Here is a 115,343-nt window from a genome sequence, read left to right as displayed (position 1 = left end):
TAACAGGCCAATGACCCTACTCTTTCTCTCATGACCCTAGGGATTATCTCGGGGTGAAGAGAGAAAGAATAGGGTGGACGCCGCTAGGAGGTTCCGTACTGGTCGCGGGCCAGGCGGGCGATATGAATCGTCAGATAGGTCAGCTCATCATCGGTCAGGTTCTGCTCCAGATGCATCTCAAGCACCAGCTTTACCTTCACCGCCGCAGCAAAGGCGCGGGGATGGGCGTCCTTCAAACTCTCAAGGAGCAGGGGGACGCTGGTGCCCGCGTCCGTGGTTTGGGCAGCGCCCGCGCGCACAAAGAGATAGCGCAGATGCGTGACGAAACGGGCAGCGCTCATCAATGACCGGTCCACCGGGCCGCCAAAGCCGGCCCCAATCACCTCAAAAATCTGGGCAAAGACCTCGGTCATGCGGTAGGTACCGCCCATATCTTCCGAGGCAAACTGCGAATTCACCAGGTGCATGGCCAGGGGGATCGCCTCAATCTCAGGCAGCTCAATCCCCAGACGCTCCTTGACTAGCTCCAGTGCCCGGTGGCCAAATCGGACCTCCTGCGGGTAGAGCTGAGACACCTCCAGAGCCAGCGGGTAATCCACCGCCAGCCCCTCGCGGGCCCGAACCACCGCATAACTAATATGGTCAGCCACCGGAACAATAAAGGAATGGGAAATGGTAATACCCTCGGCCTTAACCAAAAACTCAAGCTCGGTGGCCAGGCCCAGAATCTCAGAGGGAATCTTCGCCAGCGACCCCGCCAGAGTCTCATCGGGAGTGCCGTGCTCCGGCACGAAGGTCTGCTCAATGAGGGTGGGGTCAACCATATCGCCCTTGCGCTTACCAAACGCTAAGCCGCGACCGATAACCACCATCTGCTCGCCCGTATAGGCCTGAGCCAGAGCCACATTGTTGTTATAAATACGTGAAATGCGCAACGTGACCCCCTTTTGTCTCAGACACACAAACGCGCGAATATCCTTACCAGTCTACCGACCCGCCGCCACCCGCGGGCCCCACGCGCCCGCAACCTGCCCAATAAAGAGGAGTAAACTAAGCCTTTCGTACAAATAGAGAATTACCCGAACCTATGAACTCAACACCCACTAAATCATCACCGCTCATCAGCATCGTGGTCACAGCCCTCATGCTGTTCTCCATGTTCTTCGGCGCAGGCAACCTCATCTTCCCCGCCATGCTCGGTGCAGAAGCCGGTGAAAACTTCACCCCCGCCATCACAGGCTTCCTGGTGACCGGCGTCCTCATGCCTATCTTGGCTGTTATCGCCCTCGCCGTCACCGGCCGCGATCTGCAAGATTTGGCGGGCCGCGGCGGAAAAATCTTCGCCCTGCTCTTCCCGCCCCTGGTCTACCTCTCCATCGGCGCCCTCTACGCCCTGCCGCGCACCGGCACCGTCAGCTACGCCATGGCGGTAGACCCCTACCTGTCGGTGGACGGCATGGTGCCCACCCTTATCTTCTCTGCCGTCTTCTTTGGAGTCTCCTACCTGCTGGCCATGAACCCCACCGGCATCGTTGACAGCCTGGGCAAGTACCTGACCCCCGCCCTGGTAATCCTGCTGGGCGTGCTAGTCGTCATGAGCTTCATTACCCTGCGTACCCCCTCGGCCGCACCGACTGAAGACTACGCCAGCGGCGCTTTTGCCACCGGCTTCGTCAACGGCTACATGACCATGGACTCTCTAGCTGGCCTAGCCTTCGGCATCATCGTGATTGCCTCCCTGCGCGAAAAGGGCATCAGCGGACGCACCGAAATGCTCCGTAGCGTCGCCCTGGCAGGCGGTATTGCCGGCGTACTGCTGGGTGCGGTCTACCTGGGCCTGGGCTACATTGGCGAGCACATCGCGGACGGCCAGGGCTACAAGGACGGCGCAGCCCTGCTCACCGACGCCGCAGCCCAGACTATGGGCGGCCCCGGCGCCGTCGTCTTCGGCCTCATCGTGCTGCTGGCCTGCCTGACCACCTCGGTGGGTCTCATCGGTGCGACCAGCTCCTTCTTCAATAAGCTGGTCCCCTCGGTCTCCTACCGCACCTGGGCTATCATCTTCACCCTGATTGCCTTCGTGCTTGCGTCCTTCGGCCTTGAAGGGTTGATGAGCTTCGCCATTCCCATCATCACCACCCTTTACCCGCCGGCCCTGACCCTGGTCGTCCTTACCCTCCTTGAGGCCGCCCTGCGTGCGCCCTGGATGAACCTCACCCACCGCTTCGCCCTGCTGGTTTCGGTCGTGTGGGCCCTGCTCATGACCCTTAACTCCCAGGGTCTTGGCTCAAACGTCATCGAGCCCCTCATCGGCTGGGCACCCGCTCACGCTTACGATCTGGGTTGGTTCGTTCCCACCCTGGTTGCCGCCCTCATCGGCGCCGCTATCGACCTGGTACAGCACCGCCGCGCGTCCGCCCGCTAAGTCGGGCACCGTACCCGCCCCTGTGTGAGGGCAAAAAGAAAGGGTCTTGCTCCCGCATCTGCGGGGCAAGACCCTTTGCTGTAGAGAGGCCCGCGCTGAGGGGAACCACAACCATCAACGCGAGCCCGTCTAACGAGTTGCGAGGTGGTTCATTCAACTCAAACTTAGAAAGCCTCTAGGCAACCCGTCATAAAGTTTCTTCAAAAATAAACAATTGACAGCCTGCTCAAAACTCTACCCGATGAAGCTAAGGAAATAAACCCGCGGTGCTCATAAAGGCAGGTCTTTGTGAAACATTACATCTCTGTGTCATCCCACTGACACTAAATGTTCTCTCACTTGCTCATACAAGACAGACCCACACCCGGCTTGCTCCCGCTCACACACGCATAAGAATCGCCTGTGAAAACAGCCCCCAAAGACCCCAAATAGCGGTCAAGGTACCCCTAAACTCCCGCTGTTAGCTACCCTTAGAAGTATGAGCAGCACAGCAACCGATATCGCCAAGAACCTTCCGGCCCTTGAACACCCCGACGGGTCGCCCATCCGCGCCCTCGTGGTAGACGATGAGCGCATGCTCGAAGAGCTGGTCAGTGTGGCACTCAAAATGATTGGCTGGGAGGTCAAATCAGCGGGTGAGGGCCCCGCAGCCCTGGCTATCGCCCGTGACTGGCGCCCCGACGTCCTCGTGCTCGACATCATGATGCCCGGCTTCGACGGTGTCGAGCTGCTCTCCCGCATCCGCAAGCTCTACCCAGAGGTGCCCTGCCTCTTCCTCACCGCCAAAGACTCCGTGGACGACCGCATCGTCGGCCTGGCCGCCGGCGCCGACGACTACGTCACCAAGCCCTTCTCCATGGAAGAGGTCATTATCCGCCTGCACCGCCTGGTGCAGCGCTCCGGTGTAGCAGCAGCCAACGACGCTGAACTCGTAGTCGGCGACCTGGTGCTCAACCAGGACACCCGCGAAGTCACCCGCGGCGGTGAAGAAATCCAGCTCACCGCAACCCAGTTCGACCTGCTGCGCTACCTCATGGAAAACGCTAAGCGTGTGGTCTCTAAGGCCCAGATTCTCGATAACGTCTGGAACTACGACTTCGGCGGCCAGGCCAATATCGTGGAACTCTACATCTCCTACCTGCGCAAAAAGATTGACGCGGGTCGTGAACCCATGATTCATACCGTGCGCGGCGCAGGCTACGTCATTAAACCCGCCAACCAGTAGGGCTCATGGCAGTATCTTCACAGCCTGCGGGCAGCCCTGCGCCCGTTTCGGGGCAGGAGCAAGCCCAGGACGCAGCCCCCACCGGGCTGCGCACCGCCCCCCACCTGCGCACCAAGCTCATCGCTATTCTGGTGACCATGCTGGGCATCGCCTGCCTCATCATCGGTGTTTCCAGCTACTGGGCACTCTCTAGCTCCCTGATGGAACGCGCCTACGGTCAGCTCGATGAAGCAGCCCACCGTGCTGTGGCTTTCAAGCCCGGTGGCATAGGGGGTCAAACTGGTGAAGCGGAAGCAGATGGCTGCCAGCAGTTCGACGGTCGCACCACTCTTGATGCTCCCGGCCAGGGCCCCGGCACCCTGAGCCTCTGCACCGCCAACGGCCAAACTGTGGTGGCGGGCATGCTCGACTCGGTCGGCTCCACCCAGACCCTCAGCGAGGCCGACCAACAGACCCTGCTGGCGCTTTCTACCTCTGATGGCACCGTTGAAGTAGACCTAGAGGTGGGTGAATATCTGGTTGTCATGCAGGATAACCCGGTCAGCGAGGGCGTCATCGTCACCGGTGTACCCCTGGCAGAAACCCGCCGCACCCTCGCTGTGCTGGTAGCTGTGATCGCTGCTGGCTCGGTTGCCGTGATGATCGGTGCCGGTGTGCTGGGCTCCTGGATTATCCGCCGCACCATGCAACCCCTTGAGCGGGTCTCACAGGTCGCAGCAGGCGTCGCCCACATGGACTTGGCCCTCGAAACCCTGCCCGAGGCCACCCGCGTACAGCCCGCGGACGCCCACCCCGGCGACGAAGTAGGCGCGGTGGGGTACGCCCTCAACCAGCTTCTAGACAACGTACAGTCGGCCCTCGAAGCGCGCTCGCGCACCGAAGAGCAGATGCGGGTATTCGTGGCGGACGCCTCCCACGAGCTGCGGACGCCCCTGGCGGCTATCAAGGGTTATGCGGATATGATTCGCTGGACCGAAACCCTCACCGACCAGGGTAAGATTTCCCTAGAGCGCGTGAACTCGCAGACCGAACGCATGTCGCGCCTGGTCGACGACCTGCTTCTGCTGGCCCGCTTGGATGAGGGGCGCGAGCCCGAGATGACCGAGGTAGACCTGACCGAACTACTGGTAGAAAACGTCATGGACCTGCAGGTGGCAGCCCCCTCTCATATCTGGCAGCTCAACCTGCCCGAGGACGTGGTGGAGGTGCGCGGCGATCGCTCTCAGCTGCAGCAGGTGCTGCTGAACCTGCTGTCGAATGCCCGGAAACACACGGATGAGGGCACCACGGTGACCGCATCCCTGTCGATTTCTGCCAGCGGCCGCGAGGCCATCATGAGCGTGAGTGACAACGGCCCCGGCATTGCCCCCGAGTTCAAGAGCAAGATCTTCGACCGCTTTACGCGGGCGGACGCTGCCCGCTCCGGCTCCGACGGCACCACCGGGCTGGGCCTTCCCATCGCCAAGGCCATCGTGGAAGCCCACGGGGGGTCTATCGATGTGGTTTCCCGCCCCGGCCGTACCGATTTTACGGTGCGTCTGCCCCTGCTGGCGGCGTAGGCTGGGGGAATGACCCCTACATTCCGCGCTACCTGGCTCGTCTTTCTGGGCGGTGGAGCAGGTGCCCTGGCGCGGGCCCTGCTCCTGGCTGCCTTTCCCGTCTCTGGCACCCTGCCCGTAACCGTGCTGGTGGTGAACTGGGTAGGTGCCTTCCTGCTGGCTCTCTTGACGGGTGCCCTGCTTGCCGCTGCCCCGGGAGGGGCTTTATCTGCTCGTGCTGAGGATCTCCGTCTTACGCTGGGCACCGGCTTTCTTGGCGGGTTCACCACCTATTCCACCTTTGCCCTCGCCCTGGCTCAGCTGGCCCTGGATGGGCACTGGGGGGTGGCTGCTGCCTATGCCCTGCTTTCGCTGGTTGGTGGCTATCTGCTGGCCTGGGGCGGTTGGCAGTTCGGAGGCAGATGGGGGAGGCGTGGACGCCCGCCCCACGCCGGTAGGCCAGCTCGTGGAACGGGGGAGTAGGGTATGGTCTATCTTTTAGTCTTTCTCGCCGGTGGCGCAGGCGCAGCCCTGCGCCTGTGGGTTGATGCCTGGGGTAAGGCCCTCACATCAAGGCTCTGGCAAGTATCTATGCCGCTAGGGACATTCTTTATTAATGTCACCGGGTCTTTTCTTCTGGGCTGTCTCACCGGCCTTCTCGCTGCCCATATCACGCCTATTCCCGGTGTGGAAAATTTTGTAATTACAGAAAATCTCACCGTTATTCTGGGAGTGGGCTTCTTAGGTGGCTACACCACTTTCTCCACCGCCCTGCTCGAAACCCTACGAGCCCCCGGCAAGCTGGCCACCGGCGTCCTTGCCCTCGGCCAGCTCCTTGCCGCAACCCTCGCTGCCTTGGCTGGTCTCGCCCTAGGTCTACTCCCCTAGCCTCGGGGTGGTTTTCAGCCTTTCTCTGTAAAGACCCAGCTAAGGCCGGTACACTCAATCACTCAGATACCTGTTGACGTATAAGGCTATGCGGTACTACTTCTACTTCTCGATTCCCGTGCTCCAGCAGGCGCTTTCCCTCTGGGCCCTGCTTATGGTTTTTGTGGTGCCCACCCTCTGGTGGTTTGGCCGCCACCTGCCCGCCCGCAGGCTCCTGCGCCGCATTGCCGCTACGGGCGTCCTGGTGCTCTACGCTACCGGAGTCATCGCCTACACCTTCCTGCCCCTGCCCGATAACGATTCCTTCGTCTGCCCCGATGGCTGGGGCAGTACCTACCCCCGCTTCTTCCTGGGCTGGAGTATCGAATTCGCTATTGCAGCCAACGACGGCCTGCTCGGCGCTATCTTCTCTATCTACGTGCTGCAGATGCTGCTGAATGTGCTGCTCTTTGTACCCTTTGGGGTTTTGGCCCGCTGGCGCTGGGGAGCTAGCTTCCGTACCGTTCTCTTCGCGGCTTTTGGAACCTCTCTCGCGATTGAGCTGACCCAGCTGACCGGTATCTGGGGCTACTATGACTGCGCTATCCGCACCTTCGATGCCGAAGACATTTTCAACAACACCCTGGGTGCTGTCCTTGGCTGGGGTGCCCTTGCCACCTGGCAGTATCGTCATACCCTGCCGGGGCAGCTGCGCCGCCTCTTCGGGCGCTAGTGGGGCGGGTGCGTCCGCCCCTAGAATCCCCGCGGACGCCCGCCCAACAGCCTCCCTGTCTTGGCAGGTGAACGCGCTGGTGGGAGCTTGGTCACATCCCCTGAAAAAGAGGGCGATAAACCGCTTAAGTGTTAGAGCACTTTTACCCCTAAGCCTTGCCGTCAAAAACCCAATTATTCACACTTAAACCCAAGTGAAGCAAACTATGGGCTGAAGGGTCCGGCACCCGCCGGGGCATACTGGCCCCCGACACTTGTGGAGAAACACGTGAACACTATCAGTCCCTACTTAGCCGAATTCCTAGGCACCATGATTATGGTGACCATCGGCTGCGGCGTCATTGCCACCGTCGAACTACGCCGCTCCAAGGGCCACGGCGACAACTTCTTTACCATCGCCTTCGGCTGGGGCTTTGCCGTCGCCTTCGGCGTCTACGCCTCCCACGCCTACTCCGGTGGCCACCTCAACCCCGCCGTCTCTATCGGCCTGGCCGCCTACGGGGAGTTCGACTGGGCCATGGTGCCCGGCTACATTCTCGCCCAGGTCGCTGGGGCCATGGTGGGTGCGGGCTTCGTCTTCCTCAACTACCTGCCCCACTGGAAAGCCACCGCAGACCGTAAAATCAAGCTCGGTGCTTTCGCCACCGTGCCCGCTATTCACAACTACTTCACTAATGCCCTCTCCGAAATCATCGGCACCTTCCTGCTGGTCTTCTCAGCCCTCTACGTGGGCGTGAACTTCACCCCCGTGCTCGAAGGCTCGGCCCTGGCGCTCAACCTGAATCACGTGCTCAAGCCCCTGGCCTTTGGTTTCTTGGTCACCGTGCTCGTGATTGGCCTGGGTGGCCAGACCGGCTTTGCCCTTAACCCTGCCCGCGACTTTGGCCCCCGCCTCATGCACGCCCTGCTGCCTATTCACGGTAAGGGAAGTTCCCGCTGGTACTACGCCTGGGTGCCGGTGTGCGCCCCCATCGCCGGTGGCATGATGGGTGGATCCTTCTTCAAGCTCTACTATGACGGCCAGTTCTCACTCTTCCAGGTGGTCGGTGTTGTACTGGCTGTGGCTGTACTCGGGTTCGGTCTGTGGGCTAACAAGCACATGTACCGGTCTAAGTCGGCTGAGGTGCTACCCCAGAGCGAGGACACCGAGGCTACCGCCGCGTCCGCCGCCGCCACCTACGTGCCCACCGGCCAGCTGCCGGTCGTGCAGAAGCGGGCCTTCTGGGAGTAGTCCCCACTGGGTGCTGTGCAGATTTCTTGGGCTGTGTGCAGGGTTTTCTCTGCACACAGCCCAAAAAGTCTGCACCGACCGGCTCTAGGCGCGGTCTTGTAGGTCGCTCCAGGGCTGGGTACGGCTCAACAGGTGGAGCTTGACAGTGTAGCCCGCACCCAGTTCGCTGGTGAGGGTATCGCACAGTCTCTCCCCCAGCTGCCGCCAGGCCCGGATTTTGGGGCTGGCGAGGTCTTCCGGGTCCAATTCCAGGTCTTCCCAAAGGCTGGCCCATTTGCCCAGTAACTGCCGGGTGGACGGGGCCAGCTTAAGGTCCTCAGCCGGCTTTCCCTCATCGGCGTACCAGAGGGGGAAGAACTCTCCCCAGTCATTGGCAAGGGCCAGGTGCACGGTTTCTGAATGCGGTCCGATACGCCACTGCGTTACCGGGGGTAGGCCGGGCTCCTCGTAGAGATCCCGGTGAATCGCCCGCACCAGGGGTTCTAGGGCGGAGGCGGCGCGGACGTCCGCCACCTCGTATTTGCCCCTGGTAAAGGGGAGGTTTGTCTGGGCCCCTACCAGCGGGGAGCCATAGACGATATCCCAGTTGCCGCTGCGCTGAACATACAGGGTCATGCTGTTGAGCCAACTCAGTTTCAGTGCCCAGCAATCGGTATCGGTGCTGGCCACACAACGTAAGGTGGCGGGCTGGTAGCCCTGTTGTGCCTGGGAGTAGTCCCTATAGAACCCTGCATACCACAGGCCCTCAGGCCGTGCCCTGCTGGCGGTTGCTGCCAGACCCCGCACCGTGTCATCGGAGGGGCGGACGGGTACGAACCCCCACCAGCGCAGCGGAGAGGTGGGCAGGGCTAGGGTTACATCGACCTCGGATGTCGCCTGTGTGGCAGAGATGAGATAGGGCAGGTTGCTGCAGCAGGTTACCACCCCGGGCGTGAGTCGGGGCCAGGTCGCCGGGTAGGGTTGGTTGCCCAGTTCCCGGTTAATCAGGGCACGGACGCCCCGGCAAAAGCCAGTGAGGAGCTCTAGCTCCTCGGTGAGTTCATCACCCGTAACGACAGGCTGAAAGGTGCCCGGGCTGGCTTCGATGAGGACGGGGAGCCCCTCCCCACCGAGTAGGGGAGCCGACGAGGCGGTAATCTGCCAGGTGCCGGCGTCCTCATACTCTCCGCGCCCATCGCGATAGAGGGCACTGACCTGTACCCCCGCCACGGTGTCGGGTCGGTAGGTGACGGTAATCTTTCCCTGCCCGGGTGGCTGGTTGGGGTCCTGCTCAACCTCTCCCTGAAGATAGACCAGGAGGGAGGGCTCACCCGCCCGCTCAAGGCTGACGGGAACCGTCAGAATACCGGCCAGGGCCGGGTGTAGGCCCGGCTCTGATGGGTAGGGGATAAAGTGATATGGGGCACTCATAGGGTCCAGTTTAGATACCCGGCCCTATTCCTGGCTAGCCCACTCCAGCACCTTGAGCATGAAGCGGTCGCAGGCCTCAATCTGGCTCAGTTCAATCCACTCATTGGGGGTGTGAGCCTGGGCGATATCGCCGGGGCCGCACACCACCGCCTGCACCCCGCCGTAGAGGGCGAACTGCCCAGCCTCAGTACCGTAGGTAACCTTCTGGGCCTCCACAGAACCGGGGCGCCCCGCCCACTCGTTGGCCAGGGCAATAATCTCAGCACCGTCAGCAGTACCCAGGGCAGGGACGGCAGCCAGTAGCTCATGGGTGATACCCACGGCATCCACAAACTCGCCGGGTGCAGCGCCAGCCAGGGCCTCAGCGTCCGCTGCCCGTGCCTTGAGGGCAGGAAGAAGATCACCGGCAACCTTGGCCTCAATCTGGGTAACGACCTCGTCGGTGGTCATCTGGGGAACCGTGCGGAAGTCATACTCCAGAACCACATGCTCACCCACAATGTTGTACTGAATACCACCGCGGGCAAAGTTCACCCCGCCGGTGGAATAGGGCACCACAAAGCCCTCATCGAAGGGGCCCTCAGACAGCCAGGTACCGGCCAGCTGCTCAAAGAACGTAATAAACTCCGCCGCCGGCGCCAGGGCGTTAACCCCGTGCGGGCCCAAGGAGGCATGCTTGGCAATACCCTTGAAAGTCACCCGGCCGCGGTGGGCACCCTTATGAGCAGAAATAACCTGCATCATGGACGGTTCACCAATGACCGCAAAGTCGGGATTGATACCGCGGGCCTTGAAATCTTTGACCATGGCGGGCGCACCTACACAGCCAATTTCCTCATCGTAGGAAAAAGCGAAATGAACCGGCTTCGCCAGCTTAGCCTCAAGCAGCTGGGGAAGCAGCCACATAGCCGACCCAATAAAAGACTTCATATCCGACGACCCGCGCCCGTAAAGCTTGCCGTCCTTCACCAGGGGAGTGAAAGGGTCGGTGACCGTCCAGGCCTGGCCCTCAACCGGAACTACGTCCGTATGCCCCGACAGCACCACGCCACCGTCTGTACCACCGTCCGTGGCGGGCACAGTCACGAAGAGGTTGGCGCGCTCACCGTCCTCGCTGTAGGTGTAGTGCGGGGTCAGGCCGTGAGCCTCAAATTCAGCCGCCAGCAGGTCGAGTACGGGGCGGTTGCTGGTCTGGCTGATGGACTGCGCGGCAATAAGCTTTTCAATCCAGGGAAGAGATGCAGGGAGTGTCATAGCACCAGTCTAAAACCCCGGGCCTGCCGGGGGCGCTAGATTACAGGGCTGAGTGGTCACCCAGACCGTGGAAACGGCGGGCGTGATAGACGGTGGGGGTGGCGTTGGCATCGTGGCGGATGAAGTCGGTGACCTCAGCGGTAAAGACAACGGCAGGACCAGCATCGAGGGTACCCAGGGGGCGGACGCGCAGCACCCGGCTCACCCCGTGTAGCAGGGGCTCGCCGGTGGGTAGGCGGTCCCAGGTGGAGGTATCACCAAACTTATCGGCCTTGCTGACCGAGAAGAGTTTGGCGATCTCGATGTTATCGGCACCAATCAGGTGAATCAGGAAGGAATCAGCATCGATGATGCGGGCAGCGGAGCCAGTGCGGTCCTTGAAAGAAAAAGACACGATGGGAGGCTCAGCGGAAACCGACGACAGGGACGAGATAGTCAGGCCACCCGGCAGCCCGTCGGAGCCCTCCGCGGTGATGATGGCAACGCCTGCTGCCTGGGCGCCGAAAGCCTCGCAGAACAGTTCAGTGGCGGTCTTTTCGCTGATATTTACCTGGGTGGTCATAATCGGTTTCCTTTGTGCGGCTGCTTGGGGACTACAGCGCCGGGAGCGCTTGGTCTCAGCCTAGGACTTCGGGTGCGTCAAACCCTAGCCTTTCTCACATATTGCTCCTATGAGTAGAACTGTGACAGTGTTACGCCAACCTGCTGTAACAAAGGGTAGAAGCCGTATGTCTTGAGTGCCCCGTCCATTCGATATACAAACTAAATGGGTGCACAATAATAGACATGACAAAGGAAAACACACATCACATTGTCGTGATGGGTGTGAGCGGTACCGGTAAAACCAGCATCGCCCACGCCCTGCGCGATCAACTCGGCTGGGCCTTCATCGAAGGCGACGATCTGCACCCTGCTGAAAACATTCAGAAAATGAGTGCCGGGATTCCCCTTACCGACGAGGATCGTGCCCCCTGGCTTGCCCGCATTGCCACCTGGATTAAGGACGCGGACGCCCGCGGCGAGCGCACTGTCGTCACCTGCTCCGCCCTCAAACGCACCTACCGTGACGTGCTGCGCGAAGCCGCCCCCGGCGTCCTCTTCGTGCACCTGACGGGGGCACGCGAAACCATTGCAGAGCGCATGAAGCACCGCGAAGGCCACTTCATGCCAACCTCCCTACTCGATTCCCAGTTCGCCGCTCTCGAACCCCTCGGAGCGGATGAAGCCGGGGTGCTCGTTGATATTTCTGGTACCCCGGAACAGGTTGCAACCGCGGCACTGGCCGCCCTGCGTCCTACCCTATAAGACCCACACGAAAGCACATCAATGCCCCTTCCCGAAGACTGGGTCCAGACCCTCACCGCTGGGCCACTCCTTGCCATCGCCACCGGTGCGATCCTGCTCCTGCTCCTACTCATCATCAAGTTCAAACTCCACGCCTTCCCAGCCCTCATCATCGTCAGCCTGCTCACCGCGGTTGCCACCGGAATCCCCGTCGCCAGCGTCGTGCCCGTCATGCTCAGCGGATTCGGATCAACCCTGGCGTCCGTAGCCCTGCTCGTTGGTCTGGGCGCCATGCTCGGCGCCCTGATTCAATACTCTGGCGGTGCCCAGATACTTGCCCACAAACTCATCTCTGCCTTCGGAGAAGACCGCGCCCCCATCGCCCTCGGTGTTGCCTCCATGCTCTTTGGCTTCCCCATCTTCTTTGATGCCGGCCTGGTCGTGATGCTCCCCATCGTTTTCTCCGTTGCCCGCTGGGTTGGTGGCTCCCTCCTGCTCTACGGTATTCCCGCTGTAGGTGCATTCTCAGTTATGCACGTCTTCGTTCCGCCCCACCCCGGGCCGGTCTCAGCCGCCTCTTTCTTCGAAGCTAACGTCGGTACTCTGTTGCTGGTCTCCCTCATCATTGCGGTACCCACCTGGTACTTTGCCGTTTACCTCTTCTCAAAGTTCATCGGTAAGCGCATTGACCTGCCGGTTCCCTCTCTCATGGGTCATGAAGAAACCCAGGACGCACCCCTCAACCCGCCCTCCTTCGGCACCGTGCTCTTCGTACTGCTGCTCCCCATGGTCCTCATCTTCCTCAATACCGGTCTTAACACCCTGGCTAAGGGTGGAGTGCTGCCCGAAAGTGCAGCAGATGAAACCTGGTTCCAGACCCTGCGTCTGCTCGGCGAGACCCCCGTTGCCCTGCTCATTACCTCCCTCATTGCCATGTACCTGCTCGGCTTCAAGCGCAAGGATCACGCACTGGGTATCCAACAGACTATGGACGGCGCTCTTCCTGCTGTCTGCTCCGTCATCCTGATTACCGGCGCCGGCGGTATGTTCGGTGGCGTGCTGCGCTCCTCAGGAATTGGCGATGCGCTCGCCGATGTGCTGGGTGACCTGGGTGTTCCCCTCATCGTTGCCGGCTTCCTCATTGCCGCAATTCTGCGCGTCGCCCAGGGGTCTGCGACGGTAGCGTTGACGACTGCCGCAGGTCTGATTACCCCCGGTGTGCTGGCGGCAGACTTCAACTCTATTCAGCTTGCGGCCCTTGTGGTTTCGGTTGCGACGGGTTCTGTGGTGCTCTCTCACTTCAACGACTCAGGTTTCTGGCTAGTTAGCCGCTTCTTCAACATGGATGAAAAGACCACCCTTAAAACCTGGACGGTGATGGAAACCCTCATTGGCGTTGTGGGCTTCGCCGGTGCTGCTGCTGTGTTCAGCGTGGCAAGCCTGCTGTAACTACGCGTGAGTTAAAGCCGGACGCGCCCGCCCCGCCTTCGTCGATGAAGGCGGGGCGGGCGCGTCCTTGGGGGCTCTTGTGCTACTTCTTCTTGTTCAGCTGGGCCGCCTGAGCACCGAACTTCTCAAGCAGTTCGGGCATATCCATGGGGGCCGTAACCACCTCAATGAAAACCAGCTTGTCACGGTTTTCCTTGGCGAGGCGGCAGGCCTCGTCAAACTCACGAACCGTAGCTGCCCGCAGAGTTAGCGTGTTGGCGTTCGTACCGCCAAAGGCCGCAGGAATCTTCGACCAGTCGTAGGAGGTGATGTCGTTGTACTCAGCCTCCACGCCGTGAATAGACCGCTCAATCGTGTAGCCGTCATTGTTAATCAAGAAGACCACCGGGTTCACGCCCTCGCGAATAATGGTGCCAATCTCCTGAATGGTCAGCTGGGCTGAGCCGTCACCTACCATCAGCACACCGCGGGAATCGGTATCGGCCATGGCCGCCCCCAGCAGGGCCGGAATAGAGTAGCCGATGGACCCCCACAGGGGCATGCCGATAAAGCGAGAATCGCGTGGGAACTTGCGGGTTGCCATGCCGAAGAAAGAAGTGCCCATATCAACCACCACAGTGTTCTTCTCGTCCAGGTTTGATGAGAGCACCCGCCACAGCACATCCTGCGTGAGAGCCTCATCGGTGATATCGGGCAGAGGTTCCTCGCTGGCGGGAGCCTCAAAGGGAGTGCCCTTCAGGCCCAGCTCTAGGGACACCTCTTTAACGATATTCAAAGCCCTCGCCATGGTCAGCGGGGCATAGTGACGCCCGGCGATGCTAGTGCTCTCCGCACCGATGTTAATAACCCGGCCAAAATCTATCTGATGTGAGTATATGCCGGTTGTGGTATCTGTAAATTCCACGCCAGCGCAAACCAAAACCTCAGCATCTTCCACTACCGCACGGGTATGTTCAGCCGACAGGCCCCCCACATAAATACCCGCAAAATTGGGCTTGGTTTCGTTCAGCACGGCCTTACCCCACATCAGGGACGCAAAGGGGAACTTGGTCTCGGTTACCAGGGCGCGGACGTCCTGCACCGCTCCCAGACGCTCAGCCATGATATCTGCCAGCACCGTCACGCTCTTGCCGCGCATGAAGTCGGTGACGGCGTCCTTGAAGAGGGCCTCAATATCGGGTGAGGAGACGTGGCTATCCACATCGAGCGGACGCGACGGGGGAGTGGCCGGCATGGTCGACACATCAACCGGCAGCATCAGGTAGCCGGGCTTGCGGTGGATGACGGCGGTGCGGATGACGCGGTCAATGTCGGTCGCAGCGGTCGCCGGGTGCAGGGCTGCAACAGCGGCAGATACCTCAGATGCCATGCGCATAAAATGCTTGAAATCCCCATCGCCCAGGGTGTGGTGCATGCGCAGGTGAGAATTCTGGGCCGACAGGCTGGGTGCACCCACAATGTGAATCACAGGTACATTCTCAGCGTAGGAGCCGGCGGTTGCGTTGATAGCTGACAGCTCACCCACACCGTAGGTAGTCACCAGGGCGCCCAGGCCCTTGACGCGGGCGTAGCCGTCCGCCGCGTACCCGGCGTTGAGCTCATTCGCGTTACCCACCCAATCCAGTTTCTCGTGCGCCAATACGTCGTCGAGGAAGAAAAGGTTAAAGTCCCCGGGCACGCCGAAGACCTTGTCTACGCCCAGCTCAGCCAGGCGGTCGAGAATATAGTTACCCACGGTATAGGTCATCATTGACTCCTTAGGAAGGTAGAAATGTGGGGTGTGCAGGTATATAACCTGAATCATCTGTCCTTTCAGTTTAGAGGCGAAATGATGGTGAATGTAACTTCTTCCTGCGTCAGGTGAAAGGAACGGATGTTCAAGACTGTCGATAGTATTGAGAAGTTGAATAAATACTTGATGATGAAACGGGGAAAGTAAACCGTGTGGATGAGTGCTCTGCTGCCAGCTCTCGTAGGCTTGTTGGTAGTTTTTGTTCCCGGGTTCCTGGTAACTCTTGCTCTGCGGATCAGAGGCTTTGACGCGTTTGCAATTGCCCCGCCGGTTTCAATTGCCCTTATTGCAGTGAGTGCCATCATAGCGCCTGCCCTGGGGCTAGCCTGGGCCCTGTGGATTCCTTTTGCTCTAGCTGCTGTTATCGCGCTACTCGGGTTTCTTGTTCAGGCTGGATTTGCTGCCTTTGACTGGGAAGATATTCCTGGGGGGCGGCGCCTGGGCACCACTATTGAGCGTGAACCAATGGTCTGGTCTGTGGGGCGGCAGGTGTGGCTTTATGCTTCAGTTGCCCTTGGTGCCCTTTTGGGCCTGCGCAATCTTGCTCGATCTATTGGTGATGCAGAGTGGATATCGCAGACCTGGGATAACTCTTTTCACCTCAATGCAGTCAGGTACATTGTTGATCACTCCAACGCTTCCCCCTTCTTTATTTTGAGTATGACCTCGGCAAGTGGAGAACCTGAAGGTTTCTACCCTCTGGCCTGGCATAATATTGTTTCACTAGTGTTTATGTACTCAGGGGAATCTATCCCTGTGGCAACTAACGCCACCGTTTTGGTCATTGCCGGTGTCGTATGGCCCCTTTCTGTTATCTACATGGTGCGCAGCATCTTCCCTGCTCGACCCATAGCTCTTGTGCTCACCGGTGTCGCCTCCGCCAGCATTTCCTCCTTCCCCTACTCTCTCGTCTACTTCGGTGTGCTCTACCCTAACCTTCTGGGGTACTCCCTCATTCCGGTGGGTATCGGCATGATGGCTCAACTCTTCCGGGTCGGTCTGGTGCGCTATCTCACCACGGTGCAGGCCGTCTTTCTGGGGATCCTCGTCGCCCTGGGTATCGCCCTAGCTCACCCCAACGCCATCATGTCAATGCTTGTGCTGGTGCTCCCCATCTTCGCTACCCGCCTCATTCTTCAAATCATCGCAGCAGTTCGCACAGAAATTCCCTGGTGGGTTGCTCTGTTGCAAGGCCTAGGTATTCTTGCAATTTTTGCGGTAGTGCGGGTGCTGTGGGATGTAGTGCGCCCACCTAAGGAAGCTGGTGAAATGTGGGGGCCCGCCCTCAAGCAGGGGCAGGCCATTGGAGAGTTGGTTTTTAATCACCCCTTGGGGATGATGGTCACCCCCTTATGGGTTATCACGATTATCTTCTTCATCGGTGCTTACTACCTGGTGACCTGCAAAAACCGTCTCTACTGGGTGGTGGGGTCCTGGCTAGTGCTGGTGTATTTCTATGTGGCCGTTCGCTCCTTGGCTTGGGAAGAGGGCAGATATGAGGTGGTGGGAACCTGGTATCACGATTCGTACCGCCTGGCTGCCCTGGCCCCGATCCTCGTCCTCATCTTCATTGCCTACGGGGTTCACCAGGTTGCCCTTCTTGTCATGGATAGGTTGCCTGCTGCTGGCCAATTCAAGGTGGGCTCCTACCTGCTTAAAAGAGAAACTGTAGTGGCAACTAGTGGGGTTGTTGCTACCTTGGTGCTCACCCTTCTCTTGCAAACCAGCACCCCCTTGAATGCCTACATCAAAAACGTTCGAGCTCTGTACGAGCCCACCATTGATTCCCCTCTGCTGACCCCAGATGAGCTTGATGTTTTAGAACGAGTCGATGATCTTGTGCCAGAGGATAAGGGCATCGTAGTGTCTGCCTTTAATGGTGGAGCCTTTGCTTATGCCTTAGCAGGGCGAGAAGTTACTTCCTACCACACCCTGTCAGAAATAAGTGAGAATGATAAATATATCTATGAGAACCTTGACAAAGCACAGACAGACCCGCGAGTCTGCCAGATCTTGGATGAAGAAAACATCAGCTATTTCCTCTGGTTTGGCTGGGTAGAGGTAAATAACGATGGTGACCATGCCATGTGGTACCCCAGCTTTGAGCGCCTCTGGGATACTGAGGGTGTTATTGAGCCGGTTTACCGCTCAGGTGGGGCTACGCTCTATGAGATTGTGGCTTGTGATTAAACTTATCTTGATAGGGCTCTAGGGCCTTTGCAGCTCTCGGATAGCCGTCTGAGGTGAACTGTTAGACTGGGTAGTATCTTTGCCCTGAGAACAGGGCGGACGGACCTCTGAGGAGAACCTTTGTCGATGAACCTCTCATCTGCTTCTGTTGATGAACCGCGCACCCTCATTATCATGCCTGCATGGAATGAGGAGGAGGTCATCGGCGGTACTATTACCGAGCTCTACCGTATGATGCCTGAAGTTGACCTTCTGGTAGTCAATGACGGCTCAACCGACCGCACCTCGGAAATTGCCCGTGAAGCTGGGGCTTTTGTTATCGACTTGCCCTATAACATGGGTATTGGTGGGGCCTTGCGTACCGGCTATAAGTATGCCCGCCGTATGAACTATGACCGTGCAATTCAGGTGGATGCTGATGGGCAGCATGATCCTAAGGGTATTCGTACTGTGCTTGCGGGTCTAGATGATGGTACCGATATTTCTATTGGTTCTCGTTTTGCTGAGGCAACTAACTATAAAGTGAGTGGCCCTCGTAAGTGGGCTATGGTCGTTTTGGCCTTCCTTTTCACCCGCATTTCAGGTGAAAAATTCACCGATGCGACCAGTGGCTTCCGGGCAGCCAACCGTCGTGCCATTGAGCAGTATTGTGAGCATTTGCCAGCTGAGTATCTAGGTGACTGTATTGATGCCTGTGTCATGGCCATTCGTGCAGGGCTAACAGTTAAGCAGGTTCCGGTGGAGATGCGTGAGCGTCAGGCTGGTACACCCTCTTCTAATCCTTGGAAATCAGCTATTTACTTGGTACGCTCCTTTTTCTCTTTCGCCATGTCGATGACTCGTTCTAAGACCTCAGTAGGAGGCAAGTAAAAAATATGTCAATTAACGCATATATCTTCTTTTTGGTCTTTGCAGCAGTCATTGTGCTGCTAGTCCTTGCCCAAGTGCGCAACCAGAATATGAAGGAAAAGTATGCAGCCCTGTGGCTGATTGTTTCAGTCATCATTATTCTGCTAGTTATTTTCCCGCGTATGCTCTTCTTCTTTGCAGACCTCATCGGTATAGAATCACCGGTAAATCTGCTTTTCCTACTTTCAATTATCATGCTCATCGGCGTTTGCCTGCATCTCACCTCTGCTCTTTCCAAAATGGGTGAAGATGTCCGCGTACTGGCTGAAGAGGTTGCTATTTTGAGGGCTCAGTTTGATCAGCAGGGTCAAGGAGGGGGTGCTGGCTTTGCTGAGGCTACTCAGAGCCGTGAACCCGATTCGTTTTAGGGGCTTTTTGCGATGAATATAGCCTTTGTGGTGAATAATTACCCGCCTAAGCGTGGCGGAGTGGAGCAGCATGTTCATGCTTTGGCCAATGAGCTGGAACAGGCTGGTCATAAGGTTCGTATTGTTACCTTAGACCATTCCCCCGGTAAGTCTTCTGAAGGCGGTATTTCTGTCTATCGCTTGAAGGAGTATCTGCGTATTGAGGGGATTCTAGGGTTTCCTTCTCTTCTGGGGTTTGTTCGTCTTGCTAGGGTGCTGAAGCGCGAGAATATAGATGTCATCTCGGTTCATACCCGTTTCTTTAGCATGAGCTGGTTGGGGGTTGCTTTAGGCCGAATGATGAAGATTCCCGTAGTCCATACTGAGCACGGTTCGGGCTTTGTGGTTTCGGAGAAGGCTGTTATTCGTCTAGCAAGTCAGCTGGTAGACCGCACTTTGGGTGTGCTGACTCTGCGGTCCGCTTCTAAGGTCTTGGGTGTTTCTCAGCTCTCCTGTGACTTTGTTAAAAAGCTTTCGGGTGTAAAGGCTGATGTTTTTTATAATGTTTCTCCCTTGCCTGCGGCAGAACCTGAAGAGGTCGTTTTCCAGCGGAAAAAGCTGATTTTTTTGGCTCGCGTGGTTGAGGTGAAGGGCTGGCGGGCCTTTCTCGAAACTGTCCAGCAGCTTCATGCAGAAGATGCTGAGATTACCGGTGTTGTATTGGGCGCTGGTGCCGACCTCGAAAAGGCTAAGGCCTATGCTTCTGAGCTAGGTATCTCTGCTGCCGTAGATTTCAAGGGTTTCGTCGATCATGAGATGGTGGCTAGGGAGCTTCGTGGCGCTACCTTAGTTAACCCTACTGTGGCGGCAGAGGGATTTCAGACCACAATTATTGATGCCTATGTGTCACAGGCAGCGATAGTGACTTATGATGTGTCGAGTGCCAGGGTGCTTAAGGACGCCGGGGTTCGGGTTCACATTGTTGAGCAGCAGGGCGTACCCCAGTTGGTAGCAGCTGTGCGCGCTGAGCTTGCACAGGAACCTCAGAGTTACCCCTTAGAAGACCTGGAGCGGTGGGGCTGGGGCAGCCAGGCTAAGATTTATGAGCAAATCTTGCGCTCAGTTACCAGTGCGTCAGGAGCCTAGTGTGATGACTTCTTCACCGGAACTTTCTGTCGTTATACGAAGCGGGGCCCTCAGTAAGTGGCTTGAAAGCACGGTACAGTCGGTGCTAGGGAGCCAGGATGTTAACCTAGAAGTAATTCTGGTGCTTAACGGCCCCTCAATCACCTTGACTGCTGAAGACTGCGCCACCGACGAGAAAGCCTACCCTTGGCTGACAGACCCGCGTCTGACCGTCCTGCGCTTTGATCGGTATATTGGTGTCAGTAACGCGATGCGGGCAGGCTGCGATGTCGCCCGGTCAGCTTTTATCGCCAATGTTGACGGGGATGACCTCATCACTCCTACAAAGTTTCGCCGACAGTTAGACTACTTAACAGCCCACCCTGAATGTGTTCTTGTGGGTACGGGTGGAGACCTTATCGACGAAAACGGCCGAGTAACGGGTGAACTTAAAGCTCCAACCGGTGATGATGTTCGGCGTAGCATGTTGCTGTTCAACCCTATCCCGCATTCATCGGTGGTGTTCCGAATGGCAGCCTACCGCCAGGCAAAAGAGTACCGTCGAGACCTTACTCAGTTCGAGGACTATGATCTCTTCCTGCGTCTAGCAGCGCTAGGGCCTGTAGCGATGTTGCAGGGGAGTGAAATCCAGTACCGAGTGCACACTACCAATATCAGTAAGGGAGCGGGAGCCCGTGGCGATCATATCAAGGCAGTTACCAGTGGCCGCCGCCAGCTAGCGAAGGCTCTTGGCGTTCCCGCCGTCCTGGCACTACCTCCGCATCTGTTGTGGTGCGGTGTTCAGTTTGCGCGGGCGTCCGGCCTGATCCGCCCCGTGCACGAGTATTTCACCTACTTCAAACGTTCTTAAAACACTGAGGGGCAGCTTAGCTGCCCCTCATGCTTTATGCTCTATTAGATAGTGGGCGCGGACGCCTTTGCACGGCTCAGGACCTCCATACCAGCAAGGTGCGCTGCCGCACCAATTATTGGGCTAACCACCAGTGCCACAATAGTCCTGGCCTCAAGCCCCAGTGGCAGCAAAAGACAGCCAAAAGCCACCAGAACAGTGAGCACCCAGCCAGCAAGATAAATACGGTGGGCCCCCATCGCGAGGGTAGCGGTTCCTGACAGCGTTGTAACCGCCAGTAGGGCTGCGGCAAAGGTGAGAGCAGCAAGGAAAGTACCATCGAGCTGCCCAGCATACTTCTCATAAATTCTATCGAACAGCCAGGGCCCGAGAAGATAAGCGGCCCCCGCACCTGCCAGGCCAAGGGCCAGTAAAGCTCCCACCGGTTTAAGCAGGGCAGCGGTAGGACGCTGAGAGTTGGCCAGGAAATAAGAGACAGCAACCCCCTGAAACGCCTGCAAGGGAAGCATGATAGGAGCACGGGTAATCGAGATACCCAAAATAATTGCGGCTAGAAGCGCGGCAGACTCAGGCGTAGCAGTGGAGCTTGTCGCCTCCAAGAAGATAGGGAAGCCCGTAGACATAGCAGCTATAGCGACAGCGGTGCCCACCGCCAGTATCATGCCACGATAAGCCGCTCCAGGGCGTCCTACCAGTCGTAAACGGGTGGCCCCCCGCACCCTGGGGGAGAAAACTACGAAGACAAGCCAGAGAAAAGCGGTTGCCAGAAAGGAAAGCTGGAAGGCGAGTAGGCCTGCCCCCAGCGCAGATGCGAGCAGGGTGCACAAGAAGCAGAAAATACCACCGGTTGAAATTAGCAGGGCGTACTCCGTCCAGGCCCGGGTGCCAGCCATTGCCCCAATGCAGTAGACATGGCAGGCATAGACGGCCGTTACTAGCGTAATGAGAAGTACGGTTCTCCAGTCTCCTGCCGGCAAAACTGTGCCGAGCCACACCGGCGTAAGAGCAGCAAAGATAAGAGCGCAGGTAACCCCCACCCAGGTCGCTACCACAAGAGGGTTATAGGTGCTTTCCCCGGGGGCACGGGTAGCCTTCTTCTGCTGACTGAGCTGGTCAGAACCAATCAGACGTGCAGACTCCTGCTGCACTCCAAGGAGGGTGGCGAACACCAAAGAAGTAAGGGACCAGAAAACCAAAAAATCTTTGTTGTCTTCGACCGTTAAAGATCGGGCAGCTAGCCAGGTCACCAAGAAAGTAGTACCCGCGCTAATAATGGATGAAGCCGTAATAAAAAGTGACTGGCCGCGACTAATCACGGCTTCGGTAGGTTCTTCGCTCACGGAATCTCTTCTTCTGTAACGATGGGAAAGTATCTCTAGCTTAGTACCCATGCTCTCAATCGTCGTACCTACCCTGTAGAGGAAACATGTAACTCCTCACGAGATATATCTGCTTCATGCCATGATATATCGGGGGCGGTGCCTGTGGTAGACTGCCCAAGTTGCCCAGCTCGCAGGCAGCTATCGCACCCATAGAGAAGCACCAACAATGAACCGAACCAGTCACAGATACAAGCCCCTGGGCAGCTTTCTAGAACAACCCAAATTCCGCCCAGAAGTCCAAGGCCTCCGTTCCCTGGCGGTCCTGCTCGTTGTTACCTACCACGTCTGGTTCGGTAAAGTCTCCGGTGGCGTCGATGTCTTCCTATTCATCTCCGCCTTCCTGCTCTCACTCTCGTCCTTACGCAAGATACAGGATGGCAAGCCCCTCAAGGTCGTCAGCTACTGGCTCCACGTCTTCCAAAGGCTCCTACCAGCAGCTGCAACCGTCATTCTCGGTACCCTAGTAGCCTCCTACTTTATTCTGGTTCCCTCCCGCTGGTCAGCCCTCCTAGCGGATGCCAAAGCAGCCCTCTTCTACTGGCTCAACTGGCGCCTAGCCTTCAACTCGGTGGACTACTATGCTCAAGACGCCACCCTCAAAACCCCCTTCCAGCACTTTTGGTCCCTCTCCATGCAGGGGCAAATTTTCATTCTCTGGCCCCTGCTCTTTGCCTTCGTAGCCTTCCTTGTAGGCTACCTGCGTCTGAAGGTGCTCCCCACCGCCCTACTCGTCTTCGGCAGTGTCTTCGTAGCCTCCCTCACCTACTCCATCCTTGCAACCTCAACCAATCAAGCTTTCGCCTACTTCGACACCCGCACCCGCCTCTGGGAATTTGCTGCCGGTGCCCTACTTGCCATGCTCATGCTGGCCTGGCGAGTGCCGTCCTGGGCCAAAGTACCCCTGGGCTGGGTAGGTCTTACCGGCCTTATTACCTGCGGCTGGCTCCTGCCCGTTGAACAAGCCTTCCCCGGCTACCTAGCCCTCTGGCCTCTACTCTCAGCTGCCTTCATCATGGCAGCTGGCCAGACCGGCTCCCGCTTCGGTGTGGACCGCCTGCTCTCATCTAAACCTCTCCAGAAGATGGGCGCTATCTCCTACTGCCTCTACCTGGTTCACTGGCCTGTGCTTATCCTCACCACCACAGCCCTTAACAAGCCCCAGGCTGGTTGGTTTGACGGTGCCCTCATCATTGCTGGATCAATTGCCCTAGCCTGGCTCCTGCACAAGGCCGTTGAGGAACCCCTGCGAGCCTGGGAGAAAAAACCCAGCCTCCGCCCCCGCCGCCAGCGCCTCATTGGCCGCCACTTCACCGGCCACCACATTCCTTGGGACAGCACCCAAAAATCAGCCCCTAAGAGCTGGGGCCGCCCGGTAGCTGTTATTGCTATCTGCCTAACCTTCCTAGGAGGAAGTATATCCGCAGGTCAAGCCTGGGTTCGCCATCAGCAAGACCGGGCAGAGGAACTTGCCCTTCTTGCTGGTACCGATGCCTACCCTGGCGCCTTATCCGCAGGTAGCGATCAGCGATATCGTCAGATGCCTATCCCCCAAGGTGATATCTTAAGTCAGTTCGATGACCTCAGCGAGAGATGCGCTGACTACCAAGTCCTATCTAACGTAAGCCTGGAAGACTACTGCACCATCGACTACTGGGGTGACGCTGAGGCCCCCCTTACTATCGTGGTAGGTGACTCACATGCAGAACAGGCTATCTCAATGTACCGCCCCATTGCTCAAGCCAGGGGGCAGAACATGATGGCTTTCCTTATGGGAGGTTGTAAATTTCCCACCCAGCCCGAAGGCTGGGAAGAATGCGCGACCTTTAACCGCGACGTCACTCAGGAGATCCTTAACCTACGCCCAGCTAACCTTGTAGTTATCTCTACCGCAGCCATGCCCACTAGCGCTGACGAGGTACCTATTACCGAGCTAGGACCTGCCGTAGACCTTCTCACAAGGGCAGGCATAAATGTGATCGCCTTACGCGATAACCCCCGCTATGACTACGACATGTACGTCTGCGGTCAGGCTAACCTGCGCAACCTCTCTGATTGCTCAATGCCTGTGCGTGAGAAGCTAGCACCTGTTAACCCCTCACTGGCCCTGGCAAAATTTAACCCCCGCGTCTACACCGTAGACCTAACCGAGCAAATCTGCCCCAACGGTATTTGCCGGCCCTTGGAGGGCAACGTCTTCATTTATATTGACGATAACCACATTTCGAAGGCTTACGGCTCGACCATGTCAGCAGAGATGGAAAACCAGCTCCTTACCCAGGGCTGGAACCCCTCCGCCACCAACCCCTATAGATAAGTAACCACCATACGGAATACGGGCGCCCCGGCTTTGACCAGCCGGGGCGCCCGCGCATACGCTCAGGGGTAGCACCGTACACACACGCCGGGCAGGTGTAGCCGAGCCGGGCGTCCGCACCCCGCAGGAAAACTATGACCGCACCCGCCACCCCGCACAAACGTCCGCGCAAGGCCGCCCTGGCCTCCTGGATCGGTTCAGCGCTGGAATACTACGACTTCGCGGTCTTCGGTACAGCCGCGGCCCTGGTGCTCAACCGCATCTTCTTCCCCGAAGACTCGGATGCCGCTGGCATCCTCAAATCGATGATGGTGCTGGGCATCGCCTATGTAGTTCGCCCCTTTGGTGCCATGCTGATGGGCCCGCTGGGCGACAGATTCGGACGCCGCTTTGTGCTCATGCTGACCCTCTTCATGATGGGCGGGGCCACATTCGCCATTGGATGCCTGCCCACCTACAACCAGGTGGGGCTGCTTGCCCCCGCCCTGCTGGTGCTGTGCCGGGTCTTCCAGGGGCTATCGGCGTCGGGCGAGCAGGCGTCCGCTATCTCAATGTCGCTGGAACACGCCCACGACCACCAGCGGGCCTTCACCACCTCCTGGACCCTGCACGGTACCCAGTTCGGCTCCCTGCTCGCAACGGCGGTCTTCCTGCCCTTTGCGGCCCTACCCGAAGAAGACCTGCTCAGCTGGGGCTGGCGTGTGCCCTTCTGGCTTTCGGCCTTTGTGCTGGTAGCTGCCTGGCTGATTCGCCGCCGCCTTGAAGAAGCTCCCTCCTTCGTGGAAACCCAGGCGCAGCAGGTGATTGACCCGGCCCGTCGTAAGGCGCCGCTGGCTCTTGTCTTCACCCGCCACAAGCGGGCGGTGGCGGTGGTGGCCCTGTGCGCCATGGTCAATACCGTGAACATGGTCTTCACAACCTTCTCGATCTCTTTTGCCACCAAGGGGCACGGGATTGATTCGGGTATTATGCTCTGGGTTCCTATTGCCTCTAACGGACTGAGCCTGCTCGCTATCCCCTTCTGGGCTATGGTCGCTGACCGGGTGGGTCGCAAGCCCATCTTCGCCACCGGTGCCCTGGTCGCGGGTGGGCTCATGTTCCCCTACCTGCATGCCATCACAAGCGGAAACATTGTTCTCGTGTTTGTGTTTGGTGTGCTCATGCACGGGGCCTTCTACTCCATGGCCAACGGTATCTGGCCTTCCTTCTACGCTGAAATGTTCCCCACTCGGGTGCGGGTGACCGGCCTGGCCTTGGGTACGCAGATTGGCTTTGCCCTGTCAGGTGGCATCGCACCGGCTGCTGCAACGGCCCTTGCCGGGGACGATTTTGCCAGCTGGGTAGGCCCCGCCACCTTCACTCTGGGTATGGCTGCCCTGGCCTGTCTGTGTGCACTGACCGCTCGTGAGACCGGAAAGCTGACACTGGCTGAGGTTGACCGGGTACAGGACCACTAGATTTTCTGAGGGTAAGGACGCGCCCGCCCCGGCTCACATAAGCCGGGGCGGGCGCGTCCTTGTGAGGGGATTGAGGAAGAGCTTTACTCGCTGGCGAGCTTGGCCTCGATAGCCTCGCGGAGGGCCTGCGCTCCTTCGACCCAGGCGTTGAAGTCGCCGTTACCCTCAATGTCTGGCAGGGCGCCAGCTTCGAGACGGGCTGTGCGGAAGGCACGGGCAATATCGTTGACCGAAGCCCCGTGCTTCTTCTTCATCTCGTACACGAAGGTGATACCTGCGTGGTTGATCATGCGGTTGGCTGCACGGGTTGCGATGATTTCGCTGCGTAGGGGGTGCTCATCGAAGTAGGAGCCAAACTTCTCGGTAGCAGGAGCCGGGAAGTAGTCAGCCAGGACGTCGCTGAGGTCAAGGTCGGGCTCGTCAGCATAGCCGCTTTCGACGAGAGCTGCGGTGAGGTCAATCTTGGCGTAAGCGGTCAGCACGGAGAGCTCGGGGCTAGTGAGGGGCACGTGCGCCTCGGCCCGGTCTGCCAGGTCTGCATCTGAGGGGAGCAGCTCAACCTCGCGGTCCAGGTGCACGGTTTCGGTGAGGTAGTCCATGAACTCGCCTGCGACGTCGTTGGTGTTGAAAGCTTCGGTGCGTTCGGCCTGAAGCAACACGTTTTGTTCCAGGTTGGAGCGCAGCACACGGCGGCCTACTTCTTCGACCTGCTCAGCGATGAAGTCGGCGCGGTCGCCCTCCTTGAACTGGCCCGCCTCGATAGCGCGGCCCATGAGAATCTTGAGGTTGACCTCGCGGTCTGAGGTCTCGACGCCAGCAGAGTTGTCGATGGCGTCGGTGTTGACCAGGATCCCGCCTGCGGCTGCCTCGATACGGGCGCGCTGGGTGAGGCCCAGGTTGCCACCCTCGGAAATGACGCGCACGCGCAGCTCGGGTGCGGTGATGCGGAGCTTGTCGTTGGTGGAGTCACCGACCTGGCTGTTGCTTTCTTCGGTGGAGCGCACGTAGGTGCCGGTTCCGCCGGTGTAGAGCAGATCTACGGGGGCCTTGAGTAGGGCGGTAATGAGCTGGTCGCCGCTCATGGTTTCAACGGCGCTATCAAGGCCCAGGGCCTCCCGCATCTGGGGGGTGACCTCGATGGCCTTGTCTTTACGGGAATAGACGCCGCCGCCCTCTGAAATCAGTTCGGGCTTGTAGTCGGTCCAGTAGGCGCGAGGCAGGTTGAAGAGGCGCTGACGTTCCGCAAAAGAAACAGCTGCATCGGGGTTGGGGTCGATGAAGATGTGGCGGGAGTCGAAGGCACCAATCAGGCGGATGTGCTCTGAGAGCAGGGCACCGTTGCCGAACACATCGCCGGCCATGCCGCCGATACCCACCATGGTGAAGTCTTCAGCCTGAGAATCGTGCCCCAGGGCAGCGAAGTGGCGCTTGACTGATTCCCAGGCGCCGCGGGCAGTAATGCCCATTTCCTTGTGGTCAAAGCCCACCGAGCCGCCGGAGGCAAAAGCATCGCCCAGCCAGAAACCACGGTCTAGAGAGATGCCATTAGCGATGTCTGAGAAGGTAGCAGTGCCCTTATCGGCGGCAACGACCAGGTAGTGGTCGTCCTCATCGAGAGCCACGACCGCGTCGGGGCGCACGATGGTCTGCTGGCCATTGTCGGTCACCAGGTTATCGGTGACATCGAGCAGGGAAGAGATGAAGAGCTTGTAGGCAGCTACACCCATCTCGTTGTACTTATCCTGCTCAGCATCGCGGTCGGGCAGGTTCTTGGGAACAAAGCCGCCCTTGGAGCCGGTGGGGATAATGACGGCATTCTTGGTGACCTGAGCCTTAACCAGGCCGAGCACCTCGGTGCGGAAGTCCTCGGGGCGGTCGCTCCAGCGCAGACCACCGCGGGCAACCTTGCCAAAGCGCAGGTGCACACCTTCGAGGGCGTCACCCTCGACAAAGATTTCAAATAGCGGTTTGGGGAGGGGGGCAAAAGAAACGTCGCGGGTTGAGATTTTTAGGGCGATGGTTTCTTTGCCCTGATAGGCGTTGGTGCGAACAGTTGCGAGGACGACCTCAAGCAGCTTGGTGAAGAAATCCTGGGTTTCGGCATCCAGCTTTTCGATATCGGCGCGCACGTCTTCAGCCGCTGCGCGCTGGGAGGCGCGGCGGGCGTCCGCGTCCTTTTCGAGAGCGGGGTCAAAGCCGGTGCTGAAAATGCTGGCGATGCCTTCGGTGATGGTGGGGTTGTCAGCAAGAGCCTTGTTCATGAAGTCCGCGGTGAAGGGGGCTCCGAGTTGCAGGAGGTAGCGGGAGTAGGCGTGCAGAACCTTTGAGGAGAGAGCTGAACTGGTAGAGGCTGACATCATCTGCCCTTCTAATCGGGGAGGGCACCTTAGTGCCCTGGTGGAAATTCCAGCATAAGAGGGGGAAAGAAAGCTGGCGATACCGTTTTTGCAATGTGAGACCGTGTGTCTCGTATGTGAAGAGCTGGTGCGCGTCTAGCACTTCCTGGGTATAGCGAGTTCTTCTTGCTAAAAATAGTACATATATTCGAGACAAATGAGAATATATGTTCTAAACTTGTGGGTAAGAAATATTCAACACAAGCGATAGTAGACAAGTGTTTCAAATCTGAATATAAAGGGCTTGGGGCACCTCGGTGTTGCGGTTCACTCCCACCGTCTTCCCGACTACTATGTAAGTAGAGCGCAGACCCGCGCACCCAGGTATCACAACGGAGTGACATCCACCCAGCGAAAGGCAAACCCTTGCTCACGAACGATCGTCCAGCCCACTGGTCCGGTAACGAAGACTGGATCAACGAATACTACCGTCACAGCTCAGCTGACGAACTCGAAGGTCTGAGTGACCAGCAGCTAACTAACCTTGCCCAGGCCCACCGCGCCCTGGCAGATCAGCGGGCAGCCGGTGAAGCCCTGATTTCAGTGAGCAACGATGACGCTGGCAGCACTCTCTTTATCGTTGTAGACGACACCAGCTTCCTGGTCTCGTCTATCACCGCTCAGATTGCCGCAAACTGGGGCGGCATTTCAGGGCTCATCCACCCCACCTTTGTTGTAGAACGCGACTCAAACGGCCGCCTGACCAGCGTCACCGGCACCGGCTTTAAGCAGCCCGTAGCAAGCGGTGACACCGTCTCTATGCCTATTTTGCGTGATGCCGCCACCGGCAACATCGGTGCCGGTGCCACCATTGAGTCGTGGATTGCCGTCCGCCTCACCTCCCGCGTTGAAGGTGAAGACGTTACCCGTCTTGAGCGGGAAATCCGCTCCATTCTGATCGACGTACGCCGCGCAGCCCGTGACAACGATGCCATGGCCGCCCGCACCCTCGACATCGCAGAAAAACTGGGCGAACTCACCGACGTTACCCTGGGTGGGGCTGCCCACTACACCGGCTCCATCAACTCCGACGCCGACCCCATGACCCGCATCGAATCGGTCCAGGAATTCCTGCGCTGGCTCACCCGCGGCAACTTCCTCTTCATGGGCATCAAGGAGCGCGACCTCTCAGGTCACTCAGGTGACCTGCTGCTGACCGACCGCGATGGCTCCGGTCTGGGCATTCTGGCCGATACCGGCGAAGGCGCCCCCATCGTCCTCACCGGCCTGGGCCTTGAAAATGCCCGCGACCCCAAGCCCCTCTACATCACTAAGGCCAACTCTCGCTCCACCGTGCACCGCCACGAGTACCTGGACTACATCGGTGTGCGTGACTTTGACCGCTCCGGCAAGATCGTGGGCGAATACGTCATTCTGGGCCTCTTCTCCCGCCAGGCCTACTCCCTGCCCGCCGTTGAAACCCCCATCGTGCGTGAGCGTGTGGCTATTATGCGCCGTCACCTGGGATACCAGCCGGGCTCCCACTCCGACAAGACCCTGGCCGGCATCATTGAGGACTACCCCCGTCTCGAACTTCTCCATGCTGACCTGCAGGAACTTACCGACACCTTCCGCGGCATTATGGGCCTGGAAGAACGCCGTACCACCCGCCTCTTCCTGCGTCCGGACGCCTTTGGTCGCTTCGTCTCCGCCACCGTCTTCCTGCCGCGCGACCGCTACAACACCCACGTACGTCAGCGCCTTGAGGCTGTCTTCCACGAGTTCATCGACATTGAAAGCCTAGACTTCGAGGTCTACCTCTCCACCTCGTCCCTGGCTCGTATCTTCTTCCGTCTACGCCTGACCACCCCTAACACCATTCCGGCCCTGGATGCCAAGGCAATTGAGCGCCGCCTGCAAGAAGCTACCCGCTCCTGGGGTGAGGCAACCGCCGCTGCCGTTGAGACAGCAGCCGCAGGCGAAGGTCTAAGCGCCGAGGACGGTCGTGCAGCTGCATCAGCCTGGTCTGAGGCTGTGCCCATGACCTACCGCGCCGACTACGAGGTAGAAAACGCCGTTGAAGATATCAACATCTTCGAATCGCTCAGCGATGCTCAGCCGGCCGCTATCCGCATGGGGCAGCGCCAGAGCCGCACCCGTATCAAGACCTACCTGGCTAGCGCCCACACCCTCACCGAACTGCTACCCGTGATGCAGAACATGGGCCTGGTCGTTATTGACCAGAAGCCCTACGACATTACTCCTGCAGACGGCCGCAACTTCTCCCTCTACGACTTTGGCGTTGAACTGCCCGAAGGTGTAGAAGCAGAGAAGGTTTCTGCCCTCTACGAAGACGCCCTGAACGCCTACCTGCTGGGCAAGCGCGAGTCCGACAGCCTCGACCGCCTGATTCTGGCAGAAGGCCTGACCTGGGAGCAGGTCCGTGTGCTGCGCGCCTACACCCACTACCTGGTGCAGCTGGGGCAGGTCTACACCGCAGAGTTCATGTCTGACACCCTGCTGGCCTACCCCGCAGCTACCCGTCTGCTCGCCGACTACTTCGCAGCGACCTTCGACCCCGATGCTCAGTTCGCAAGCGACGAGCAGCGCGAGGACGCCCGTGAGCAGGTCTGGCGTGAACTGGGCGGCGTCCTTGACGCCATCCCCACCCTCGACGTGGACCGCTTCATGCGCTCCCTGGCCGCCGTCATGAAGGCGACCCTGCGCACCAACGCCTACCTCGACCGTCCGGCCTTGGCCCTCAAGGTGGCACCCGGTCAGATTGATTTCGCACCCCTGCCCCGCCCCACCTTCGAAATCTTCGTTTATTCACCCCGCGTTGAGGGCGTGCACCTGCGCTTCGGCTCCGTTGCCCGCGGTGGCCTGCGCTGGTCTGACCGCCGCGAAGACTTCCGCACCGAAGTGCTCGGCCTGGTTAAGGCCCAGATGGTCAAGAACGCCGTCATTATCCCCACCGGCGCCAAGGGCGGCTTCTACCCCAAGCAGCTCCCTAACCCGGCCCTCGACCGAGACGCCTGGATTACCGAAGGTCGCGAGTCTTACAAGGTCTTCATCGCCTCCCTGCTCGACGTCACCGATAACCTGGCTATCGAAGCCGACGGCAGCGAAACCGTCGTACGCAACCCCCGCGTTATCGCCCGCGACGGCGACGACTACTACCTGGTTGTAGCCGCTGACAAGGGCACCGCATCCTTCTCAGACACCGCAAACGCCATCAGCGCAGACTACGGCTTCTGGCTGGGCGACGCCTTCGCCTCCGGCGGCTCTGTCGGCTACGACCACAAGGCCATGGGCATTACCGCCCGCGGCGCCTGGGAGTCAGTCAAGCGCCACTTTGCTGAGCTAGGCATCGACTGCCAAACTGAAGAATTCACCGCCGTTGGTATCGGCGACATGAGCGGCGACGTCTTCGGTAACGGCCTCATGCGCTCCCGCGCTACCCGCCTGGTCGCAGCATTCGACCACCGCGATATCTTCCTGGACCCCAACCCCAAGGCCGATGTCGCCTTCGACGAGCGTGTACGCCTTTACAACCTGCCCCGCTCCTCCTGGCAGGACTACAACCCCGAGCTCATCTCAGCCGGTGGTGGCGTCTACTCGCGCGGCGCTAAGTCCATCCCAATCTCTGAGCAGGTACGTCAGGCCCTGGGCCTCGATGAAGGCGTCACCGAAATGGCCCCGCCCGAACTGCTCTCCGCCATCCTTAAGGCCCCCGTCGACCTGCTCTACAACGGCGGTATCGGCACCTACGTCAAGGGCTTCACCGAAACCCACGCCGCCGTAGGCGACAAGGCCAACGACGCTATCCGCGTCAACGGCCGCGACCTGCGCGCTCGCATCGTGGGCGAAGGCGGTAACCTGGGCTTCACCCAGCTGGGGCGTATCGAAGCTGCCCGCGCTGGCATCCTCATCAATACCGACGCCATCGATAACTCCGCCGGTGTAGAGACCTCAGACCGCGAGGTCAACATCAAGATTCTGGTAGACCGCCTGGTCACCGCCGGTGAACTCTCTGCCGAAGAACGCGCAGGCTTCATCGAAGCCCAGCGCGAGGACGTTGGTGCTCAGGTACTGCGCACCAACGTTGAGCAAAACGTGCTGCTACAGGCCGAGCGCCACGGCGTGGTGCCCGGGGTTGAGGCCTACATCCGTCTGATTCACGACCTGGAAGAGAACGCCGGCCTCAATCGTGAGGTGGAATTCCTGCCCACCGACGAGGAAATCCGTGAGCGCTACGAAGCCACCGGTGAAACCCTCAACGGGCCTGAACTGGCCGTCCTAGCAGCCTATGTGAAGATTCACCTGACCGCAGAGCTCGAGAAGACCGACCTGGCGGACGACCCCTACCTGACCCGCGTGCTTACCGAGTACTTCCCACCCGCCCTGGTCGAGCGCTTCGGCCAGCACCTGGAATCTCACCCCCTGCGCAAGCAGATTATCTGCACCCGCGTAGCCAACGAGATGGTCAACCTGGGCGGTATCACCCACGTCTTCCGTGCGGTGGAAGAAACCGGTGTGGGTGTAGACGCCCTGGCCCGAGCCTTCTACGTTTCACGTGAAACATTTGGCATTGGCAACTCTGCACGGTTGCATCGCGAACTCCCTGCTTCTGTTCCCCTGGAAGGCTGGCAGGCCGTCATCAAGGACTGGCAGCGCGTGCTCGACCGCCTGGCCCGCTGGTTTGCAGCTGAACGTTCAGTCGTCGTGGGCACCCCCATCGCCGAGATGATCGAGCGCTTCAAGCCTGTGGCCGAACTCATTCCTTCCCTCAAGGACTACTTCTCCGACGATACCCGCGCCCGCGTCCGCGCCATGCGTGACCAGGCAGAAGCCTGGGGTCTGCCCGAGGAGCTGACCGTCAACTGGATCCGTGAGTTCGAAGCCTTCGCCCTCATGGACGTAGTGCGTATCGCAGAAGCCAACGGCCTCTCCACCGAGCAGGTCGCCCGCGTCTACTACTCGGTCTACGACCGCTTCCAGGTTGACCTGCTACTGACCACCATCTCTAAGCTGCCTCGTAACGACCGCTGGGAGACCCTGGCTCGTTCGTCCCTGCGTGATGACCTCTACGAGATTGCTGCTTCCCTGGCCCTCAACGTCGTCCAGGAAGTTGGTGAGGGCGTGGCTGCCGGAACTGAGAGCGGCGACGCCGCCCTGGCTCGCTGGGTAGAGAACCACCCCGTCCGTATGGGGCGTGTGGACTCCATGCTGGCTGAGATTCAGGACGCGGCCCCCGGCGCCGATGGCCGCCCCCGCCTGGCCGTGCTGCAGGTAGCCCTGCGCACCCTGCGCGGCGCGGTCAGCTAGGCCACACCAATCGGCTACCTATAAGCCCAGAACTACAAAGCTGCCCCCTCACTACGTGAGGGGGCAGCTTTAGTCATCAGAAGAAAAAGTAGGGCTATGCAGCCTTCACCGGCACCCAGACCTGCATCTGAAAATCATCAGCGGACGGGTCGCCCGGCCCATAGGCCTCGAAGACCGGGCCATTGGGCTTAAAGCCTGACGCTGGCAGGAAAGTACCCATCAGGTGGTCCACCCCGGCCATGGTGCTCATGGGCACCGGGCCTTCGACGGTCGTCACCGCGAACTCACCGCCGTCCACCTTAAGGGCGTTGAGGCCCAGAGCCTGCGCGGTTTCCAGGTTCTCCACCAGAATTCCCGCCATGTAGTCGAACTCGCCGGCAGCGTTCATCCCCACAATCACACCCATCGAGTGGACCTCAGGCATGGTCACCCCCCGCGCCTCAGCATGGGCGGTGAGCTTCTTCCAGAGCTCGCCAATGCCGGCGCCCTGCTTCACGGTCTCACGGAAGCCCGCAATAAAGAACTCATCCTTGTGCTCTACACGCGCACCAATCATCGACTACTCCTTAGAAAAATGTGTGTCGGCTCTATTTTAGTCGCCACACCCGCAGCCACAGCCACACGAGGCCTGCTTCGCAGACTTCCCTGACTCGGTAGAGGCCTCCTGCGAAGCCGGTGCAGAACCGTGGCCTCCCATCAGGTTGACCCGGTGGCCAATATCAGGGCCCCCGGCAGGCTTAGGGGTCACCCCTGCCAGCACTGCAGCAAAGCCAGCCGGCTCAGCGGCAGGAACCGTTGCGGGGGCGTCTGCACCACCGGTACCGCAAGCCGCCGCAGCGGCGTTAACCTTGGGCTGCTTCACCTCCCCAAAATGGGAAAAACGGCGGAGCTGCTCAGCGGTGGGATACATATACGACACCTTGACCAGACCCTCCACCAGCAAGATGGGCAGAACCTCTGTCCCGGCCATAGCAAGCTGATCGGCTACCGGCTCACAGTCGGTAAAAGCAGAGGGGTAGGAATCGGTGGAGTAAACAGCAATATCGAGGCCCTTATCGAGCAGCTCCTGCGCTGCTGCCAGGAATGTCTCGCGCTGGGTGTCGCCGGGGTCGTCCGGGTTCTCACCGGCAGCCGGAATGAAAACTTCAAGGGGGGTGCTACCCAGGGTGTCTTGAGAGGGGCGTGCCACTGCTGCTCCGTTCGTTGGTTAGTGTGCCCTACCAGCCTACGCCCGCAGGCGCCCGCAGAAAAGGTCAGGCGGCACACCCCAGTCGGGGCGCACCGCCTGCCTCGCCTTGTCAACGCAGTACAGATGGACTAGTCGCCGATAAAGAACTTGCGCAGGGCTGAACGCAGGCCGCGGTCGTCTTGCTTCTGCTCGTTTTCTTCTGCGGGCTGCTGGGGATCGGCCTGCGCGGACGCCAGCGATACCTTCTTAGCCCGGGCCGCAATGCTGGGCACGGTGTCGGTGTCTGTGCTCTGGTATTCCTTGCGCTCTTCGGGGGTGCCGAAAGCCAGGGTGCCTATTGTGTTAGCGATATTTTTCTGCTCAGGTGAGGCCGGTACGCGGGCAACCCCGGGGTCGATGTCGCGGATATCCTGGGCTTTCTCGCCGGTGGTCACAGGAAGATCGTTGGGGAAGGCCGCAGCCGCGTAGGCGCTTGCCGCCCGGCTCAGGGGGCTGGAGGCAGCCTCGTCCTGCTCCTGCGCGGATGGTGCCGGTAGGGTCTCAGCCTCTGGCTCGATACCTGATTCGGGGGTAGCAACCGACTCTGATGCAGGCTCGTCTGCCCCCGGGGTGGTGGTGAAGAGGCCGGAAGCGTTTTCCGAGGTCGTAGTGGATTTAATAACCACCGGCGCTGCAGGGGCAATCACCGGCTCAGAGCTATTGGCCGGGGTAGGGGTAGGCTCATCTGCCAGGGCGGGGGCTTCATTACTCTCGACGGGCTCTTTGGCTGCGGCAGTCTCAGGCTCGGCCGCTGAGTCGGGGTCGATTTCAGCTAGAACCGCGCGGTAGCGGGCATCGGTGGGTGCAAGCGTCCACCCCAGGAAGCCGGGCAGGGCAAGGGGCTCAACGGTACCCACCCAGGCAATGGTCTGCGCGAGAGCGGACGCCCCTGCTGCGGCCTTGGGAGTAGTCGCGGCGGCTGGGGCGGGGGAGCTGCTGCCGGCGTCCTGACCTACCAGATCACCGGTCACAAAATCTGCCAGCGACAGGGCAACCTGAACCGGCACAGAAGCCTCACCGCGTCTGCGCACGATAACCTGGCCCACGGTGCCCTGGGCGCCAGGTGCCAGGTCAATGGCGTAGAGATGGGTGGGGGAGCTGGCAATTTCAATCCACAGGGAGTGATTGAGGACGGCCTGGACGGTGCCGTCCGTCTTTTCGGGGGCCTTCCAGGGAGCTGAATCGAGGGTGGACGCCCCAAAGTCAGCCTGCGGGGTGGAGGCGATAACGTTCTGCCCGGCGACTTCGGCAACCACGCCGTTGCGGACCAATGCCCGATAGAACTTGAGTTCAGGGGTGAAGGTGAAGCCGCGCTGCTTCTCTTCGGCTGCGACCTCGGCGGGGGAGTAGCCGGAGTTGTGCCCGCGGGCGAGCAGGGCAGAGCGCAGCTGCAGGCCGTTGTTTGAGACGGACTGAGTGGGGGCGGACGGCTGGGGGGCCTCGTCCTGCTCTGTTGCGGGGGCCGCGGTGGGCATCTGCTTGACGATGGCCTGCCCGCCGGGGGAGGTGGTGATACGTACCGTGTAGGAGCCCTTAAAGTGGCCTGCCTGCGCTAACTCAAAGGCTGCTACTGTTGCGGCCTGGGCGAAGTCAGCGGGAGCGCTTGTGCCCAGTGCGCCAGTGATGGTGGCGACGGGTGCTTCAACGGTTGTCCCGTGAACGGTGAAGCGAAAATCCAGGGGCTGCTGGTGCGAATTTGAGTACCACTGGGTGAGGTGGGAGAGAGCTAAAAGGTGCGGGGGGAGCTCGGAGTGCGAATCAAAACTCATGGTCTCTATTTTTGCATGATTCATAGGTTACTGGTTGGTAACTTACCGGGTGACGGCGGGCTATTCGCAGCAGGAGGGGTGTTCCTGCCCTCACCCGGCAGAGGGGTAGCGGGGCGGACGCCGGTAGCCGGGTGTGTGGGTGGTAAGTGGGCGGGGCGATGGGGATAGATGGGCAGGGTTTCTATCACCGGATATGTCTTGACTAAAGAGTGCAATTATCTGACTCTGGAGTTCAAAAGAAGTTAGTTCAGTAGACTTAAATAAGCAGTATGATGAATGGTTTGAATTAATCCATAAAAATAGGCTAATAATTTACCTATATAGAAAATTTAGATATGTTGTTTCTATTTGTTGCGGTGCGATTCTGAGGAGTTCTGGAAGGCTTATTCATAAGGGCAGTGGAGCAGGCTCACAGCGAAGCTGCTGGCTCGGATGGAGTGAGCGGGTGCGAGTTAGCGAGCACGCAGGAGCGAACGGAATCTGCTGGGCTTCATCCAGCATGAGCCTGCGGAACCCCTTATGAATAAGCCTCCACTATTATCCGCCGCGGTCTTGTGCGCGGCGCAGCCTAGGCTGCACCTGTAGTTGTGGCCACCGCAGCGGTTCCTGCCTGCGCAGCTTCATTTACCTGCTCTGGTGCCCGGTTGACGGCACTGAGGTCTCCTTTATCTACGCCATTGACGGTGACTGCACTACTTCTACCACCTGCCTCATTCCTGCGGATGTTTCGATGTAGGCCGGTACCGTTCAGTGGTTAGCTCATACTGCTATAAATCAACGCGGTATTAAGGCAGTAAGTTTTTTTAAATAGGCAGCCCACCCAGGCTGCCTATTTTTGTATTTGGTTCTGTTCTTGGACTAATGAACCCCCAACGTGGCACTCAGCCCCGTCAGCAGGGCTGAGAGGCCGATGGTGAAGGCTTCATCCTGAGGGGTGTTTCCCAGCGATTCGTAGGCCTCTGCCATGGTGGGGCGCTCGGCCGCATGGTCACCGGGGTTAAAGATGTCCACTGGCGCATGTACATCCATTGCTGCCCCCAGCAGGAAGGCCTCGATCGCCTCTACGGTGAGCAGGGCCTGTCTGGGGCTCATGCCGAAGGCGGTAAAGGCAGAAGTTACTTGCTCATACATGGCCAGGGTTGCAGGTGCCCTGCGCACCGGCGTCACTGCCAGCGTCATTACGACCGCAGGTGCTACTGAAAAAGCCTGACGGTAAGACGTGGCCCACTGCTCGGTGGCTTCGATCCATAATGTTCTGGCTCTCAAAGTGCTGATGTTTTCACTGCGAATCTGTTGGGCAGCATTCTGGAGTGCCTCGGTGTCGATTCCCTGTGCTACGTGGTCTGAAATTGCAGCTAGTACTTCATCACGTGATGTCACATGGTTGTAGAGGGAAGATGGTGCTACGCCCAGTGCCCGTGCCAGCTTTGCCATGGTGAAGTCTCCTTCTGTGGCCATGAGGCGCTGGGCGGTTTCGGTAATTTTGTCTGGGGTAAGTAAGGACGCGCTTGGTCGGCCAGCATTGCGTGGTGCAGTGGAGTTGGGGGTCATGGGTACAACGGTAGCACTGTGTGGGAGAGGGGTTTGGTGGAGCGAGCTTAAGTTTGGCCTTGCATATTTTCGTAAGGTACTTCACAGGTCTTAGGGTTCAAGCTACACTAAAACGAACGGTATTCGTTTAGTGTAGCTAGCGCTGCAGAAAGGCTGGGCACCATGGCTCCCCAGGAAATTACCCGCGATGTCGTCATTATCGGCGCAGGCCCCTCGGGCCTTACCGCCGCCTACCGTCTGCAGCAGGCCGGGCACTCGGTTGCCGTCCTTGAAGCCCGCCACCGCGTCGGCGGCCGCACCTGGAACGGTGACCTTGACGGCGCCTTCATTGAAATCGGCGGCCAGTGGGTATCCCCCGATCAGACCGCCCTTAAAGCCCTGCTGGAAGAGCTCGATCTCAAAACCTTCTCCCGCTATCGCGAGGGTGACTCCATTTACAAAACCCTCGATGGTCAGGTCAAGCGTTATTCTGGCGATATCTTCCCCGTTGACGAAGCCACCAAGGCTGAGATGCTACGCCTTATCGACATGATGGACGAGATCGTCGCTGAAGTTGGCGCCGAGGCCCCCTGGGCTCACCCCCGCGCCAAGGAACTCGACTCAGTCAGCTTCCGTGAATGGCTCAAGACCAAGACCGATAACGAAGAGGCCCTCAACAACATCTCCCTCTTCATTGCCGGAGCTATGCTGACCAAGCCCTCCCATGCTTTCTCAGCCCTGCAGGCTATTCTCATGGCGGCCTCCGCAGGTGCCTTCTCCAACCTGGTTGACGAAAACTTCATCCTCGACAAGCGCGTGCTCGGCGGTATGCAGAAGGTCTCACTCACCCTGGCCGAAAAGATTGGCCACGAGAACATCATCCTGGGGCACCCCGTGCGCGTGCTGCGCTGGCAGGAGGAGGGGGACTACCCCGTCCTGGCTGAGGCTGAAGACTTCACCGAGGACGGCGTCGCCAACCCCGACGGGGCCGTGAAGGTCCGCGCCAAGTACGCCATCATGGCCGTCCCGCCCAACCTCTACTCCCGCGTCTCTTATGTGCCCGCCCTGGACCGCCGCCAGCACCAGATGCACATGCACCAGTCCCTGGGCTTGGTCATTAAGGTGCACGCTGTCTACGACCGCCCCTTCTGGCGCGACAAGGGTCTTTCGGGCACCTCCTTTGCCTGTGACAACCTGGTGCAGGAAATCTACGACAATACCAACTACGACCCTGCCACCGGTCAGGAAGAAGAGCGCGGCACCCTGGTTGGCTTTGTCTCTGACGAAAAGGCCGACCGCATGTTCACCCTCTCGGCGGAGGAGCGCAAGCGCACCATCCTCGAATCCATGGCAGAGATGCTGGGTGAAGAGACCCTGAACCCCATTCGCTACTACGAATCCGACTGGGGAGCCGAAGAGTGGACTCGCGGTGCCTACGCCGCTAGCTTCGACCTGGGCGGCCTTTCCCGCTACGGCGCCTACCAGTCGGACCCTGTTGGCCCCATCCACTGGTCCTGCTCCGACCTGGCTGCCGAGGGCTACCAGCATGTTGACGGCGCGGTTCGTATGGGCGAAAAAACTGCCGCTATGATTAGCGAAAAACTCAAGGGATAAAACATGCGTTACGTTGTTGGTTACTCACCCTCGCCCCGGGGGCGGGACGCGCTCAACCTGGCGGTTGCTCTCGCTTCATCGCTGGGGGCTGAGCTCGATGTAGTCTATGTGCTCAAGCAGCAAAACCCGCGCCTAGCTGCCCCGCGCTCTAACTTTGGTGCCATGTTGCAGGAGCAGGCTGTGGGCTGGCTGGAAGAAGCCCAGCAGTGGGTGCCCACTAGTCTTAAGGCCCGTTTCCACCTGCGACAGGCGGAGTCTACCGCAGCCGGGTTGATGGAGTTCGCTGGAGCTATCGGGGCCGGTGCCATCATTGTGGGTGGCGCTAAGACCGGTGGCTGGCTCTTCCACTCCATCGGCTCGGTGGGTAACGCGCTGCTACACCGCTCGTCGGTGCCGGTAATTCTTGCGCCCCACAACTATGATGCCTCCACCCGTATCACCCAGTTTGACTGTGCCGTTTCCCCTGATATCGACTCGATTGGCCTGGTGGAAGAGGCGGTGGCTACCTGCAACCGCACCGGCCTTGCGGTGCGCCTGGTGTCCCTCATTGAGGACGCCACCGCCGACGGGGCTGCGGCCCGTGAGGCTGAAGAGGGTGTTCGGGACCTGCTGGAGCAGTCCTCCCTGGCACCCGAGCGTCCTGATCTCATTACCGTTGCCGTGGGGCACGGTGCCAGCGTGCCCGAGGCTGTGGAGTCTGTGGATTGGTCCGCCGGATCTGTGCTCATGGCTGGCTCGTCTAAGCTGGCCCAGCGCGGCGAGCTTTTCTTGAGCTCCAACACCGCAAAAATTCTGACCCGCCTGCCGATTCCGCTGGTGGTTGTTCCGCGCGATTATTCGCCAGGACGCCGTGGCTCGGCTCAGGAGCCCTGGACCGGCTCAATTCCCGTAGTGGGCCGCTAGTTCCTCATAGGTGCGCGTGCGCCGCACTGCTCGTTACCTGCCCACCGGGTGGGTGCCGGGCGGTGCGGCGCATGCTTCGTTCTGGGGTGCTGCTGTGTAAAAACTTGGTTACGCACTTCACAAGAACTACTTAAGGTTGTAATCTAACTAACTAAACGAATGATGTTCGTTTTCTTGTTCTGCTTGCAACCTCTGAAGGTGATAGTGAAAAGGAGTCAGCGATGACCCAACCCCCAGCTACCCCGGGCGCCCACCCCCACGGCTCTGTCGATGTCAGTGCCGCCAACAAAAAAGGTCTCTCCTCGGGCAACGTCACCCTCTTCTCCTCCATCATCATCGGCATCTCCGTCGTCGCCCCCGCCTACTCCCTCTCGGGAGCCCTCGGCCCCGTCGCCGCCGAAGCCGGCATCTATATGCCCGCCATGTTCCTCATCGGCTTCATCCCCATGCTCCTGGTCGCCATCGGCTACCGCGAACTCAATGCCGCCATGCCAGATGCCGGAACCACCTTCACCTGGACCACCAAGGCTTTCGGCCCCTACGTCGGCTGGATGGGCGTCTGGGCCCTGCTGGTCGCCACCATCCTGGTGCTCTCTAACCTCGCCGGTATTGCCGTCGACTTCTTCTACCTCTTCCTCTCCCAGGCTCTAGGCAGCCCCGACATTGCAGACCTTGCCGCTAACAACCTGGTCAACATCGCAACCTTCCTCGCCTTCATGGCCTTCGGTTGCTACATCACCTACCGTGGCCTGGACGCCACCCAGAAACTCCAGACCGTCCTCATCATCTTCCAGCTGATCGTCCTTGCCCTCTTCTCCGCCGTAGCCCTCTACAAGGCTTCCACCGGCACCGGCTTTGCCAACCTGACCTTCAGCCTCGAATGGTTCAACCCCTTCGGCATCGATTCCTTCTCAACCCTGGCAGCTTCCATGTCCCTGGTCTTCTTCCTCTACTGGGGCTGGGACGCCGTGCTCACCATGAACGAAGAAACCGAGGGGAAGCACACCACCAGCGGCACCGCAGCCGTCGGCACTATCCTGACCATCGTCGTCCTCTACCTCTTCCTCTCCGTCGGCACCCTCTCCTTCGCCGGCACCAGCGAGGACGGCCTGGGTCTGGGCAACCCCGACAATCAGGAAAACATCTTCGCTGCCCTTTCCGGCCCCGTGCTCGGCTCCCTGGGCATCCTCATGTCCATCGCCGTCATGGTCGCCGCGCTCGCCTCGCTGCAGTCCACCGCTGTTTCCCCGGCTCGCACCCTGCTAGCCATGGGCTACTACCGAGCCCTGGGCCCCAAGTTTGCCCGCCTGTCACCCAAGTACCAGGCCCCCTCCTACGCCACTATCGCCTCCTGCCTGATTGCCAGCGTCTTCTACGTAGCCATGCGCTTTATCTCCACCTCGGTACTCTGGGACACCATCGCAGCGCTCAGCCTCATGGTCTGCCTCTACTACGGGGTGACTGCCTTCGCCTGCGTCTGGTACTTCCGCAAGACCTCCCTCAAGAGCGGGGCCCGTAACCTCTTCAACCAGTTCATCCTGCCCCTCATTGGCGGCATCATCCTGGTGGTCTTCTTCGCCCAAACCTTCGTTGACTCCATGGACCCCGCCTACGGCTCCGGTTCAGAAATCGGCGGTATCGGCCTGGTCTTCATCCTCTCCCTGGTACTCCTTGCCCTCGGTGTCGCGGTGATGCTCTACCAGCGCTTTAAGCGCCCCGACTTCTTCGTAGGCAGAGTTCCCATGGATATTGAGCACATGCTTGACCTGCCCGAATAATAGCCAGCTCGGGGCGGACGCACGCCCCGGGGCGTGTGAGACAGGCTACCTGACTGGCGGGTAGGGGGCGTAAGATAAACAGAAGGATGGGCCTGATGGTGTGCCCATCACACAGATAGTTCACGAAAGGTGCACACCGGTTATGACCGTAGATGTGAAAGAACTCCTAGCAAAGGTACCTACCGGCCTGCTCATTGATGGCCAGTGGCGAGACGCCTCAAACGGCGAAACTTTTGACGTAGAAAACCCCGCCACTGGTGAAGTCATCGCCACCCTGGCCTCCGCCACCGAAGAAGACGCCCTGGCCGCCCTCGACGCAGCCTGCCGGGCAGAAAAAGAAGCCGGTGAGCACGGCTGGGCCGCCACACCCCCGCGTGAACGCGCAGAAATCCTGCGCCGCGCCTTCGAGCTCGTCACCGAACGGGCCGAAGAGTTTGCCACCCTCATGACCTTAGAGATGGGCAAGCCCTACGCCGAGGCCCTCGGCGAGGTTAAGTACGGCGCTGAGTTCCTGCGCTGGTTCGCCGAAGAAACCCCCCGCCACTACGGCCGCTCCCTCGACATGCCCGAGGGCACCCTGCGCATGATCACCCGCCGCAAGCCGGTCGGCCCCTGCCTGCTGATTACCCCCTGGAACTTCCCCTTGGCCATGGGTACCCGCAAGGTTGCCCCCGCCATCGCAGCAGGCTGCACCATGGTGCTCAAGCCCGCTCGCCTGACCCCGCTGACCAGCCAGTACTTCGCCCAGACCATGCTCGACGCTGGCCTGCCCGCGGGCGTCCTCAACGTCGTCTCTTCCAAGTCAGCAGCCGCTATCTCCGAGCCCATCATGAGCGATTCGCGCCTGCGCAAAGTCTCCTTCACCGGCTCCACCCCTGTCGGCAAGGACCTGCTCAAGAAGGCAGCTGAGAACGTGCTACGTACCTCCATGGAACTCGGCGGCAACGCCCCCTTCCTCGTCTTTGAGGACGCCGACCTCGACCAGGCCGTCGCCGGCGCCATGGCCGCCAAAATGCGCAATATCGGCGAAGCCTGCACCGCCGCCAACCGCTTCATCGTGCACGAATCCCTGGCCGAAGAGTTCTCTCAGAAGTTCGCCGAAAAAATGGGCGAACTCAAGGTTGGCAACGGCCTGGACGAAGGCGTCACCTGCGGCCCCCTGGTTGAAAAGAAGGCCCAGGACTCCATGGTCGCCCTCGTCGAGGACGCCGTCGCCAAGGGCGCCCGCGTACTCACCGGCGGCGAAAAGGGTGAGGGAGCAGGCTACTTCTTCAAGCCCACCGTGCTCGTTGACGTGCCCCTCGACGCCCGCGTCGCCCGCGAAGAAATCTTCGGTCCCATTGCCCCCATCTTCACCTTCAAGGACGAATACGAGGCCTACGAGCTGGCCAACGACACCGAATACGGTCTGGCCTCCTACGTCTACACCGAATCCATCGACCGCCTCTACCGCGCCAGCGACCACCTAGAGTTCGGCATCATGGGTTTCAACGCCGGTGTAGTCTCCAACGCGGCTGCCCCCTTCGGCGGCGTCAAGCAGTCCGGCATGGGCCGCGAAGGCGCAGCCGAGGGCATCGACGAGTACTCATCCATCCAGTACATCGGTCTGCGCGACCCCTACGCTAACTAAAGCCCCAAACCCCGCGGATGCCCGCCCCGGCACCGTAGCGCCAGCACCGGCGTCCGCACCCCAACTTTTTGTAGTTACAAGAAAATCCATCACTAAAGGAACCCTCCACCATGGCCGACATCGCCTACCGCCTACCCCAGCAGATCAACCTCAACGGCGCCGTCCCCGGCCCCAAGTCCGCTGAACTGGCAGCCCGCCGCGCCGCCAATGTGCCCGCCGGCGTAGCCTCCACCCTGCCCGTATATGCAGCGGACGCCGACGGCGGCGTCATCGTCGACGTCGACGGCAACTCCTTCGCCGACCTCGGCTCCGGCATCGCCGTCACCTCCGTCGGCGCCTCCGCCCCCAAGGTCGTTGAAGCCGTGCGCGAAGCAGCCACCCACTTCACCCACACCTGCTTCATGATCACCCCCTACGAAGGCTACGTAGCCGTCGCCGAAAAGCTCAACCAGCTCACCCCCGGCGACTTCGACAAGCGCACCGTGCTCTTCAACTCCGGCGCCGAAGCCGTAGAAAACGCCGTCAAAATCGCCCGTGCAGCCACCGGCCGCAACGCCGTCGTCGTCTTCGACCACGCCTACCACGGCCGCACCAACCTCACCATGGCCCTCACCGCCAAGGCTGCCCCCTACAAGAAGGGCTTCGGCCCCTTTGCGCCCGAGGTCTACCGCGCCCCCATGAGCTACCCCTACCGCGACGGTGATCTGGGTGGTAAGGAAGCAGCCGCCCGCGTCATCGACATGATCGAAAAGCAGATCGGCTCAGAATACGTCGCCGCAATCCTCATCGAACCCATCCAGGGCGAAGGCGGCTTCATCGTCCCCGCCGAAGGCTTCCTGCCCGAGCTGGTTACCTGGGCTCGTGAAAAGGGCATCGTCTTCATCGCGGACGAAGTCCAGGCAGGCTTCTGCCGCACCGGCAGCTGGTTCGCCTCCGACCACGAAGGCATCGAACCCGACCTCATCACCACCGCCAAGGGCATCGCCGGCGGCATGCCCCTCTCCGCCGTCACCGGCCGCGCCGAACTCTTCGACAAGGTCCAGCCCGGCGGCCTCGGCGGCACCTACGGCGGCAACCCCGTTGCCTGCGCCGCAGCCCTTGCCACCATCGAAACCATGGAAGAGTGGGACCTCAACGCCCGCGCCGCCCGCATCGAAGAAATCGCTCGCGAAAAGCTCGGCCCCCTCGTCGACGAACTCGACATCATCGGCGAAATCCGCGGCCGCGGCGCCATGTTCGCCGTTGAATTCGTAGCAGACTCCGACTCCAAGGAACCCCACGCCACCGCAGCCAAAGACATCGCAGCCGCCTGCGCCGAACGCGGCGTCCTGATTCTCACCTGCGGTACCTACGGCAACGTCGTGCGCCTGCTACCCCCGCTGACCATCAGCGAAGAGCTCCTGGGCCAGGCCCTGGACATCTTCGTGGAAGAAATCCGCAAGGTTGCGGGGAACTAATTACCTGTTTTGTACGGGCAGGGCAGATGCCCTTATGCCAGGAAATACCCTCCGCCAGGCTGACCTTCTCGTAGCTCGCCCTGGGGCTCGCTACGATTCACGTCAGACCCAGCCAGCCTGGCTTTGAGGGTATTTCCCGCCCGGGGGCTGGCCCCATATCCAGCTTGTTGAGTTGTATTTAGGGGCGTCCGTACCGCACATACCCACAAACACAAAGGAGCTAAACCCATGAGCTACCGACTTGAAGACCCCACCACCGGCGAGGTGCTCGAAACCTTCGACACCCTCACCGACGAGCAGGCTACCGCGGCAGTAGAGCGCGCCCACGCCGCCTACCTGGACTGGCGCACCACCAGCGTCGAAGAACGCGCCGCTATTGTTAATCGCATCGCCGAACTCTTCGAAGAGCGCAAGCAGGAGCTGGCTGAAATCATCTCCCAGGAAATGGGTAAGCCCATCTCAGAGGGCGTTGAAGAGGCCGAGTTCTCGTCCGCTATCTTCGCCTACTATGCCGGCATTGCCGCCGACCACCTTGCGGACGAGCCGATTCCCTCTGAGGCGGAGAACTCTGAGGCATACATCCAGCGCAAGCCCCTGGGTGCCCTGCTGGGTATCATGCCCTGGAACTTCCCCTACTACCAGGTCGCCCGCTTTGCCGCCCCCAACCTCATGCTGGGCAACACTATCGTGCTCAAGCACGCCGAAATTTGCCCCAAGTCTGCGCTCGCCATTGCCGAGATTATGAAGGACGCCGGGCTGCCCGAGGGTGCCTACGAGGCAGTTTTCGCTAGCCACGACCAGATTGAGACCATGATTGGCCACCGCCACATTCAGGGCGTCTCGCTCACCGGATCCGAACGCGCTGGCGCCATCGTTGCCGGTATCGCCGGGCGCAACCTCAAGAAGGCAGTGCTCGAACTGGGCGGCTCCGACCCCTACATCGTGCTCGATACCGACAACGTCGCCGAAGCCGCCGCCACCGCCTGGGGCTTCCGTATGTACAACACCGGTCAGGCCTGCAACTCCAATAAGCGCATGATTGTCATGGCCGACATCTATGACGAGTTCGTCGCCGAACTGGTCAAGCTGGCTGAAGCCATGAAGCCCGGCAAGCCCGCCGAGGCGGACGAGACCACCTACATGGCCCTCTCCTCCCGCTCAGCAGCCGAAGGACTCAAGAAGCAGCTCGACGAGGCCGTTGCCGCCGGTGCCACCCTGCGAGCCGGTGGCCAGCTGCTGGACGACAAGAGCGCCTACCTCTCCCCGGCCGTCCTCACCGACGTGCCGGTCGGCTCCGAGGTCTACTACCAGGAGCTCTTCGGCCCCGTCGCCACCGTCTATCGGGTAGAGAGCGACGAGGAAGCCATCGATCTGGCCAACAACACCCAGTACGGCCTGGGCGGTGCCGTCTTCTCGCAGGACGAGGCCCGCGCCCGCCGCCTGGCCCAGCAGATTGACACCGGCATGGTCAACGTCAACACCCCCGCTGGTGAAGGCGCCGAAATCCCCTTCGGTGGCGTCAAGAACTCCGGCTACGGCCGCGAACTCGGCCCCTACGGCATGGACGAATTCGTCAATAAGCGCCTCTACTTCGTCCAGAAGTAAGGTCTACGACCTCGCTGAATGAGGTCTTTCATTCGGGGGTTGTGCCCAGTTGGGTGCAACCCCCGAACTGTTTCCAGCCCCAAGCAGTTCCAAGCCCAACCTTTTGATTCTCAGCTGGTGGCAAGCCCTCCGTATTTAGGAGTAGAGGGCATCAATCTCATCTGCCCACCGCTGTACGAAAATAGCGCGTTTGAGCTTTTGGGTGGGGGTTACCAGCGTCGGGTCGCCCATATCAGCCTGCACCAGGGCGAACCGCTTGACCTGCTCACTGCGGGAGACCAGGGCATTAGCCTGTTCGATACTGGCAGCAACACTCGCCCTCACTTCCGCAGTAGCTAGACCGGCAGCTGCCACAGCTTCGGCATCGGGTATGACGAGGGCCGTGAGGTAACTGCGGCCCTCGCCCACCATCACCGCGTGGGCAACCAATGGATTGCGCCCGACAGTGCTCTCCCAGATGTAGGGCGATACAGACTTGCCGTAGGAGGTAACAATGTCGTCCTTCAGGCGTCCGCGCAGCACGAGGAAGCCACCTTCAATCAGGCCGGTGTCGCCGGTCTTAAAGAAGCCGTCCTCAAAAGCCGCCGCGGTGGCGTCCTCATCGGTATAGCCGTCAAAAACCCCGATGCCACGCACCAGGATCTCACCGTCGTCGCTGATGCGGATCGTCCCGCCGGGCAGCGGCACGCCTACCGAACCTGACCGGGTTTTGCCCGGTAGGTTACCGGCTATGGGGGCGGTGGTTTCGGTGAGCCCATACCCCTCAATGACCGGCACACCCATACCCGTAAAAAGATGGGCCAACTCGGCATCGAGTGGTGACCCGCCGGCAAGCATCCATTCCATCTGCCCGCCCAGCAGATCCCGCACTCGCTGGTAGAAGAGCCGGTCAAAAAGACGGTAGGTAAGACAGTGGCTAAGAGTCAGCTGATCGGGCATCTGCCCCTTCTCCACAAGCCTGGAGCGTTCGCAGGCAGTACGTCGTGCGGCCTCCCACACCGCCCCCAGCTTCTTGCTCTCAGCCTGGGTGGCAATACGGTCGCTGATTTTTTCAAGGACGCGCGGTACCAGCACCAGGAAGCTGGGCTTGAGGGAGGGCAGCTGGGCTATGAGCTCCTTAGGGTCTGCCAGATGGGCAACCCGCATGCCTCCGGCGATGCAGGCAAACTGAAGACCACGGGCCAGCATATGAGCCAGGGGTAGGAAGATAACGGTTGACCCGCGATCGTGTACTACCTCCCGGTAGGCGGCAGCCACGTTGAGAACCTGACCCACCAGGTTGCGGTGGGTGATTTGAGCGCCCTTGGGGGTTCCTGTGGTGCCGGAGGTATAAACCAGGGTGGCAACATCATTCAGGGTGGGTGAGGTGCGACGCTGTTCTAACTCTTCATCGCTGATACGGGTTGCCTGCGCAGTGAAAGCTGTAACCGCCGTGTGGTTCTCAAAGCAGAGCGTCCCGAGGGGTAGGCCCTGGCCTGAATCGGCGGCTTGCTGTACAAGATGTTGCTGGGTCTTGGTTCCGGTAAAAGCAAAGACAGAACCTGAATCCTGCAGAATTGCCTGCACCTGCTCTAGTGAACTGGTCTCGTAGACCGGAACCACGGTGGCGCCAGCATACATGATTGCTAGATCTGCTACCGCCCAGTCAAAGCAGGTGGGGGCCATGATTATCACTCTGTCACCTGCCTGCACTCCGCTGGCTATCAGTGCTTTGGCTAGATGGCGCACGCGGTGGGCGAACTGAGCGGTCGTCACCGGTTCCCAGCCGGTGATAGCTCCGGACGCCCCGCGCCGGGGAATCTCAAAAGCAATGTGCTGCGGGGCCTGACGAAGCCGGTGCTCTAGTAGGTCGGTGGTGTTGCGGTAGGTACCTTCGGGGTCAATCAGCAGAGGAGTTGAGATCTCGTTCATGGTTACTTGCCCAGCGTGGGAATCAGCACCGGCGTGTTCTCTACGTAGGCACGGTAGCTGGGGTCGTGCCCCCACTTCTTCTCAGCTTTTTTCTCCAGCATGGGAATACCGCTGACCCGGGTCAGTAGCAAGATGACGATAGCTGGGGAGAGTAGCGCCACCCACTGCCAGCCCACCAGAACGGGGGCAGCCACCAGGAAAACGCCCAGCCACAGAGTAATTTCACCGAAGTAGTTGGGGTGCCGAGACACCGACCAGAGGCCGCTTGAAATGAACTTCCCCTGGTTGGCAGGGTTGGACTTAAAGGCGGTCTTTTGTAGGTCTGCTACTACCTCAAAAGTCATTCCCACGAGCCAGACGACTACGCCTATCCAGCTCACTAAACCCATGCTCTCACGGTGGGTCGACGCCATGGCGATCCAGGCTGCCGAGGCGGTTGCCGCTACCCAGAGGCCCTGTAAGGTCCAGGTTAGAAAGAAGCGCAGCTTGAGCGGTTTAATGTCGTCGAATCGGTCATCGCCGCCAAACTTATGAACGCGCCAGAACAGAAAAGATGCCAGGCGGAGGGACCAGATTACGACCATTGCCCCCAACACCCAGGTGCGGGCGTCCTTCTCGTCTGCGGCAGCCAGCACAAAGAGGGTGCCTGCAACAAACCCAACACCACCGAGCAGGTCATAGAAACGCTCGGTCTGCTTGAGATAGGCCGGAATGAAGGCCAACCACTGCACCACAAACGTAGCGCCTACAGCCAGCGCAAAGATTTTAAACCCGCTAAGTTCTTGGCCTCGGTAGCTGCCACCTGCAGCTAGGGCAAGGGCAAGAGCTGCGACTACCCCAAGGGCTAACAAGAGGCGCGGACGCAGCTGGGCGGCTTTGTGCTGGGTTTTGGTGGGTGAAGAGGAGCCGGAGGCTGGGTAAGTGGTCATGATGTCCTTCGCTTATTTATTTAGTTATTTTAACTAAGTAAATACTGGAAAGAAAGACCCAGAGACTCAAAAGATTCTAGGTGATAGCCCTAGAGGGCTCATCGGGGGCCTACTGATCCTGGCTTACAGACCTAATCATTGAACGCAAAAACCTCTCAACGGTCTTTAGCTCATCGTCTGTGAACGACTGCACCCCCTCCAGCATCAATCGGTGCATGCCGGTGAGGGCTCCACGCACTTCATTGTGGGTCCTTTCCGTGGGCACCAGTACTGTAGCCCGCTTATCATGCGCATGTGGGAAACGGCTAATATACCCATCGCGCTCCAACCGCTGGCACAGAGCACTCGCAGACGCCCCGGTAATACCCAGCTCACGAGCAAGATCGCGTTGCAGAACCTCATGGTTCTGTTGGGTTCTCATGAGCAAAAACCTGAGCGCCACCAGCTCAGTCTCATTCATACGCATCTCATCGCGGGTACGAGCACGCATGGAACGCTCCGCCTCGCGATACTTACGCAAGAGATTAAGAACTCCAACATGTCGATTGTCCATTGAGCTATACCAGTAGCTAGAATCCTTAGCATCTGGGAGGTCGAAAGCCTCACCTTTATTCTTTCGCACCAACTACCCCCTTCTGCACTGTCAGTGACATATCTCCAACATGCGGCCAAGTATTAATAGTTACCTTACTGATCCGTGAAGGGCAAAAACATCAAGAGAGGTCAAGCACCCGATCACAGAAGGCGGGGAAGAGTCAAAATCATTGAAAAACTCCAGGTGATATGGCAGATGCTAGCAGCAACAAGATTGCCGGTTCTCAGGCTGAGCCAATGGGCAAGAGCACCTAAGGCTAGCGCTGCAAAGGGCAGAAGCAAAGTCCCCATAGCTACAGTTGAAAAAGCATAAAGCCCCAAGGCCACCCCGTAAACAGTTGCAGGCTTATAAGGCAGATGCCGCACCACGGTGTACCGGTAATGCGCCTCTTCACCAATGCCATTAAGAGCAGCGATCAATAGCGTAGGAAGCAGAGCTGACCCCGCTGTGCTCGCCAGAAGCTCATCAACCTGACCAGCAAGAAAGGGCATGCGCTGCACCACAAAAGCCCCAGCAGCAAAAACCCCTGCAAGCCCAAGACCCGCACCCAAGCCTAGTGCCGCGTCCTTCACCGGGGTAGAAGAACTAAACCCACCCCTGCCCCCATGAATCCACCAGTTACCCCAGAGCAAAAGAGCAGAGAGAGCCGCGCACAGGTAAAAAACTATCCCCGCTGGCGGTGCAAGCTGAGAGACAGCTAAAAGCCCCGCCACTACCAAGGTTGGGGCAAAAGCAGCTAAAAAGGGCCGTGGGTTCTGAACTTTGGCCGGAAAAAGATAAGGGTGCATGGTTCTAAGTCTTTCACACCTGTAGTCTTGAATCAGCAGTGAGCTACACCCCTAACGAAACGAGGATACCCGTGGGGAGCACAGAAAGACGCCGTGGTCTTGTCATCGGAGCTACAGGTTTTATAGGCGGCCTTGTCACAGAACGCCTAGTTGAAGAAGGGTGGCAAGTGCGGGTGCTATCCCGCAGTCATGCCAAGGCCTCCCAGCGTTTTGGTACTACCGTGGATATCATCGAGGGTGACGCAAGCAACTCCGTCGACCTCACCCAAGCCCTCGAAGGCGTCGAAACCGTCTGGTATCTCATGCATGCCATGAGCGGAGATGACTTCAAACAAGCAGAAAAAGACGCAACGCGGCGACTAGCCCGAGCCGCCACAGAAGCAGGTGTGCAAAGAATCGTTTACCTCGGTGGCCTGCGACCAGCCGAAAAACGCATCAATGACCTCTCTGAACACCTAGAATCACGAGCCGAAACAGGGCAAATTTTGCTTGATAGCCAGGTGCCCACCGCGGCTCTGCAAGCAGGAATCGTGATAGGGGCCGAGTCAGCCTCGTTCAAGATGCTGCGCCACCTTTCAGAACGCCTCCCTGCTGCCCTGGGGCCCCGGTGGATCCGCCATCGTGTCACCCCCATCTGGCAGGGTGACGCCGTGCATTTTCTCGTCAAGGCCGCTGATCTGCCAGCTGACGTCAACCGCTCATTTGATATTGGCGGACCCGAAACCCTCGAATATGCCCAGATGATGCAGCGCTATGCTCAAGTTGCCGGCCTGCCTCACCACCCCATCCTGACAGTCCCGGCTTACAGCCTAGGCTTTGCCGCCTGGGGAGTCGCCTGCATCACCCCGCTTGACCGGCACCTGGTTACCCCTCTGGTGGGTAGCCTTGCTCACGATACCAAGGTCTCCGAACGTGACCTAGAAGACCTGGTGGGACTACCTGACGGTGGGCTTACCGGCTTCGACGAGGCTGTCAGGCGCAGCTTGACTCCTCGCGATGCTCGCCTCTGGTTCAAAGTCGCCGGAGGGGTTACAGCCGCCGTTGCCATCACCGCTGTAACTGGCTCATTTCTCACCGACCCGGATCAGCGCTGGTACAAGCGGCTTAAAAAGCCCTCCTGGCAGCCTGCACCGCAAGTGTTTCCCCTGGCCTGGACTGCACTTTACGCAGATATTGCCGCCACCGGATCCCTCACGTTAGCCGATATTCTCGAAGAAGAGGGTAAGGATGCGGCCCGCACCTACATGGGGGCTTTAGGCACAAACCTCGTGCTCAATGCCTCCTGGTGTGGCCTTTTCTTTAGAGCCAAGAAACCCTGGGTCGCAGCAGCTGGAGCCGCAGCCTTGGCTGCCAGTAGTGCTGACCTAGTTCGGCGAACCTACCAACGTTCACCTGAACGCGGCCTCCTACTAGCCCCCTACGCAGCCTGGTGTGGGTTCGCCACGGCCCTCTCAGCGTCCATTGCCCGTAAAAACTAGAGTCAGCGCCCCTTACCCGCACTTGCCCCAGCCCCGCCGCTGACGGTATTACTGGTGGAGTACCAGAAGAAAGAGGGGCGCGGTGATCCTAGCTTTAGTTGGCGGCCTGGCCATAGGCCTGCTTATGGGTGCCCTTGGCGGCGGTGGGGCTATTCTTGCTATTCCCCTGCTGGTCTACGGGTTCGGGTTCGCCCCGGCCCAGGCAACTCTGGCCTCCCTGGTAGTGGTGGGCCTCGGCGCTGTCACCGGCGTGCTCACTCAGGCCCGTTCTCTGGACTGGCGGCGCGGCACCCTCTTCGGTGCCCTCGGCTTAGCCGGTGCCTACGGTGGCCGGGTGCTGGCTCACGGCCTCGACGGGCAGATACTCCTGCTGGCTTTCTCTGTCCTGCTGCTGGTGGTAGCCAGTCTGATGGTGCGCAAGGCCCGCAGGGGCTCCGTGCGGGCTAGTAGGGCGGGCGCCACCTCCCGCCCAGCTGCCCTCCGTCAAGGGGTAGCGCTGGTGGGGGTAGCTACAGGCGTTGGCTTTTTGACCGGCTTCTTCGGGGTAGGTGGCGGCTTCGCCATTGTCCCCGCCCTGACCCTGATTCTGGGGCTTAGTATGGCAACCGCCGTGAGAACCTCTCTACTGGTTATCCTCATCAACAGCCTTGTTGCCTTAGCCCTGGGGGCCGGGGCCCTGCCGTCCTTAGACTGGGCGGCGCTAGCCCCCCTGCTGGTCACAACTATAGTCGGCACCCTGGTAGGTGCCTGGGGTGGGAAGCGGCTACCTCAGCGTGCCCTACAGATAGCTTTCGCCCTCTTTCTCTATCTCGTTGCGGCCTATATGGCAGTTAGCACCCTCGCGCAACTGGCGATGTAGGTCATGGGTGGTGTCCCTATAAATCTAAGAAGATGAGCAAGGGAGCTTTTGCATGAGATACCTGCAGGGTGTTGCGGCTATCACTTCTATAAGAATGTTAGCGGTGGATGGCTCTACGCCCTTATGTTTTGAGTAGAAAAGGTTCTAGGTTAAAAGATTTTTTACAAAAGCTTCCAGTATTGCTTTCGGGCCTTCATGGAATGAATGACAAGTTCATTCCCACTATCAAAGATAAGAACAACGAATTCAAGCAGCCTGCCCTTGGTGTCGAACCCTCAGGCGCAACTCCCCCCAGGGGTTCTCTTCGTCTAGGGCCTCTGAGAAGACGTAGGTTTGGGCGGCTGCAAGGAGCTCCTCCTCCATGCGGACGGGAATGACCGATGCAGGAGCGCTCCCGAGGCTTGGGCGGCCACGTTTCTTAAATTTTTTTTTCTACTGCGTAGCCTGCTTCAGCCTCGTCAGCCCAGGCTTGAATCTGCTCTTCTGTTACCGGGGTGCCGTTGATAGTTTCCATATAAAACGAAAATGCGCGCGAGAGTATAGTGGGTTTTATGACACAGCCAGACATTCTCGGCGCCCCCTACACCGCCGAAACCGTCAACCTGGGCCGCGACGCAGAAGGCCCCATCGTTGCCACCCTCGTCCACCGACCCGCAGATATCGACGGGGCGGACGCAGCTCCCCAGCTGCCGGCGTCCGCGCAGGGGCAGGACGGGGCAGCCCAGCCCGCCGTGCTCTACCTGCACGGCTTTGTGGACTACTTCTTCCAGAAGGATCTCGGCGACTGGTGGGCAGCCCGCGGCCACGACTTCTACGCCCTTGACCTGCGCAAATACGGGCGCTCCCTGCTGCCGGGGCAGACCACCTTCTACACCGAAAACCTCGACGACTACTTCGAAGACCTCGCCGCCGCCTGGAAGCTCATCACCTGCCGCGACGGGCACCAGCAGATTATTCTCATGGCCCACTCCACCGGAGGACTCATCGCCTCCCTCTGGGCGAGCCGCACCAACCCACCCGAGCTGGCTGCCGTCGTCCTCAACTCCCCCTGGCTAGACCACTTCAACAACCCGCTTGAGCGCGCCCTCATGACCGGGGCGGTGGCGGCGCTCGCGCGCCTCAAGCCCCGCGCCATCGTGCAGAAGGAGCAGGCGGACGCCTACGCCCGCTCCCTGCACGCCGAGCACGCGGGCACCTGGCAGTTCAACACCGACTGGAAGACCCTCAACTTCCCGCCCATCTACGCGGGCTGGCTGGCGGCAGTGCGCCGCGCCCACCGGCAACTCCAGCGCGGTCTCGATATTCAGGCCCCCGTGCTGCTGCTGACCTCGGCCCGCTCTGGCACTCTCAAAAACCCCACCGACCGCCACGACTTTGACGCCGTGCTCAACGTACAGGGCATCCGCCGCTGGGGGTTGGGGCTGGGTAAGGATGTCACCAGCCGGGTTATCGACGGCGGAACCCACGACCTCGTCCTCTCACCTGAACTTGCCCGCACTGCCACCTACCGGGCCATCGGCGAGTTTATCGACCGCCTCTAGGTAGCCCAGCCTAGCCTCACCTGGAGGTTAAGCTCCGCCGAATCGGGGGGCGAGACCTCTTTGACGAGGCTGGACGGGGTGACTGATTCGATGCGGGGTCTGTTTCGAGCTGGGTGATGGTGGCGGCCTAGTCTGTGTGGATGCTAGAACCCAGCTGCTATATCCAGCGTAGTTGGGCGGCAGGTAAATAGTTTGTTGACTTCCCTGAGCCTGTAGCTTGCTGTAAGTCTCCTATGCAATCGCTCAAGAAATATTTAAGATTTTTCCTCAAACCCCTTTCATGTCCTATGAATGTGTGGAAAGATACATGTATAACTTGAACATACAAGATGGAAGCATTCACATGCTTATCTCTTATCTCTAGCAGTTAAAAATCTCAATGTTGAGAGTCATGAATCCATATATTAGATAGGGCATCACATGCACAATATCAGGTGAGCCAAATATCTAGAGTATAGCTAGCTATTAGAGAAATTTTTGACTGATAAATGAGTGAGTCGTGTGAAACTTTTCATTAATCGAAGAAAACTACCTAAAAGGTAGCATTATAGAAAAACTAGGAGGTCTTTAAATTTAATTATATTTAAGAGGTTTACATATTATCATTAATTTATGATAGGAACATGAGGAGATATAAAAATGGAAATACTCCCCCCTCTTGCTGGGTACCTAGTCTTAATTGTTACTTTCGCTATCGTTAACAATGGAATTTCCAAAGGGTGGCTCACCCCAAACAAGGCAATTGGCATCAGAACCCGTGAAACGTTGAAGAGTAAAAAATCTTGGGACGTTGCACATAAGTATTTTCTTCCCTACACGGTAGCTGTGATACTAATATCAGCTGTTTTCGCGACTATCATCTCAGTACTAAAAGTATCTGGTTTCGATAATGGATATTTTGGGCCTGTAATAATCGCTGGTTATACTATCGTACTAGCAATTGTTCTTGTAGGCGGATATAAAGCACATCAATTATCCAAAGATTATAATAAAGAAGGAGCTGCAAATGCGTAAAACTATTTTTGAGGCTTATTCATAAGAGGTAACAACCACCAACTAGACAACGGCCCCACCAGCGGCAAAAAATTGAGGATAAATCATCACAAATATTCTCAAAGCCAAACCGGTCAGACCGTTGCCTCACAAGCCTATAACAGGCCTTAGCCACCAGCAATTCATTACGCTACTGACAGCCCTCAACAACCACCTCACCTGGATCAAACCCGACCAAAAACCACGCAAACTCACTCTGGCCCAGGCTCTGAAAATCACCCTGCTCTACCACCGGCACAATCTGACCGAAGAACTCCTGGCAGGATTCCACGACGTTTCTCAACCGACAATTTCAAGGACTATCAACCTGATAGAACAGGCACTAGTGAAGATTCTCAGGCCGCTAATCCAGCCTCTTGAAAAAGCACTCGATGTACCAGGTTCACTGGTCATCGATGGCACACTGATACCGGTCTGGAACTGGTGGTCGCTAGGGAAAATAAACTTCTCCGGTAAACACAAACGTGCAGGTTTCAATCATCAAGTTATCTGCACCGTTGATGGGGGAACTCCTTGTCATCACGGATCAACTACCTGGTGCCAGGTATGATGCTTTTGCCTTAAGGAACATGGTCTTGAGAAGTATCTAGGGGGACCACTCTGGCGGATAAGGGGCTACGTCGGTTTGGGGTTACTGGCACCGACCAAGCGTAAGCTTGGGCTGAAAATGCCTAAGGTTGTTAAAGACAGCAATCGTGTTATCAATAAGTTGCGGGTGGTGGTGGAGCGTGTCATCGCGCAGTTTAAGACCTGGCGTGTTTTGCATTCGGTTTTCTGTGGGCTGTTGGGTGTTGATGGGCGTGTGTTTTTGGTGGTGAGGGGGGTGGTGTTTTTGGCTGCTGGGCACCTCTTATGAATAAGCCTCGACATGCCCAAAGGCCTGAAAACCAGGTTCTAACTTTCTTTTCGCCAAGGGAATCTCCTCATCACTCGGTGGCTGCATTGGTTAAGAATTGGTTGATTCCTAAGAATGATAGCTACTGAGTCTATTCCGCCTGTGAAGGTCAGGCACTGGACTAGGCCATCATGGATAAATAACACTCAGCTTCAAACCTGGATTATAGGGCCGCGTCCGGAGACCCCTGTGCCGACGAAGTTCATTGGGTAAAAGATCTTTCCAAATATTCTTGACATTGGTAATAGTGGTACGGGAGCGTATCAATACACTATCTATGCGGAAAATTGAATCTGCTCTTCAATAGAAACAACCGCACACCAGTCCAGAGCGAGGAAGCCACCGTGACCAACCACAGTAACACCCCAAACACCGTACCTAACTACCCCGGTATGACCTTTCAAGAATGCCTTCACTATGCCACCCAAGAACACATAATGTTGAACGCCTACAAGGAAGAAGCCGCAGAACTCGAAAAGAACCGGGCCCACACCCTGGAAACCGCCCAGCTCTACACAAAGATGGGTTGGTGTGCCATGGAACTATGGAACTGGAAAGAAGCAGCGGAGCATCTCACGCATGCACTCCACATCTATCAGGCAAACCTTCAAGAACTCACCGGTTCATCAGGTAACTTTCTCACACCCATTCACCGCGACCTCGCCCGCTGCTATGCTGCGCAAATAACAGAAGTAAATCTCCATGTGGATTTGCGCCTCAAAACTATTAGCCACTGTAAGCAATATCTTCTCCTCGATGACCTCAGCTACCCGGCAGAACTCAAAACAGACTCTGCTCGAGAAGAGCGTCACTCCATCAATATTCTGCTAGGCAAATCACTTAACGCCTTAGGTCTCACTCAACAAGCCCTCCTAGCCTTCCTGGAAATCTCACAAAGCGGGCTAGAAAACATCGCCCCCCAAATCTTCATCGAAATGACACTCGGCGTAGCAGAATCAGACTACCTAGAGGGCAACTACGCAACTGCCTTAGAGTCCGTCCAGATGGCAATCAAAACTGCCGAAGTAGGTGGCTACACAGATCAACTAGCCCGTGCCTACCTACTCGAAGAAAAAATTACACAAGCACAGAACCATTAGAAAAAACGAGGTAGGTGAGGGGTGAACCGACCCTCACCTACCTACTCACTCTTAAAGGTCTGCTCGTAATTCTGACAGTATTACAAACAAACTCATAGGATTAAATTTTCTACTCTGCGCCGACTGCCTCGAGCCAATTAGTCATTGCGGTAACCATTGATCGGATAGTCTTTACACTCTCCAGGAAAGCTCGCGATATAGGCTTCAACCCTGAGAACAGCAGGGGCATCTGATGAGCAACCCTCTCAACATCATCCATACCTTCGAGATTAACCAGAGTATTGCGGAGATTCACTATCGACTCTATAAGATCGTCAGGTGCTTTCTCGCCTGAAGCTTCGCTGAGCATTCCCACCCCACGATTCAAGAGATGGAAGAACTCGGCCCACTTCTGAGCAGCAATTGCTGCTTTAGACTCGGTATCGTTTGCTGCTGGCGACAGGGAACGAGCCATTTGTAGAAGAAATCGTTGAGCCTGAATCGGGTTGATCATGGACCTCTGATCTAGCTTTGAGCTAGATTCCTCTAGCTGCTGACTGAGCTCGCCAAAGGATTCCATGAAATCTTCTACACGCTTCTGAACAGCCGGAAAGCTTTCCTGAATCTCAGCTAAGTATTCAATAGCCCCTCTACCATCATTACTTTCGGCGTTAGAGAGCGAAGGCTCACGAGATTCTCCAAGCTGTTCACGCTCTTCAATCCTTTCGTTGATGCTACCAGCCAGATCCTCTACAGTCTGGCGATATTCGCCAGAACCGCGGTTCAAACTCCGCACATGAGAAACATCTTTATAGAGCATGTTTTTAATGCGGGAAGTCACCACATCATTCACGCCCTCCTTTCTCAAGAGAGGAGGGTAAACCCAAATAAGCGGGAGCAGCAATTGCTTCTCTACACCAGCGCGCTCTGCTGCTTCTAAGAACGTGGTGAACTCTCTACGGCATGACTCGCTTTTAAGATAACGAGGCGTAATAAAGGGTATAAAAAACGTGCTTCTGCGAAGCTCTGCATCAAGACGATCCCAAAGGTTTTCGCCCCATTGCGCCTTGTCCGTATCGAGGAATACCTCTACCTCTCGCCCATATAGTCCTTCGAGAGCGTCCTCAATATCATGCATAAACTCGCGCATGCCACCACTTACTGCAGAGTCAGCATCGGCATGCACATAACTCATAAATATCTGAGCATCTTTCATAACTGGCTCCTTGTCATCTGCCATAGGGGTCGGTGCCTCATCCTCTTGCACTAAATAATGCGAGAGCCAGTTGTCCTGGCTATATAAACTGTTTATAGGAATAGCCCAGGTATCTTCTGAGATACGTATTGTTCGCGGAATGTCTAGTACGATGAACCCGCGGTGGAAATCGTCTGGGTACATTTCTCTAAAATCTTTGATTCCTTTAAGATAGTCGGTCTTGAAGGCTGAAGAAGACTTTACTTCTAAGGCAATCAATCTGCCTTTTGAATCTTGCAAGATAATATCGACTTCGGCAGTTCTACCCTTTACCTGCTGTCGCCAATGGAACAGTTCAACTTCTAGCGCTGCCCACCCTGCATGAGCGCGAACCTGCTGCACTATATGCGCTTCGACGAGTCTGCCTCTAGTCTCGGAGTCAGCAAGATTTTTGTCTCCCTTCACCATCAAAGCATGCGAAGAGAGCGCTATATCGGCTGGAAAAAACTTAGCAGAACTACGCGCTGACTTTCTTGTAGGGCGATGGAAATTGGGAACCTCGTAAAGAAGGAAGCGTCTCTCTAGCGCATCGAGATAATTATCGACTGTGCTGCGATGCATCTCCAGTTCTTGGCTAATCTTGGAAACACTCAGCTGTGAGGCTGGATGTCTTAGAACGTAGCTCAGAATTTCAGAAGCCCTTACCTGGTCAAAGCTTTGACCAGGAAGTACCTGCTGAGTAAGCACGCTTTTTGTGTCTTGTTCAAGTTGTCTATTGAAAACCCTGGAATCAGTATTCTTGATTGCCACCCTGTATTTAGGCATTCCGCCTCGAACGAGGATTTCCTGGCTGCTTTCACTCTTGAAGTGATTATCTCCCTCAAGAGGCGTTGCTTCATATAAATAGTCGATAGCGGACCAGGGGAGAGTCTTCTCATGTTGACCGGCAGAAATCTCAGCTTCAGATAGTGGCTCTAAGGAAATCCGCATTGAACGCCTGGCGAGGGGATCGGTTCCTCCTAGCCCTGTCTGGCCGATGCTTGCTGATCCTGTAAGGATAAGGCTAATCTTGTCTCCAGTCTCATCCATAACCTGTTTGATGGCTAAAGGAAGTGTTGGCACAAGCTGGGCTTCGTCGATAGCACAAGGCCATGTGCGAGCTCTAAGCCAGCCAACTGGGTCGGATTCGACTATTTTTCGTGTTTCATCATCAGCCATAGAGTAGACAGCAGAAATTACTCCATCTGCGTGAAGCTTGCTGACCAAGCTCGTTTTTCCAACTGCTCTCGCACCCTCAATGATCACTACGGAAGTGGTTGCAAGTAGCTCGATGACTCTGGGCTCGATAAAACGTGGATAAAACCTCATGTATAAGATTGTACAGTGAGTGTGCAAAAGATTGTACAGTCACCGTACAATCTTTTAGTTTATTGCTGCTGGAAGGGGGTGCTTCTATAGTTTTCGTCAAACCCCCACCGACACACGAGACTCATAAAAACACCCATCCCTCAACATCGCAAACAAAACATTCACCCGTCGACGAGCCAACGCCATCACGCACCTGATTATGCCGCTTACCCTCCGCACACTTGCGATCGTAATAAGCACGCGAAGCCTGATCAGCCTTCAACGAAGCAAAAACAGATAAGAAAAGCACTCGCTTGAGTGCTTTGTTCCCACGCCGTGAGGCGTGGGAACCCTTAATTGAGGTACCCGATTTTCTATCCACTGGCGCAATCCCAGCATAAGAAGCCAGATGAGAAGCATCCTTAAAATCCTTACCCACCACCTCAGTTAGAATCCTGGCACTGGTGCGCACACCCACCCCAGGCATCGAACGAATAACTGCTGATAAAGGATGAGCTTCCACCAAATCCAGTATCTGCTGCTCTGCTTCACTACGCTGTGCCAGAATCAACTCAAGCTGGGCAGCTAGGGCAGAAATGACCTGAGAAGCACTTGCTGTTCCAGCAACGATGACTGTTTGCTCATCAAGAGCTTGGAAAATCTCATCGGTGAGTTTTGGTGCAAGGCGCGGTGCTTTCTTTTTCAGTAGGTTACGCACCTTGGTACGCCCTACCGAGTGAAGGTCTGCTGGGGCCGGGTACTTCTTCAGCAATTCAAGGATTGCTGGGTGTGAAAGTCTGGGTCCAAGCACCCTTTCAAGATGCGGATGAATCTGGGTGAGAAAACCGCGTAAGCGATTTGAAACAGCGGTGGCGTTAGCTGCTAGGTCATCGTCAAAACCGCAGAGCATCGATAATTCAGCGGTGGTTTCATCAGCAACTGTTATTCCATGCAGGGTATGTGGCATGGTGCGGGCTGTTTCAGCGATGATGAAGGCGTCCCTGGCGTCAGTTTTGGCTTCGCCGGGGTGTAAATCGGCTACTCTGCGCATGGTTAGTCCTGGCAGATAGGCGACTTTGATTCCCATATTTTGTGCGATAGCTACCGGTAGAGCGCCAATTGTTTTAGGCTGGTCCACTACCAACAGAACAGTTCCTTGGGCTGATAGTTTTTCAAGGAGTTCTCGGATTTTGGGTTCTGATTGGGGCAGGGGTTTGTCCCAGATTTTCTTTCCTGTGGTGGTCAGGGCTGTAGCGTGGTGGGTGGTTTTGCCGACGTCTAGTCCGAGGTAAATTTCGGTCATTGCTTCGCACCTTTGTGTTTTGCGGGTTATGGTGTGAAGTAACCGGTGGTTCACGAATCTCGCAGCCCGTCTTCCTTTGGCTTTGGATCGTGCTTCTATTAGCGATGGTTTGTGAGCCGGTTCCCGCCTCGGTGGCGACACCCCCCTGACCATTATTTGTTTGGCTGGGGGTATTGAAGCCGTGTGCGGGGCGGGCTGGTTACTTACGCTTCTAGTTTCACCTGGTTTGGGGTGTCTTTGTGTGCGCTCTTAAAAGGTAACGGGGTAACTGTGCGCTCGCTGGAAGGCGCCAGGGAGCGGGTCTAGAGCGAAAGTATGACGAATCCAACCGAACGGGACCGCACCCGCGGCCCCTCAACATCACGCCGGCGAAGCCCACGACATGGGCGGTGCTTACCAAGAGAAACTTAACCGTCTTCGTACAGCCGTGCTGGGTGCAGGCTGACGACCTCCCAGCTGAAGGCGGGGCCGGCGTCCTTACCGCAGGACGCCGCTCGCGGCGCTAGCTCGGTGCGGCGGGCGGTGACTACCCAGAAACAGCCGTCGCGATGGGCGATATGGGCGGCGTGCAGGTCTGGTTCGGTGGCGGTCATTTCACCGGGGTTCAGGTCGTTGGGGCCGGGGCGCTCACCGGCGTCCGCAAGGAGGGTACGGGCGGCCACCTCTGCTACCTGCTCGATAGGGGAGTGGGCGGAGCGCCCGCGCAGTCCGGTAAGTTCTACCCGGCCCTGCTGGGCACCCTGGGCAAGGGTGAGGGCCTGCTCGAAATTCAGCCGCCCGTAGGTATAGCCGGTGGGTAGGCTGATGGCAACCGGGGCGAAGCGGTGCCCACCGGTGTGGGAGCACTCCCAGACACTGCCGTCTGCTAGCTGCTCGGCAACAAAGGACGCGATGGGGCGGCCACGTACCGCACAGCAGCGGTCGCGCTTGGAATGGGTGCAGATTAAGGTCAGCGTTTCACGTGAAACAACCGCACCGGGTATGTTTTCGGGGGTTTCGAGGGGGAGGGAGAGTAAATCCTCCGCGCCTGTTACCTCAAAAGAGTAGAGCTGGGCGGGTGAAAAATCCCTACCCCCGGTAACCGCTACGAAGGCGCGGCGGCGGGCGCCGGCGTCCTTGACTTTCTGGCCTTCACGGCCGGGCTGCCGAATCAACAGCAGGCGGGCGCCGGCTTGTGCCATCTTCTCTTTGAGGGCGGTCGAAAGCTCAGGGCCAAAGGTGGTGCCGTCGAGAATATCTCGACCCCAGCCGCCGGGGTGTTCTAGCAGTACCCAGCGTGACTCACGGGCGGCGGTGCCCGGTAGATTCTCATCAACCGGCAGGGAGCAGGAATCGGCAGGAATAACGGGTGCGGTAGGGGCAGTCATAGGCATCAGTGTACGGCAGTGCGAGCCCCAAGGAGCAGCGAAAGTGCGTCATATCGCCGAGAGTGCGCGCGACTGCTGCACGCTCAGCGATATGATGCACGCTCACGTGGGTCAGGGCTTTGCTTGCTCATTAGGTAGCCTAGATACATGACTTCACCCGCAGACTCAGCCCCCGTAGAGCCGCAGCTGCCTGTGCGCATCGACGCCTGGCTCTGGTCGGTGCGCGTGTTCAAAACCCGTTCACTAGCGTCCACCGAGGTCAAAGCCGGGCACGTGCGCATCAACAGCGAGCACGCCAAGCCCTCCCAGAAAATCAAACCCGGCGACACGGTCACTGTGCGCTACCCCGGCTGGGAACGCGTGCTCATCGTGCGCAAAACCATCTCCAAGCGCGTCGGCGCACCCGTGGCTGTCACCTGCTACGACGACATCTCAGCCCCTAAACCCGCCTACCTCACCAGCGGCGCCCTGCCCCGCCGCGACCGGGGCGCAGGCCGACCCACCAAAAATGAACGCCGCGCCCTCAACAAGCTCCGCGGCTACGAGAAAGAATAGCCATGCCCCACACCTTGCGCCCGGCCGTCCTTGCCGATGTGCCCGCCCTCTCAGCTTTTGCCAGCGCCCACTTCCCCGACGCCGCACCGTCCGTGGTTCCGCGCGAGATCGTAGCGGCCTTTGTGAGAGACAACCTAGATGAGGCGTCCTTCACCCGCTACATCGAAACTGGCGCCTACAGCTTCACCCTGGCCGTCAATGAGGCAGGCGACATCATCGCCTACTTCGGCATTGACCACGAGGCACCCCAGCCCGCCGAAATCCCCGGCAAGGCCGCCTATCTGAGCAAGTTCTACCTCTCCGCCGAAACCCGCGGCACCGGTCTGGCTAGGGAACTCATGAGCGCCGTCATCGAAACTGCCCGCGCCGACGGCAAAGACGGCCTGCACCTGGGCACCCACCAGCTCAATCACCGTGCCCAGGCCTTCTACGAAAAGATGGGATTCACCAAGGTAGGGGAACGCACCTTCCAGCTCACCGCGACGGAGGTTGCCCACGACTACATCTACCACCTGTCTATTTAAAACCTGAAGATAGCGCGAGGCAGTGCGATATCATATCTCTACGCCCTGCCTTCCCCCACTCGCTCGCAGCTGCAGGGCTCGAGGAGAATAATGAATTTTGAGGTTCGCCCGCCTGTGCCCGCAGAGGCTAGGGCGTGGGAAGAGTTGCGTATGACGTCCTGGCGTCACGCCTACGCGGGCACATTTACCCCCCAAATGTTTGCCAAACAAGAAGAGCAGCTAGACGCCCGCGCTACCGGATTCGCAGAGTGGCTAGATTCCACCGGCGGTACCGGCGAGGACATTCAGCAGCAACTGGGCCAGCACCGCCGTGCCCTGGTCGCGGTAGAAAAGGACGCTGCGGGCAAGCTACTGGGCTTAGCTTTCGCCTCACAGATGCCCTACGAGGTACAGAAACTTGAAATGCTCTACCTGCTACCCGAGGCCTTCGGCACGGGAGTTGCCCAGGCCCTGCTGGGCGAGGTGCTTGACTCCGGCCCGGCTGAACTTGAGGTGCTCTCCACCAACGCCCGCGCGATTCGTTTCTACGAAAAAGAGGGTTTTGTCATTGCGCGCGCTGACGAGTTTGCGGGCCGTAAAACCTACATTATGACCCGGCCCTAGCTGGCATGCCCTGCGCGGACGCCGGTGGTAGGGTGAAAGAGTCAGGCCGGGTTGACCCCGCTGTGAGGAGCCCGGCTCGAACCCTCACCAAGGAAAACACCCTATGACTAGCTCACCCGCTGCGCCTGGCCGTCCGCCCCTGAACCGCGACACCACTGTCTGCATCTCCCTCTCGGGTCGCCCCTCAAACCACGGTATTAAGTTCCACAACTATCTCTATGAAAAGTTTGGCCTGGACTTTCTCTATAAGGCCATGACCACCACCGACATTGAGGCCGCTATTGGCGGTGTGCGGGCCCTGGGCATTCGGGGCTGCTCGGTGTCCATGCCCTTCAAGCAGGCGGTAATTCCCCTGGTCAACGAGATAGACCACTCCGCTGAAGTGATTGGTGCGGTTAACACCATCGTGAACACTGATGGTTACCTCAAGGCCTACAACACCGACGTGATTGCGGTGGCCTCCCTGCTGGCCTCCCACCGGGTTGACCCCGCTCTGCCCTTCCTGCTGCGCGGTTCGGGCGGCATGGCGGCGGCTGTGGCCGGGGCCTTCTATGACGCGGGCTTCCGCACCGGCACCATTATCGCCCGCAATGAAGAGACCGGCCGTGCCCTGGCTGACCGCTACGGCTACACCTGGGCCGCTGAGGTGGGCGAGCTGACCGCCCCTGTGATTGTGAACGTCACCCCCATCGGTATGGAGGGTGGCCCCGAGGTAGACACCCTGGCCTACCCCGCCACCGCGATTGAGGCCGCCCAGGTGGTCTTTGACGTGGTGGCCATGCCCGTTGAAACCCCGCTGATTCGCGCTGGCCGGGCCGCTGGTAAGGAGGTCATTACCGGTGGTGAGGTCATCGCCCTGCAGGCTGCTGAACAGTTCAAGCTCTACACCGGGGTTGAGGTCAGCGACGCCGATGTGGCCGAGGCAGAAGCTCAAGCTAGCTAGGTTCTTGAAAGTAACCGAAACCTTCATCTGCGCGTTCTTTGCACACGCAGATGAAGGTTTCGCTTACCCATGCGGACGCCGGTAGGGTGGTTCTATGCCCTCTACACCGTCTTCTTCGCCCCGGCAGCCTTCGCTCAACCGTCAGATTCTTGCCCTGGCGGTGCCCGCTTTTGGTGCCCTTATCGCTGAGCCCCTGCTGGTGCTGGCCGATTCTGCCATCGTGGGCCACCTGGGCAGCGCCCCATTAGCTGGCCTGACGCTGGGTTCAACCGTGGTGCAGACCCTGGTAGGCTTCATGGTTTTTCTGGCCTACTCCACCACCCCGGCGGTAGCCCGGGCAGTGGGGGCAGGCGATACCCCCAGCGCTTTTGCTGCTGCCCGCAACGGCCTGTGGGTGGCTGCTGGTCTGGGCCTTTTCTTCGCGGTGCTGCTGGCGCTGACCGCAGGCCCCCTGCTGCGGGCGCTGGGGGCTGGTGGGGACGTCCTTGCTCACGCCACCGCCTACCTGCTGCCTTCCTTAGCGGGCCTGCCCGGCATGCTCCTGGTGCTGGCTGCGACCGGTGCCCTGCGCGGTTTTCAGGACGCCAAAACCCCCCTCTACGTTGCTACCGCTGGCGCTGCCCTCAACGTGCCGCTGAGCTGGGCCCTGGTCTACCCGGCAGGCTGGGGTGTGGCTGGCTCGGCGGTGGCGACGGCGGTGGTGCAGTGGGGCATGGCCCTGGTGCTGACCTACGCGGTGGTTGCGCGGACACGGACGCCCGGCTCGGCTACCAGCTCTTCCGGCGTATCGGCGCGGACGCCCGGCTGGCTGCCCGACTTCGCCGGTCTTAAGGCTGTCTTTAGGGTGGGGGTCTGGCTGATGGTACGGGCGGCCTGCCTGCGGATTGCCCTGCTGGCTACGGTCTTTGTGGTGACCAGCCAGGGGGAGAAAAATCTGGCCGCCTATCAGCTGACTATGGCCTTCTTTAACCTGCTGGCCTTCGCCCTGGATACCCTGGCCATTGCTGCCCAGGCCCTGCTGGGTAAGGAGATGGGAGCGCAGGATCTTTCAACCCGGCAGGGGCAGGGCGCGGTGGTTCAGCTCAAAAACCGCCTGGTGCGGTGGAGCCTGGCCTTTGGCCTGGTCACAGCCCTGGTCTGCCCGGCGGTCGGGTTTGGTCTGGCCTGGGTCTTTACCCCTGATCCCGAAGTGCAGCGCCTCTTTGCTCTGTCGCTGCTGGTGCTGGCTGTGGGCCAGCCCCTGGCCGCCTACGTCTTTATTCTGGACGGGGTGCTGATCGGCGCCCAGGACGTGCGCTACATGGGCCTGGCCGGGCTTTTCACCCTGGTGGCTTACCTGCCGGTGCTGGCCGGGCTGTATGTCTGGTTCGGTGCCGGTGCGGACGCTCCCGCTCCGCTTGCCGGGGGCACCTCCTGGGGCTGGGGTGGGCTGGTCGATGGCCCCACCCTGGCCTACCTGCTGCTGTGGTGCTCTTATGCCCTGTGGTACATGGGCGCCCGCGCCCTCACCCTGGGTCTGCGAGCCCGCAGCGGGGCGTGGGTGGCTTAGGGAGGCTTGATTTTCAACAGTAAATAAAATTTTATATCAGAGTATTGATAATTACTGAGTTGGGTGGTAAAAATGCCCCTAAGGGGTTTCCCTTTTGATCCCCAAGTTCAGCCAAAGGCGGTTGACCAAGAACTCAAGGAGAATAATTTATTATGGATGATATTTTTAGAAATGAATTTATCGGATTTTTAAGTGTTTCTCCAGGAAAAACTCCTGAGTGTACCTATCTAGCGTGGATAAAATTTCATGGAGGTAGAGGTGAAAATTTATTCTAAATTTTCTAGGATTTTCTTAACTTTCCTTATCAGTATATTTTTGCTTGCTTGTTCAAGTGATTCCAAACTTTCAACTGAATCATGGTGCAGCGATGTGCGTAGCCAGCTTGAAATTTTGGGTGTTGGTTGGCCCGTTGCTCAAAAAACATTGAGTCTTGAACAGGCTAAGCGGGTGGAAGAAGTTATGCGTGATATGTCTGATAAAGCTCATGATGAAGATTTATTATTTGCCAGTAAGGTGTGGGTAGAAAAGTATAATTTAATTTATCCATATATTGTTGGCAATGACCTTGAAGGTTTTTATTATAACGTCAATAAGAATGACCAAGAAGCTATGCATCTTGCGAATGTCAGTATTTCAAATTTTTGCCAGTGGGAAAGTTGGTGAGTTCAAATGAAAAAATTTTTTTCAATCTTTTTTATAACTATTTTTCTGGTTTTTGGTGTTCGAATGCCAAATGCCTCTGCTGTAGATAATGTTGTTGAAGTGCAGCAGATTGAGCGTCTTCAAGATATAGCAGGGGTTCCTCAGGGTTATTTTGAGGTTTCAAATTCCGGAAATATGCAGCTAAATAGCTATATTGATTCAGGGTGTACTCTTTATCCGAGTGAAGTTCACTTGAGGAAGTCAGGTGGCTATGGAACTATTGGGGCTAAGCCTTATACAAAATGCAACTTCAGGGTGCAAAAGATTCATCATAATTCAGCACTGTATATTGTTGAGTGGGGAGGTTTGAGTTATAAGAAGATGACCGATAGATCCCAGGTTGGTTATAATATCAGCTCTATGGAACTAAAGAGTTTGGAATGGTCGTGTAAAAACTCTAATAAGTCAAAATTTCAACAAATAACCTATGGTGAAGTGACTATTAATGGAAAGACCATAAGAACTGTTGTGCAGACGGCGAAAAAAGATGAAAACTGCGGCTACTGATATTTCAGATTTTATCTACATAGTTTTGCACATCCCTTTTGGGGATGTATCAGTTGCCGCTGTATATTCCAGCTACCAGAAGGCAGAGAAATACTGTCAGGTCTATCGTGAGACGGAAAAATTTGTAGCCCCCTGGATTATCTGCGCACCTAAAAGAACCAGGCTCTATAATCTTTACCCCCAGACCATGGGGCAGATGGAAGCAATATGGGAAAAAATATCGGCAAACCCTTACTCTCAGGAAGGGATAGATTCTGATGTCTCTCCCGGAGAAATTGGCCATGATGGTTACATTCTCTTGGTGGAAGGTAGCCCCAATACCCCTCACATCTTGGGCGTTTTCTCCCATCGCAAGTTGGGAGGGGAAGCTGACCTTTATGCGGATGAATACCTTGCTGTCCATCCTAAACAGGTTATTGAATTTTGGGATTACACTATAGATACTATCTATTTTCCTTTAGTGGAATATGATTATGAGGGACAAGTTTTCATCAATGAAATAGATGGAAATATTTGGGAAAGTCAAGACGTAAAAATTTATCGCTAAAATAAAATTTAGGTTCAGAAAGAGGCTTGGTCATAAGGGGTGCCCAGTACATATCAGATAGTGCAAATAACCTGATGGTTGAGAGACATGGTAGAACCCTGCTAGTAGCTCTTCAGTCAGGTATGTCGGTGGTAGATCAGTGTTAGGGCTCCACGAGCTCAGCCAGCAGGGCCTCCACGCGGTGCTCCTGGCCGGTGGAGCGCAGCAGCTCAATGCAGGCGTCCAGGGCAGCAGCACGGGACTTCTTCAGCCTCAAAGGCTCAAAAAACTCCGCCGCCAACTCGTAGCGGCTAATTGCCAGCTCACTCTGCCCGGCACCAGCCGCAGCTTCAGCGGCAACCACCAGCAGACGGGCTGCCCGTTCCAGAGACTCGTTCTCGCGGTAGGTCTCAACCAGCTCATCCACGAGCTGCTGGCTCGCAGAGTCACCGGCCGCCAGCGAAAGGCGGGCAGTGAGATCCTGAGCCTGCATCACAGTCAGAAGGTCGGGGTGGGCCGCCTGCTGGGCCAGCTCCTGTAGCTCACCCACCGGAGCGCGAAGGGCCTCAAGGTCATTCACCCGTTCGGCAACCGGTGCCCACACGCGCACTAGCTCGGCCAGCAGGGCAGGAGCTGCGCCGCCGTCCGCCAGCAGGGGCCAGGCCTTCTCAAAGAACCCGTGGGCCTCAAGCGCCTGCGCCCCCGTAACAGGTCCACCGGCCAGCACCAAGAAAGCAGCCTCGGCGTAGGCCAGACCCGCCTCAAGGGAAGCCCCTGCGGCCTCATGCTCGCGGGCCACTGCCAGGTAGGACTCCACCGGAGTAAAGGACAGGGGAGTAGCCCCGGTCGCGCTCGCCACCCCGGCGGCGTCCGCTCCGGTCGAACTAGCCGAACTAGCCGAGCCAACCCCGTCCGCCCCCGTGGGCAGCACGATGGGTACCAGGGCGGGCAGCTCGGTGGCGGCCTCTAAGGACTCTGAGAACCGGGTGTTGCCCGCCCGGCGGTCAAAGGCCTGGGCCAGCGGCCGGGACTCAGCCAGTGCCCAGTCGTAAAGCTCCCGCAGGGTTGCCCGCGGCACCTGACCGGCAGGTCGCAGGCCAGTAGGTCTATCCCCCTGGCCCTCTACAGCCCAGGCCAGGCCAGCGACGATATAGCGCAGGAAGTTGCGGTTATCGCCCGGGTCCCCCGCCAGATCAAGGGCACGTTTGCCGTGGTCAGCGAGCAGGTCAAAGGCTGCCTGAAGGTTCTGGCCGCGGGCCAGCACCTCAAACTCAACCCCCAGGTCGTCCGGGTCGTACTGGTCGCGGTTAGCCGCAGCTCGCAGTAGGTGCCGGCCGGCCGCTTCGCCGTCCTCCAGGTGCAGGTAGGCAAGGGCCAGCTGCCGGTGAGAGGCCGCAGGCTCCCGGTTACACAGGTCCTCGGTGGGGGCACCCATACGGATAGCCGCCTCAAACTCCCCGTCGGTCACGTGGTCGCGCAGAATCCCACCGTGCCTGCAGGAGCCGCAGTCCATCTCGTCCTCACCGTGCGCAAGCCACCGGGCGCGCCAGGTCTCGGCGGCCTCGTCCTCACCGATATGGGCAGCCCACATGTACTCGGCCCGGTCGGGAGCCATCTCGCCCATACCCGCCAGGCGGTAGCGGCGGCGCATCTCATCGAGCAGCTCGCGCGCCTGCGCCTTAGAGATCTGCGGGTAGGCGGTCATGTCGCCAATAATCCACTTGAACTGCCAGAAGAGGGTGCGGGCGGTGAACTCGTCAAAGTGCTCGGGGTGGGCGTCGTAGAGGCGCAGCAGCTTAGAGAACACCGCAAAGGACGCCGGGGTCGGCTGCCCAAAAACATAGGCCTCAACCAGGTTGAGGTAGGCCTCGGGCAGCATGGATTCAGGGCCCTCCCGCTCAAGAGTGCGGGTGATGTACTCCATGGCGGCGGTGCGGGCGCTACCGTAAGGCAGGTCGCGGGTCGCGGCAATTTTCTGGGCGGCTTCGTGGGTTGACCACACAGTTTTCTCCCTTATTGGTAGCTAGTTTAGGGCTGGCGCAGGGCCGCTTCGAGCAGCTGGGCCAGGCTGTCGCTGAGCAGGTTGGTTTCGGTCCCGCGCAGGCCCTCACCGGCAAGCATGAGGGCTGAAAGGTAGAGGGTTGTCAGGCCCGGTTCAAAGGACGCGTGCTCCGGCTGGTGCAGCAGACGGCGGGTATTTTCGTTGGCGTCGTTGAGCACCAGGGTGCGGGTCGGCTCGGTTGCCGCCTCGGTGAAGGAGCCGAGTAGCCCACCCCAGGCGCCGCCGGCGTCCTCGGCCTCCTGGGCCAGGTCGCGGGCGCGTTCGGCGTCCGCATCGCGCAGCAGCACCGCGGGTACCTCGGCGGGATCAAAGGTACGTAGCAGGACGCCGCAGTCATGGGCAGCGAGCACGGCCCGGGCCCGCTCTAAGCCACGCAGCACCTCGAATTCGCGCTCCATCTCAACGGCTGCCAGGGTCTGAGTGACGTCCTTGCTGGTCAGCTCGGTCACCTTCCAGCGGGGCCGGTCAGCTAGCTTGGCCAGTAGGTCGGCGTCGTAGACGTAGCCACCGTTGACCACCCACAGCCCCTGGGCCCGCGCCACCGGAGCCACCCGGCGGTAGGCCTCGGTGGTGGGGGTGTAGAGCACCTGCCCGGTCTCTTCAATGACCTGGGCGAGCGTGGCGATACCGCCGGTGGTTTCAAAGGGCAGGGAGGACGCCACCACATCGAGCATGTCGTCGCTAGCCAGGGCCACTGCTCGCAGGGCCAAAGAATGGGTCTCGACAAAGCGGTCGCGCAGGGCGCTGGGCTCAGAGAGGGTAGCGGTAATCCAGGTCTTGAGCTGCTCACCGATGGCCTCGCGGGTGAGCAGAAGAATCTCGTCCTCGCGCAGCTGCTCGCGGGAGGCGGTTGGGGTCAGGGACTCCGAGTTCACCACTGCCCGCACGAAGAAAGCCCAATCGGGCAGTAGGGTATCTTCACGGGTATTGACCAGCATGTTCTTCACGTAGACGCGGTGACGGCCTGAGCCCGGTGACACCGCCTGCGGCAGCACATAGGCCACGCCGGTTGTGCCGGTGGCGGGCACGTCGAGCTCAAGAGCAGCCAGGGGAGCGAAGCCCAGGGTCTTCTCGGCGTAGTTAGTTAGGGCCAGGGCCCGTTCGTGCTGGTTGGGCTGGTGCTCGCCTTCCCCCTTCGCCCAGGGCAGGGCAGGCAGAGAAATACGACGCCAGAGACGCTGGCCGGCAGCCGTCACCCGAACCGCCACCTCAACCGGCAGCATATCGGCGTAGTCGCTGGCAAGCGTCACCACCGTCTCCTCGGCAACCCAGTGGGCGGCGTCCGCCCGCGCCTTCAGGCGAATCGTCGTGCCGACCTCGGGAACCTGCCCGGCGGCGTCCTCACCGCCGGTTAGTTGAAGCACCTCAAAGGTGCCATCCGCATGGCCCAGCCAGCGCACCGGGGCAGCCCCCGGCAGCACGCTCTGCGAGGTGACCTCAACCGTATCGGCAATCAAAAAACAGGCCAGTAGGCCAATACCGAACTGGCCCAAAAACTCGGCGCGCCCCTCGTTAAAGACCTCATCGCGCTTAGAGGTGCGGCCAATCGTCGCCAGAAACTCCTCAGCCTGCTCGGCCGTCAGACCCACACCGGTGTCGGTAATGGTGATGCCGGTGCCGTCCTCCCAGGGCTCCAGGAGCACCCGGGCGGGGGCGTCGCCGTCCTGCTCGCGGCGGGCAGTAATAGCATCGACCCCGTTCTGAATGGCCTCGCGCAGATAGACCTGCGGGCCCGAATACAGGTTCTTCGACAGCAGCTCAACCAGGCCACCCAAATCAACTTTAAAACGCTGTGACAAGGCTATTCCTCCCCGCCGAAGGTGGAGGCCACGGTCTCGAAGTACTCCAGCGAAGTCTGCAGGGCAGCGCGCAGGTGCTCATCAATCTGGGCGTCCGTCACCCCGCCCGCGTAAACCATGCTCAGCTCAACCGGCAGCACTACAAACCCCTGCCCCTCCTCTTCAACCCGGTAGGGGAAGACCTTGGGGAAGAGGTTCTGCTGGTTCCAGGCGTTGGTGAACTCGTTGAGGGCGGGCAGCGCCTCGAGGGGGAAGGTACCCCGGTAGCTGCCGCGCACGCTCAGCAGGTCGCGGCTGGCGTTACTGGAGAGGGTGTAGTAGAAGTAGCCCCGCTCAAAATGGAACACAGCGGCCCCGTCATCGCCCAGCTCGTAGTCCACCTCAAGGCGGTCAAGAGCCTGCAACATACGCTCATCGGTGAGCGGCTTGAGCAGCTGCGCGGCAGACTGGACGGACTCAAAGTACCCCATGGTTCCTCTTTCAACGGTGGAAGATAGTGGTGCGGTTCCTTCTATCCTATAGGTTCGGGCGAAGGTGGGGTTGGGGCGGAGGGCGGATGCGGACGCTGAGATCTGTCGAGACCGCCCTACAGGTTGGTGATAGCATTTGCTATCTTAAAACTATGGATACCGTGCAGTTAGCCCGGGCGGCTCACACCGCCCAGCAAAAGATAGAAGAAGGACGCCAGCAGCTCGTGAACGCTGTGCGTTCGGCTTATCGGGCGGGCATGTCACAGCGGGCTATCGCTCAAGTCGTTGGGCGAAGCCAACCAGAGGTTTCCCGTATCATTCATTTTCATGGAACCTCGCCTCACGGCCGCGTTCTTAGAGAGCGCCGGGCAGAGCTCATAGACTATTTCGAAGAACACGGGGTAGATAACGTGAGGGTCTTTGGGTCTGTAGCAACTGGTCAAGATAAACCCACATCAGATATCGACCTGCTTGTCACAGCGCACAGGCCTTTCGGCCTGCTTGCACAGAGCCGTTTGCAGGCTGAAGCTACACAGATTCTGGGCGCCCCTGTTGACATTGTTTTTGACCATGCGATTCGCCCCGATGTGCGTGACCGAATTGTGAATGAAGCGGTGCTCTTATGAGTAGAACAGTTCAAGAGATACTCGATGAATCTCTACTGCATCTTGACTACGTGCAAAGATATGCTGAACGAGACTTAGAGGACTCTCTCGTGCTTGACGCTATTGCCCTGAGGCTCTCCGCGGCCATTGATGTGCTCAATCGGTTGCCAGGAGCTATTAAGGATGATTTGTTCGGGGCAACCTGGCCACTTATGTATGGCATGAGAAATAGAATCGCTCACGGTTATGCCCTTATTGATAGTGCCATGGTTCAGGTAACTGTTACCGAGGAAATTCCCGATCTCATTGCCACCATCACCGCATATAGGCAGAGCCTTTAACCCTCTACGCCCCTTCGCTCCTGCCTCCGGGGTGATACACCGGGGTAGAAACGAAAGGGCGTAGGTTAGGGGCCTTGATTCTTTAGGCGCTCGCCAGGGCGCTGCGGCGGGCCTGGCGTTCGGCCTCTGCCTTATCTTCGCGGCGGTGGCGAATCCAGATGCTCAGGGCAGTGCCCGCAACAGCCAGGGCAATCCAGCCCAGCAGCCAGACAATACCCGTTGCAATACCGATGGAGCCACCGGCGATCAGGGAGCGGAAAGCCTCCAGCGCGTGAGTCAGCGGCAGCCATGGGTGGATAGCCTGTAGGAAGGCAGGGGCTGTCTCAATCGGGTAGGTACCACCCGCCGCGCCAATCTGAACCACGGTCAGAATCAGAGCGATGAAACGGCCGGGAGCATCCAGCAGGGCGATGAGGGCCTGGTTGATAGCCAGGAAGGTGATAGAGGTCAGAATGGCGAAGCCGGTCAGGCCCCAGAAGTTGGTCTCTTCAATGCCTACCCAGTAGTGGATGACTAAGGACATCACTGTACCTTGAACGATACCCATCAGAACTACCGGCACCAGAGCCCCACGCAGAGTGCGCAGACCTGAGTGGCCGCCGCGGGCGAACTTGCTAGAGATCGCCGGGTACATCATGAAGTAGGCGATAGCGCCGACCCACAGGCCCAGGGTCATGAAGTAGGGGGCCAGGCCGTGGCCGTAGGTGGATACCTCGTTCAGGCGGGTCTTCTCAATGGTGACAGGGTCGCTGGTGACCGCGCTGAGTTCGCTGGCCTGGTTGGTGGTGTAGCTGGGAACCTGCCCTACGGCGTCCCCCAGGGAGGTCGCTAGCTGGGTGTTGCCGTCCTCTAGCTCGTTCAGGCCGTTGGCCAGGGAGGACGCCCCGTCCACAGCTGAGCCTGCCCCCTCATTGAGGGTTGCGGCGCCGCTGGCGAGACTGGTGGCGCCCGATGAAAGGCTGCTGGTTCCTTCAGCGAGGGTCTGGGCGCCGTCATTGAGGGTGGCGGACCCGTTAGCCAGGGAACTGGTGCCCTCGGCCAGGGTGGACGCGCCCGATGAGAGGGTGCCGGTGCCGTCCGCTAGGGTGGATGCACCGCTGGCCAGAGTGCTGGTGCCCGACGCGAGTGAGGCTGCTCCGTCATTGGCCTGGGAGATAGCGGTGACCAGGGCGCCCAGGCTGGTGGAGAGGGTGCCTGCCTTGCTGTTGAGGGTTGCAGCCCCCTGGCTAAGGGCGTCTGCCCCGTTAGAGAGGGAGGTTGCGCCGCTTGCCAGCTGGCCTGCCCCGCTGTCGAGAGCGGACGCCCCCGCAGCCAGCTTGGTCAGGCCGCTTGAGTCGTCGCCCACTAGGGTATCTGCCCCGGTTGCGAGCTGCCTGGCGGCTGTATCGACCGCGCTCGCTCCACCGGCAAGAGCCGAGGCGCCCGTGTTCAGCTGCTGTAGGGCGGCAAGTTTCTGATCGTCGGTGAGGCTGCCCCAGTTATCGATGAGGGCCTGGGAGCTGGTCGAAAGATCCTGCGCGCCGCTAGCAAGGGTGCCGGTGGCGGTGTGCAGTTGCTCCGCGCCGTCGGCGAGAGTCTGGGCGCCGGTAACGGCAGCGTCCGCCCCGTCCGAGAGGGTGGTGGTACCGCTGGCGAGCTGCCCGGCGGCGTTCTCAAGGCTCTGCGCTCCGCTGGCAAGGTCAGAGGCGCCGGACGCCAGGGAGCCTGTGCCCTCGGTCAGGGCGGGAAGCTGCTCGGGTAGGGCAGATACGGCGGAGTTAATCTGGCTTAGGCCATCAGAGAGGGAGGCTGCCCCGCTGGCGGCACTATCAGCGCCGGTCGCCAGTGAGGAGGCGCCGCTGTTGAGTTCCGCGGCACCGGAGGCCAGGGAGGACGCGCCGTCGTTCACCTGAGTCGCGCCGTCGGCTAGGGAGGCTGAGCCGGACACCAGCGAGCTAGCGCCGTCGTTTACCCGAGTCGCACCGTCCGCGAGGGTGCTTGCCCCGGAGCTCAACTCGCCGGTGCCCGACTTGAGGTCGGCCAGGCCCACCACGAGCTCGTCGGAGCCTTCCTTGGCGCTGGTGGAGCCATCGGCGAGCTGGCTGGCGCCGTCCGCCGCCTGCCCCAGGGAGTCGTGGATGTCGGTGAAGCCCGCGTAGATGTTGTTGAGGTACTCGGTGGACACCTGGCTGGCCAGGGTATCGGTGACCGCCGTGCCCAGGGAGCTGGCGATATTACCCGAGATGATGTTGGAGCCGTCATTGGTGGTGATGGTCAGTTTGGCAGTCTGGGCTGCCGCCGCATCGTTTTCAGACACCGACGCTACGTTGGCTGAGAAGTCGGCGGGAATGGTTAGAACCGCCTGCACCTCGCCGTTTTCAAGCTTGGTCTGCGCCTCATTTGCGCTCATGGTCGACCAGCCAAAATTCTGTTTGCTGTCGTTGCTCAGCAGCTCATCGGTGAGGTCTTGACCCAGGTTAAGGGTGCTGCCGGTGGCTGTGGTTGCCGGGGCGTCCTCATTCACAATCGCTGCCGGAACGGCGTCAATCGTGCCCGTGGGGTCATAGTTTGCCCAGGTCAAAATACCCGAGTAGATAGAGGGAATGATGATAACGGCCAGCAGAACCAGATATTTCATGGGGCTGAACCGGTCGTGCAGCTTCGGGCGTTTAGCGCGTGTTGAGGGCACGGGATTTCACCTGCTTTTCAGGGTGTAGGGGCAGTAAAAGTCAAAGGGGCGGGCTAGGAGATAGCGGCCCGCATCATCTGGGCCAGGCGCTCGCCGGTAGCTTCTGCGGTGTGTTCGCCGGTGAAGTCGGTGGCCAGCCAGCGGACGGCCAGCCAGGCAACTCCGGCGGCAATGAACTGGGCGTAGTCGCTGGTGAGGTCGGGGGTTTTGGCTGTGAAGCGTTCGGCGACAGCCGGGCGGCTAAGGAAGCGGTGACTGAGGAAGCCGATGAGTTCGGCAACTAGGGAGGAGTTACCTGAAAATGCCAGCACCCTGCGGTAGAAGATGGCATCGACCTGGAGCTGCTTGAGCAGGTTGATGCTGACCTCACTGGTGAAGACCGCAACGGACGCGCCGGGGTCAGCCGGGAGTAGGGAGTCGAAGGCGGCACTGAGTTTGGTGAGGGCGGCGGCGTGGACGAGTTCATGCACGTCGGTGAAGTGCTGGTAGAAGGTAGGGCGGCTGACCCCTGCGGTCTTGACCAGGGTTGTGATGCTGAGGTTGCCGGGGTCGCTGGTACCCAGGGCCTCGGTGGCGGCGTCGATGAGGGCTGCGCGGGAGCGGGCCGGACGCGGGTCGGCGGCGCGGGCGTCCTCTGCGGCGGGTGCCGGGGTGGGGGTCATGGGGTTTCCTTTGCCAATATTTTTCTTACAAATGTAAAGTTTACATCTGTAAAAAATATTGGCAAGTGGTGGGCATGTGAGATAAGAAATAGCTGTCTAGGTAGATTAGAAGCATGAGCATGTCACCCCGACCCCTTGCTGGCGCCGCCCTGGCTTGCGGTGCTGTTGCCGCGGCGTCCGCCCTCTACTACTGTTACAAGCCCCTGCCAGCTGGGCTGGGCCTTACCGGGCCCTGGCGAAGCGGGCAGGTAGAGCTACTGGCTGACCTGACCTACCGTGCCGGGGGTAAAAGCCAGACTGACCAACAGATTTTTAGGGCGATCGAGGGTGTGATCGAGCGGGCTGAGAGCTTTTTGATACTCGATATGTTCCTCTTCAACAGCGACTACGACCGCTCCGGTGGGCGCATCTACCCGGCTCTCTCTCAGCGCCTTACCGACGCTTTGCTGACCAAGCGGGCAGTTGCCCCCGAGCTGCCCATTGTGCTCATCACCGACCCCATCAACACCTTCTACGGCAGCTACCCGCTACCCCACCTAGAGCGGTTGCAGGCAGCCGGGGTGCAGGTGGTCGAAACCCGGCTAGAAGCCCTGCGGGACTCTAATCCCGTCTACTCCGGCTTCTACCGGGCGTTTCTGGCACACCTACCTGAGTTGCCTACCGTCCTGCCCAATGCTCTGGCGCCGGGTGGGCCGCGTGTCTCTGCCAATGCCTACGCCCGGCTCTTTAATTTCAAGGCCAACCACCGCAAGGTGGCCCTGTCTGAGGCCGAGGCTGTGGTGGCGTCCGCCAACCCGCACGATGCCTCTGCGCCCAACTCCAATCTGGGTGTGCGGGTCACCGGGGCTGTGGTGGGTGACCTGCTGGCCAGCGAGCTGGCGGTTCTCGACTTTTCTGCTCCCGACCTTGCCCGTTCCTTGCGGGGGCTAAGGTTTGCTGGGGGTGTTGAGTGCCCGGGGCAGGCGTCTGAGGTGCAGCTGGTGACCGAGGGCGGTATTCGCGATGCGGCATTGGAGCTGCTGGCCGGTGCTGATGCCGGGGATAGGGTCTGCCTGGGCATGTTCTATCTATCGGAGCGCGCTGTCATTGCCGAGCTTAAGGCTGCTGCGGCCCGCGGTGCTTCGGTACAGGTGGTGCTCGACCTCAACATTGACGCCTTCGGCCGCACAAAAACCGGCCTGCCCGCCCTGCCCGTTGCGCGAGAGTTGGTACGCGCCGGGGTGCAGGTGCGCTGGTACGCCACCGACGGTGAACAGTTCCACCCCAAGTACCTGGCGGTTTATCGGGGGCAGGACGCGCCCGCCCCGGCAGATTCGGGCAGCTTTGAGCTTCTGAGCGGGTCGGGTAATTTCACCCGCCGAAATCTTTGTAATTACAACCTAGAAACCAGCCTGAGGGTGCGCGCTGCGGGCGACTCCGCCCTGGCTCGGGAGTTCTCTGCCTACTGGTCCCTGATCTGGAATAACGAACCGGTAGACGGTGCCCAAACCACTTTCACCCTGCCCTACGCAGCCAAGGTGGGTGGGAGCATCCTGACATCGACCCTGCAAACCCTGGCCTACCGCGCCCAGGAGGCGACGGGGCTGAGTACCTTCTAGCCGTAATTCACCCTGCCGGGGGAGTTCTTTTATCAGCAGGCTTGCTAAGCTGGCGGTAAGAGCAGGTAAAGAAGCCTGCTACCCGATGCCAGAAAGGACGCAGCCGTGAACCCTCAGACCGACATCGCAAGCCCCCAGCCCCAGAACAAGAAGCTGCCCCGCAGGCTCGCCGCCCTGCCCGCGCTAGCAGCGGCGGGCATCCTTGCCCTTGCACCCCTGACTATGACGGCAGCCGAAGCAGCAGACCTACCTGCTGCGCCGGCGTCCGGCAACATTCGCGACGACGCCAACCTGCTCACCGACGCCGAAGAGAACACCCTCAACGACCTCATTGACCAGAAAAACCGGGGCACCGACCGCGCCCGCTTCGCTGTTTACACTACCGACCAAAGCCCCGGTGACCTGCCCGATTACGCCACTGACCTGGGTAATGCCTGGGGCGTTGGCGACCAGGGCAAAGATAACGGGGCTGTGCTGGTCATCGATATGGAGGGCCGTGAAACCTTCATCGCGGTTGCCGACGGCGCCGGGGACTACATCAGCGATTCTGAGGCAGAAACCATCGCCAACGACGTCCTGGGCCCCTACCTCACCGATGGCAACTACGCCGCCGGTCTAGAGACCACCATCGACGAAATCTATGCCGCCGCAGAAACCGAGAGCGCAGATAGCAACCTGATCCTGTGGGGCATCTTGGGAACCCTGGGCGCTGTTGCAGCAATTATCGTCGGGTGGGTTTTCCGCGACTACCACAAGGTCAAGCGGGCTGCCGAGGACGAGATGCGCCGGGCTAAAGAAGAAAACCCCGGCCTGAGCATTCCCGACGATATGCGCCGTGACTACATCAAATACCGCTACGCCAACCGCACCGCCCCGGTAGACCCCGACCAGCGCGAGGCCGAGCTTGCCGAGCAGGAAGCAGAGAACAAGGAGACCTACACCCGGTACGCCCCCACCTTTAGCGCCTGGCTACCCCTCTATGCGACCATGCCCCACCTCTACTCGGGCAGCAATCATGTGCCGGAAAATTCGGGGGTATCAGGGGGTAGCTTCTCGGGTGGCTCGTCCTTCGGGGGCGGCGGGGGCTTTAGCGGCGGCGGTGGAGGTGGACGCTTCTAACCGGCGGTAGTGCTGCCTGCTGACCTATAAAAAGTGCAAGCTCTTCCCCCTGAACTTTCTCTGTGCTAAGGTTCTAAGTAAGCAACGTAGTGGCCCTCAGTCTCATCTGACAGCCACACGGACCCTGGCATCCTTTGCTGCGGCAGGCCAGGGTTGCTTTATTTAAGGCAGTTCTAGAACGTTATGCTCAAAGGGCTCCAGATATTCTGTGTTCCGGTGTGAAATCTTTTGGCGCATCGCTGAGGACGCTAAATCAGGCAACCATAGAAGAGGCTCTTGACTCGGAGAGACCTGAACCAATCTCGCAGAACGTCTCGCGAGCCCTTCTTTGCGTGCCTTTTCCATGGTTCTCTGGTCTTGCCCCCGCAAACTCTTGCCACGCCTTGCTTCAAGAACGAAAAGGTCAACCTCTTGACCTGAAAGGAGCGGCTGGTTGTTAAGCTCCTGAATGAGCCTCAGAAAACACTCCATACGTAGCTCTTCGGGCTCTTTTTCTGCTGAAGTTTTGATGGAGAAGACGCAGGGTTCTTCCCCTTGTCCAAGATAGGTTGCAAGTTCTAATGCTGTTTCCCTACCTTCTTTGGTGGTGAGATTCTCGGTGGTGTGCCAGTAGCTCCCTCCAACAATTTGCTGAAGCTCGTCCCTCATTGCTGCAAAATTTTCGGGCGCAATAATGACTGCGGTCAGCACGTAGAAGGCTGCTTCACCGTTATGTTCTTCCGCCGTTCGATAGGTTTCATCAATGAAAGCAACAGGCTTTTTGCCGTTTTGGTTGTAAGCCTGCTCTAGAACTGACTTCATGTGAAGTTCCCTGTGCAGGTTTGCTAGCCCAGATACACCAACAGTACTACTATTTTGGGTGGTGAATCTTCAGCGGCGGCGGACGCTTCTAACCGACCGCGCCAGCCGTCTGCCTACAAGGGGTTGAGTTATGGTGAGGACGCTGCCGCCCGGCTAGCCAGGCCCAACAGGGCCCGGTGCACGGTGGTATCGCCGGTGAGTTCCGGGTGGAAGGAGATACCCAGCAGGTGGCCTTGCTGCACCCCGACCACCTGCCCGGCGTGACGGGCCAGCACGGTGACGTCCGCCCCCACCCGGGTGACGATAGGTGCTCGGATAAAGGCGGCCTTCACCGGTACCTGTCCGCCTGCTCCGGTAAGCTGACCGGAGCCGTCAGCCCCGGTAGCGCCCCAGGCCAGCTCGGTCTCAGCCGAATCAACCTGGGAGCCAAAAGCGTTGCGTCGCACGGTCACATCGAGTAGGCCCAGGGTTTGCTGGCCTGCCGCCGGATCCTCAATCTCCCGAGCCAGAAGAATCAGCCCGGCGCAGGTGCCCAGGGTAGGCAGGCCACCCGCGATAGCGTCAATCAGGGGCTGGCGCAGGCCAAAAATCCTGGTCAGCCGGTCAATGGTCGTCGATTCCCCGCCGGGAAGAACCAGGGCATCCAACCCCTCCAACTGCTCGGGGCGTTTGACCAAAACCACCTGCGCTCCCAGCTTCTCCAGCAGGGACGCGTGCTCGGCGACCCCGCCCTGCAGGGCAAGGACGCCCACGCGCTGTGTATTCATAAGAATCCCATCCTTTCATGAGGCGAAGAGGCGCTCGCTACGCTCGCCCTGTCTTCGCCTCGCCGCTACGCTATGCTCGGCGCTGGTAGTGAATTTTTATTTCCTCGCTCGCTCGGAAAATTCACTACCAGCCACGCTCCGCCAGGCGGTGGGGGGCGGGCAAGTCTGCCACGTTGATACCGACCATGGCCTCGCCCAGGCCGCGGGAGGCGTCCGCAACCGCTGCAGGGTCGTTGTAGAAGGCAGTTGCCTTAACGATGGCCTTGGCGCGAGCCTCGGGGTTACCCGACTTGAAGATGCCGGAGCCGACGAAGACGCCGTCTGCACCCAGCTGCATCAGCATGGCAGCGTCAGCCGGGGTTGCCACGCCGCCAGCGGTGAAGAGCACGACGGGCAGCTTGCCGGTTTCGGCGACCTCGCGTACCAGCTCGTAGGGGGCGGCGAGCTCCTTGGCCTTGACGTAGAGCAGGTCGGGGGCGGTGGCGTGCAGAGCCTGCAGCTCGGCAATCTGGGTCTTGATGGTGCGAATATGCTTGGTGGCTTCAGAGACGTCACCGGTGCCGGCCTCGCCCTTAGAGCGAATCATGGCAGCGCCCTCGGTGATACGGCGTAGGGCCTCACCCAGGTTGGTGGCACCGCAGACAAAGGGCACCTTAAAGGCGTGCTTGTCGATGTGATTGACGTAGTCAGCAGGAGAAAGAACCTCGGATTCGTCGATGTAGTCGACCTTGAGATGTTCAAGAATCTGGGCTTCCACAAAGTGGCCGATGCGGGCTTTGGCCATGACGGGAATAGAGACGGCGTCGATGATTCCCTCAATCATGTCGGGGTCGCTCATGCGGGCCACGCCGCCCTGGGCGCGGATATCGGCGGGGACGCGTTCGAGGGCCATGACGGCCACGGCGCCGGCGTCCTCTGCGATTTTTGCCTGTTCGGGGGTGACGACGTCCATGATGACGCCGCCTTTGAGCATGTCGGCTAGGCCGCGCTTGACGAGGGGGGAGCCTGTAACGGTGGTTTCTGCGGTCTTATTTTCAGTCATGGTTTCAACTGTGCCCCCTGCTGTGGTCTAAGAATAGGTCCACTTTCTAGCAAAGTTTTTAGACCACAGGCAGGGGGGGCGGATGACCGTCGGCACGTTTTAGGGGGCAGGCTGTCCCCAAAACCTAAAATTTTTGGCTCAGCCAGCTAGCTGATGAAGAGGTTTGGGGGACAAAATTCCCCCAAAATCTTTGAAAAAGGAGCCATTTTGTCCAAAAAATCCGCCATTGGGGACAGGCTCAAATTTTTTTTCAAAAAATTTTTTCACCAGACAAGTCCACTTTCACAAGGATAAATAAAATTACTTCACGAGGAAAGTGGTAGTTTTGTCCCCATCTCGCCTTGTTTTGTCCCCCAAACGTCCTATAAAGTTTTCAACTGAAGCACAAAGGGCTAACCCAAAGCCCACAGGCTCCACCCAGGAGCCACACGAACCCACCCCAGGGTTTACCCGGATTCCCCCAAGAATCCACACCCCGGCTCTCCCCAAGAGTCTCCCGCCCCAAACAAATACACACGAAAGAGACCCAAACCATGCTTTCTGTATCCCGCCGCAATTTCCTGTCACTGACCGCCGCAACCGCTGTAGCAACCGCACTGACCACCCAGGCAGCGCACGCAAACACCGGCACCGTGCTCAATGGCAACGGCCTGGCATCAGGCGTCCTGCGCTTTACCCCCCTGGCAGACGTCACCTACACCTCCCCCTTCGCTCAGGCCTTCGTCCACGCAGGTGCCTTCACCCCCGCAGGCGTCAAAACCTCCGACGCCCTGGTCGAGGCAACCTACACCACCTCACGCCCGTCCGCTGGCACCGTATACACTCGCGTTATCGCACGACGCAACAGCACCGGCCGTGACTACTACACCGCGATGCTCTCCATCGCCAGCAGCGGCGCAATGACCCTGCACATCGAGCGTGTAGTCAACCACCGCACCGTCGTTCTCGGTCAGAAGATTCTTGCAACCGCAGCCCCCACCCAGTCTTTCTCCTACGAACTGGCCCTGTCTGTACGCGCCACCCGCCTCGTCGCCCAGGTCATCGTCAACGGCCAGACCATTGAGAACCTGATCGTGCAGGATAACCAGGTTCCCCTGCACGCCACCCCCCAGGGTACCGGCACCGGCATCAGCGCCTACGCAGGCCGCACCGTCCCCTCCACCCACCTTGTCTCCGTCGCTAAGGCCAAGGCAGACAACTGGGGCGAGCACCGCGGCGCTCTGACCGCTTCAGGCTGGGGCAAGCTCATCTTTGAAGACGACTTCAATAACGGCGCCATCGACGGCACCAAGTGGCGTGTTCGTGACAAGTCCTACGTAGGCTACGACTCCGGCGTCAACCTCAAGGAAGCCGTCACCATGGGCGACTCCTCTACCAAGATCTGGCTGAAGAAGCTGGCTACCCCCGTCACCTACAAGGACGGCAAGCTGCGCGAGTGGGCAACCGGCTACATCGACACCATGGGCAAGTTCTCCGCTGAGAGCTTCCGCCTGGAATACCGCGCCAAGCAGCCCGCGTCCACCCCCGAGCACATCGGCGCCTGGGGCGGTATCTGGATGCGCCCCAACAACACCGCTCTTCTCGGTGAAATCGACATCTCCGAGTCCTACGGCTACACCTCCGGCAAGCAGAAGATTGACATCTCCAACCGCTCCGAGGGTACCGTTCACTACGGCCAGCAGCAGGGCAACAAGGCTAAGAAGAACGCCCTGATTCCCGTACTTGGCCAGAACCTTGCCGATGAATACCACACCTGGGCAGTTGAGAAGACTCCTGCCGGTATCAAGTTCTTCTTTGACGGGGTTGAATACCTGTTCGTCTCGTCAGAGGATCCTCGCTACCAGGCCGCACTGCCTGCTGGTGAGGAGTTCAACATCCGTTTGTGCATGCAGGCAGGCAATGCCTACTGGGGCGGTCTCGCTGAGTCCACCCGGGATTGCGCAATCGAGGTTGACTACGTACGCGTTTGGGAGTACGTAGGCTAGTCAGATTCCCTGGGAAGAATCTGATGCGAGGGGGTACCGGCGCCAGCAGCCCGGTGCCCCTTTCGTTATGTTTGGGATAGATGCCCGCCGCGTGTGCTTCGCGGCGGGCATTTTTCGTGGGGTGCGGACGCCGGTGGGCTAGTATCGGGGGAGCGCGGCTTTGATGTCAGGGGAGGGTAGCGTGGCGGAGTATTCACGGTTTGATCAGTTGCCGGTGAGTGTATCGCGGTCGGCGCCGGGTTCTTTACCGTCGCAGGTGGCTGAGCAGATTCGGGCTCTGGTGCTTGGTGGTTTTCTGGTGGCGGGTGACCCGCTGCCTTCCACTCGTGCACTGGCTGAGCGGTTGAATGTTTCACGTGGAACGGTTGTTTTTGCGTATGAGCAGCTGGTGGGGGAAGGCTATTTAACCAGCGGACGCGGGGGCACCCGCGTAGCTGACCACCTCACCCTGGGGGCTGCGGGGGTTTCTCGGCCGGCTATTTCAGTGGGGGAGGTGGGCTCTTCGCGTCCTGTCGCCGTGGGTGGGGAGGCTAGGCAGGCGCCCGCTCGGTTATCGGCCTCGAATACCGGTCTTGCCCGCCCCACTACCCCCGAGGTTATCGACCTTCGCCCGGGTAGCCCCGATACCTCCTTGGTGGCAAGTGCTGCCTGGCGGGCCGCCTGGCGGCAGGCGGCTGCTACTCCCGGCACAGCCTACCCGCCTGCTGGCTCCTACGAGCTGAGGGTGCAGCTAGCTGAACATCTGCGGCTGATGCGGTCGGTGCTGCGCAGCCCGGACGACCTGCTGGTGACCGCCGGTGCCCGCGATGGCTTCCGTCTGATTCTTACCGCCCTGCGGCGCCGGGTGCGCAATAGGCCGCTTCGAATCGCGGTCGAGAACCCCGGCTACCCCTCCCTGCACCGCATCCCTCTCGCCTTCGGGCACGAAATCCTACCGATTGAGGTTGATGAGCAGGGCCTCAACCCTGCCCACCTGCCCACGGGGCCAAACCGGCCCGACCTCGTCCTCATAGCTCCTAGCCACCAGTACCCCCTGGGGGCTTCCATGCCGCTGGTGCGTCGCCTGGAACTGCTGGCCTGGGCGCGCACCCACGACGCCCTGCTGGTTGAAGACGACTACGATTCTGAGCTGCGCTATGTGGGCGACCCCCTGCCGGCTCTAGCTTCTCTTGACCGTTCGCCTCTGCCGGGCGGGGCCGAGGCCCACCCGGCCCGTTGGGCCTCCGACCGGGTGGTAACACTGGGGTCTTTTGCGAAGATGCTGGCTCCCGGTTTGAATCTGGGCTATGTGGTGGTGCCCCGGCACTTGCATGCTGACCTGCTAGAACTGCGTGCCGATTTGGGCAACCCGGTGTCGTCGGTCGTGCAGGACGCTATGGCTACATTCCTCGCTGCGGGCGGGGTGCGCCGCCATACGGCGCGCATGCGCCGGGTTTACCGCGGACGCCGGGAGCAGGTACTTACCGCCCTGCAGGGTTTGGATGCTGCCCGGGTGTTACCCATGGACGGCGGCCTGCACGCGGTGCTTCACCTGCCCGGCATTGATTCTGCCCGGGGGAAGGACCTTGAGGGGGAACTGGTTGAGGCCGCCCGCCTAGAAAGCGTGCTTGTGGCCCCCCTGGGGGATTACTGGTCAGCACGGGCTGAGGCGGGGGATGCCCTATACGGCCTGGTATTTGGTTTTGGGGCCGTCAGTGACCGCAAACTGGCTCTCGGTCTGGGAAGTTTAAGGCAGGTGTTGGAAGGCTACTCTGCTGGTCTAGATGCCCATTCTGGCCACTAGGGCGTAACAGGCTACCCGCGGCTCGGCGGCTTTCAGCTTGGCTGGTTAGACTGGTGGGGTGACTTTTGATTCTCAGCACTCCGATTCCCAGCGCACCGATTCCGAGTTTTCTGGCTCCCACCTGGCTGCCGGCGGGCAGCAGACCGACCCCAAGCGTCCTCTGGACCCTGCTTTTGCGGCCGCCCTCACCGGCCCCACCCTGGTACATGCCTTGGTTTTCCTGGCCTTTGGCCTCACCACGGTCTTTTGGCAGCAACCTACCTTGGGCGTCATTACCGTCATGCTGGGTCTTTACATGCTGGGCTATGCGGGAGCGTCCTACCTGACGGCCCAAACCCTGCGCCGCGTAGGGGACGCCAGCACTGCCCAGGCTTTTACCTCCATCGCCCTGGTACAGGCTGCCGGTGGCGTGCTGGCTTTTGTAGCCCCCCGTGGGGAGTTCTGGCTGACCCTGATTGCCGCCTGTGTGCTGGGCTTGACCGGCGTTCTCAAGCTGCTCGCCGGTATGCGAACCAAAGCTACTAACCCGGCTGCCCGTGACTGGCAGCTTGAGGGCGCTATTGTGACGCTTTCGGCGGCAGCCCTGCCTGTTGTTTCTGAGATTGGGGACAAGGCCATTATGGGAACCGCCGGTGGCGGCGCCCTGGTGGCCGGTATTTTCTTGATGGTCGGTGCGCTGTCTTTGCGCGCGGACGCCCGTCGCGGCTAGAGCCTATCGGGCAAAAGCGGTGCCCACCCCGTAGACTGGTGGAGAGTTTGTTTTCAGGAGGAATGGTCTTGGCTCAGAAAAGTGAATCACCCAATCGTGGGTTTAAGGCGCAGGTGCGCGGTCCGCTGATTATTGCGGCGGTCTTGGCCCTGGTGGCTTTCTTGGGCATCGTGGTTTTTGCAACCGGCGGTACAAATAACACCCCGAATGTGGTGCTGGCTTTGACCGTGGCGGGTGCGGTTTTTGTGGTCACCCTGGTCATGTGTGCAACCCTCATTCTGGTAGAGCGCCCCAACGACCCCGAGCTGGGTGAGGGCACCGGTATTAACCGGTCATCCGCCAAGCTGTACGCTGAGGCCCGCGCCCGCCGCGAAGCCGAGGCCAAGCGCCGCGAGGCTGAAGAAAAGGAACGCCTGGCCAAGCGCATTGACGAGGCCAACGCCGCCCAGGACGGCCAGCAGTAAGTCTGATTCCGTAAGGCAGAAGGGCCGGGGCGGGTACCAGTGGTTGTACCTACCCCGGCCCTTTTATGGTTAAGGCTCTGAGGCGCTGAGCGCCCTAGACCTCGGGGCGCCCTAAATCTCGGGGTCGATGAAGACCCCGTCGAAGTAGGCCGCTAGGGCGGTGTGGTCGGTGAGGGGCAAGACAGCACCTACGTACTGGTCGGGGCGTACGACTACCACTACACCGTCGCGGGAGAGTTTGCGATCTTCGAAGATATCTTCATCGGGCAGGGCGCAGTAGATGTTCTCCCAGTACTCAATCTGGTAGGTGCCCACCAGGGGGCGGAAGGCCGCGGGGGCGTCGGTGGTCTCGAACTCGGTGTAGTTCTGCTGGTAGACCACCACCGGCTCAATCAGGGCATCGAAGTCAGCTCCCTCAGCCCGGTAGCGCACGAAGGGGGAGGTGGCGTCCCGGGTCAAGAAATCGCTCAGAGCCCGCACCTTCGAGTCGGCGGACGCTGGGTGTGCAGCATCGGCGAAGACGTAGAGCCGGTAGCGGCCGTCCGCTACTGCTTCGTGGCCCAGGTGGCAGGGGTAGGCGTTCTCGCGGCGGTTCACACGGGCTGAGCGGAACCGCTTGCCCACGGGGAACCCCTCAGCCAGGTGCTGGTGCTCGGTACCGCCGGTGATAAGAGAAGGCTTGTACTCGGTCATAAACCCGGCCGGGAATTCGGCGGTTTTCACGTAGAACTCTTCAAGATATTCGGGGCTGGGTAGATCCTCGGGCTTGGTGGCCATGAGGGTGGACCACTCTTTATCGAAGTCAATCAGGTTCTTGGCGATTTCCTGGCGTTCGCCGGAGTAGGTATCGAGTAGGGCCTCGGGGGCGCGCCCTGAGAGCACGTGGCCGAGCTTCCAGGCGATGTTGAAGCCGTCCTGCATGGAGACGTTCATGCCCTGGCCTGCCTTGGCTGAGTGGGTGTGGCAGGCGTCGCCGGTGATGAAGACGCGGGGGGCGCGGGTACCGCGGTCGCAGGTATCGACATCGTCGAAGTGGTCGGTGAGGCGGTGGCCGACTTCGTAGACCGAGTGCCAGGCCACGTTCTTCACGTCGATGGAGTAGGGGTGGTAGATGGCGTTGGCGCGGTCAATGATTTCTTCAATGGGGGTGGAGCGCACGGCGTGGTTGTCGTCGAGGGGGACTTCGCCCAGGTCAACGTAAACACGAGCCAGGTGGCCGCCTTCGCGGGGGATATGCAGGATGGACCCCTTGGTAGAGGTGATGGCACACTTCATACGCCAGTCGGGGAAGTCTGTATTGACCACGACGTCCATAACGCCCCAGGCGTGGTTAGCGGCGTCCCCTGAGAGGGTGCGACCAATGGACTTGCGGACGCCGGAGCGGGCCCCGTCGCAGCCGATGACGTATTTGGCGCGGACGGTGCGTTCTTCACCGTAGTGTTCGCCGGTCGTATGGCGGACGGTGACTTTCACGGGGTAGTCGTGGTCTTCTTCAATGGTGAGACCGAGGAACTCAATGCCGTAATCGGGGGTGATTTTGCCGGGGGAGTTGCGGGCGAAGTCGGCGAAGTAGTCGAGAATACGGGCCTGGTTGATGATGAGGTGGGGGAATTCGCTGATGTTCTGGGGGTCGTCAGGGGTGCGGGTGGTGCGGACGATGTTGTCGGGGTTGGCAGAGTCGGGTTTCCAGAAGCTGGTTTCGGTGATGTGGTAGGCCTCGCGGATTACTTCTTCTGCGAAGCGGAATGCCTGGAAGGTTTCGACGCTACGGGCCTGGATGCCGTCAGCTTGGCCGAGTTCGAGGCGGCCTGCCCGGCGTTCGATGATGCGGGTGTTGATCTGGGGGAACTGGGAGAGTTGGGCGGCGGCAATCATGCCGGCGGGGCCGGAGCCGACGATGAGGACGTCCATGGTCTCTGGCAGTTCATCTGCGCGGTTAATGCCGTAACCTGCTGGGTCTTCAAGGCGGGGGTCGCGGGAAATATAGCCGTTGTGGTGGAAATGCATGGTGCTCCTTAGGGAGTGGGTGCAGCGCTGCACCCCAGCAAAGATGTGATGGGTAACACTTGCTCTGAATCATATACGATATGCAGCAGGGGCGGCAAGGGTTGTCTGAAACTTGTCGCGGGGTGACTGTAAGGCTTTTGCGAAAAGCTCTTGCTGTGATGTGAGTTACTTGCTAGTGTGTAAAAATGATATACGATTTCAGACAAGGTTGATAGAGCTCAACGAGGAGACTCCATGACTGCTACCCCCTCCAACCGAGATTCCCTTCCCGTCACGCCCGGCAAGATTATCGCCGTGCACGTGGCCTACGAATCGCGCGCAGCCCAGCGCGGGCGGCGTCCGGCTCAGCCCTCCTACTTCTTCAAGCCCACCAGCTCCCTGGCCGGCTCCGGTGCCCCCGTTGAACGCCCGGAGGGTACCAAACTCCTTGCCTTTGAGGGAGAAATTGCCCTGGTCATCGGTACCCCTGCCCGGCATGTTCCCCTTGAAGACGCCTGGAATCACGTCGCCTACGTGACTGCGGCTAACGACCTGGGCATCTACGACTACCGCCCCGCCGACAAGGGCTCCAATGTGCGATCCAAGGGCCGTGACGGCTACACCCCTCTTGGCCCCGGCCTCATCGATGCCCGCGCGGTGTCAGAAGACCAGCTTCGTATTCGTACCTGGGTTAACGGCGAACTCGTACAGCAGGACGACACCGCCGCAGCCAACATGATCTTCCCCCTCTCCCGGTTCGTCGCCGACCTCTCCCAGCACATGACCCTCGAAACCGGCGACGTCATCCTGACCGGCACCCCCGCAGGCTCCTCCGTGGTCGTTCCCGGTGACGTCGTCGAAGTGGAAGTAGACGCCCCCACTGCCGCCGGAGCCCCCACCTCGGGCCGTCTTGTTACCCCCGTTATCGCAGGTCGAGGCGACTTCAACGGGTCCATTGGCACTCTACCCGCCGTTGACGAAAAGCAGACCGAAGAAGCCTGGGGCTCCCGTGAAGCCGCCGGGCTCCCCCCGCTGGAAGAACAAGAAACCCCGCAGGCCGCGTCCGCTCTGACCCCCGAACTCCGCCGCCTCCTGCAGGCTGTGCCCACCGCTGGGCTCTCCGCCCAGCTCCGCGCCCGCGGCCTCAACAATGTTGTTATTGAGGGCGTCTATCCCCAGACCCCCGGCACCAAAATTGTCGGCACCGCCAAAACCCTGCGCTTTGTGCCCAACCGCGAAGACCTCTTCAAGGCCCACGGCGGTGGCTACAACGCCCAAAAACGCTGCTTTGACGAGGTGACCGAAGGAGAAATTATCGTCATTGAGGCCCGCGGGGAGTCCGGCTCCGGCACCCTGGGCGACATCCTGGCCCTGAGAGCGAAAGGACGCGGGGCCGCCGGCGTCATCACCGACGGCGGGGTGCGCGACTATGCGGCTGTCAAAGAAATCGGCCTGCCCGTCTTTACTCAGGGCCCCCACCCGGCCGTCCTGGGCCGCAAGCACGTGCCCTGGGAGGTCGATGTGGCGGTGGCCTGCGGCAATGCCACCGTGCTCCCCGGCGATATTATCGTCGGCGATGACGACGGAGCCATTGTCATCCCTCCCGCTATTGCAGCCGAAGTCGCTCAGGCCGCTTTCGATAAAGAGCATGAGGACGCCTGGGTCGCCGAACAGGTTGCAGCCGGTCACCCTGTGGACGGGCTCTTCCCACCCACCGGTGCCTGGAAAGAAAAGTACAAAGACTGGCTAGCCCAGAACCCACCTGCTCAGCCCTAACCCGCTAGGAACCACCGTGAACATCGATCTCTACCCCGGGCCGTCCATGCAGGTGACCCTCGACTATAAGAAGGGTCTATCTAAAGCCGAGACTGCCTACACCTGGGTACGCGAAAAAATCGTGAACGGCGATTTTGCCGCAGGCCACCGCCTGGTACTGGCCTCTATCGGTCGTGAACTCGATATGTCGGTGGTTCCTGTGCGAGAAGCTATCCGCCAGCTTGAAGCAGAAGGACTCGTCACCTTCGAGCGGAACGTGGGGGCCAGGGTCGCCATGGTCGACAGCTCCGCCTACGTAGAGAGCATGCAAACCCTTGGCATTCTAGAAGGTGCAGCCACCGCCCTAGCCCTGCCCCATCTGACCGCTGAAGACATTGCTGCGGCTCGTGACTACAACCAGCAGCTTGCCACCCTCCTTGAAGACTTTGATCCCAAAGCTTTCACCGACCTCAACCATCGCTTCCACCAGGTTCTTACCCATCGCTGCCCCAACCAGCACCTTGTAGACCTGGTAGGGAGCGAATGGGACCGTCTTGGCAACCTGCGTGAATCAACCTTCTCGTTTGTGCCCGGCCGCGCTGCAGAATCAGTGGCAGAGCACGACCGAATTATCGACCTCATCGACCGCGGTCAGCCAGCCCACGAGGTCGAACAAGCTGTACGAGATCACCGTCAGGCGACCCTCGCCAGCTACCTCAGCACTATCCCCGAACCGGTATAACCCGTCCACCGACGTCCGCCCCTCACACCGTACAAAGGAGTTACCCCGTGAGCACTACTGAAACCACTACCGCACCCGCCAAGCCCGCCGGGCTGCCCGAGCGCATCCAGCACTACATTAATGGCCAGTTCGTTGACTCCATCGACGGCGAAACCTTCGACGTGCTCGACCCCGTGACCAACCAGCCCTATATCCAGGCTGCCTCGGGCAAGAAAGAAGACATCGAAGCCGCTGTAGCTGCTGCCCGCACCGCCTTCACCGAGGGCCCCTGGCCCCGTATGCTCCCGCGCGAACGCGCCCGCGTGCTCATGAAGATTGCCGACATCGTCGAATCCCGTGAGGACACCCTCGCCCAGATGGAATCCTTCGACTCCGGCCTACCCATCACCCAGGCCAAGGGCCAGGCCCGACGCGCCGCCGAAAATTTCCGCTTCTTCGCAGACCTTATCGTTGCCCAGACCGACGACGCCTTCAAGGTTCCGGGTCGCCAGGTCAACTACGTCAACCGCAAGCCCATCGGCGTCGCCGGCCTCATCACCCCCTGGAACACCCCCTTCATGCTGGAATCCTGGAAGCTGGCCCCCGCCCTGGCAACCGGCAACACCGTCGTCCTTAAGCCCGCCGAGTTCACCCCCCTTTCGGCCTCCCTCTGGGCTGGAATCTTCGAAGAGGCAGGCCTGCCCGCAGGTGTCTTCAACCTGGTCAACGGCTTCGGTGAAACCGCAGGTGACGCCCTGGTCAAGCACCCTGACGTCCCCCTCATCTCCTTCACCGGCGAATCCAAGACCGGCCAAATCATCTTCGCCAACGCCGCCCCCTACCTCAAGGGCCTCTCCATGGAACTCGGCGGCAAGTCCCCGGCCGTTGTATTCGAAGACGCCGACCTCGAAACCGCCATCAACGCCACTATCTTCGGTGTCTTCTCCCTCAACGGCGAACGCTGCACCGCAGGCTCCCGAATCCTGGTCCAGCGCAGCATCTACGACGAATTCGTTGAACGCTACGCCGCCCAGGCCAAGCGCGTCAAAGTCGGCCTACCCTCAGATCCCGCCACCGAAGTCGGCGCCCTCGTCCACCCCGAACACTACGACAAGGTCATGTCCTACGTAGAAATCGGCAAAACCGAAGCCCGCCTCGTTGCAGGCGGCGAACGCCCCGCCGACTTCCCCGAAGGCAACTTCGTCCTCCCCACCGTCTTCGCCGACGTCGCCCCCGACGCCCGCATCTTCCAGGAGGAAATCTTCGGCCCCGTCGTCGCCATTACCCCCTTCGACACCGACGAAGAAGCCCTAGAACTAGCCAACAACACCAAGTACGGCCTCGCCGCCTACATCTGGACCTCCAATCTGCAACGCGCCCACAACTTCTCCCAGGCCGTCGAAGCAGGCATGGTCTGGCTCAACTCCAACAACGTCCGCGACCTCCGAACCCCCTTCGGAGGTGTCAAAGCCTCCGGCCTCGGCCACGAAGGTGGCTACCGCTCCATCGACTTCTACACCGACCAGCAGGCCGTCCACATCAACCTCGGCGAAGTCCACAACCCCGTCTTCGGCAAGGCCGACTAAAACCCCACTACACACCCGCGGACGCCGGGCAGGCACCGTAGCCTACCGGCGACCGCCCCACCCAAGAAAGCAAAACCATGTCACCTACCTTTGTTGACTACCCCGTCATCGTGCCCGACGAAAACGCACCCGACATCGTCCGCTGCGCCTCCATGGAACTGGTCGTCACCGACCTCGAACGCTCCCGCAACTTCTACGTCGATGTGCTCGGTCTCGTCGTCACCGAAGAAGACGAGAACACCATCTACCTGCGCTCCCTCGAAGAGTTCATCCACCACAACCTGATCCTGCGCAAGGGCGACGTTCCGGCTGTAGCAGCTTTCTCCTACCGCGTCCGCACCCCCGAAGACCTCGACAAGGCCGAAAAGTTCTACACCGCCCGCGGCTGCGAGGTACGCCGCAACAAGGACGGCTTCGTCAAGGGCCTCGGCGACTCCGTACGTGTGCTCGACCCCCTCGGCTTCCCCTACGAATTCTTCTACGACGTCGACCACGTCGAACGCCTCGCCTGGCGCTACGAACTCCACACCCCCGGCGCCCTCGTCCGCCTCGACCACTTCAACCAGGTTACCCCCGACGTCCCCAAGGCCATCGAATACATGGAAGACCTCGGCTTCCGCGTCACCGAAGACATCCAGGACGACGCCGGCACCTCCTACGCCGCCTGGATGCGTCGCAAGCCCACCGTCCACGACACCGCCATGACCGGCGGCGATGGCCCCCGCATGCACCACGTAGCCTTCGCAACCCACGAAAAGCACAACATCATCGCCATTTGCGACAAGCTCGGCGCCCTGCGTCTTTCTGACCACATTGAACGCGGCCCCGGCCGCCACGGTGTTTCCAACGCCTACTACCTCTACCTGCGCGACCCCGACGGCCACCGCGTCGAAATCTACACCCAGGACTACTACACCGGTGACCCCGACAACCCCCGCGTCACCTGGGATGTGCACGACAACCAGCGTCGCGACTGGTGGGGCACCCCCGTCGTCCCCTCCTGGTACACCGACGCCTCCCGCGTCCTCGACCTCGACGGTAACCTCGTACCCCTGGTCGAACGTACCGACGACTCCGAAATGGAACAGACCATCGGCGCCGACGGCTTCTCCTACACCCGCGCCGGCGAAGAAGACATGCCCGACTGGAAGAAGGGCGAATACAAGCTGGGGCACCAGCTGTAAAGACTGAAATACATAAGTTCGGTGCTTCGGGATATGCTCTAGCCGACTGACCCTCTTGGGGCTCGCGCGGGGCGCTCGCCCCAATTCACGCCAGACCCAGCCAGTCGGCGGCGAGCATATCCCTCAAGCACCTCCCGCAGTATTGAAAGCTAACTATGCTCACCAAAGAACAGCTCACCAAAATTGCCGATGACCTGGCCGAGGCCGAGGCAAATCGCACCATGATTCCGCGCCTGACCGCCACTTACCCCGACATGACCGTTGAGGATTCCTACGCGGTGCAGAATGTGTGGCGAGCCCGGGGCGAGGCCGCTGGCCGCCGCCTCGTTGGCCGCAAAATCGGCCTGACCTCCAAGGTCATGCAAGAGGCCACCGGCATTACTGAACCCGACTATGGGGCAATTTTCGCCGACCAGGTTTACGAAAACGGCTCGGTCATTGAGCACTCCCAGTACTCCAATGTGCGTATTGAGGTTGAGCTGGCTTTCGTGCTCAAGGACGACCTGACCGGCTCCAACGTCACTATTTTTGACGTACTGCGGGCCACTGAATATGTGGTTCCGGCCCTAGAGATTCTGAGCTCCCGCATCGAGATGGAGGGCCGCACTATCGTTGACACCATCAGCGACAACGCCGCCCTGGGCGCCATGGTCTACGGGGGCAACCCGGTCGATCCGGCCTCTATTGACCTGCGCTGGGTTTCAGCCCTGCTCTACCGCAACGAGCAGATTGAAGATACCGGGGTAGCCGCTGCCGTCCTCAACCACCCGGCCAACGGTGTTGCCTGGCTGGCCAACAAGCTGGCTGCCCACGGGGATTCCCTCACAGCCGGTGAGATTATTCTGGCCGGTTCTTTCACCAAGCCCATGTGGGTGCACCCGGGTGATACCGTCCACGCCGACTACGGGGACTTAGGGGCGGTAACGTGTCGCTTCGTCTAGACCCTCCCTTCGGCCAGCACCTGCACACCCTCGGACGCCCCGCCGTGGGCATGTGGGTCTGCTCAGGTTCACCGGTGGCCGCCGAAATCTGCGCCGGTTCCGGCCTGGACTGGCTACTCATTGACGGGGAGCACGGGGTTGCCAGCCTTGAGACGGTGCAGCAGCTCCTGCAGGTGACGGCCGCCTACCCGGTACAGACCATGGTGCGCTTGCCCTCCCTGGATATTGTCGCTGTTAAGCAGTTCTTGGACGCCGGTGCCCAGAACCTGCTCATTCCCATGGTCGATACTGCCCAGATGGCTCGGGACGCGGTCGCTGCTACCCGCTACCCCCCGGCGGGGGTGCGCGGGGTGGGGTCTGCCCTGTCCCGTTCAGCCCGCTGGGGCGGGGTGCCCGGCTACCTGACCGAGGCCGAGAAGTACATTTCGCTTTTTGTGCAGATTGAGTCAGTTACGGCTGTGGAGAATGCTGAAGAGATTTGCGCGGTGGACGGCCTAGCCGGGGTTTTCATCGGGCCCTCAGACCTGGCTGCCTCCATGGGGTTGCTGGGCCAGCAGAACCACCCGCAGGTGGTGGATGCAGTGAAGCGGGTTATCGAGATAGCTCGTGCTGCCGGGGTGAAGGTTGGCGTGAATGCCTTTGACCCGGCGCAGGCAGAGGACTACCTGGCTGCCGGTGCTGATTTTATTCTGGTGGCCGCTGACGTGCAGCTCCTGGCCCTGGAGTCTAAAAAGCTGGCTGCCCGCTTCATCCAGGACGCCAACTCCGGCTCCGCCGACGTAGGGTACTAGGTACCTAGTCAGAAAGGATTGATGGAGTCTACCCAGGATATGCCTCTGGCTACCTTTGAGGGTTACTTGCTGGAACATAATCTGGTGGGTGGTGAACCTCAGGTGGTAACGATTACTTTCCATATGACTAGATGAACGGGGCAGGAATGGCCTGGAAGTCATGATTTGGTTTTGCTCGCTCATCAAGAAGTCTTATGTGCCGATGCAGGATATTTTTTGGACTGACTACTAACTCTACTTTTCACACATGTAACATGAAGCTCATAGGGTGATTCACACCAGTCATCGCGTAAGTAGCTTCATCGAGAGTATGCTTCGCCCCAGATTTTTGAATAAACCTCAGCATTATTTTTGAAATATCTGTGGGCGGGCTGAATCTGCGCCCGCCTAATACCTAGAATGATGAAAGTAAATATTCAATCTAGGAGGGGAGCACTGTGTCGTCTACCGCTATCTCTGAAGAAGTTGTCCAGAAAGTCTTAGATTTTTACAAGAACAAGGAAATCCACCGCCGTATTCATGCCGACCGGGTCCCTAACTTCTGGTCCATTATTGAATATGGCCGTAAGTCCTACGAGACCCGCTATTCCCGTATGCTGCGATGGCTTCTGGACCCGACTGAAAACCACGGGCTGAAGGACAGGTTCTTCAAGACCTTGATGAAGGAAATCAAGGGTGAAGGTCTACCTCTAATGGACCTTAAGAAAACTAAAACAGAAACCGAGGCTTTGGCCAATCTCGATATTCTCTTTGTCTCTGAAGACCCCAAGCTGACCCTAACCATTGAGGCAAAGCACTATGCAACGGAGCACAGCTCTGGCGAGTACGACTCTCAGTTAGAGAAGTATTTTGACGCAATCCACAAACAGTACCCCGACTACCAGAATCACTTTATCTACCTCACCATTGCTGGAAATCCGCCTGAAAAGACCGATAGGAACAAGGACAAGGACTACCTCCAGCACTATAAGACTCTCAGTTTTGAGCAGCTCTCCGAACTCCTGATTGATCTTGAGCAGGCTGCGGAGTCTTTGGACACAGCCAAGATTATTCGTGATTTCCGCTGGGACGTGAAGAAATCAATCGAAAATCATGACTCTAATGTTCGGGAAATCGTTGAGAGCTACGGCTTCAAGGAGGTCCGGGGACAGCTAGTAGCATTCAGTAGCTATCTTGAAGGTGAAAGCGATGAGTTCAGAGAGGACATTGAACGGAAGCTTCCACAGGATATTCAAAAGCGTTACCTGGTAGAAGCTATTAGTCTGATTCTGGATAATATCAGTCTCCAAGATCATACCCCCTCACCTGTAGCACAGAAACTCGCCGGGATGATTTTTAAAAAGCTCACTGACGCTGAAAAGACCTTGGAACTCAAGGAACTCCTGGGGGAAGAATTCGATGACTTTATCTATAAGAAGGCACAATCAACCCGGCACCCCGGTCAGGGCGTGCGCTTGAAGCTGGCCGATACAGACTACTTCTATAGTATTTATCTCTCTAGCGGCAAGGCCAAAAAGAACCAAAAGAACAAGGAACGCAAGACCATTTTCCCCAACGACGGAATACATATCGATATGTATCATCTTGATGCAGAGAAAAAGGAACCTGTGGGCGTGCGCCTCAACCCCGATAACTTCCGGATTGATATTCGGGATCTGCTTCAGCACAAGAGCTACTCCTGCCTCGGTATTGAGGATGTAGCAGACTTCCTCACCTCCGAGGAAAAGGTGCAGCACTTCCTGGACAGCCTGCCTAAGTACCTGGCTGAGTCCATCAAGGAACGCAAGAAGCAGCTAGCTTCCTAGTCCTAGGGTAGAGAAACAGCCTACCCTCTGAGACAAAAGAGTGGGCTTTTACCCGGTGGATAACTGTTGACAGCGGTGTCCCCGGTAGGCCAAACCGATGAGTGGAAGTACCTCGGCGCAGGTTCTACCGTGCTTGTTTCTTCGAGACCAGAGCAGTAAGTAATAGCCCTGGCTACAGCAAAGATCAGGGGCAGGATGCATACCTAAGAGTATGAGGAAATCAGCCCCAATATTAGGGTCTGAAGATTCGCGCACACTTCCGTCAATGAGGCGGCTTATTCATAAGGAGTAGAACCCGCCAGGTAGATAACGGCTCCACCGACGTGGGCTACTAGGGCCGGATCCAGCGTCCTTGCCCCTTGGTGAAAGTAAGAAAAACTTCATGAGCACGTGCAAAGAAGGCGCTCATGAAGTTTTCTCTTACTCTCGATAAAAAGCTAGATGCCCCTAAAAACCGGCGTCCGCTTCTGTGTGAAAGCGGCGAAGCCTTCGGCGTAGTCCGCAGAGGAGCACAGGTCGCCCTGGGCCTTGTTCTCAGCTTCAACGGACTCCCAGAGGCCCACCCGAGCATCGCGCACCTGGGCCACCAGCTGCTTCGAAGCTACAAAAGCCCCGGTTGCCCCGGCCGCCACCTTGGCCACCTTCTCGCGGGTAAAGTCCAGGAGCTCCTCGGCAGGAACTGCCCGGCTAAAGAGCCCGGCAGCCACCGCCTCCGCCCCAGAGATTAGCTCAGCCGTGTAAATCAGGTCCAGGGCCCGGTGGGCACCCAGCCGCTCCACAAAGAGGGCGTGCCCGCCAGAATCCAGGGTCGCCCCCAGGTTGGCAAAGGGGGAGCCGATCTTGGCGTTCTCAGCCACATAAACCACGTCCGTAGCAATAGCCAGGCCCAACCCAACGCCCAGGCAGGGGCCCTGCACCGCCGCGAAGGTGGGAGCAGGGAAGGCGCTCATCTTCTTCAGCAGGGGAGTGACCTTATCGGTCAGGTAGCCGTAGGCGTCGTCCTCAGCAGGCACTAGACCAGCGATGTCGCGCCCGGCGCAGAAACCGCGCCCTTCCCCGCGCAGGAGCAGGGCGCGGACGCCCGCCGCAGCCGCCTCGTCGTAGGCGGCAGACAGCTCGGCCAGGGCTGCCTCGTTCAGGGCGTTCATTTTTTCGGGGGCGTTCAGCACAACCTCGGCAACGGCACCCTCAATGGTCAGATCAATCACGGCTCTTCCCCCTCCTAGTCGTCGAAATCCACGGTCACGGCGTCGGAGCAGGGACGGGTCTGGCAGGTGAGAATGTAGCCGGCCTCGACCTCGTCCTTTTCCAGGGCGTAGTTTTCCTCCATCTTCACGTCGCCCGAAACAACCTTGGCGCGGCAGGTGCCACAGACGCCACCGGCACAGGCGAAGGGCACATCTGCCCGCACGCGCAGGGCGGCGTTAAGGATGGTTTCGTTGGCAGAGATGGGGGATTCAACAGAGGAGGAGGTGCCGTCCAGATTGAAGGAGATAGCGTAGTTGGCGCCGGACGGGTCAGCCTCCACGGCCCGGCCCTGCTGGCCTGCGGGGGTTTCGGGCTTGCCGGTGGTGAAGAGTTCGAAGCGAACGTCGTCCTCGCGCACACCGCGCTCGGCCAGAGTATCGCGGCAAAGCTGCACCAGCTCGAAGGGGCCGCAGAGGAACCATTCATCGGTGCGGCCCACCTGAATGACATGATCCAAAAGAGCATTCAGTTTCTCATCGTCAATGCGGCCGCTCATGAGCGGGTTGATGCGCTGTTCGCGGGAGAGCACGTGATGCACGGCGAAGCGGGTGGGGTAGCGGTCCTTGAGGTCGCCGATTTCTTCGGCGAACATGACGTCCATGGCCGACTTGTTGGCGTAGACCAGGTCAAAGGTGCTGGTGGGGCTGGCCTTAAGCACGGTGCGGGCGATGGCGATGATGGGGGTGATACCCGAGCCGGCAGCGAAGGCGACCATGTGCTCGTAACCTGCCGCGGCGGCGTCCTCAGCAATTTTTTCGGGGTTGTTCAGACTGGTGATGGTGCTCTTGGAAACGAAGGCACCCTGGGGGTTCATGACGTCAATCTGGTAGCCGGGTTCGAGAGTGTCGTTGGCCCAGTTGGAGAAGAGGCCACCGAAGTCGCGCTTGATGGCGACGCGGATTTCGCCGGGGGTGGGTTCGGCGCAGATGGAGTAGGAGCGGCGGACTTCCTGCCCGTCAATCTGGGCGCGCAGGGCGACGTACTGGCCCGGCAGGTAGTCGTAGTCGGTAGCGAGCTCGTCGGGCACGGCGAAGGTGACTTCTACGGAGTCTTTGGTGAGTTTACGGACGCCCGCCACGGTCAGCGTGTTAAAGGTGGCGCGGCGGCGGGTGCTGGTGTCGGTCATGGCGTCTTCCTCGGATCTAGTGAATCTTGAAGTAGTCGAAGGGCTCGGAGCAAGCCTGGCACTGGTAGAGGGCCTTGCAGGAGGTGGAGCCGAAGCGGGTGAGTTCGCGGGTGGCCAGGGAGTGGCAGCGGGGGCACTTGACGGCCAGACCCAGGCTCACGGGGCCTGCGGCAGCTGTGCCGGTGGGCGGGGCGATGCCGTACTCGGCAAGGCGGGCCTTGCCGGCCTCGCTCATCCAGTCGGTGCTCCAGGCGGGGGAGAGCACCGTTTCGACATGCGGGGCCGGGTAGCCGTGGTCGGTGAAGACCCTACGGACGTTGGTGGTAATGGCGTCCATGGCAGGGCAGCCGGAGTAGGTGGGGGTAATGACTACAACCGGCTGGTCGCCCTCGTAGCGGGTGGCCCGAAGAATCCCAAGGTCAGCAATGGAAAGAACGGGAATTTCGGGGTCGGCGACTCGGGCGGCAAGTTCCCACAGGGCGGCGTCCGACCCCTCGGGGGCGGGTACGGAGCTCTCGGTTTCTAGGGCGGGGGCGGTGTAGCCGGAGTCGGCGTCGAAGCCGAAGCTGAAATCGACTCCGGCGCTGGCCTGCTCGCTGGTCAGGGCGCTGCCGTCTGAGCAATGGCGGGGCGGACGCTCGCTGCGGGTGTTCACGGGGGCACCTCCTTGTGCTGGGCCGGCTGGGAACTACCAGGTGGCGCCGGGGTGGGCGCGGGCGAGGACCTGAAGTTCGGTGAGGATATGGCCGCGGGCTTCGGAGAACTGGCCGGAGCGGTCGCCGCCGCGGGCCTGGGGTACGTCGGGTACCTTCAGCTGGGCTTCTTCGATGATGGCGTGCAGGCGTGTCTCGAAGTTCTCGCGCAGGGTGGAGGGCAGGACGGCCACGCCGGGGAGGGCTGCGGCGTCCTCGAAGTCGTAGAAGAGCTCGTCGATGTAGGGCCACATGTAGTAGAGGCCTTCTTGCATGCGGCGGTTAGATTCTTCGGTGCCGATACCGAGACGCAGGGCCCAGGCGGTGGCGTGGTCCTGGTGGTAGGCGACTTCTTTGAGAGCCTTGGCTGCGATAGCCGCCAGGGTCTTATCGTCGGAGTTCACCAGGGCGGAGTAGAGCTCGTACTGGTAGTAGCTGAAGATAAGCTGGCGGGCGATGGTCTGCCCAAAATCACCGTTTTCTTGTTCTGCCAGGCGGGCTGAGCGGAACTCTTCTTCGTCGCGGAAGTAGGCCAGGTCGTCCTCGGTCTTACCCCAGGCGGTACCCGCGTAGGTGAGGAAGAAGCGGGCGTGGCCGATCAGGTCGAGGGCGATGTTGCCCAGGGCGATGTCTTCTTCGAGTTCGGGGGCGCGGGAAATCCAGTGGGCCAGGCGCTGGCCCAGCATGAGGGCGTCGTCGCCCAGGGCCAGGGCGTAGCGGGCTACTTCTTCGCTGGCCTGCACACCGGAAGCTGCGATATCTTCGGCGACGATAGATTCGCCCTCGCTGTGGCGGGTTGCTGATTCGAAGGATGCGTAACTCATAGGTGCTTTACCCCTTCGCTCTTGGTGTAGTAGGTGGCGTGGCGGTAGCTCTTGCCCTGGGACGATTCAAAGAAGCCACCCTTGGAGTCGGGGTCGGAGGCCAGGATAGCTTCGGCGGGTACAACCCAGACACTGGTGCCCTCGTTGCGGCGGGTGTAGAGGTCGCGGGCGTTGCGCAGGGCCATGGTGGCGTCGGGGGCGTGCAGGGAGCCTGCGTGTACGTGGGAGAGGCCGCGGGATGAGCGGACGAAGACCTCCCAGAGGGGCCATTCGTTGGATTCGGGTAGGTGTGTGATGTTGTCGGTCATGGTTAGGCTCCTAGCAGTTCGGAGTGCTGTTCTGTGGTTTTGCGGGCGTATTCGGCGGCGGCTTCGCGCACCCAGGCGCCTTCTTCGTGGGCGGCACGGCGGCGTTGCATGCGCTGGACGTTGCAGGGGCCGTTACCCGAGATGACGGAGTTGAACTCGTCCCAGTCCAGCGGCCCGTAGTCGTAGTGGCCGCGTTCTTCGTTCCACTTGAGGTCGGGGTCGGGCAGGGTGAGGCCGAGGGCTTCTGCCTGGGGGACCAGCATGTCGATGAAGCGCTGGCGCAGCTCGTCGTTGGAGAAGCGCTTGATGTTCCACGCCATGGACTGCTGGGAGTTGGGGGAGTCGGCGTCCGGCGGGCCAAACATCTGCAGGGCGGGGCCGTAGAAGCGGTTGACGGCGTCCTGGGCCATCTTCTTCTGGGCGGGGGTGCCGTGGGAGAGCTCGTAGAGGATTTCCCAGCCCTGGCGCTGGTGGAAGGATTCTTCCTTGCAGATGCGCACCATGGCGCGACCGTAGGGGCCGTAGGAGGCGCGGCAGAGGGGAACCTGGTTGCAGATAGCGGCCCCGTCGACCAGCCAGCCGATAGCGCCCATATCTGCCCAGGTGCGGGCGGGGTAGTTAAAGATAGAGGAATACTTCGCGCGGCCTTCGAGCAGCTGCTCGTTGAGGATGTGGCGGGGGGTGCCGAGGGTTTCGGCGGCGGAGTAGAGGTAGAGGCCGTGACCGGCTTCGTCCTGCACCTTAGCCATGAGAATGGCCTTGCGCTTGAGGGAGGGAGCGCGGGTAATCCAGTTGGCTTCGGGCTGCATACCGATGATTTCGGAGTGGGCGTGCTGGGAGACCTGGCGGGTGAGGGTCTTGCGGTACTTTTCGGGCATCCAGTCGCGGGGTTCGACGCGGGAGTCTTCGGCGATGAGCTTGTCGAAGTAGGCCTGCTCGGCTTCTTCGTTGAGGACGTTCTCGCCCGCCTGGGCGGGGGCGTCGGCGACGGGGGAGAGATCGGGGTTCTTCGTCGTTGAAGTCATGTCTGGCTCCTTGCGGGTGCGGGCTGCTCGGGGCGAGGCAGCCCCATCTGCACTAATTACTGACCGTTCGTTCAGAATATAGTCTTGACCACATCACGGTCAAGCGTAATCTTGGGATTGGCCTCTATGCACCCGTCTATTTTTTCTGTATCGTGTGAGCTGATGCACAGAAATCTGTGCGCCCTCACGGAAGGAGGCTTCGATGACGAAGCAGTTAACCCACTACGTCGGCGGCGCCCATCGCCCCGGAACCTCAGGTCGTTTCGCCGATGTCTACAACCCCAGCACCGGCCAGGTGCAGGCCCAGGTGCCCCTGGCGTCCGCTGATGAGGTGCGCGATGTTATCGCCAACGCCGCAGAAGCCCAGGCCAAGTGGGCTGCTACCAACCCCCAGAAGCGCGCCCGTATTCTGCACCGCTTCGTGGACCTGGTCAACCAGAACGCCGACGAACTGGCCGAGATGCTTTCGCTCGAACACGGCAAGACCGTAGCCGACGCCCACGGTGATATCCAGCGCGGCCTTGACGTCGTCGAATTTGCCACCGCCGCCCCCCACCTGCTCAAGGGCGAGTACTCCGACTCCGTAGGTACCGGCATCGACGTGTACTCCATGCGTCAGCCCCTGGGCGTGGTCGCCGGTATCACCCCCTTTAACTTCCCGGCCATGATTCCCCTTTGGAAGTGCGGCCCCGCAATCGCAGCCGGTAACGCCTTCGTCCTTAAGCCCTCAGAGCGTGACCCCTCCGTGCCCCTGCGCCTGGCTGAGCTCTGGACCGAGGCCGGTCTGCCCGACGGCATCTTCAACGTGGTCAACGGCGACAAGGAGGCCGTTGATACCCTGCTCGATGACCCCCGCATTAAGGCCGTCGGCTTCGTGGGCTCCACCCCCATCGCCCAGAGCATCTACGAGCACGCCGCCCGCACCGGCAAGCGCGCCCAGTGCTTCGGCGGTGCCAAGAACCACCTGATTATCATGCCCGATGCCGACCTCGACCAGGCGGCCGACGCCCTCATCGGCGCAGCCTTCGGCTCTGCCGGTGAACGCTGCATGGCTATCTCGGTGGCTGTGCCCGTCGGTCAGGCCACCGCCGATGCCCTGGTTGAAAAGCTGGTCGAGCGCACCAAGACCCTCAAGGTCGGCCACGCCCTTGACCCCGAGGCGGACTTCGGCCCCGTCGTTGCCGCCAGCGCCCTCGAACGCATCGAAGGCTACATCGCCGCCGGCGAGAAGGAAGGCGCCGAGCTACTGGTGGACGGACGCGGCGTTAAGGTCGAAGGCCACGAGGGCGGCTACTACGTCGGCGCTACCCTCTTCGATAAGGTCACCACCGATATGTCCATCTACCGCGAAGAAATCTTCGGCCCCGTCCTTTCCGTGGTGCGCGTCGATGACTTCGAAGAGGCCCTGGCCCTGCCCACCAACCACGAGTTTGGCAACGGCGTTGCCATCTACACCCGCGACGGTGATACCGCCCGCGAATTCGCCCGCCGCGTCGATGTGGGTATGGTGGGTGTGAACGTGCCGATTCCCGTGCCGATTGCCTACTACACCTTCGGCGGCTGGAAGGCCTCCGGCTTCGGCGACCTCAACCAGCACGGGCCCGATGCTTTCCGCTTCTACACCAAGACCAAGACGGTAACATCCCGCTGGCCCTCCGGCATTAAAGAGGGTGCCAGCTTCGTTATGCCCACCGGCAACTAAAGGAGGCCCACTGTGACCGATACGCCCGGCACCCAGCCGACCGAGAGCGTCCTGACCGAAAAACGCGGCAGCCTGGGGGTTATCACCCTCAACCGTCCGCGCGCGGTCAATGCCCTCAACGCCGAGATGATGGAGCTGATCAACGTAGCCCTGGACGACTTCGAACAGGACGCCGGCATCACCGCCGTGCTCCTGCGCGGCGCCGGTGAGCGGGGTCTTTGCGCAGGCGGTGACGTGGTGGCCCTCTACAAGGCCACCGGCGAAAACCCGGATCAGGGCGTGGACTTCTTCCGAGTGGAATACACCCTGGACCTGCGTATCGCCCGCTACCCCAAGCCCTTCATCGCCCTCATGGACGGCCTGGTGCTGGGCGGCGGCGTGGGCGTCTCAGCCCATAGCTCCCACCGCATCGTCACCGAACGCACCCGCACCGGCATGCCCGAAACCGTCATCGGCTTCTGCCCCGACGTGGGGGGCCTCAACATCCTGGCCCGCGCCCCGCAGAACCTGGGCACCCTTATGGCCGTCACCGGCCTGCACGTGACCGGGGCGGACGCGCTCGCCGTCGGCATGGCTGATCATTTCGTGCCGTCTGAGAAGCTCGATGACCTGGTCGCTGCCCTTGAGAATGTCGAGGGGGCGGACGCCGTCACCCGCGTCATCGAGGGCTTTGCTGCTGATGTGCCTCCCTCCCCGCTCGTGGAGAACGCCCACTGGATTGAGGGTGCTTTTGCCGCTGATACCGTTGAGGAAATCCTTGAGAAGGTCCAGGCGGTGGCTGATTCGGGGGCGGACGGTGCCGAGTTCGCTGGTACGGTTCTGGCGGCCCTGCAGAAGAACGGGCCGACCGGTATGAAGGTGGCCCTGGAGGCTGTGCGTCGGGCCGGTAGCCAGAGCCTGGCAGAAACCCTGAATCAGGACTTTGTGACCTCCTGTAACGCCCTGGCCCATCACGATATGCGCGAGGGCATCCGGGCTCAGGTGGTCGATAAGGACCGCAACCCGCAGTGGTCCCCTGCCAGCCTGGCGGAGGTCCCGCGCGAGAGCGTCCTGGCATTCTTCACCCCCACGAAGGCGGGGGAGCTGGGTCTAAAGTCCTAGCCGGGTACTGCCTGCTACCTCACCCCCTTGGTTCTCTCTTGACCCCCTTGATTTTCTTGGGGTCAAGAGAGAACCAAGGGGGTGTTATTTTTCTTTGGGGTTTCTGCGCATCATTGCCATGGCGCGGATGGTGCTGTAGCCATGGATGGCAAAGCCTATGAGGAAGAGGATGAGGCCGGGGATGAAGAGCTCATTGTGTTTGTAGCCGTGGTAGCCGAGCATGATGAAGCCGGTAATAGCGAGTAGAGCGCCTGCCCAGTAGGTTTTTGAGGTAAACATCTTTTTCATGATGTCTTTGTTGTTCATTTTAGTAGTCCGTATTGTCCGAAAAGTAGTAGGTAGAGGCAACCGAATAAGCAAAGGACGCTAGGCCCTACCATTGTGAGGTATCTGCCTGCCGGGGTAGGGTTTTTGAAAATCATGGTTTCTGGCCAGACTGCCGGGTTTCCTTCCCTGATATTCTTTCGGGTGCGAAAATAGAAGAAGGGTATTGTGAAAAAGGATGCAATAATAAATCCACTATATACATATTGATGAATCAATTCGGTATCCTAATTATCTAGCTAACGGGTAGAGGAATGTTGAAGCTAAGGTTTGCACTGCAACCAAGGCCAAGCCCAGCAACGCCGCCGATGGCTCCGCTTTTGGGCGGGAAGCTCAAACCGAATCCTAGGCCAATACCCAGAGCGGCTGAACAGCTTCCGTTTCCGGTAATACTGAATTCACCATTGGGGTCGGATTCGCTGTCCATGAAGTATACTTCAGCTGCACCTCGAGGACCTATACCTATGCCAAGATTAAGGTCAGCAAAATTCGCATTGTGAATGTCGTCGATGGATCCCCCTATATTGAGGCAGAGAATGTAACAAGAGTTGAGGCCAACCTGGGTAGCTAATCCCGCTGGGTCCATACACCCCACCACGAATGTGACTCATATTCCCAAAAGGGTGTTGTTTTAACGCCCGCCTGGGAATATGAGTCACATTCGTTGTATAGGGAGATAGCTTGCCTAGCCCTTGAGGTCCGGGAAGTCCGTGTCGGCGAACTCGTGGCCGTAGCCCTCGGTGGTGGTGCGGGCGGCCAGAGCTGCTGCGGTCTTCTCACCGTGGCGGCCGTGGAACTCGTTCTCACGGGCACGCAGTTCCACACGGCGAATCTTGCCCGAAATGGTCTTGGGCAGCTCGTAGAACTCGATGCGTCGCACCCGCTTGTAGGCAGCCAGGTGGTCGCGGGCGTACTTGAGAATATCCTTAGCAGTCTCAGCCGTTGGCTCGTGCCCAGCGGCCAGCACAATGTAGGCCTTGGGTACCGCCAGGCGGATCTCGTCGGGCGACGGAACCACCGCAGCCTCAGCCACAGCCGGGTGCTCAATGACCACGGACTCCAGTTCAAAGGGGGAGAGCTTGTAGTCGGAGGCCTTGAAGACGTCGTCGGCGCGGCCCACATAGGTGAGCACCCCGTTCTCGTCCCGCTCGGCAATATCGCCGGTGTGGTAGAAGCCCCCGCGCATGGTGTCCTCGGTCTTTTCGGGGTCGCCCTTGTACTGGGTCATCAGGCCCAGGGGGCGGGCATCGCTCAGGCGGATACAAATCTCACCTTCGGTCTCAGAAATCTCATCGGTAGCCGGGTCAATCAGCACAATGTCGTAGCCGGGCAGGGGCTTGCCCATAGCGCCAATCTTGATGGGCTGGCCGGGCGTATTGGCAATCTGCACGGTGGACTCGGTCTGCCCAAAGCCGTCTCGAATATCCACACCCCAGGCGGTTTTCACCTTGGAAATTACCTCGGGGTTCAGCGGTTCACCTGCGGCAACGACCTTGGTGGGCGGGGTTGCCAGCTGGCCCAGGTCGGCCTGAATGAGCATGCGCCAGACGGTGGGCGGGGCGCAGAAGCTGGTGACCCCGAACTTCTCCATGTTCTGCATGAGGGCAGCAGCGTCGAAGCGGGAGTAGTTGTAGATAAAGACGGTTGCCTCGGCAATCCAGGGGGTAAAAATGTTGGACCAGGCGTGCTTGGCCCAGCCTGGTGAGGCCACATTCAGGTGCACGTCGCCGGGGCCCATACCAATCCAGTACATGGTCGAAAGGTGGCCCACCGGGTAGGAGGTGTGGGTGTGCTCCACCATCTTGGCCCGCGAGGTGGTGCCCGAGGTGAAGTACCAGAGCAGGGGCTCGTCGCCCCGGGTGGGGGCGTCCGGGGTGAAATCGGTGGGAGCGGACGCCGCATCCAGGTAGTTCAGGTGGGGGTGCTTGGTCAGGGCCCCCTCGGTCTTACCGTCTGTTTCGATCACGGTGAAGTTGCCCTCAACCCGTTCGAATTTGGGCACGTTCTTGCTGTTGGTAATGACCCATTCGACCGTGCCACGGCTGATGCGTTCGTCGAGGTCAACCGGCTCAAGCATCTCGGTGGAAGGCATAAGAATAATGCCCAGCTTGATGCCGGCGAGCACGAGCTCCCAGAGCTCTACCTGGTTGCCCAGCATGAGAATCACACGGTCGCCGCGCTTCACGCCTACCGACCGTAGCCAGTTAGCTACCTGTGCTGACCGCTGAGACATTTCTGCGTAGCTCACGCTCACGCTGGAACCGTCTTGCTCCGCGATAATCAGGGCGGGGGCGTCCTTGCGTTCCTCGCTGGCAGCTACCTGATCAAACCAGTCGAGGGCGAAGTTGAAATACTCAAACCGGGGCCAAGTGAACTGTTTGCGCGCAGCGGCGTAGTCTTCACGCAGGGCAACAAGCTGATCGCGAATGGTGCGGAACTCTTCGGTAACGCTCATGAGTAACCTCTTTCGGCAATAAGCCACGCAAGAATAGTGGCATGGGTCACGACAGGGTGCTGTGAGTCACTATAAGGGAGGGGTGGCACCCCTGCCAAGACCCTGTGGAAAAATCAACGAAGGCGAGCCTGTCTGTGCGTAACGAACCAATTAATTCCCCCAAAAGCTACCCGACGGCCCCCAGGGTGGAGTACATTCAGAGCTAAATATGGCTTGACTCACACAAAAAGTGCGGGTGAACCCCGCCCGTGAGTTGCATACGACGACGTTGCACAGGAGAGCTACCCTATGAGCACCCACATCCGCGGAATGGTCAAAAACCCACCCGAAAAGCCCCTGCCCTTCCCCGACATCGACCCCTTCGGCGTTCTCAATCTGCTACCCGACCACGAAAAAGAGTGGTTCTTGCGCATCCGCACCTACCTGCAAGAAGAAGTACGCCCCCAAATCGTTGACTACTGGAACACCGAAGAATTCCCCCTGCACCTGCTCGAAGGCATGGCTGAAGTGGGTCTGGCCCGCCTTGAAACCAGCGGCACCTCCTGGCTCTTCCGCGGCCTGGTCTACGCAGAAGTGACCCGGGTAGACGTCTCGCTCTCAGCCCTGGTCGGTATTCACAACGAGCTGGTGCTCGGCATGATCAACATTCTCGGCTCCAACGAGCAGAAAGCCGAGATGCTCTCGAAACTCGAAAGCTTTGAACTCACCGGCGCCTTTGCCCTGACCGAGCCCGACCACGGCTCCGATATCGCCGGCGGCCTCGAAACCAGCGCCACCTTTGACGGCGAACACTGGGTGATCAACGGCGAAAAACGCTGGATCGGCATGGGCACCATCGCCGACTTCGCCCTGGTCTGGGCCCGCGACACCGCCGACCAGCAGATCAAGGCCTTCATCGTACCCACCGACGCCCCTGGCTACGAAGCTGAGAAGATTCGCAACAAGATAGGCCTGCGCGTCATGCAGAACGCCCACATCACCCTCACCGACGTGAAGGTGCCCGCTAGCGCCCACCTGCCCGGGGCCGTCAACTTCGACGCCGCCAATGAGATGCTACGTAACTCTCGCGCCTGGGTGGGCTGGCAGGGCTACGGTATTCAGCTGGGTATCTTCGATATCGCCCGCGACTACGCCATCACCCGCCAGCAGTTCGGCAAGCCCCTGGCTAAGTTCCAGCTCATCCAAAAGAACATCGCAGAAATTATGAGCAACACCCAGGCAGCCCTGGGGCTCATGATGAACTGCGCCCGCATGCAAGAAAACGGAACCCTCGACATGGTTCACGCCGCCATGGCCAAGGCCACCACCACCAAGCTGGCCCGGCAGAGCGCCTGGCTGGGCCGGGAAATCCAGGGCGGCAACGGCATGACCACCGACTACGAGATGGCCAAATTCTTTGGGGATGCCGAAATCCTCTACACCTACGAGGGCACCTACGAAATCAACTCCCTCATCGTGGGCCGGGCCCTGACCGGCTACTCAGCCTTCGTCTAAACCCCTCACCTCCCACCTGAAAGAGAGCACCATGAATCTCACCAACACCACCGCCCTGGTTACGGGCGCAGCCTCGGGTATCGGAGCAGCAACCGCCCGCGCCCTGGTTGCCCGCGGCGTGCACGTCTACGGCCTCGACCTTCCCGCCGGTATCGAGAAGGCCGGGGAAGTTGAGGGCGTCACCTTCCTGCCCGGCGACGTCACTGACTACGCAGCCGTTGAAGCTGCCTTCGAGCGGGTGGGGCAGGACGAGCGCCTCCTACGCACCGTGGTCAACTGCGCTGGTATCGCCCCGGGGGCCCGCGTCCTCTCCAAAAGGGGGCCGCACGACCCTGCCCTCTTCGCTAAAACCGTCAGCATCAACCTCAACGGCACTTTTAACGTGCTCACTGCCGGGGCTGCCCTGATGGCGAGCCAGGAACCGGTGGAAGGCACAGCCGGGCGGGGCGTCATTATCAACACCGCCTCTATCGCCGCCTATGAGGGTCAGATTGGTCAGATAGCCTACGCGGCATCAAAGGGCGGGGTTGTAGCCCTGACCCTACCCGCGGCCCGAGATCTGGCCAGCTCGGGAATTCGCGTGAATACTATCGCCCCGGGCATCGTGGACACCCCGCTCATGGCTGGCATTACCGAAGAGTTCCGCGAAGAACTCGCTCAAAATGTGCCCTTCCCGCAGCGCCTCGCGGCCCCCGCTGAATACGCCGACCTGGCTGTTTTTATCGCCGAACACGACTACATCAACGGCGAAACAATCCGCATGGACGGCGCCCTGCGCATGGCCCCCCGCTAGGCCGCACTCGGAATCGACGAGACAGAAAAGCCCACCTTGTAAGGGAGAAGAAGATGACAACCACACCAACTATCGCTTTTATCGGCCTGGGGCACATGGGCGGCTACATGGCAGCCAACCTGGTTGCCGCAGGCTACACCGTGCACGGCTTTGACCTGGTGCCCGCTGCGCTCGATGCCGCCCGCGACCGCGGAATCCAGGTGGCCGCCAGCGGCGAAGACGCTGTAGCCCAGGCCGATATCGTCATCACCATGCTGCCTGCTGGCCAGCACGTTCTGGGAGCCTACGGCGGGCGCGAGGGCCAGGGTGGCCTGCTGGCTGCGGCCAAGCCCAACACCCTCTTCGTAGACTGCTCCACCATCGAGGTAGAGCACGCCCGCCAGGCAGCCGATCTAGCTGTGCAGGCCGGCATGCGGGCCGTCGACGCTCCGGTCTCCGGCGGTATGGTGGGAGCCGAACAGGGTACCCTCACCTTCATGGTGGGCGGCGCCGAGGCGGACGTAGAGCAGGTGCGCCCCCTGCTTGAGGTGATGGGCAAGAAGGTGGTGCACTGCGGTACCAATAGCACCGGTCAGGCCGCCAAAATCTGCAACAACATGCTGCTGGGCATCACTATGGTGGGCGCCTCCGAGGCCTTCGTGCTGGGCGAGCGTCTCGGGCTTGACGCCCAGGTACTCTACGACGTCATTTCCACCTCCTCCGGCTACTGCTGGGCGGTCAACGTCAACTGCCCGGTGCCCGGCCCCGTGCCCGGGTCGCCCGCCAACCGCGACTACGAACCGGGCTTCGCTACCGCCCTCATGAGCAAGGACATGGGCCTGGCGGTTGCTGCCCTCGACACCGCAGGGGTCAACGGTGAACTCGGCAAGCACGCCGCAGATATCTATACTCACCTGGTAGAAGAAGGGCACGGTACTAAGGACTTCTCAGACGTCATTAACGCCATTCGCGAGGCCGATGGATCACCCGTATCCGGTATCTAACCCGCTTACAGCAAGGAGAAAAACCCGTGACTACCTACGAGAACATTCTGGTTGAAACCCGTGGCCGGGTAGGGCTGATTACCCTCAACCGCCCCAAGGCCCTCAACGCCCTCAACGATGCCACCATGCGCGAGGTTGTTGCCGCCGCAACCGACTTCGACCGCTCACCCGAGGTGGGGGCCATCGTCCTGACCGGTAGCGAAAAAGCGTTTGCCGCCGGTGCCGATATCAAGGAGATGTCATCCCAGACCTATGCCAGCATGTACGCGGCCGACTGGTTTGCTCACTGGGATAACCTCACCCGCCTGCGCACCCCCATCGTGGCTGCCGTCAATGGCTACGCCCTGGGCGGCGGGTGTGAACTGGCCATGATGGCCGACATGCTGGTCGCCGGGCCCTCCACCAAGTTCGGCCAGCCCGAAATCAACCTGGGAGTCATCCCCGGCATGGGCGGCTCCCAGCGCCTTACCCGCGCTGTGGGCAAGGCTAAGGCCATGGACCTCTGCCTAACCGGGCGCTTTATGGGGGCGGACGAAGCCGAGCGGGCAGGGCTGGTATCCCGCCTGGTGGAGCAGGACGCGGACGTCCTCCCCACCGCCCTTGAGATGGCAGAAACCATCGCTTCTAAGTCAAAGTTCGTGGCCCAGGTCTGCAAGGAGGCCGTCAATGCCGCCTTCGAGACCACCCTGGCCCAGGGCGTTGCTTTTGAGCGCCGCACCTTCCACGCCCTTTTTGCAACCGAGGATCAGAAGGAGGGCATGGCTGCCTTCGTTGAGAAACGGGAGGCTGATTTTAAGCACCGCTAAAGTGTTGCGCGTCTCATCAAAATGTGACACAGTTGGGTTGAGTGAATAACTGACCAAATGGTCACTAAATACTTTGGAGGCACAGTGAGCGCAACCCACCCCATGCTTGAACGCGATCACGCCAGCGACTGGATGGGCATTCGCGTGCTCACCGCCCAGCTGGGCCACGCCATCATCGAAATGGACATCAAGCATGAGATGGTCAACGGCTTCGGCATCATCCACGGTGGTATGACCTTCGCCTTTGCAGACACCGCCTTCGCCCTCGCCTGCAACCACAGTGACCCCGAGCTCTACGCCCAGAGCATCACTGTGGGGGCAGGCGTTGACGTTAACTACATCGCCTCAGCCTACGAAGGGCAAACCCTACGAGCAGAAGCGAACCTCACAGCACAGTACGGGCGCAACAGCATCGTTGATGTGACCGTCACCTGCGGAGACAAGCTCATCGCCGAGTTCCGCGGTCGTGGCCGCTCCATCAAGCCCCCAACAGCCACGGAAGGACACCAGGCATGAGCACCTACAAGGCCCCCTCTTGCAGCGTAGAAAACCCCTACACCCCGGCCCCCCGAGCCGCAGACCCCGGCGCCCCGGACCCCGAGGAGCTGATGAGCCGCGACCAGATTGAGGCCCTCCAGTTCGAGCGCCTGCGCTGGACTCTGCACTACGCCTACGAAAACGTACCCGCCTACAAGGAACTCTACGACGAGCACGGCGTACACCCCGGTGACTTCAAAGAGCTTGACGACCTCAAGCTCTTCCCCTACACCGACAAAGAATTCCTGCGGAAGGCCTACCCCTTCAAGGCCTTTGCCGTACCCATGAGCGATGTGCGCCGCATCCACGCGTCCTCGGGTACCACCGGCCAGCCCACCGTCGTGGGCTACACCGAAAACGACATCGCCACCTGGAGCGCCCTGGTAGCCCGCTGCTTCCGCTTCTCAGGCATCAAGCCCGGTTATAAGGTACACAACGCCTACGGCTACGGCCTCTTCACCGGCGGCCTGGGTGCCCACTACGGTGCTGAACGTCTGGGTGCGGCCGTCATTCCTATGTCTGGCGGCCAGACCGAAAAGCAGGTTCAGCTCATTCGCGACTTTGAGCCCGACGCGATTCTCTCCACCCCCACCTACCTGCTGACCATCGCCGACGCCTTCCGCAAGCTGGGCATAGACCCCAAGGAAACCTCTCTCAAGACCGCTGTTCTGGGTGCTGAGCCTTGGACCGAGGAAATGCGCCGCGAAATCGAGGTCACCTTCGGCACCCTTAAGGCCTGCGATATCTATGGCCTGTCTGAGGTCATGGGCCCCGGTGTGGCTGGTGAGTCCTTTGAATCGCAGGATGGCTCCCACATCTGGGAAGACCACTTCCGCCCCGAAATTATCGACCCCTTCGACGACACCGTGCTCGATCTGGGCCGCCCCGGCGAACTGGTCTTTACCTCCCTGACCAAGGAAGCCCTGCCCATTATCCGCTACCGCACCCACGACCTCACCCGCCTGCTGCCCGGCACTGCCCGCCCCGGCCACCGCCGTCTGGGTCGTATCACCGGCCGAAGCGACGACATGATTATCCTGCGCGGCGTCAAC

At 59.6% G+C, this 115,343-nt stretch carries 96 protein-coding genes and 1 pseudogene (2 of these 97 only partly in view); 62 read left to right on the top strand and 35 right to left on the bottom strand.

Annotated features, from left to right (window positions below; all coding sequences use genetic code 11):
* Nucleotides 1–14, top strand: partial view of a hypothetical protein gene (locus VSX42_RS08085; protein WP_326503805.1) — the 3' portion only. 844 nt of this gene lie to the left of the window's left edge; 14 of the gene's 858 nt are visible here — the last part of the coding sequence; its start codon lies off the left edge, out of view; the stop codon is at nucleotides 12–14.
* Between the two features lie 69 nt (nucleotides 15–83).
* On the opposite strand, the gene VSX42_RS08080 is transcribed toward VSX42_RS08085, so the two are convergent.
* On the bottom strand, nucleotides 84–935 hold the full coding sequence (locus VSX42_RS08080; RefSeq protein ID WP_326503804.1) for a PRD domain-containing protein: 852 nt from the start codon (nucleotides 933–935) through the stop codon (nucleotides 84–86).
* 152 nt (nucleotides 936–1,087) lie between these two features.
* Between VSX42_RS08080 and brnQ the strand changes: the two genes are divergently transcribed.
* The 7 genes from brnQ to VSX42_RS08045 all read left to right on the top strand — a co-directional run bounded on the left by brnQ (nucleotide 1,088) and on the right by VSX42_RS08045 (nucleotide 8,018).
* Complete coding sequence (gene brnQ, locus VSX42_RS08075; protein ID WP_326503803.1) at nucleotides 1,088–2,425, top strand: branched-chain amino acid transport system II carrier protein; 1,338 nt, start codon at nucleotides 1,088–1,090, stop codon at nucleotides 2,423–2,425.
* A 478-nt stretch (nucleotides 2,426–2,903) separates the two neighbouring features.
* The gene (locus VSX42_RS08070; RefSeq protein WP_237198245.1) at nucleotides 2,904–3,650 is read left to right on the top strand and encodes a response regulator transcription factor; all 747 of its coding nucleotides are present in this window, start codon (nucleotides 2,904–2,906) and stop codon (nucleotides 3,648–3,650) included.
* A 5-nt stretch (nucleotides 3,651–3,655) separates the two neighbouring features.
* Complete coding sequence (locus tag VSX42_RS08065; RefSeq protein ID WP_326503802.1) at nucleotides 3,656–5,209, top strand: HAMP domain-containing sensor histidine kinase; 1,554 nt, start codon at nucleotides 3,656–3,658, stop codon at nucleotides 5,207–5,209.
* Nucleotides 5,210–5,218: 9 nt separating this feature from the next.
* Nucleotides 5,219–5,671: a fluoride efflux transporter FluC gene (locus VSX42_RS08060; protein ID WP_326503801.1), complete on the top strand. Its 453-nt coding sequence runs from the start codon at nucleotides 5,219–5,221 to the stop codon at nucleotides 5,669–5,671.
* A gap of 3 nt (nucleotides 5,672–5,674) precedes the next feature.
* Nucleotides 5,675–6,076, top strand: coding sequence for a fluoride efflux transporter FluC (locus VSX42_RS08055; protein ID WP_326503800.1), 402 nt, complete (start codon nucleotides 5,675–5,677; stop codon nucleotides 6,074–6,076).
* 88 nt (nucleotides 6,077–6,164) lie between these two features.
* Nucleotides 6,165–6,788, top strand: a complete 624-nt coding sequence (locus VSX42_RS08050) for a VanZ family protein (RefSeq protein WP_326503799.1) — start codon at nucleotides 6,165–6,167, stop codon at nucleotides 6,786–6,788.
* A gap of 267 nt (nucleotides 6,789–7,055) precedes the next feature.
* Nucleotides 7,056–8,018 carry an MIP/aquaporin family protein gene (locus VSX42_RS08045; RefSeq protein ID WP_326503798.1) on the top strand — a complete coding sequence of 321 codons (963 nt, stop codon included), beginning with the start codon at nucleotides 7,056–7,058 and terminating at the stop codon, nucleotides 8,016–8,018.
* Between the two features lie 84 nt (nucleotides 8,019–8,102).
* On the opposite strand, the gene VSX42_RS08040 is transcribed toward VSX42_RS08045, so the two are convergent.
* The 3 genes from VSX42_RS08040 to VSX42_RS08030 are packed head-to-tail and all read right to left on the bottom strand — an operon-like array spanning nucleotide 8,103 to nucleotide 11,244.
* On the bottom strand, nucleotides 8,103–9,428 hold the full coding sequence (locus VSX42_RS08040; protein WP_326503797.1) for a hypothetical protein: 1,326 nt from the start codon (nucleotides 9,426–9,428) through the stop codon (nucleotides 8,103–8,105).
* Nucleotides 9,429–9,452: 24 nt separating this feature from the next.
* A complete protein-coding gene (locus VSX42_RS08035; RefSeq protein ID WP_326503796.1) occupies nucleotides 9,453–10,682 on the bottom strand; it encodes an acetylornithine deacetylase in 1,230 nt (409 codons plus the stop codon).
* A gap of 40 nt (nucleotides 10,683–10,722) precedes the next feature.
* Nucleotides 10,723–11,244 carry a flavin reductase family protein gene (locus tag VSX42_RS08030; protein WP_326503795.1) on the bottom strand — a complete coding sequence of 174 codons (522 nt, stop codon included), beginning with the start codon at nucleotides 11,242–11,244 and terminating at the stop codon, nucleotides 10,723–10,725.
* Nucleotides 11,245–11,468: 224 nt separating this feature from the next.
* Here VSX42_RS08030 and VSX42_RS08025 point away from each other — a divergent pair, with 224 nt between their 5' ends.
* Both VSX42_RS08025 and VSX42_RS08020 read left to right on the top strand, forming a co-directional pair.
* Nucleotides 11,469–11,987 (top strand): gluconokinase, encoded by a 519-nt coding sequence (locus tag VSX42_RS08025; protein WP_326503794.1) that lies wholly within the window; start codon nucleotides 11,469–11,471, stop codon nucleotides 11,985–11,987.
* A gap of 21 nt (nucleotides 11,988–12,008) precedes the next feature.
* Nucleotides 12,009–13,415, top strand: coding sequence for a GntP family permease (locus tag VSX42_RS08020; RefSeq protein WP_326503793.1), 1,407 nt, complete (start codon nucleotides 12,009–12,011; stop codon nucleotides 13,413–13,415).
* An 82-nt stretch (nucleotides 13,416–13,497) separates the two neighbouring features.
* Here VSX42_RS08020 and VSX42_RS08015 read toward each other — a convergent pair whose 3' ends face one another.
* On the bottom strand, nucleotides 13,498–15,165 hold the full coding sequence (locus VSX42_RS08015) for an alpha-keto acid decarboxylase family protein (protein ID WP_326503792.1): 1,668 nt from the start codon (nucleotides 15,163–15,165) through the stop codon (nucleotides 13,498–13,500).
* A 198-nt stretch (nucleotides 15,166–15,363) separates the two neighbouring features.
* Here VSX42_RS08015 and VSX42_RS08010 point away from each other — a divergent pair, with 198 nt between their 5' ends.
* From VSX42_RS08010 to VSX42_RS07990, 5 genes are all read left to right on the top strand, one after another.
* Nucleotides 15,364–17,397 (top strand): DUF6541 family protein, encoded by a 2,034-nt coding sequence (locus tag VSX42_RS08010; protein ID WP_326503791.1) that lies wholly within the window; start codon nucleotides 15,364–15,366, stop codon nucleotides 17,395–17,397.
* A 126-nt stretch (nucleotides 17,398–17,523) separates the two neighbouring features.
* Complete coding sequence (locus VSX42_RS08005) at nucleotides 17,524–18,267, top strand: glycosyltransferase family 2 protein (protein ID WP_326503790.1); 744 nt, start codon at nucleotides 17,524–17,526, stop codon at nucleotides 18,265–18,267.
* Between the two features lie 5 nt (nucleotides 18,268–18,272).
* On the top strand, nucleotides 18,273–18,674 hold the full coding sequence (locus VSX42_RS08000) for a DUF2304 domain-containing protein (protein WP_326503789.1): 402 nt from the start codon (nucleotides 18,273–18,275) through the stop codon (nucleotides 18,672–18,674).
* Nucleotides 18,675–18,686: 12 nt separating this feature from the next.
* Nucleotides 18,687–19,799: a glycosyltransferase family 4 protein gene (locus tag VSX42_RS07995; RefSeq protein WP_326503788.1), complete on the top strand. Its 1,113-nt coding sequence runs from the start codon at nucleotides 18,687–18,689 to the stop codon at nucleotides 19,797–19,799.
* A 4-nt stretch (nucleotides 19,800–19,803) separates the two neighbouring features.
* On the top strand, nucleotides 19,804–20,649 hold the full coding sequence (locus VSX42_RS07990) for a glycosyltransferase (RefSeq protein WP_326503787.1): 846 nt from the start codon (nucleotides 19,804–19,806) through the stop codon (nucleotides 20,647–20,649).
* Nucleotides 20,650–20,693: 44 nt separating this feature from the next.
* Here VSX42_RS07990 and VSX42_RS07985 read toward each other — a convergent pair whose 3' ends face one another.
* Nucleotides 20,694–21,989, bottom strand: coding sequence for a hypothetical protein (locus tag VSX42_RS07985; protein WP_326503786.1), 1,296 nt, complete (start codon nucleotides 21,987–21,989; stop codon nucleotides 20,694–20,696).
* 208 nt (nucleotides 21,990–22,197) lie between these two features.
* Between VSX42_RS07985 and VSX42_RS07980 the strand changes: the two genes are divergently transcribed.
* Nucleotides 22,198–24,345 carry an acyltransferase family protein gene (locus tag VSX42_RS07980; RefSeq protein WP_326503785.1) on the top strand — a complete coding sequence of 716 codons (2,148 nt, stop codon included), beginning with the start codon at nucleotides 22,198–22,200 and terminating at the stop codon, nucleotides 24,343–24,345.
* Nucleotides 24,346–24,479: 134 nt separating this feature from the next.
* Entirely contained in the window at nucleotides 24,480–25,802 is a 1,323-nt protein-coding gene (locus VSX42_RS07975) for an MFS transporter (RefSeq protein ID WP_326503784.1), read from the top strand.
* Between the two features lie 83 nt (nucleotides 25,803–25,885).
* Here the strand turns inward: VSX42_RS07975 and VSX42_RS07970 are convergent, their stop codons facing one another.
* Nucleotides 25,886–28,162: an NAD-glutamate dehydrogenase domain-containing protein gene (locus tag VSX42_RS07970; RefSeq protein ID WP_326503783.1), complete on the bottom strand. Its 2,277-nt coding sequence runs from the start codon at nucleotides 28,160–28,162 to the stop codon at nucleotides 25,886–25,888.
* Nucleotides 28,163–28,564: 402 nt separating this feature from the next.
* Between VSX42_RS07970 and VSX42_RS07965 the strand changes: the two genes are divergently transcribed.
* Nucleotides 28,565–33,466, top strand: coding sequence for an NAD-glutamate dehydrogenase (locus VSX42_RS07965; protein WP_326503782.1), 4,902 nt, complete (start codon nucleotides 28,565–28,567; stop codon nucleotides 33,464–33,466).
* Nucleotides 33,467–33,560: 94 nt separating this feature from the next.
* Here VSX42_RS07965 and VSX42_RS07960 read toward each other — a convergent pair whose 3' ends face one another.
* From VSX42_RS07960 to VSX42_RS07945, 4 genes are all read right to left on the bottom strand, one after another.
* Nucleotides 33,561–34,022, bottom strand: coding sequence for a GyrI-like domain-containing protein (locus tag VSX42_RS07960; RefSeq protein WP_135013458.1), 462 nt, complete (start codon nucleotides 34,020–34,022; stop codon nucleotides 33,561–33,563).
* Between the two features lie 36 nt (nucleotides 34,023–34,058).
* The gene (locus tag VSX42_RS07955; RefSeq protein ID WP_326503781.1) at nucleotides 34,059–34,655 is read right to left on the bottom strand and encodes an arsenic metallochaperone ArsD family protein; all 597 of its coding nucleotides are present in this window, start codon (nucleotides 34,653–34,655) and stop codon (nucleotides 34,059–34,061) included.
* Between the two features lie 128 nt (nucleotides 34,656–34,783).
* Nucleotides 34,784–36,463 (bottom strand): hypothetical protein, encoded by a 1,680-nt coding sequence (locus VSX42_RS07950; RefSeq protein ID WP_326503780.1) that lies wholly within the window; start codon nucleotides 36,461–36,463, stop codon nucleotides 34,784–34,786.
* An 858-nt stretch (nucleotides 36,464–37,321) separates the two neighbouring features.
* A complete protein-coding gene (locus VSX42_RS07945) occupies nucleotides 37,322–37,897 on the bottom strand; it encodes a TetR/AcrR family transcriptional regulator C-terminal domain-containing protein (RefSeq protein ID WP_326503779.1) in 576 nt (191 codons plus the stop codon).
* Between the two features lie 279 nt (nucleotides 37,898–38,176).
* Here VSX42_RS07945 and VSX42_RS07940 point away from each other — a divergent pair, with 279 nt between their 5' ends.
* From VSX42_RS07940 to VSX42_RS07915, 6 genes are all read left to right on the top strand, one after another.
* Complete coding sequence (locus VSX42_RS07940; protein WP_326503778.1) at nucleotides 38,177–39,607, top strand: NAD(P)/FAD-dependent oxidoreductase; 1,431 nt, start codon at nucleotides 38,177–38,179, stop codon at nucleotides 39,605–39,607.
* Between the two features lie 3 nt (nucleotides 39,608–39,610).
* Nucleotides 39,611–40,510, top strand: a complete 900-nt coding sequence (locus VSX42_RS07935; protein WP_326503777.1) for a universal stress protein — start codon at nucleotides 39,611–39,613, stop codon at nucleotides 40,508–40,510.
* A gap of 221 nt (nucleotides 40,511–40,731) precedes the next feature.
* Nucleotides 40,732–42,288, top strand: a complete 1,557-nt coding sequence (locus tag VSX42_RS07930) for an APC family permease (RefSeq protein ID WP_326503776.1) — start codon at nucleotides 40,732–40,734, stop codon at nucleotides 42,286–42,288.
* Nucleotides 42,289–42,430: 142 nt separating this feature from the next.
* The gene (locus VSX42_RS07925; RefSeq protein WP_326503775.1) at nucleotides 42,431–43,918 is read left to right on the top strand and encodes an NAD-dependent succinate-semialdehyde dehydrogenase; all 1,488 of its coding nucleotides are present in this window, start codon (nucleotides 42,431–42,433) and stop codon (nucleotides 43,916–43,918) included.
* Nucleotides 43,919–44,028: 110 nt separating this feature from the next.
* Nucleotides 44,029–45,375 (top strand): 4-aminobutyrate--2-oxoglutarate transaminase, encoded by a 1,347-nt coding sequence (gene gabT, locus VSX42_RS07920; RefSeq protein WP_326503774.1) that lies wholly within the window; start codon nucleotides 44,029–44,031, stop codon nucleotides 45,373–45,375.
* 228 nt (nucleotides 45,376–45,603) lie between these two features.
* Nucleotides 45,604–46,980, top strand: coding sequence for an NAD-dependent succinate-semialdehyde dehydrogenase (locus tag VSX42_RS07915; protein WP_326503773.1), 1,377 nt, complete (start codon nucleotides 45,604–45,606; stop codon nucleotides 46,978–46,980).
* A 135-nt stretch (nucleotides 46,981–47,115) separates the two neighbouring features.
* On the opposite strand, the gene VSX42_RS07910 is transcribed toward VSX42_RS07915, so the two are convergent.
* The 4 genes from VSX42_RS07910 to VSX42_RS07895 form a co-directional block, all read right to left on the bottom strand.
* The gene (locus VSX42_RS07910; protein WP_326503772.1) at nucleotides 47,116–48,891 is read right to left on the bottom strand and encodes an AMP-dependent synthetase/ligase; all 1,776 of its coding nucleotides are present in this window, start codon (nucleotides 48,889–48,891) and stop codon (nucleotides 47,116–47,118) included.
* Nucleotides 48,892–48,893: 2 nt separating this feature from the next.
* The gene (locus tag VSX42_RS07905; protein ID WP_326503771.1) at nucleotides 48,894–49,820 is read right to left on the bottom strand and encodes a DUF1295 domain-containing protein; all 927 of its coding nucleotides are present in this window, start codon (nucleotides 49,818–49,820) and stop codon (nucleotides 48,894–48,896) included.
* Nucleotides 49,821–49,929: 109 nt separating this feature from the next.
* Nucleotides 49,930–50,241: a MarR family winged helix-turn-helix transcriptional regulator gene (locus VSX42_RS07900; protein WP_326503874.1), complete on the bottom strand. Its 312-nt coding sequence runs from the start codon at nucleotides 50,239–50,241 to the stop codon at nucleotides 49,930–49,932.
* A gap of 314 nt (nucleotides 50,242–50,555) precedes the next feature.
* Entirely contained in the window at nucleotides 50,556–51,203 is a 648-nt protein-coding gene (locus tag VSX42_RS07895) for a type II CAAX prenyl endopeptidase Rce1 family protein (protein WP_326503770.1), read from the bottom strand.
* Between the two features lie 38 nt (nucleotides 51,204–51,241).
* Between VSX42_RS07895 and VSX42_RS07890 the strand changes: the two genes are divergently transcribed.
* From VSX42_RS07890 to VSX42_RS07870, 6 genes are all read left to right on the top strand, one after another.
* On the top strand, nucleotides 51,242–52,681 hold the full coding sequence (locus tag VSX42_RS07890; protein WP_326503769.1) for a tryptophan-rich sensory protein: 1,440 nt from the start codon (nucleotides 51,242–51,244) through the stop codon (nucleotides 52,679–52,681).
* Between the two features lie 82 nt (nucleotides 52,682–52,763).
* Complete coding sequence (locus tag VSX42_RS07885; RefSeq protein ID WP_326503768.1) at nucleotides 52,764–53,540, top strand: sulfite exporter TauE/SafE family protein; 777 nt, start codon at nucleotides 52,764–52,766, stop codon at nucleotides 53,538–53,540.
* A 551-nt stretch (nucleotides 53,541–54,091) separates the two neighbouring features.
* A complete protein-coding gene (locus VSX42_RS07880) occupies nucleotides 54,092–55,081 on the top strand; it encodes an alpha/beta hydrolase (protein ID WP_326503767.1) in 990 nt (329 codons plus the stop codon).
* A 639-nt stretch (nucleotides 55,082–55,720) separates the two neighbouring features.
* Nucleotides 55,721–56,095: an SdpI family protein gene (locus VSX42_RS07875; protein ID WP_326503766.1), complete on the top strand. Its 375-nt coding sequence runs from the start codon at nucleotides 55,721–55,723 to the stop codon at nucleotides 56,093–56,095.
* 121 nt (nucleotides 56,096–56,216) lie between these two features.
* Nucleotides 56,217–56,684, top strand: a complete 468-nt coding sequence (locus tag VSX42_RS10950) for a helix-turn-helix domain-containing protein (RefSeq protein ID WP_418950783.1) — start codon at nucleotides 56,217–56,219, stop codon at nucleotides 56,682–56,684.
* Nucleotides 56,685–57,373: 689 nt separating this feature from the next.
* The gene (locus tag VSX42_RS07870; RefSeq protein WP_326503765.1) at nucleotides 57,374–58,129 is read left to right on the top strand and encodes a hypothetical protein; all 756 of its coding nucleotides are present in this window, start codon (nucleotides 57,374–57,376) and stop codon (nucleotides 58,127–58,129) included.
* A gap of 109 nt (nucleotides 58,130–58,238) precedes the next feature.
* Here the strand turns inward: VSX42_RS07870 and VSX42_RS07865 are convergent, their stop codons facing one another.
* The 3 genes and pseudogenes from VSX42_RS07865 to VSX42_RS07855 all read right to left on the bottom strand — a co-directional run bounded on the left by VSX42_RS07865 (nucleotide 58,239) and on the right by VSX42_RS07855 (nucleotide 63,320).
* A complete protein-coding gene (locus VSX42_RS07865) occupies nucleotides 58,239–60,671 on the bottom strand; it encodes a DUF4143 domain-containing protein (RefSeq protein ID WP_326503764.1) in 2,433 nt (810 codons plus the stop codon).
* A gap of 96 nt (nucleotides 60,672–60,767) precedes the next feature.
* Nucleotides 60,768–61,953 (bottom strand): annotated as a pseudogene (locus VSX42_RS07860) (IS110 family transposase).
* Between the two features lie 407 nt (nucleotides 61,954–62,360).
* Entirely contained in the window at nucleotides 62,361–63,320 is a 960-nt protein-coding gene (locus VSX42_RS07855) for a sucrase ferredoxin (RefSeq protein WP_326503763.1), read from the bottom strand.
* A gap of 147 nt (nucleotides 63,321–63,467) precedes the next feature.
* Between VSX42_RS07855 and VSX42_RS07850 the strand changes: the two genes are divergently transcribed.
* From VSX42_RS07850 to VSX42_RS07810, 9 genes are all read left to right on the top strand, one after another.
* Nucleotides 63,468–63,875 carry an RNA-binding S4 domain-containing protein gene (locus VSX42_RS07850; RefSeq protein ID WP_326503762.1) on the top strand — a complete coding sequence of 136 codons (408 nt, stop codon included), beginning with the start codon at nucleotides 63,468–63,470 and terminating at the stop codon, nucleotides 63,873–63,875.
* A 2-nt stretch (nucleotides 63,876–63,877) separates the two neighbouring features.
* The gene (locus tag VSX42_RS07845) at nucleotides 63,878–64,399 is read left to right on the top strand and encodes a GNAT family N-acetyltransferase (RefSeq protein WP_326503761.1); all 522 of its coding nucleotides are present in this window, start codon (nucleotides 63,878–63,880) and stop codon (nucleotides 64,397–64,399) included.
* A 90-nt stretch (nucleotides 64,400–64,489) separates the two neighbouring features.
* Complete coding sequence (locus VSX42_RS07840; RefSeq protein ID WP_326503760.1) at nucleotides 64,490–65,002, top strand: GNAT family N-acetyltransferase; 513 nt, start codon at nucleotides 64,490–64,492, stop codon at nucleotides 65,000–65,002.
* A gap of 103 nt (nucleotides 65,003–65,105) precedes the next feature.
* Entirely contained in the window at nucleotides 65,106–65,945 is an 840-nt protein-coding gene (locus tag VSX42_RS07835; RefSeq protein ID WP_326503759.1) for a shikimate 5-dehydrogenase, read from the top strand.
* A 94-nt stretch (nucleotides 65,946–66,039) separates the two neighbouring features.
* Entirely contained in the window at nucleotides 66,040–67,494 is a 1,455-nt protein-coding gene (locus VSX42_RS07830; RefSeq protein ID WP_326503758.1) for an MATE family efflux transporter, read from the top strand.
* Between the two features lie 152 nt (nucleotides 67,495–67,646).
* Entirely contained in the window at nucleotides 67,647–67,769 is a 123-nt protein-coding gene (locus tag VSX42_RS07825) for a hypothetical protein (RefSeq protein WP_326503757.1), read from the top strand.
* Entirely contained in the window at nucleotides 67,753–68,157 is a 405-nt protein-coding gene (locus tag VSX42_RS07820) for a hypothetical protein (protein WP_326503756.1), read from the top strand. Before VSX42_RS07825 ends, VSX42_RS07820 begins: the two co-directional genes overlap by 17 nt.
* A gap of 6 nt (nucleotides 68,158–68,163) precedes the next feature.
* Nucleotides 68,164–68,703 (top strand): hypothetical protein, encoded by a 540-nt coding sequence (locus VSX42_RS07815; RefSeq protein WP_326503755.1) that lies wholly within the window; start codon nucleotides 68,164–68,166, stop codon nucleotides 68,701–68,703.
* Nucleotides 68,684–69,250 (top strand): hypothetical protein, encoded by a 567-nt coding sequence (locus VSX42_RS07810; protein WP_326503754.1) that lies wholly within the window; start codon nucleotides 68,684–68,686, stop codon nucleotides 69,248–69,250. The genes VSX42_RS07815 and VSX42_RS07810 overlap by 20 nt, the downstream gene beginning before the upstream one ends.
* Before the next feature lie 142 nt (nucleotides 69,251–69,392).
* On the opposite strand, the gene VSX42_RS07805 is transcribed toward VSX42_RS07810, so the two are convergent.
* Genes VSX42_RS07805 through VSX42_RS07795 form a run of 3 tightly spaced genes read right to left on the bottom strand, consistent with a single transcriptional unit; the run spans nucleotide 69,393 to nucleotide 73,560 of the window.
* On the bottom strand, nucleotides 69,393–71,231 hold the full coding sequence (locus tag VSX42_RS07805; RefSeq protein WP_326503753.1) for a hypothetical protein: 1,839 nt from the start codon (nucleotides 71,229–71,231) through the stop codon (nucleotides 69,393–69,395).
* A 26-nt stretch (nucleotides 71,232–71,257) separates the two neighbouring features.
* Nucleotides 71,258–73,090: an HSP90 family protein gene (locus VSX42_RS07800; protein ID WP_326503752.1), complete on the bottom strand. Its 1,833-nt coding sequence runs from the start codon at nucleotides 73,088–73,090 to the stop codon at nucleotides 71,258–71,260.
* 2 nt (nucleotides 73,091–73,092) lie between these two features.
* Nucleotides 73,093–73,560, bottom strand: a complete 468-nt coding sequence (locus VSX42_RS07795; protein WP_185173858.1) for a YbjN domain-containing protein — start codon at nucleotides 73,558–73,560, stop codon at nucleotides 73,093–73,095.
* Nucleotides 73,561–73,712: 152 nt separating this feature from the next.
* On the opposite strand from VSX42_RS07795, the gene VSX42_RS07790 reads away from it, so the two are divergent.
* Together VSX42_RS07790 and VSX42_RS07785 are read left to right on the top strand one after the other, a co-directional pair.
* Nucleotides 73,713–74,186, top strand: a complete 474-nt coding sequence (locus VSX42_RS07790; RefSeq protein WP_326503751.1) for a nucleotidyltransferase family protein — start codon at nucleotides 73,713–73,715, stop codon at nucleotides 74,184–74,186.
* Nucleotides 74,183–74,506 (top strand): DUF86 domain-containing protein, encoded by a 324-nt coding sequence (locus tag VSX42_RS07785; protein WP_326503750.1) that lies wholly within the window; start codon nucleotides 74,183–74,185, stop codon nucleotides 74,504–74,506. Before VSX42_RS07790 ends, VSX42_RS07785 begins: the two co-directional genes overlap by 4 nt.
* 82 nt (nucleotides 74,507–74,588) lie before the next feature.
* Here VSX42_RS07785 and VSX42_RS07780 read toward each other — a convergent pair whose 3' ends face one another.
* Together VSX42_RS07780 and VSX42_RS07775 are read right to left on the bottom strand one after the other, a co-directional pair.
* Entirely contained in the window at nucleotides 74,589–77,174 is a 2,586-nt protein-coding gene (locus VSX42_RS07780) for a YhgE/Pip domain-containing protein (protein ID WP_326503749.1), read from the bottom strand.
* A gap of 53 nt (nucleotides 77,175–77,227) precedes the next feature.
* A complete protein-coding gene (locus VSX42_RS07775; RefSeq protein WP_326503748.1) occupies nucleotides 77,228–77,836 on the bottom strand; it encodes a TetR/AcrR family transcriptional regulator in 609 nt (202 codons plus the stop codon).
* A 119-nt stretch (nucleotides 77,837–77,955) separates the two neighbouring features.
* On the opposite strand from VSX42_RS07775, the gene VSX42_RS07770 reads away from it, so the two are divergent.
* Nucleotides 77,956–79,434: a phospholipase D-like domain-containing protein gene (locus VSX42_RS07770; RefSeq protein ID WP_326503747.1), complete on the top strand. Its 1,479-nt coding sequence runs from the start codon at nucleotides 77,956–77,958 to the stop codon at nucleotides 79,432–79,434.
* 105 nt (nucleotides 79,435–79,539) lie between these two features.
* On the top strand, nucleotides 79,540–80,553 hold the full coding sequence (locus VSX42_RS07765) for a TPM domain-containing protein (protein WP_326503746.1): 1,014 nt from the start codon (nucleotides 79,540–79,542) through the stop codon (nucleotides 80,551–80,553).
* 162 nt (nucleotides 80,554–80,715) lie between these two features.
* Here the strand turns inward: VSX42_RS07765 and VSX42_RS07760 are convergent, their stop codons facing one another.
* The 3 genes from VSX42_RS07760 to pdxS form a co-directional block, all read right to left on the bottom strand.
* Nucleotides 80,716–81,354, bottom strand: a complete 639-nt coding sequence (locus VSX42_RS07760; RefSeq protein ID WP_326503745.1) for a hypothetical protein — start codon at nucleotides 81,352–81,354, stop codon at nucleotides 80,716–80,718.
* Between the two features lie 128 nt (nucleotides 81,355–81,482).
* Nucleotides 81,483–82,121, bottom strand: a complete 639-nt coding sequence (gene pdxT / locus VSX42_RS07755; RefSeq protein WP_326503744.1) for a pyridoxal 5'-phosphate synthase glutaminase subunit PdxT — start codon at nucleotides 82,119–82,121, stop codon at nucleotides 81,483–81,485.
* 124 nt (nucleotides 82,122–82,245) lie between these two features.
* Nucleotides 82,246–83,163 (bottom strand): pyridoxal 5'-phosphate synthase lyase subunit PdxS, encoded by a 918-nt coding sequence (gene pdxS / locus VSX42_RS07750; RefSeq protein WP_326503743.1) that lies wholly within the window; start codon nucleotides 83,161–83,163, stop codon nucleotides 82,246–82,248.
* A 533-nt stretch (nucleotides 83,164–83,696) separates the two neighbouring features.
* Between pdxS and VSX42_RS07745 the strand changes: the two genes are divergently transcribed.
* The 4 genes from VSX42_RS07745 to VSX42_RS07730 all read left to right on the top strand — a co-directional run bounded on the left by VSX42_RS07745 (nucleotide 83,697) and on the right by VSX42_RS07730 (nucleotide 88,104).
* Nucleotides 83,697–85,148, top strand: a complete 1,452-nt coding sequence (locus VSX42_RS07745; protein ID WP_326503742.1) for a glycoside hydrolase family 16 protein — start codon at nucleotides 83,697–83,699, stop codon at nucleotides 85,146–85,148.
* 181 nt (nucleotides 85,149–85,329) lie between these two features.
* Nucleotides 85,330–86,931, top strand: coding sequence for a PLP-dependent aminotransferase family protein (locus VSX42_RS07740; protein WP_326503741.1), 1,602 nt, complete (start codon nucleotides 85,330–85,332; stop codon nucleotides 86,929–86,931).
* 58 nt (nucleotides 86,932–86,989) lie between these two features.
* The gene (locus VSX42_RS07735; protein ID WP_326503740.1) at nucleotides 86,990–87,640 is read left to right on the top strand and encodes a hypothetical protein; all 651 of its coding nucleotides are present in this window, start codon (nucleotides 86,990–86,992) and stop codon (nucleotides 87,638–87,640) included.
* A gap of 68 nt (nucleotides 87,641–87,708) precedes the next feature.
* Nucleotides 87,709–88,104 carry a hypothetical protein gene (locus VSX42_RS07730; protein ID WP_326503739.1) on the top strand — a complete coding sequence of 132 codons (396 nt, stop codon included), beginning with the start codon at nucleotides 87,709–87,711 and terminating at the stop codon, nucleotides 88,102–88,104.
* A gap of 111 nt (nucleotides 88,105–88,215) precedes the next feature.
* On the opposite strand, the gene VSX42_RS07725 is transcribed toward VSX42_RS07730, so the two are convergent.
* A complete protein-coding gene (locus VSX42_RS07725) occupies nucleotides 88,216–90,111 on the bottom strand; it encodes an FAD-binding monooxygenase (protein ID WP_326503738.1) in 1,896 nt (631 codons plus the stop codon).
* A gap of 234 nt (nucleotides 90,112–90,345) precedes the next feature.
* Between VSX42_RS07725 and VSX42_RS07720 the strand changes: the two genes are divergently transcribed.
* From VSX42_RS07720 to VSX42_RS07690, 7 genes are all read left to right on the top strand, one after another.
* Nucleotides 90,346–91,866 carry a fumarylacetoacetate hydrolase family protein gene (locus VSX42_RS07720; RefSeq protein ID WP_326503737.1) on the top strand — a complete coding sequence of 507 codons (1,521 nt, stop codon included), beginning with the start codon at nucleotides 90,346–90,348 and terminating at the stop codon, nucleotides 91,864–91,866.
* A 46-nt stretch (nucleotides 91,867–91,912) separates the two neighbouring features.
* Complete coding sequence (locus VSX42_RS07715; protein ID WP_326503873.1) at nucleotides 91,913–92,587, top strand: GntR family transcriptional regulator; 675 nt, start codon at nucleotides 91,913–91,915, stop codon at nucleotides 92,585–92,587.
* 47 nt (nucleotides 92,588–92,634) lie between these two features.
* Nucleotides 92,635–94,152 carry a 5-carboxymethyl-2-hydroxymuconate semialdehyde dehydrogenase gene (hpaE, locus tag VSX42_RS07710; RefSeq protein ID WP_326503736.1) on the top strand — a complete coding sequence of 506 codons (1,518 nt, stop codon included), beginning with the start codon at nucleotides 92,635–92,637 and terminating at the stop codon, nucleotides 94,150–94,152.
* A gap of 77 nt (nucleotides 94,153–94,229) precedes the next feature.
* A complete protein-coding gene (gene hpaD / locus VSX42_RS07705) occupies nucleotides 94,230–95,336 on the top strand; it encodes a 3,4-dihydroxyphenylacetate 2,3-dioxygenase (RefSeq protein WP_326503735.1) in 1,107 nt (368 codons plus the stop codon).
* Between the two features lie 155 nt (nucleotides 95,337–95,491).
* Entirely contained in the window at nucleotides 95,492–96,277 is a 786-nt protein-coding gene (gene hpaH, locus VSX42_RS07700; protein ID WP_326503734.1) for a 2-oxo-hept-4-ene-1,7-dioate hydratase, read from the top strand.
* Nucleotides 96,262–97,068 (top strand): HpcH/HpaI aldolase/citrate lyase family protein, encoded by an 807-nt coding sequence (locus tag VSX42_RS07695; protein ID WP_326503733.1) that lies wholly within the window; start codon nucleotides 96,262–96,264, stop codon nucleotides 97,066–97,068. Before hpaH ends, VSX42_RS07695 begins: the two co-directional genes overlap by 16 nt.
* Nucleotides 97,069–97,505: 437 nt before the next feature.
* A complete protein-coding gene (locus VSX42_RS07690; protein WP_326503732.1) occupies nucleotides 97,506–98,873 on the top strand; it encodes a PD-(D/E)XK nuclease family protein in 1,368 nt (455 codons plus the stop codon).
* Between the two features lie 437 nt (nucleotides 98,874–99,310).
* Here VSX42_RS07690 and VSX42_RS07685 read toward each other — a convergent pair whose 3' ends face one another.
* The 6 genes from VSX42_RS07685 to paaA form a co-directional block, all read right to left on the bottom strand.
* Nucleotides 99,311–100,081: an enoyl-CoA hydratase/isomerase family protein gene (locus tag VSX42_RS07685; RefSeq protein ID WP_326503731.1), complete on the bottom strand. Its 771-nt coding sequence runs from the start codon at nucleotides 100,079–100,081 to the stop codon at nucleotides 99,311–99,313.
* A gap of 14 nt (nucleotides 100,082–100,095) precedes the next feature.
* Complete coding sequence (gene paaE / locus VSX42_RS07680) at nucleotides 100,096–101,247, bottom strand: 1,2-phenylacetyl-CoA epoxidase subunit PaaE (RefSeq protein ID WP_326503730.1); 1,152 nt, start codon at nucleotides 101,245–101,247, stop codon at nucleotides 100,096–100,098.
* A 16-nt stretch (nucleotides 101,248–101,263) separates the two neighbouring features.
* Nucleotides 101,264–101,725, bottom strand: a complete 462-nt coding sequence (gene paaD / locus VSX42_RS07675) for a 1,2-phenylacetyl-CoA epoxidase subunit PaaD (protein WP_326503872.1) — start codon at nucleotides 101,723–101,725, stop codon at nucleotides 101,264–101,266.
* 210 nt (nucleotides 101,726–101,935) lie between these two features.
* On the bottom strand, nucleotides 101,936–102,763 hold the full coding sequence (gene paaC, locus VSX42_RS07670) for a 1,2-phenylacetyl-CoA epoxidase subunit PaaC (RefSeq protein ID WP_326503729.1): 828 nt from the start codon (nucleotides 102,761–102,763) through the stop codon (nucleotides 101,936–101,938).
* Nucleotides 102,760–103,071 carry a 1,2-phenylacetyl-CoA epoxidase subunit PaaB gene (gene paaB / locus VSX42_RS07665; protein WP_237189717.1) on the bottom strand — a complete coding sequence of 104 codons (312 nt, stop codon included), beginning with the start codon at nucleotides 103,069–103,071 and terminating at the stop codon, nucleotides 102,760–102,762. The genes paaC and paaB overlap by 4 nt, the downstream gene beginning before the upstream one ends.
* 2 nt (nucleotides 103,072–103,073) lie before the next feature.
* Nucleotides 103,074–104,096, bottom strand: a complete 1,023-nt coding sequence (gene paaA / locus VSX42_RS07660; protein ID WP_326503728.1) for a 1,2-phenylacetyl-CoA epoxidase subunit PaaA — start codon at nucleotides 104,094–104,096, stop codon at nucleotides 103,074–103,076.
* A 202-nt stretch (nucleotides 104,097–104,298) separates the two neighbouring features.
* Between paaA and VSX42_RS07655 the strand changes: the two genes are divergently transcribed.
* Both VSX42_RS07655 and VSX42_RS07650 read left to right on the top strand, forming a co-directional pair.
* A complete protein-coding gene (locus VSX42_RS07655) occupies nucleotides 104,299–105,798 on the top strand; it encodes a CoA-acylating methylmalonate-semialdehyde dehydrogenase (protein ID WP_326503727.1) in 1,500 nt (499 codons plus the stop codon).
* Nucleotides 105,799–105,810: 12 nt separating this feature from the next.
* Nucleotides 105,811–106,899: an enoyl-CoA hydratase/isomerase family protein gene (locus VSX42_RS07650; RefSeq protein ID WP_326503726.1), complete on the top strand. Its 1,089-nt coding sequence runs from the start codon at nucleotides 105,811–105,813 to the stop codon at nucleotides 106,897–106,899.
* An 84-nt stretch (nucleotides 106,900–106,983) separates the two neighbouring features.
* Here the strand turns inward: VSX42_RS07650 and VSX42_RS07645 are convergent, their stop codons facing one another.
* Both VSX42_RS07645 and VSX42_RS07640 read right to left on the bottom strand, forming a co-directional pair.
* Nucleotides 106,984–107,178 carry a hypothetical protein gene (locus VSX42_RS07645; protein WP_326503725.1) on the bottom strand — a complete coding sequence of 65 codons (195 nt, stop codon included), beginning with the start codon at nucleotides 107,176–107,178 and terminating at the stop codon, nucleotides 106,984–106,986.
* Between the two features lie 730 nt (nucleotides 107,179–107,908).
* Nucleotides 107,909–109,678, bottom strand: a complete 1,770-nt coding sequence (locus VSX42_RS07640; RefSeq protein WP_326503724.1) for an AMP-binding protein — start codon at nucleotides 109,676–109,678, stop codon at nucleotides 107,909–107,911.
* A gap of 288 nt (nucleotides 109,679–109,966) precedes the next feature.
* Here VSX42_RS07640 and VSX42_RS07635 point away from each other — a divergent pair, with 288 nt between their 5' ends.
* From VSX42_RS07635 to VSX42_RS07610, 6 genes are all read left to right on the top strand, one after another.
* Entirely contained in the window at nucleotides 109,967–111,172 is a 1,206-nt protein-coding gene (locus tag VSX42_RS07635; protein ID WP_326503723.1) for an acyl-CoA dehydrogenase family protein, read from the top strand.
* Nucleotides 111,173–111,203: 31 nt separating this feature from the next.
* The gene (locus VSX42_RS07630; protein WP_326503722.1) at nucleotides 111,204–111,965 is read left to right on the top strand and encodes an SDR family oxidoreductase; all 762 of its coding nucleotides are present in this window, start codon (nucleotides 111,204–111,206) and stop codon (nucleotides 111,963–111,965) included.
* Between the two features lie 53 nt (nucleotides 111,966–112,018).
* Complete coding sequence (mmsB, locus tag VSX42_RS07625) at nucleotides 112,019–112,948, top strand: 3-hydroxyisobutyrate dehydrogenase (protein WP_326503721.1); 930 nt, start codon at nucleotides 112,019–112,021, stop codon at nucleotides 112,946–112,948.
* A gap of 26 nt (nucleotides 112,949–112,974) precedes the next feature.
* The gene (locus VSX42_RS07620; protein WP_237196140.1) at nucleotides 112,975–113,754 is read left to right on the top strand and encodes an enoyl-CoA hydratase; all 780 of its coding nucleotides are present in this window, start codon (nucleotides 112,975–112,977) and stop codon (nucleotides 113,752–113,754) included.
* 84 nt (nucleotides 113,755–113,838) lie between these two features.
* Complete coding sequence (locus VSX42_RS07615; protein ID WP_326503720.1) at nucleotides 113,839–114,270, top strand: PaaI family thioesterase; 432 nt, start codon at nucleotides 113,839–113,841, stop codon at nucleotides 114,268–114,270.
* Nucleotides 114,267–115,343 carry the 5' portion of a phenylacetate--CoA ligase family protein gene (locus VSX42_RS07610; RefSeq protein WP_326503719.1) on the top strand. The gene runs 297 nt beyond the window's last position, so 1,077 of the gene's 1,374 nt are visible here — the first part of the coding sequence; its start codon is at nucleotides 114,267–114,269; its stop codon lies beyond the right edge, outside the window. The genes VSX42_RS07615 and VSX42_RS07610 overlap by 4 nt, the downstream gene beginning before the upstream one ends.

It is taken from the genome of Rothia nasimurium (assembly GCF_035916755.1).
In the GTDB taxonomy this organism is placed as follows: domain Bacteria; phylum Actinomycetota; class Actinomycetes; order Actinomycetales; family Micrococcaceae; genus Rothia.
The sequence above is the reverse complement of the archived record's forward strand: the minus strand, read 5'-3'. Positions and strand labels throughout refer to the sequence as shown.

What these genes read in the sequence shown, in the direction of transcription:
- brnQ (WP_326503803.1), top strand. Translation starts at nt 1,088, where the DNA reads ATGAACTCAACACCCACTAAATCATCACCGCTCATCAGCATCGTGGTC.
- VSX42_RS08070 (WP_237198245.1), top strand. Translation starts at nt 2,904, where the DNA reads ATGAGCAGCACAGCAACCGATATCGCCAAGAACCTTCCGGCCCTTGAA.
- VSX42_RS08065 (WP_326503802.1), top strand. Translation starts at nt 3,656, where the DNA reads ATGGCAGTATCTTCACAGCCTGCGGGCAGCCCTGCGCCCGTTTCGGGG.
- VSX42_RS08060 (WP_326503801.1), top strand. Translation starts at nt 5,219, where the DNA reads ATGACCCCTACATTCCGCGCTACCTGGCTCGTCTTTCTGGGCGGTGGA.
- VSX42_RS08055 (WP_326503800.1), top strand. Translation starts at nt 5,675, where the DNA reads ATGGTCTATCTTTTAGTCTTTCTCGCCGGTGGCGCAGGCGCAGCCCTG.
- VSX42_RS08050 (WP_326503799.1), top strand. Translation starts at nt 6,165, where the DNA reads ATGCGGTACTACTTCTACTTCTCGATTCCCGTGCTCCAGCAGGCGCTT.
- VSX42_RS08040 (WP_326503797.1), bottom strand. Translation starts at nt 9,428, where the DNA reads ATGAGTGCCCCATATCACTTTATCCCCTACCCATCAGAGCCGGGCCTA.
- VSX42_RS08035 (WP_326503796.1), bottom strand. Translation starts at nt 10,682, where the DNA reads ATGACACTCCCTGCATCTCTTCCCTGGATTGAAAAGCTTATTGCCGCG.
- VSX42_RS08030 (WP_326503795.1), bottom strand. Translation starts at nt 11,244, where the DNA reads ATGACCACCCAGGTAAATATCAGCGAAAAGACCGCCACTGAACTGTTC.
- VSX42_RS08025 (WP_326503794.1), top strand. Translation starts at nt 11,469, where the DNA reads ATGACAAAGGAAAACACACATCACATTGTCGTGATGGGTGTGAGCGGT.
- VSX42_RS08020 (WP_326503793.1), top strand. Translation starts at nt 12,009, where the DNA reads ATGCCCCTTCCCGAAGACTGGGTCCAGACCCTCACCGCTGGGCCACTC.
- VSX42_RS08015 (WP_326503792.1), bottom strand. Translation starts at nt 15,165, where the DNA reads ATGATGACCTATACCGTGGGTAACTATATTCTCGACCGCCTGGCTGAG.
- VSX42_RS08010 (WP_326503791.1), top strand. Translation starts at nt 15,364, where the DNA reads ATGAGTGCTCTGCTGCCAGCTCTCGTAGGCTTGTTGGTAGTTTTTGTT.
- VSX42_RS08005 (WP_326503790.1), top strand. Translation starts at nt 17,524, where the DNA reads ATGAACCTCTCATCTGCTTCTGTTGATGAACCGCGCACCCTCATTATC.
- VSX42_RS08000 (WP_326503789.1), top strand. Translation starts at nt 18,273, where the DNA reads ATGTCAATTAACGCATATATCTTCTTTTTGGTCTTTGCAGCAGTCATT.
- VSX42_RS07995 (WP_326503788.1), top strand. Translation starts at nt 18,687, where the DNA reads ATGAATATAGCCTTTGTGGTGAATAATTACCCGCCTAAGCGTGGCGGA.
- VSX42_RS07990 (WP_326503787.1), top strand. Translation starts at nt 19,804, where the DNA reads ATGACTTCTTCACCGGAACTTTCTGTCGTTATACGAAGCGGGGCCCTC.
- VSX42_RS07980 (WP_326503785.1), top strand. Translation starts at nt 22,198, where the DNA reads ATGAACCGAACCAGTCACAGATACAAGCCCCTGGGCAGCTTTCTAGAA.
- VSX42_RS07975 (WP_326503784.1), top strand. Translation starts at nt 24,480, where the DNA reads ATGACCGCACCCGCCACCCCGCACAAACGTCCGCGCAAGGCCGCCCTG.
- VSX42_RS07970 (WP_326503783.1), bottom strand. Translation starts at nt 28,162, where the DNA reads ATGATGTCAGCCTCTACCAGTTCAGCTCTCTCCTCAAAGGTTCTGCAC.
- VSX42_RS07960 (WP_135013458.1), bottom strand. Translation starts at nt 34,022, where the DNA reads ATGATTGGTGCGCGTGTAGAGCACAAGGATGAGTTCTTTATTGCGGGC.
- VSX42_RS07950 (WP_326503780.1), bottom strand. Translation starts at nt 36,463, where the DNA reads ATGAGTTTTGATTCGCACTCCGAGCTCCCCCCGCACCTTTTAGCTCTC.
- VSX42_RS07945 (WP_326503779.1), bottom strand. Translation starts at nt 37,897, where the DNA reads ATGGCAAAGCTGGCACGGGCACTGGGCGTAGCACCATCTTCCCTCTAC.
- VSX42_RS07940 (WP_326503778.1), top strand. Translation starts at nt 38,177, where the DNA reads ATGGCTCCCCAGGAAATTACCCGCGATGTCGTCATTATCGGCGCAGGC.
- VSX42_RS07935 (WP_326503777.1), top strand. Translation starts at nt 39,611, where the DNA reads ATGCGTTACGTTGTTGGTTACTCACCCTCGCCCCGGGGGCGGGACGCG.
- VSX42_RS07930 (WP_326503776.1), top strand. Translation starts at nt 40,732, where the DNA reads ATGACCCAACCCCCAGCTACCCCGGGCGCCCACCCCCACGGCTCTGTC.
- VSX42_RS07925 (WP_326503775.1), top strand. Translation starts at nt 42,431, where the DNA reads ATGACCGTAGATGTGAAAGAACTCCTAGCAAAGGTACCTACCGGCCTG.
- gabT (WP_326503774.1), top strand. Translation starts at nt 44,029, where the DNA reads ATGGCCGACATCGCCTACCGCCTACCCCAGCAGATCAACCTCAACGGC.
- VSX42_RS07915 (WP_326503773.1), top strand. Translation starts at nt 45,604, where the DNA reads ATGAGCTACCGACTTGAAGACCCCACCACCGGCGAGGTGCTCGAAACC.
- VSX42_RS07910 (WP_326503772.1), bottom strand. Translation starts at nt 48,891, where the DNA reads ATGAACGAGATCTCAACTCCTCTGCTGATTGACCCCGAAGGTACCTAC.
- VSX42_RS07905 (WP_326503771.1), bottom strand. Translation starts at nt 49,820, where the DNA reads ATGACCACTTACCCAGCCTCCGGCTCCTCTTCACCCACCAAAACCCAG.
- VSX42_RS07900 (WP_326503874.1), bottom strand. Translation starts at nt 50,241, where the DNA reads ATGAGAACCCAACAGAACCATGAGGTTCTGCAACGCGATCTTGCTCGT.
- VSX42_RS07895 (WP_326503770.1), bottom strand. Translation starts at nt 51,203, where the DNA reads ATGCACCCTTATCTTTTTCCGGCCAAAGTTCAGAACCCACGGCCCTTT.
- VSX42_RS07880 (WP_326503767.1), top strand. Translation starts at nt 54,092, where the DNA reads ATGACACAGCCAGACATTCTCGGCGCCCCCTACACCGCCGAAACCGTC.
- VSX42_RS07875 (WP_326503766.1), top strand. Translation starts at nt 55,721, where the DNA reads ATGGAAATACTCCCCCCTCTTGCTGGGTACCTAGTCTTAATTGTTACT.
- VSX42_RS07865 (WP_326503764.1), bottom strand. Translation starts at nt 60,671, where the DNA reads ATGAGGTTTTATCCACGTTTTATCGAGCCCAGAGTCATCGAGCTACTT.
- VSX42_RS07855 (WP_326503763.1), bottom strand. Translation starts at nt 63,320, where the DNA reads ATGACTGCCCCTACCGCACCCGTTATTCCTGCCGATTCCTGCTCCCTG.
- VSX42_RS07850 (WP_326503762.1), top strand. Translation starts at nt 63,468, where the DNA reads ATGACTTCACCCGCAGACTCAGCCCCCGTAGAGCCGCAGCTGCCTGTG.
- VSX42_RS07845 (WP_326503761.1), top strand. Translation starts at nt 63,878, where the DNA reads ATGCCCCACACCTTGCGCCCGGCCGTCCTTGCCGATGTGCCCGCCCTC.
- VSX42_RS07840 (WP_326503760.1), top strand. Translation starts at nt 64,490, where the DNA reads ATGAATTTTGAGGTTCGCCCGCCTGTGCCCGCAGAGGCTAGGGCGTGG.
- VSX42_RS07835 (WP_326503759.1), top strand. Translation starts at nt 65,106, where the DNA reads ATGACTAGCTCACCCGCTGCGCCTGGCCGTCCGCCCCTGAACCGCGAC.
- VSX42_RS07830 (WP_326503758.1), top strand. Translation starts at nt 66,040, where the DNA reads ATGCCCTCTACACCGTCTTCTTCGCCCCGGCAGCCTTCGCTCAACCGT.
- VSX42_RS07825 (WP_326503757.1), top strand. Translation starts at nt 67,647, where the DNA reads ATGGATGATATTTTTAGAAATGAATTTATCGGATTTTTAAGTGTTTCT.
- VSX42_RS07815 (WP_326503755.1), top strand. Translation starts at nt 68,164, where the DNA reads ATGAAAAAATTTTTTTCAATCTTTTTTATAACTATTTTTCTGGTTTTT.
- VSX42_RS07810 (WP_326503754.1), top strand. Translation starts at nt 68,684, where the DNA reads ATGAAAACTGCGGCTACTGATATTTCAGATTTTATCTACATAGTTTTG.
- VSX42_RS07795 (WP_185173858.1), bottom strand. Translation starts at nt 73,560, where the DNA reads ATGGGGTACTTTGAGTCCGTCCAGTCTGCCGCGCAGCTGCTCAAGCCG.
- VSX42_RS07790 (WP_326503751.1), top strand. Translation starts at nt 73,713, where the DNA reads ATGGATACCGTGCAGTTAGCCCGGGCGGCTCACACCGCCCAGCAAAAG.
- VSX42_RS07785 (WP_326503750.1), top strand. Translation starts at nt 74,183, where the DNA reads ATGAGTAGAACAGTTCAAGAGATACTCGATGAATCTCTACTGCATCTT.
- VSX42_RS07775 (WP_326503748.1), bottom strand. Translation starts at nt 77,836, where the DNA reads ATGACCCCCACCCCGGCACCCGCCGCAGAGGACGCCCGCGCCGCCGAC.
- VSX42_RS07770 (WP_326503747.1), top strand. Translation starts at nt 77,956, where the DNA reads ATGTCACCCCGACCCCTTGCTGGCGCCGCCCTGGCTTGCGGTGCTGTT.
- VSX42_RS07760 (WP_326503745.1), bottom strand. Translation starts at nt 81,354, where the DNA reads ATGAAGTCAGTTCTAGAGCAGGCTTACAACCAAAACGGCAAAAAGCCT.
- pdxT (WP_326503744.1), bottom strand. Translation starts at nt 82,121, where the DNA reads ATGAATACACAGCGCGTGGGCGTCCTTGCCCTGCAGGGCGGGGTCGCC.
- pdxS (WP_326503743.1), bottom strand. Translation starts at nt 83,163, where the DNA reads ATGACTGAAAATAAGACCGCAGAAACCACCGTTACAGGCTCCCCCCTC.
- VSX42_RS07745 (WP_326503742.1), top strand. Translation starts at nt 83,697, where the DNA reads ATGCTTTCTGTATCCCGCCGCAATTTCCTGTCACTGACCGCCGCAACC.
- VSX42_RS07725 (WP_326503738.1), bottom strand. Translation starts at nt 90,111, where the DNA reads ATGCATTTCCACCACAACGGCTATATTTCCCGCGACCCCCGCCTTGAA.
- VSX42_RS07720 (WP_326503737.1), top strand. Translation starts at nt 90,346, where the DNA reads ATGACTGCTACCCCCTCCAACCGAGATTCCCTTCCCGTCACGCCCGGC.
- VSX42_RS07715 (WP_326503873.1), top strand. Translation starts at nt 91,913, where the DNA reads ATGCAGGTGACCCTCGACTATAAGAAGGGTCTATCTAAAGCCGAGACT.
- hpaD (WP_326503735.1), top strand. Translation starts at nt 94,230, where the DNA reads ATGTCACCTACCTTTGTTGACTACCCCGTCATCGTGCCCGACGAAAAC.
- hpaH (WP_326503734.1), top strand. Translation starts at nt 95,492, where the DNA reads ATGCTCACCAAAGAACAGCTCACCAAAATTGCCGATGACCTGGCCGAG.
- paaE (WP_326503730.1), bottom strand. Translation starts at nt 101,247, where the DNA reads ATGACCGACACCAGCACCCGCCGCCGCGCCACCTTTAACACGCTGACC.
- paaC (WP_326503729.1), bottom strand. Translation starts at nt 102,763, where the DNA reads ATGAGTTACGCATCCTTCGAATCAGCAACCCGCCACAGCGAGGGCGAA.
- paaB (WP_237189717.1), bottom strand. Translation starts at nt 103,071, where the DNA reads ATGACCGACAACATCACACACCTACCCGAATCCAACGAATGGCCCCTC.
- paaA (WP_326503728.1), bottom strand. Translation starts at nt 104,096, where the DNA reads ATGACTTCAACGACGAAGAACCCCGATCTCTCCCCCGTCGCCGACGCC.
- VSX42_RS07655 (WP_326503727.1), top strand. Translation starts at nt 104,299, where the DNA reads ATGACGAAGCAGTTAACCCACTACGTCGGCGGCGCCCATCGCCCCGGA.
- VSX42_RS07645 (WP_326503725.1), bottom strand. Translation starts at nt 107,178, where the DNA reads ATGTTTACCTCAAAAACCTACTGGGCAGGCGCTCTACTCGCTATTACC.
- VSX42_RS07640 (WP_326503724.1), bottom strand. Translation starts at nt 109,678, where the DNA reads ATGAGCGTTACCGAAGAGTTCCGCACCATTCGCGATCAGCTTGTTGCC.
- VSX42_RS07635 (WP_326503723.1), top strand. Translation starts at nt 109,967, where the DNA reads ATGAGCACCCACATCCGCGGAATGGTCAAAAACCCACCCGAAAAGCCC.
- VSX42_RS07630 (WP_326503722.1), top strand. Translation starts at nt 111,204, where the DNA reads ATGAATCTCACCAACACCACCGCCCTGGTTACGGGCGCAGCCTCGGGT.
- mmsB (WP_326503721.1), top strand. Translation starts at nt 112,019, where the DNA reads ATGACAACCACACCAACTATCGCTTTTATCGGCCTGGGGCACATGGGC.